Below are 88,992 nucleotides of genomic sequence, written 5' to 3'. Positions count from 1 at the left end.
GAAAAGAGGTACAGCCTCCTCAACTTTTTTGAGGGCTGTACCTCTTTCGTTTCAAATGGACTTTTTCAGTGGCCTCGGAATATGCCCGCAGCCCTTTCGGATAAAGCAATCCGTTCGGTTAAGGTAGGCGTCTTCTCGCAATAGTTACTTCCGTATAGTTAAAAATGGACAGACTTCTCCCGTTGACGGAAAATGCATGTACAATGCCAGCCATCGCAATCGGGAGCTGGCTAATACGGTTGTTCACCATCTCGAAATTCACCTACCATCACCTCCTTAACATAATTAATTACAATTTAGCACAGTATCATTTGACGGTGCAATCGGCAATTCGCATAGTGTTCCTCTCCTGCTGCCAATTCAACCCCGCTGTCAGGAGCGTGTGCCTGGGAAAGAGCTGCCTGCGGCATTCAAAATCGGCAGCATTCTGATCTCCTGACTCATGGACGAGTCACATAAAGGACAGCTTGGCTCACCGCTGAACGTAAACCCCGTACGCATCCACCCGTTGCAGTCATTGTTGGTGCAGGACCACACCTCCGTATTTTCTTCCGGAATAGGCTCGGGAACATGGCGTTTATACATGGGAATCCCCTCCCTTGGCGTATATAGACCTATAATAATATGCTCCCGATTACCGAATTCATGCATACTTTTTGCATACTTTTTGAAATAAGATCAGAACATTCCTTTACCGGGCGGCGAATAAGTCATGAACTCTTGACAACTCTGGCTTCTCTGGATGTGTCATGCCACTCTACAGCAGCTCCCATACTCAAAGAGGTGGACCGTAGGGGAAGAAACACCCTTCCATTGTTGATGGTTACGGGCACATCTAATGAGATTTGAACGCCATTAATGGAAGCTGTAGTGCTGCCAACCTGCAGTTGTACGATCCGTTCCCCTTTGATTAAGGTGACGGTTTGGGTTTTGGCGTCCCATAACACGTTGTTATCTGATACATCAAGAGCATTGGCTACATAACGAAGCGCCAGATATGTCCGTCCTTCATGAATATACGGCGCGACGTCCGCTGTCTTTTCCGCACCATTCACCATGTATACCGTTTCTCCGACCTTAAAGCTGGAATGGCTTATGATCTCTTCCGCAGCCGGAGTGGCCACCTGCGCCAGCGGGACCCTTACTTCTTTCCCCAGATTATGAAACGGCGTGTAGCTGCTCACTTCGGTCGTCCGGGCCACCTTCAACTCGATTTCCCCTGCGGCAACCGCCCGGTCGATCGTTAATATGACATCCTTGAATTGAAGGGTGGTGATTTCATCACTCTCGCCTGTAATTGTAAAAGCGATCGACTGACCGTTATTTAACAGCTTCAACGGTTCAAATTGCAAATCCCCTTGATACACATCAACAGTAGGTGTCGCTATAAACGTCACTCCTTCAGGAAGTGTAAGTGTGACCAGCTCGCCATCTTTCAAGCCGCCGGCAACAGCTTCCGCCAGACTGAAATCGGCAGCCTGCTGGCCTGATCGTCCGATGGTCACCTCTGGAACGGAAGCAGCCGAAACGGCCAGCCCTGCATGAACATCCGCAACTTTAACACTTCCTTTGGCGCCTGCACTGCCGCCAATTTCAATCGTCAAATCTCCAGCAAAATCGGGCGCAGTAACGACATCCATTTCCTGCAGCGAAAACGTCCCGGGACTGGATGTTGTTGCTTTGGTTATTTCAAATACGGCTGTCCGGTCATCAGTTCCGGTATATCGAACAAATGCAAGCTCCAAATCCTCCTTATTCTCGGTTTCTCCGGCGGGACTTTCCGAACTGCCCGCATAAACCGGCTGAAACGCCACACCTTCGGGAAGAGTTAAGGTGAGGGTACGGCCTGCGGGCAGCGTTCCATACAGCGCTTCTTTTATGAGAATGTCTGAAATCCGCTGTTCCTTACGTCCAGAATAGAGGGTAGGCAGCTGCTCCGCTTCCGCACTCACCGTAACCCCGTACTGCGCATGTCTGCCTACAACCAGTTCCGTTACATCCAGATCGGCTTCACCGCTAATTTGGGCTGTTATATTTCCGTCAGCAGCATTTTCAGGCTTGGTTAATGTAAATTTTAAACCGCTCAAAGTCCATTTGCTCATCTCATAGGTTGCCCCAGTGACTTCCACGGGCTGCATACTGCCGTCTCCATCCTCATCCTCCCAGGTCGTGCCTAGAACGTCTACCGTCAGTTCGTCGTCCGTGGAGGTGAGCCGGAAGTACATGTCTTGTCCATAAGTCGACCCATATTCCACTTTTCGGACACTGTCATTCAGGTTCCATTTATAACCTGCCGGCAATTTAACTTTAACGCTTTCATTCATCGGCTCAAGCGCCCCGGCGGATGCCTCCTTTAAAGTGAGACTGAAGGAGTAATCACTGTCCGTTCCTTTCTTGGAGCCAGCGGTGACCGCAACCGTGCCGCCGCCTACTGTAGCTATCGAGACTTTACCTGCCGGAAAAGCGCTATGACCAGGAGCTGTAAACGCAACCTCCACCGGCCCCTCGTCCATATCCTCCCAGGTAACATCACCCAGCTGAACCAGAAAGGAGGCCTCTTCCTCCAGTGTATAACTCTCTCCTCTGTCCGGTATCTCCAGCAGGAAGCCATCCTCGTCCGCTTTTACCACCTCGATGGTAGGTGCGCCCGGAGCTGAGCCGTTTAAATCCCTGAGCGGATTGGAACTGCCCAATATGTATATCCGATTCGAACCGCTGTCATCCATAGGATCTATTACATAGCCATTGGAGTCTGTCGACAAATCCATTCCCCCGGGAAGCGTGATGTACAGCTGGTCTCCACCCCCAAGCACGGTGTATGCCGGAATCGTTACTTTAATAGAATGCATGAATCCGCTTCCGCTAGCTGGCAGTATCCTGCTGCCCAGTGCTTCCAGTTTCCCTCCTCCTGCCGCATGAACCGACCTCAGCCCGGACAGCCCGCTTACCAGCAAAGATGCAACGGCAATCATTTTAACCATTTTATTGCATTTATCTATATATATTTTCCCCAATTTCAATCAAGCTCCTTTAATTTTAATAATGTTTAACGTTTTTTTGCATTTCCTCCCATTCGAAAATCAAGATTTTAGAAAAATACGTCTGCAATCTCCTATGTTTATTGGGACACCTCCATACGCATATTTTTAATGATAATGATTATCATTATCGAATATTAAAACCTTTGTTTTATTATGTCAACTATTATGCCAACGTTTTTTGAAAATTGTTAAAATCTCTGGGGGGGGGAATCCAGACTTGGTGAAGGGGAGATTTTTCCGAAAAAAAATTAAAATTATGCTTTGAACAGCAACCTATTACTGCCTTGATGCGTCTAACATGTAGAAGAAAGATTTTGGCAACAGGTTACATTACTGATGTTGTTTTCTTTCTTTTAATAATGTTACTCTAGTAGTATGTTTACCGTTACCCATCCTTTGCTGGATTGGGAATCGGGTCTTCCGCTCCGTCAGCGGACATCCATTTTAAGAAAAAGGAGCAGACAAACGCATGAAATTCAAGAAACCCGTCATTATTGCCGCGGTGTCGGCCTTGGCCGTATCCGGAGCGCTATTAACGCAGCCTACATATGCCGCACAAGCTACCAAAACCATCAAAGCGGTGTATAACAACATTGCCATCGTTTACAACGGCAACACAGTGCCGTCTGACGCATCCACAGAGCCTTTCATGATTAATGGAACGACTTACCTGCCGCTTCGCATGGTTGGTACAGCTCTGGATAAGAAAGTTACCTGGGACGGTAACAACAAACGCGTTGTGATTGAGGATAATCAGGCTCCGGTGGATCCATCTACGATTACAGCACTGAACAACCAAATCAATTCCTTGAACCAGCAGCTTGCTACGGCCAAGTCCGAAGCAGCAACCAAGGATGCCACCATTGCCCAGCTGCAAAAGGACAAAGCAGCTCTGCAAACACAGATTGACAATAACACCAAGAATAACAACAGCTCCAGCCTCGGCGATCTGGAAGATGACCTGAATGATGATTACGGCAATTATGAAAGCACGAAGGCCGAGATTAAATTAAGCGGTAACTCCGACAAAGTTACACTTCGTGTAAATGTGTCCAAGACTGGATGGAACAAATTGTCCAGCAGCAAGAAAACCAATCTGATCCAGGACATGGTTGACGATATCCGTGACAAATACAAAGATGCCTCGATCTCCGGTTCCGTACGTGATGACGACGGTGGAAGCACCTTGGCTGACATCTCCGTAAGAAGCTCGGGCACCGCATCGCTGAGCGAGAAGTCCTCCGGTGTGGACATTAGCGACCTTGAGGATGACATCCAGGATGATTTCGCTAACTGGAAAAATGTTAAATTCGACATCAAACTGACCGGTGACGAAGACAAAGTAACCGTAAAAGTCTACGTTAACAAGGACGACTGGAATAGTCTGAGCACTTCCCATCGTAACGACTTCAAGGATGGTGTCGTAGAAGCTATTGAGGACGAATACAGCGATGCCGATATTAGCGGAACCGTCTACGATAAAAATGACGGCAACAAACTGGATAATATCAATTAATTATTTTCAGACGGCAAAGGCCGGAGTGAATTTCTCACTCCGGCCCTTGTTCATTCCTTAAACACATGCACACTTTGTTGGAAAATCTATCGCCCTTATATTTAGCTAACATGATCCTTTCTTCGATCGATACCCGGTTATGGTCCAAAAATTCCTGAAACATTTCATAATCCTTCATTTCAATTTTTGGGAGTGGATATCCCTTTTGCAATCTGAATAGTTTCTGAATTTTATTCCAAAGTTTCTGTGCAGCTCTCTTTTCAAAACTTATTTTCTGCTCTTCTTCCACCCTTTTTACCAATTGATGGTGATATTTTTTTATAGCTTCATTTTTACCACGAGCAATCATCTTTTTGAGACTAAGCGGCTTCACACGCTCAATAATTTCGTAATGATACCAGAATGGCTCTTCAAAAAGTTCATGATCCGTGACCGCCTGTACAATGTCATTTGTATCTACTTCCTTGATATCATGTCCATTTTCCAACAACTGTTGAACAAGCAAGTTAGCATCTATTTCAGACAGAACCTCAACGTAGCATTCAAAAACAAATTCTCTGATCATATCTTCGTACTTTCCCTCAAATCTATTATGTAAAAAACCGATGCCGCTTATATAGCTGGCTGTAGATTGACCTGTATACTCATCAAAAAAGTCTTCAACACTATCATAATCATCCATTGAAAATGATTCATTGGTCTGAGTCAGCATGCCCGAACAATCCCATAGAGGATCATAGCTGTGAGTGATTTTATATTTAGGCGCAAACATGAAGTCATATGCCAGCTCTTCTGCTAAATTAGCCAACAATACTGGAAACCTCGCATCAACCCTGTTCCTTATTTGTTCCGAGATACTTTCCACCGAATATTCCAATGTTCTAACCCCTCCAATAAAAAAACCATGCTTAATAAAAATTAGGCACGGTTCCTCCGTAGAAAATAAATATTCGCTTGTTAAAGCGTACCATATTCACACTATTAAATCCAGTTCCTGCACTCTCGCGACACTTAACAGCGTATTAAAAAAGGGAACCCGCATCCTGAAACAGATGCGGGTTCCCTGAATAAAGATTAAATTTTAATAGGCCAATGCAAACAAACCTTTGATGTGGGACAGGTAGCGTATGTTGCTTCCTTCCTTCATCAAGGTCGCTACTGCGCCTTTCAGTTGGGTCTGGTTCGCACCCACGGTACCGATGGCGTCCGTTCTGCCCAGGCTTCCCAGCGTTCCGGAGAATACAGGGGTGAAGGCTTCCATTTGATGCCCATTGAACAATGCGAAAATGTTGTAGCCAACCGTCTCGCCCATCTGCCAAGCCAGCTGTGCCGTTGGAGGGTATGGACGCTGTCCTTCACCAGGGAATACAACCGCGCTGTCGCCAGCGAGGAAGATGTTTTCGTGGGAAGTGGACTGCAGTGTGCCAGTAACTGTAGCGCGTCCGCGATCCACGTCGATACCGGATGCTCCTACCAGTACATTGCCTTGAACGCCGCCCGTCCAGATCAGGGTGCTCGTCTTGATGGCACGTCCGTCTTTCAGAAGAACTTCGTCAGCCTTCATTTCTGTGATTGCAACGCCGGTGATAAACTCAACGCCGCGTTTTTCCAGACTGGTTACCGCACGGTCAACCAACGGCTGGGCAAAGCCTGCCAGAATGGAAGGACCCGCTTCAACGCAGTACAGTTTGATATCATTGTAGTTGATGCCTTTCGCACGGCATACTTCAGGCAGCTTATCCGCATATTCGCCGACCAGCTCGACCCCTGTCAGACCGCCGCCGCCGATGACGATGGTGGCATCCGCCGGATTGCCGGATTTCTTGTAAGCATCCAGACGTGCTTCCACATGCGCACGAATTTTGTTCGCTTCATCCACAGATTTCAGCGTCAGGCTGTACTGCTCCAGTCCCGGAATTCCGAAATAGGCGGTTTGGCTGCCCAGGGCGATAACAAGCGCATCATAGCTGAGCGTTGCACCGCTTGCCAGAGCTACTTTTTGCTCCGCAGGCTTGATTTCGCTTACCGTATCCACCTTCAGGGTGATATTCTTGTTGCGCAGCAGCTTCTCCAGCGGCAGAGCCACAGCTTTCTCGCTGATGGTGCCTGCAGCCAGCCGGTGCAGTTCAGTAATAATTTGGTGTGTCGCATAGCGGTTAACTACAGTAATCGTAGCTTCCTGCGGGCTCATATGTTCACGAGCCGTCAAAGCGGCCAGCAAGCCACCGTATCCACCGCCAAGAATCAATATTTGCTTCGACATGTCCATCCTCCGTTCTTGTTCTACCTGTTACCTAACGATTAGTCAGCTGTTATTTATTTTGCGCCTGGCGCTCGTTTAAAACGTCAAAGAAAGCCTGTGCATAACGCAAGCCCTTTTGCACATTCGGGTCCTTGAGCATTTTAAGCATAGCAAACAGCCCGACCGTTCCAGACTCGGTTTGCACACGGTCACCCGCTTCAATAGCAGCGGAAGCAATGCCTTTGGCCGATTCTGTTACAGGCTTCACAAACTCGGTCATGGAGTTTTTCATATCCCCGATAAATACAGGGTCTGTTGCGAGGCTGCGCGCTACATCATAGGCGCCAGTCATAACTGTGACCATCTCGGTCAGCTTTGGCAGATTTTCTACCAGAACGGTCAACGATTGTTGAACCTCCGGCTTCATCAATTGGTCCAGCACATCGCGGGACTCCATAGTAGCTTCCTGTGTAGCTGCCACCTCTTGTTGATTTTCTGACATGACGTGAACGTCCTCCTTTACTCTAAAAATAGAAGTCCATTCCTCTCTCGTTACCTGCTTGCAATAAACGGCTCAACGAATCCCGGTCAAACAAAATCCATGACATATTGAAAAAACCCGCGCCGCCCAAAAGCGTCTTCTTATCGGACGGGGCCGGATGAATGTATGGGTGCCTTGCCTCGGTCTTCGGTGTTTTTGCTGCTGCAATGACCACGCATTTCATGTTCGTGAATCAAACAGGCCGAAACGGAATCCTATAGCTCTATATTACACCTTTCACAAGCCCAGCGTCGAAAAAATTTTTAGTTTTATATAAAAATCTTATAAATTATGCCTTAATTTTCATGAAAGCGCCGGATATATCCGAAATATTCCCAACATTTTATATGAAAAGGCTGTTTTTTTGACGAAGCTGGTGATCATTAGATATCATTAGTGGGTAATATTATACAGCAGGCCATTCCGATGACCCGGAAAGACCAGCTGAAGTGAAAACCAAATCCTATCGAAATTGGAGGCTACAAGAAATGGCTCTGACATTTATGGATATGCTCAAGCAAGCACAGGCAAATGTGAAAGGTGTAAGCTCCCAGGAAGCGAAGAAGATGATTGAAGAAAATCCGGAGACCTTCGTCATTGACGTTCAGGATGCCACTGATGCGGGTGCATGCGGCCTGATTCGCGGAAGCGCGAACATTTCGCTCGGCATGCTTCCGATCCGCGCGGATCTGGAGCTGCCGCAAAACCTGCGCGATGAGCGTTTGGCGGACCGCAACCGTCCCGTTCTGACCACCTGCGGCGCAGGCGGCCAAGCTGCCCTGGCTGCTTATCTGCTGAAACAGATGGGCTTCACCAATGTGGCTTACATAGAAGGCGGAACGGCAGCCTGGAAGGAAGCCGGCCTTGAGGTGGAGATGTACTGATTCGCGGGCGTATAGAACAAATAAAGCTTCCTGTTCACCATGAACGGAAGCTTTTTTATCAGGTTATTTGGATCATGCTAGTCCAATGCCCTCGCCTGTATGAATTCATCCGCATCGCGGTCGGCCTTGGACTGGTTGCACTCATTGCACGCGCAGACACAGTTCACGGGGGTCGTATGGCCGCCTTTGGCACGGGGAAGAAGATGATCCAGCGTGTCGCCGTATTCGCCGCAGAAATAACAGGTGTATTTGTCCCTCATCATGATATAGCGGCGGAATTCCCGGTTCGTGTATAAACGCCGGATCGTGGAGCGATTGACCACCACCGCCATACCCTCCCTCACCAAAGTTGCCGCCAGCTCCTGGTCGATCTCCTGGTGCCAGCGCCGCCCTTTGTCCGTTTTGCCGCGCAGACGGATCATTCCGTTGCGGTTTGGACGCAATGCCTTCGGGTCCCTGGGGTCCAATTGTGTTTGTCCACCCTTGGAGGAGAGCTGCCGTCTCTCCGAGTGAACCGGAAGCGCACGGGCAGCCGGCTTGCCATGAACACGAGCAGCGCCGTGTCCTGAGGCAGAAGGCTTCGTTACGGCTTCGGCCGCTTCTGTTTGTAGCCTGCCAGGTGAAGCTTTGCCGGCAGGCTGCTGCTTGCGGCGCCTGCAGTCCAGACATGCCCCCCGCCGTGACAGCGGGCCTGCTTTACGGCCGGTTCTGCGTTGGAATCCGGCCAATGGTTTGTATTCCTTACAATAATTGCAGTATTTCAGTAATGGCTGTTCGGCTGCTTCCATCATGCCCAGGCAGAATGCTTCTGCTCTCCGGGTCACCTCCTTAAGCTTGTCAGATATCTATATTTTTCCACAAAAGTTTACCGTTTAAGCACAGGTTCAGCTTTAACTTTAATGACCACGCGATGCTTGTAGTGCGTGTTCAAAAAGTCAGGTTTTCAGCACCGAGAAGGTTGGATGAAGCTAGGGACTGAGGAGCGGAGCGTACGTTTTGGTACGTGAGCACCTGAAATGTTTCCGTAGGAAACATGCTTCGGAAGCATCTGCTTAGGCCCGGCTGAATTCAAGATTCGATGTCGAATCCGCTTCCTGACTTACTTCGTGATCAAAAGATGACTTTTTGAACAACCTCTTGTATTGTATCACATTCCAGTAAAATAAACGCATCTGCCCGCTCCCATTCATCTGCTGTTTTGTACGCTCTTTGTTGGCAGAAGAGTTTAGCCTGCCTTGCTTGATGGGTAACTTGTTATATAAGAGCAAAGGGAGGGACCTGCATGAAAAGAAATCATACGATGATGCAGTTTTTTGAATGGCATGTAGAGGCTGACGGGAAGCATTGGCAGCGGCTGACTGAGCTTGTACCCAAACTGAAGCAAATAGGGATAGATGCCTTGTGGATTCCCCCTGTAACCAAAGGGCAATCTCCGGACGATACGGGCTACGGTGTATATGATCTGTACGACCTCGGTGAATTTGACCAGAAGGGGGCAGTCAGGACCAAATACGGCACCAAGAACGAACTGCTGAATGTTATGGCCGCCTGTCTCAAACACGGTCTGTCCGTCTATGTCGACCTGGTCATGAACCATAAAGCGGGGGCGGATGAAACCGAGCTATTCAAGGTGGTTGAGGTGAATCCGAATAACCGCAACGAGGTCATTTCCAAGCCCTTTGATATTAAAGGCTGGACGAAGTTTACCTTCCAGGGCCGTGGGGACCGGTATTCGGCGTTTAAATGGAATTTCGAGCATTTCAATGGAACCGACTATGATGCCAGCCGGAACAAGACAGGCATTTACCGTATATTGGGCAAGAACAAGCAGTGGAATGGAAATGTGGACGATGAATTCGGCAACTACGATTATTTGATGTTCGCCAACATCGATTACGACAACCCGGCTGTACGGGAAGAGATGATCCGGTGGGGCAAATGGCTCATCGATACGCTGCAATGCAACGGGTTCCGGCTGGATGCCATCAAGCATATCAACCACGATTTTATCCGCGAGTTTGCGGTGGAGATGATCAAGAAGTCCGGACAGGACTTCTACATTGTAGGCGAGTTCTGGAAACCCGATCTAAAGGCCTGCCAGAAGTTCCTGGAGGCCGTCAACTATAAAATCGATCTGTTTGACGTGGCCCTTCATTACAAGCTGCACAGGGCTTCTCTGGCCGGAAGCGATTTTGACCTGTCCACGATTTTCAAGGATACACTGGTCGGCACCCATCCCCTCAACTCCGTCACCTTTGTGGACAATCACGACTCCCAGCCGAATGGGGCGCTGGAATCCTGGGTGGAGGACTGGTTTAAACAGATCGCTTATGCTCTGGTGCTGCTGCGGAAAGACGGATATCCCTGTGTGTTCTACGGTGATTATTACGGAATTGGCGGAGAGAAGCCTGTCAAAGGCAAGCAGGATAAGATCGATCCTCTGCTCTATGCCCGTTATGAGAAAGCCTACGGTGATCAGCAGGATTATTTCGATCACCCCAACACCATCGGCTGGGTAAGATTAGGAACGCCTGAGATCAGAAACTCCGGCCTGGCTGTCGTCATATCCAACGGCAAAGACGGAAAGAAGCGGATGCGTGTCAGCCAGAACAGAGCAGGTGAAATATGGACCGACCTGACGGGCAACCGGAATGACAGCATCAGAATTGACCAGAACGGATGGGCAGAGTTTCCGGTAAACGGGCGCAGTGTGTCCGTGTGGGCGCTGAATGGATAAGGCGGTTATGGAATGATCAGCTCGAATTCAGCCGACGCCTGCTTTACGCCGTTTACGATAATATCCAACCCATGCATGCCGGGGTAGTGCTTCCGCGTGGTGATCGGCTTGATCGCATGACGCCTGGAAACCAGGCTGGTTCCGGGAGGATATTCCTTTTCCGAAAGCTTGAAGCGCTTGGGTGCAAGCCTTCCGTTCGCTTTCATATAAAGGACGTCGTATTCAATCCGGAGCTGCTGCGGCTGCCCGGCAGGGTTGAATACGGTAAACGAAAATTCCAGCTCCTCCCCTTCCGTCATCGATGGCCGCGCAAGGTGCAGATCACGAATCTCCACTCCATCCGCTCTTTGCAGTCCAAACAGCTCAAGCACCTGCGGGTCGCCTTTCTTGAGCAAGGTGCGGCAGCCATGCCGGACAATCCAGTCCGTGTCAGGGTGCTCCCCTTTCCACGCACGGGCGATGTTCAACACCAGTTCCGGGTGATCCTTGGCAATATCGTTCAGGTTATTGGCTACGCTTTTGCGCACATACAGGGAAGGGTCTCTCTTCAACAGCTCCAGCAACTCAATGACCGGGGTTGGGTCGGTAATGAATTGCTTCAGTTGTCCTCCCCATGGCAAACGGGGCCTGCAGCCTTCACTTGCAAGCCGCCGCACATGCTCCGAGCCGTCCGTCGCCCATATGCGCATACGGTTCATGACCCCCTCCGGGTTGCGCCCGATAAAGGCGCGAATCGCAAACTCGGAGGTCGAGTACCGGGTGAGCAGCTTCAGCGCCTCCAGGGAGAGATCCTCATGCTCAAGCCCGTTCAGCTCTACAAAATCCGGAAAGAAAATATATTCGACTCCTTTACAATCAGGTGCTGCCGCACATAATATATCCAGCGCTTCCGGATAGGATGGCGGCAGCACCTCCGTCAGCGCGCGGGCAATATGGCGGATGCGCTGCTTGAACTCCTCCTGCTCCCATTCTCCGTCCTGGACATGCTCTACGAAGCGGCCTTCGTCAAAGGACGGGTAGACTGTGCGGAACACCGCCGCCGTATTTTCCAGAAATTCAAGTGTAAACAATTGTTTGAATGTGGACATCTCTTACCTCCGAGGCATTTCCCTTAGTGGTTTTGTCATATAAGCTGATATTATAGCACATATGTTCCCTTTTCAAACACATGAAAATTACGACTTAGAAAAAGCGATACCCATCATGTTAAACTAGGATCAGCAAAATAAGCCTTTTGAAAGGAGTTTGAATCTATGAAACAAGAGCTGATTCAACGCTTGAGCACCTATGCTCAGGTCGATACACAATCCAACGAGGAGAATGATGCTTGCCCCTCGACACCCGGTCAGATGACCCTTGCGCGCATGCTCGTGGAGGAGCTGAATGCCATAGGCATGCAGGAGGTGAGCGTGGACGAGAACGGCTACGTGATGGCCACCCTGCCCTCCAATACGGACAAATCCGTACCGGTCATCGGCTTTTTGGCTCATCTGGACACGGCGACGGAGGTTACGGGTGCGAACGTCCGTCCGCAAGTGGTGGAAAACTACGATGGGCAGGATATTGTGCTGAGTGAGCAGGAGCAAGTCATTTTGTCCCCCCGGGATTTCCCAAGCTTGTCCCGCTATAAAGGACACACCTTGGTCACCACAGATGGCACTACGCTTTTGGGAGCAGATAATAAGGCCGGTATTGCCGAAATTATGACAGCGATGGATTACCTGATCCGCCATCCGGAAATCAAGCATGGCAAAATCCGCGTCGCTTTTACTCCCGATGAAGAAATCGGCAGAGGGCCGCAGCGTTTTGACGTCGCCGCCTTCGGCGCGGAATACGCGTACACGATGGACGGAGGCCCGCTTGGCGAGCTGGAATATGAAAGCTTTAACGCCGCAGCGGCCAAAATCACCTGCCTGGGTGTCAATATCCATCCCGGAACAGCCAAGAACAAGATGGTGAATGCCGCCAAAATCGCGATGTTTATCCATACCAAGCTCCCTCCAATGGAGGCTCCGGAACATACGGAGGGATACGAGGGCTTCTACCACCTGATGTCGATTCAGGGAGATATTGAGCGGACCCGAATGCACTACCTGATCCGGGACTTTGACCGGGAACAGTTTGAGAACCGCAAAGCCCGGTTGACCGAAATCGTAGAGGAGGCCCGCTCCGTCTATGGGCAAGAACGCGTTCTGCTGGAGATCAAGGATCAATACTTCAACATGCGGGAAAAAATCGAGCCGGTGAAGCATATTGTGGAGATCGCGGAGCAGGCGATGACCAACTTGAACATTGAACCTGAAATCAAGCCCATTCGCGGCGGCACGGACGGTTCCCAGCTCTCCTATATGGGGCTGCCGACGCCCAACATTTTCACAGGCGGCGAAAACTATCACGGCAAATATGAATTTATCTCCGCCGATGTCATGGTACAGGCAACCGAAGTGATGCTCGAGATCATACGGCTGTATGAAGAGCACGCAGACAACTGATCCGGGACGATATCATGCGCAGCAATGGATTTTTGCAACGGCCTCGTATACAATATAATGATCAGGATTTTGAAGGGGCCGGAGGATATGGGGGACCAACAATTCAAAACAGCGGTAGAGCTCACGCTTAAGGTGATCGGAGGAAAATGGAAGCCGGTTATTCTCTGCCATCTGACAGATGGCGCCAAAAGATTCGGCGAATTACGGCGGGATATGCCGGGTATTACCCAGAAAATGCTGACCCAGCAGCTGCGCGAGCTTGAAGAGGACGGTATTATTCATCGGGAAGTGCATTCCCAGGTCCCGCCCAAGGTCGAATATTCTTTTACCAAGTACGGCCTGACGGTCAGGCAGCTATTGGATGAAATGGCGGACTGGGGAACACAACACCAACAGCATCTGAACCAGGTCGAATAATGAAAATTCCAACATACCTATTGCAGCCGGATTGAAAAATCAACCGGACCGGGAAAGGGGCTTATCCTTGCCGGTCCGGTTATTTTTTTTCATGTGGACTGCATCGAGCGCTGTCTATCGCGAATTTCCCGCCAAGTGGCCACGCGAATATCCTCTTTCCGCAATAACCGGATAATGTCTTTATCACGGAACAAATCATATTCATAACGGCGAATAGGCCATGTGTCCGTGATTGCTTTTAACTCCCGGGTATCCCGGGATGGATGAAAAACCAGCTCTGTCAAGCCAGGCTTTAAATTTTTAATCACATGAATTGCCGCTTCCTTCGTAAAAGCATAAGGGACCTTCTCCCCAGCTTCTGAGGAAAAAGGAAGCATTTCAAAGTGATCGAGAAGCAGCACGCCCTTCTCTTCCGCGAGCTTCACCATCTCATTATGCCGGGGATGCTGCAAGAACATGCCGCTTAGCTTGGAAAACCGCAGCGGGAGCCGGTATGTCTCGCACAGATCAAGCAGAATTTCAGTGACATGATATACCGAGCCCATATGATTGTCCACGTGAGTAAGGTCTATTCCCAAACGCAGAGCGAATTCAATTTGTGCGGCCGCTTCCTCGCGAATCTCTTCAGGGGCGGCATTCGCGACAACAGTCGCTGTATCTGCCGGAAAATATCCGAACTGATCCGTCAAGGTTGACAACTGCGTATTCAACGGCCCCCATTTGTAATGCTGCCATTCACTCGTGAATGTAGTATGGATCCCCACATCCGCATTCGGGTTCTGTTTCAAGAAAGCGGCGGCTTCCAGCACCCAGGGGCAAGTCACCATCAGACTTGTCGAAGCCGTGACACCGTCAGCCAGCAGCTTGCTTATAGCGTGATTTGTTGAATGACACATTCCGAAATCATCTGCATTAATGATTAACAAACGCTCATTGGACATGTCTAATCCTCCTCGGCTCCTTATTTACAATGGCTGATAGAGCTATTTTATGACGCCGTTTTCAAAATAGTATATAACGAAGTTGATTAATATACAGCGGCCTTGCAGGTGCTTTTCCCTGGTTCCCTTCTGGTAACTGCCTTACCTCATGGGTACTGCGTTCCGAAAAAGTGCGTACTTACATTCTAAAGAGACGGCAAGTACAATGAATCTGACTTCAAAACGATTAAAGGAGCGAACAGAAGAATGGAACTGCAATTGGCACTGGATCTGGTGGACATTCCACAAGGCATTGCACTGGTAAAAGAGGTTGAATCTTATATAGATGTGGTGGAGATCGGTACTCCTGTGATCATTAATGAAGGGCTGCACGCGGTAAAAGCGATGAAAGAAGCCTTTCCTGGCCTAAAAATATTGGCTGACCTTAAGGTTATGGACGCAGGCGGGTATGAGGTCATGAAGGCTTCCGAAGCGGGAGCGGACATCGTGACGATTCTGGCGGTGGCCGAGGATGCAACCATCCGGGGCGCTGTTGAAGAAGCCAGAACACAAGGCGGGAAAAAGATCCTCGTAGACATGATCGGCGTCAAAAACCTGGAGCAGCGGGCTAAAGAAGTAGACGCTCTAGGTGTCGACTACATCTGCGTGCATACAGGCTATGATTTGCAGGCTGAAGGTGAAAGTCCTTTTGAAGCCCTGAAAACAGTCAAAAGTGTAGTGAAGCATGCCAGGACTGCGGTAGCGGGCGGAATCAAGCTTGGCACTCTGCCCGAGGTGATTGCCGTACAACCGGATCTTGTCATTGTAGGCGGGGGCATTACAGGAGAAAGCGATAAACAGGCGGTTGCGGCTCAAATGAAACAGCTGATTCATCAAGGTGCCTGACCGACATGCAGACGGTTCAATATTTGTCGGAAATCATCAAGGAGCTTGAAAGAGCGCCGGAGGCCGTCTCCGGTGAAGAAGCTGACCGGCTGGCTTCCGCCATTATGGAGGCTGGGCAAATTTTCATGGCCGGCGCAGGCCGTTCCGGCTTTATGGTCAAATCCATCGCCATGCGGCTTATGCATATTGGCCTGAACAGTCATGTCGTCGGCGAGACGGTTACGCCCGGAATCGGCCGTGGGGACCTGCTGCTCATCGGCTCCGGCTCGGGTGAAACCAGGAGTCTTGCGGCCATGGCGGACAAGGCCAAATCGCTGGGCGCTTCCGTTGCCCTGCTCACCACCGCTCCTCAGTCCTATATCGCCTCCGTGGCGGATATCGTGGTCCCGCTTCCCGGCTCACAGAAGGACCCGGCGAATGCGCAATACAAAACCATCCAGCCGATGGGCTCCCTTTTTGAGCAGAGCTTGCTCTTGTTCGGTGATGCGGTCGTGCTGAAGATCATGGAAATAACCAAACAAACAACAGTAAGCATGTACGGCAAGCACGCCAATCTCGAATAGGCGGCAGCTGCCGCCAGCACTAACGATCCAATAGGGCACTCTCCATAATCAAGGTTCCGAATTTGGAATCTTGATTTTTTTGTTCTGCCGATTTACATAAACTTTACATAAATCCCATTCCCCTCTAACAATAAACAACTAATGTTTGATATGAACAAGCTGTCATGTATTCATTCAAAATAAACATGGGAGGGTTAATAATGAAAAATAGAATGATGAGAAAAATGCTTCCCGTTGCGCTCGGCTTGACCCTGGGCACTTCAACGATTCTGTCCGGGGCCCCTGGTGCAGAGGCTGCCGGCGCTAATACCAATGGCAACGTGAAAAATGTGATCTTCCTGATCGGCGACGGCATGGGACAATCCTATACTTCCGCTTACCGCTATATGAAGGATGATCCTTCCACACCTGTGATGGAAAAAACCGAATTTGATAAATACCTGGTCGGAACACAAATGACTTACCCTGAGGACGAGTCCCAAAACGTTACGGATTCCGCCTCAGCAGCTACAGCCATGTCGGCAGGTGTCAAAACCTACAACGCCGCCATCGCGGTCGACAACGACCAAACCGACGTGAAAACCGTTCTGGAACGGGCAAAAGAGCTGGGCAAATCGACTGGCCTTGTCGCCACCTCCGAAATTACGCATGCAACCCCTGCCGCCTTCGGCGCTCACGATATCAGCCGCAAAAATATGGATGCCATCGCTGACGATTATTTCGATGAAATGATCAACGGCAAGCATAAAATCGATGTGCTGCTCGGCGGCGGCCTGACGAACTTTGTCCGTGAAAACCGCGATCTGTCGAAGGAGTTCCAGGAAGCCGGCTTCGGATACGTAACTAACCGCGAGGGACTGCTTAATGACAAGCATGACCAGCTGCTGGGATTGTTCGCTGATGGCGGACTTGATAAAGCCATTGACCGCAAACCAGAGACACCTTCTCTGGAAGAGATGACCCATGCAGCTATTGAGCGTCTGAGCAAAAACGAAGAAGGCTTCCTCCTCATGGTGGAAGGCAGCCAAATCGACTGGGCAGGACATGATAACGATGTGGTGGGCGCGATGAGTGAAATGGCTGATTTCGAGAAGGCCTTCAAGGCGGCTATTGATTTTGCCAAAAAAGACGGCAATACGCTGGTCGTAGCAACAGCGGACCACTCCACCGGCGGCCTCTCTGTCGGCGCGAATGGAGAGTATAACTTTGATGTGACACCGATCAAAGCCGCTACACGCACGCCAGATTTTATGGCTGCTGAAATTGCGGCAGGCGCTGATCCGGCAGAAACGCTGAAAAAATATGTATCTCTGGACTTCACGGAAGAAGAGCTGCAATCCGTCAAGGATGCTGCCGCTGCTGCGAAGGATGCTACTGAAATCGATAATGCGATTGAAAAGATTTTTGACACCCGTTCGTTCACCGGTTGGACCACAGGCGGCCATACCGGAGAAGATGTTCCTGTATACGCCTACGGACCGAGCAGCGAGCAGTTTGCCGGACTGATTGACAACACGCAAAATGCGGAAATTATTTTCAAGCTCCTGGATTCGAAAAAATAATACCCCACAACCCGCCAAAGCCGCGAGCATTGATGCATCGCGGCTTTATTTTTGCTACGGATAAGATCAGGCGCACACAGCTCAGCCTTCTCCCGCATGTTTCAGACAACATTTGATATAATAAGGTGGAAGAAATTTCACATAACGAAGATGGACGCAGGGCGACGATACGGTAGATTTCAGGCCTGAGCTGATAAAAAAGAAAGCTTGACAGTTGATTTAATTGTAACTATTATAGTTACAATGCAACAACTTTAGTATAGCTGCTCCAAAATATTAAGGAGGATGATTTCGTATGAAAATATTAGTAACCGGCGCTACCGGACAACTCGGTGCAAAAGTGGTTGATAACCTGCTCGCCAAAGTTGCGGCGGACAACGTAGCTGTAAGTGTGCGTGACCCTCGTAAAGCGGACACCCTGGCCGCTCGCGGCGTCGAAGTAAGACAAGGCGATTTTGATGATCTCGCTTCGCTTGATAAAGCTTTCGCCGGCATCGACCGCCTGCTGATTATTTCCGCTACGGACGACAACGATACGCGGATTCGTCAGCATCAGAACGCCATTTCCGCGGCACAAAGCGCGGGTGTCAGCTTTATCGCCTACACCAGTGTGTCCAACGCCGATGAAAATCCTCTGTTCCTCGCACCGGTTCACCGCGCTGCGGAGGAAACCATCAAGAAGACTGGCATCCCTTATTCTTTCCTGAGAAATAACTGGTATCTGGAGAACGAGCTCGGCGTGATTCAGGGCGTGCTGGCAGGTGCTCCCGTAACTGTATCCGCAGGCAGCGGCAAAGTCGGCTGGGCACTGCGCGAGGATTATGCAGCGGCCGCCGCAGCTGTGCTGACAGGCAGCGGACATGAGAATACGATCTATGAGCTGTCCGGCGCTCCCGCAACCTATGACGACCTGGCGGCCGCCCTGTCCAAAACGCTTGGCCGTGAGGTGCCTGTGCAGCATGTCGATGATGAGGCCTACGGCCGCGTCATGTCCGAAGTCGGCGTGCCGCAGGAGGCGCTGCCGATCGTGACCGGCATCCAGTCCGCCATCCGGGAAGGCGCGCTCGAAGTGAGCCGGAGCGACTTTGAAGCCCTGCTCGGCCGTCCGGCTGTTGCTCTGGACGAGGCTGTTGCCAAGCTTGTAAATCAGCTTAAAGCTTAAATTTCCGGACATTTATAGCAGAGTGGCAAAGCCGTGATCGCTCGAGATCGCGGCTTTTTGGCGTTCTCAGCCTCGTGACGCCCGTGATTTTGCATCCTCACTGAAAAAATGGATGTCAACTACCATACTTGTATGGTAGTATGGTGAATAAGGAGGTGAATACATGGATGAAACCATGTACCGCCAGAGCGGATCGGCCGGAAACTCCGTTTATGTCCGGCTGAAGGAGCAGATGATGAGCCTTGAACTGCCGCCCGGTACCGCCTTGTCCGAGAAAGAAACCTCCATCCGCTTTCAGGTCAGCCGGACTCCGGTACGCGAAAGCTTCGTCAGACTCGCCCAGGAAGGGCTGGTGCTGGTGCTGCCGCAGCGCGGTACAAAAGTATCCCTGATCGACACAGGACTTGTTGAGGAGGCTCGCTTCATGCGCGAGCAGCTGGAATGCGCCGTGATACGCCTGGCCTGCGCAAGCTTCCCTGAGGCGCAGCTTGCGGAGCTGGAAGCGAATCTGGCGCGGCAGCGGGACAGTATTGAAGTCCATGATGGACACCGGCTGTTCGATCTGGATGAGGAATTTCACCGCATCCTGTTCGAAGGCTGCGGCAAGCTCGCAACCTGGACCGTCATGCAGCAGATGAACATCCATTTTAACCGGGTGCGGATGCTGCGGCTTGATACGAATCCGCATTGGGACCATCTCTATGAGCAGCACAGCAGGATGGTGGAAGCGATCCGTGAGCAGTCCCCGGACGCCGCTGAACGGATCATGCACGACCACTTGAATCTGGGCGTGGCGGATTTGAGTGTCCTCCGGGAGCAGTATCCCGAATATTTTAAATGAGCTCTTGCCAAGGTTCAGGCGGATGGCGCCTGTTCCGCGGGAGCGGCAGTATTTTGTAAGCGTTATCTATTAAAAGAAAGGCGGGACTACTATGCGAATGACATTTCGCTGGTTTGGAGAAGGCAATGACACGGTTTCTTTGCAGCAAATTAAGCAGATTCCGGGTGTAGAGGGCATTGTATGGGCGCTGCATGATGTGCCTGCAGGCGAAGAATGGCCTATGGAGAAGATCATGGAAATCCGGCGGCAGGCCGATCAGGCCGGGCTGCATCTGGATGTGGTGGAGAGCGTCAATGTGCATGAAGATATCAAGCTGGGGCGGCCTACACGTGATCTGTATATCGGGAACTACATACGCACCATAGAGAAGCTGGCCCAGGTCGGCGTTAAGGTGATCTGCTATAACTTCATGCCGGTGTTCGACTGGGTACGGACCGATCTGCACAAGGAAACGGAAGACGGAGCTACTGCGCTCTTTTTTGAGAAATCCAAAATTCATGGCACCGACCCGTTCGAGCTGGTGCGGCAGATTAACGAAAACAGCACGCTCACGATGCCCGGCTGGGAGCCGGAGCGCCTCGAGCATCTCACGTCGCTGTTTGAAGCCTATAAAGGCGTGACTGAAGAGGATCTGTGGGAAAACCTGCAATACTTCCTGGATGCTGTCATTCCTGTTGCGGAGCAGAACGGAATCCGGATGGCCATCCATCCTGATGATCCGCCATGGCCGATCTTCGGGCTGCCGCGCATCATTACAGGCCAGGACAATCTGCGTAAATTTCTGGCGCTGCATGACAGTCCGGCGAACGGCATCACGCTGTGCAGCGGCTCGCTTGGCGCCAACCCGGATAACGACATCATCGCGATGATTCACGAATTTGCCGACCGCATCCCGTTCGCCCACATCCGCAATGTGCGGGTATTCGATAACGGCGACTTTATCGAGACCTCACACCGGACACAGGACGGGACCGTCGATATTTCCGGTATTGTGAAGGCCTACCACGATGTCGGCTTTACCGGTTATGCCCGGCCGGATCATGGCCGCCACATCTGGGATGAACAGTGCAGACCGGGTTACGGCCTGTATGACCGGGCGCTTGGCATCATGTATTTATGGGGTCTGTGGGACGCCTACCAGCGCGGTGCGCATGTGCCTGCAGGTGCTAAGGAGGCCGTACGATGACCGCTCTTCCCCTTCACCCGGCCTTATCCGGAAGAACAGCTGTCGTGACTGGCGGTTCCGGTGTGCTGTGCAGCGCTATGGCGAAAGAGCTTGCCCGCCAGGGCGTCAGGGTTGCCATTCTGAACCGTACTGCCGAAAAAGGTGAACAGTTGGCTCAGGAGATTCGTTCGAATGGCGGAGAAGCTGTTGCGGTGGCCTGTGACGTGACCGATCCCGAAAGCGTGAAGCAAGCCGAGGAAACGGTACGCCGCCTGCTCGGCCCTTGTGACATCCTTATTAACGGGGCTGGGGGCAACCATCCGAGCGCCAACACGAGCCGCGAGATATTTTCCCCCGAGGACCTGGATCAGCCGGGAGTGGCGACCTTTTTTGATCTGAGCGTACCGGGCTTCCGTAATGTGCTGGACCTGAACTTCGTCGGAACTTTAATTCCGACACAAGTGTTCGCCAAAGGGATGATCGGGCGTCCGGGCGCTGTCGTGCTCAATGTTTCCTCCATGAGCGCTCCCAGCCCGATGACGAAGGTTCCAGCCTACAGCGCCGCCAAGGCGGCCATCAATAATTTCACCCAGTGGCTGGCTGTGCATTTGGCCGAAGCGGGTATAAGGGTGAACGCGATCGCTCCGGGATTTTTCCTGACAGAGCAAAACCGGCAGCTGCTCACCCATGAAGACGGCTCGCTCACCGAGCGCTCGTCCAAGATCATCGCCCACACCCCGATGCGGCGCTTCGGGGTGCCGGAGGATCTGCTCGGCACGCTGCTCTGGCTCGCCGACGACACCGCTTCCGGCTTCGTAACCGGCACCGTCATTCCGGTGGACGGCGGCTTCATGGCGTATTCGGGGGTATAACTTTTCCTGGTGTCAGAGGCACCAGAACTATAACGGGGCTGTTCCAAAAGCTATGAATATAGCTGAGGAACAGCCCCTAACGTTGCATTAGCTTCTTCACAAGACAACTTGCAGCCCTGATCCTTTCCAGATTTCCGCAAAAGCTCATGTTTTCGAGCCGATATTGCGCCCACTGGGAATCTAACGGTTGCAGCAGCTGCTATTTTACGAAAAAAGGCCTTTTCTAGATTCTAACGGTTGCGACCGCCGTTATTTGCCTTAATCTAAGCGAAAAGAACCGGGTTTAGTAAAATAAGCGCCATAGCAACCGCTAGAATTTGAAATCAACGATCTTGGCACCAATAGCGGCTGTGGCACCCGTTAGAATTGTTAAATACCAAGCCGGCGTCCGAAATCCTCCACCGCTTCTTGGATGGCCGCTTGCGGTGCGTCAATCATGGGCCCGTGGCCGACAGCCAGCAGCGAAGGCTTCATCTCCTGCAGCTTGCGGGCACTGTGCCAGGCCGTCTCCTTGTGCCAGGTCGCCAGTGCCGGAAAGGGAAAGAGCGGGACCACTCTCCCGGCAACGGCAACCCTTCCGCGTGTTACAAAGGCATCGCCCGCAAGCAGGGCGCCTGTCCGGGTATCCATAAATGCCATGGAGCCGGGCGTATGTCCGGGGGAACTGACTGACTGCAGAGATCCAACCAGGTCTCCCTCCTCAAGGAGGATATCCGGCCGGGTATGCAGCTTGGATGGAATCCCGCCGCGCACCGGAACGTTGGGCTCGGCAGGGTCCAGGGACACATCGCCAGCCAGCAGCCGCGCATCACGGCGCGAGATGTATACAGGAACCTCCGGAAAATGCTGCTTCAATGCATCCAGAGAGCCGACATGATCATTATGCGCATGGGTAAGTACAATGCGGGTGATCGGTTTTCCGATCCGTGTCGCCGTGCTGATAATGCCCTTTACACTAGAAGGGAGCGCAGCATCCACCAGTGTCAGTTCCCCCTCCTCCTCGACCAAATAACAATTCACAGGAAAAAAATCCGGAAGAAAAGTCAACTGGTGCAAATGCTGTCTGCTTTGAACTCGCATAGGACGGCGTCCCCCTTTCATTTGATGCTTTGATTTTAACTAATATAATTAGTTTTATCAATAACAAAATTAGTTTTTGGGTTGCCGATGGCGTATTTGCTCAAGACCTGCTGTGAAAATGTCCATGACAAACCGGAGGCTGTCATCCTTCCCGACAGGCATTTCGAAACCGCCGCTGCCCTCAATGGATGCAAATCCATGCAGTAGACTCCGCCAACCGCGCACCGCATGCACGACCTCCTCTTCTGTCAAGGAGTATCCGGCAGACAGCACCCTGAACACAACCTCCGCCGCCTTATCGCTAATACGTCTAACTTCCTCATCCTTTAAATTGGGCGCAAGCATCATTGCTTCATATAACCCTGGGCGGGTGCGGGCAAATTCAATATAGGCCGCCGCCATGTTCAGAACAGCCTCCCGTCCCGCATGACCGACGGCAGACCGGGCAAGCACTTCCTCCAGCTCTCTCATGCTGTACATGGCAAGCTCCCTGCGCAATCCCGCCATTCCGCTGATATGGTTATAGAGGGAAGGCGGGCGAATTTGCAGCTTGCCTGCGAGCGTCGTCAGTGTCACCTCCCCCATCCCCTGTTCGTTGGCGATCTCCTCCGCCGCCTGCAGCACCCTCTGCAGGGAAAGCCCTTGCCTTGGTGACATATTCGGATTCCCCTTTTCTCTCCGCTTTATGAAAGCGGTCATCAATAGAATAAGCACGACCTTTCACACGTTATTTTAACTAATCTTTTTAGTTTAGACAAAATAAAAAAATGACGTTATGAGGATTTCTATTTTGTGGGAGTTTCTATGTTCTTTAACAAAAAGGATTAATAATTTTATACTGCGTTGATATTGCGTTAACAAATGTCGATTATTGTTGAAAAAGAGCGTGATTACGAAGGAAGAAGGAAAGCCCATGAATATCAGAGAGCTGCTCTATACTCATTCCATCATTGCCGCAGCGGAGCATGACCAGTTGGCGTTGGCCGTCCGTTCCAAAGTGTGCGCGGTGCTGCTGATGCATGGAAAGGTTACAAATCTGCTAGAGCCGCAATTTCAGGAGCTGAGCAAGCTGAAGCCCGTATTTGTGCATACAGATCTCGTTAGAGGACTCTCCAACGATAAGGAAGCTGTTGCCCTTCTGGCCGAGCATGTACGTCCTGCAGGCATCGTGAGCACGAAGAGCGCCATGATTCGCGCAGCCAAGAAGGAAGGTCTGCTAACGGTTCAGCGTGTGTTCCTGATTGATACCGGATCATTTCATACCGCGATTCGCAGTATCAAGGAGAACGAACCGGATGCGATCGAGATTATGCCGGGGATTGCCCCTTCCATTATTCCGGCTTTTCGGGAAGAGACAGGCTTGCCCATTATTGCCGCCGGGCTCATTTCAACACATGAGCAAGTGAAGGAAGCCTTGAAAGCAGGAGCGGATGCCGTATCGCTGAGCCGGGCAGAGCTGTGGAATCTGTAAACTGCTGCCAAGCACAAGCAAAAACCGCATCCATGCCCGGTACCGTGAATTTCATAATTGATAACTTGGGTGGAGACGATGAGAACCCATAGCTATCCTTTTTTGAATGTGACAAAGGGATACCTATGTGTTTTTTATGGTCTCTTTTTACATTCGGCTGTTTTATGGCAACAAAAATTTTCAGGAACAGGTGGTATGTAGAAATGATGAAGAAACTGGTATTAGGCACAGTGAGCGCAGTGCTGGCATTGTCTCTGGCTGCATGCTCAACAGGAACGAGCACGAATGGGGCCGCACAGGCGGGTACAGGTGGAGCCGGCGGAAGCAAGGTAGCGATTGCGTACAACAATCCGCCGTTATGGGCCAACTGGGAGGCGGTTCAGGCGAAGTTTCTGGAAGAGACGGGCATTCGTGTTCCGGCTGACAACAAGAACAGCGGACAAGCGATGACCGCGCTGATCGCCGAGAAGAATAAGCCTGTCGCTGACGTGGCGTACCTGGGCATTACTTTTGGACCGCAGGCGGTGCAGGAGGATATCGTTGAAGCCTACAAGCCGGAGCATTTCGATGAAATTCCGGACGAACTGAAAGACCCTGACGGCAAGTGGATGGCCATTCACTACGGAGCGATTGCTTTTATTGTCAACAAAGACGCACTCGGCGATGTGCCTGTACCGAAGTCCTGGGCGGACCTTCTGAAGCCAGAGTATAAGGATAAAGTCGGTTTCTTGGACCCAACCTCTGCCGCAGTGGGCTACAGTGTCATCACGGCCGCCAATATCGCCATGGGCGGAACGCTGGAAAATTGGGACCCTGGCATGAAGTATTTGCAGCAGCTGGAGCAAAACGGCGCCATTCATCCGAAGCAGACCGCTACGGCCAAAGTGATGAAAGGTGAGATTCCCATCCTCATTGACGCCGATTTTAATGGATACACGATGAAATATAACGACAATGCCCCTATTGAAGTCGTCATTCCACAGGAGGGCTCGCTCAAGGTCCCTTATATCGTGTCTCTCGTCAAAAATGGGCCAAATCAGGAAAACGGCAAGAAGTATATCGACTTCATGCTGTCCGATGATGGCCAGCAGCTGTTCGCGGCCGGCTACGTCCGCCCGATCCGCAATGTGAACATTCCGCAGGAAACCATGGACAAATTCCTTCCGGAACAGGACTACGAGCGGGTGCAAAGCGTGGATTATGAGCAAATGAACAAGGTGCAGTCCGAAGTCAACGAACGCTGGAAAAGTGACGTGACAGCAAGCAAATGATGCAAAGGAGAGAGGCATGGCCAGACACAGAATCTATTTTTTAACGCCGATTGTCATCATCTTCAGCTTCTTTTTTCTCTATCCGTTAGTCATTCTGGTGCTGGCGAGCTTGCGCAGTGAGGACGGCGGAGCGCTGACTTTGGACAATTACGCCCAAATGCTCGCCGATCCCTACTATTTCAAAGCGCTCGTGAACAGTCTCCTGCTCGCGCTTGCCGCAACCGTATCCTCACTCATTTTGGCGGGGGTACTGGCTTTTTTTCTGGCACGGAACGATTTCAGAGGCAAAACGCTGTATTTTACGCTGCTGACCTTCCCGATGTCCCTGCCTGGCGTTGTGGTAGGGTTCATGATTATCATTCTGTTCGGCACGACGGGCGTGCTGCCGATGCTCAGCAAGTGGCTGACAGGGACGCCGTCTATGGCTTTCGCTTATACGATTATGGGGATTTTCCTGGCTTATTTGTATTTTGAAATCCCGCGGGTGATTTTGTCGCTGTACGGAGCCATTCAGCATTTCGACCGGACCCTGGAGGAAGCGGCGAGAACGATGGGAGCTTCGCCATGGCAGGCGGTTCGTTACGTCGTGCTGCCGACGGTGTTCCCGATCTTCATTGCATCCGGCGCGCTGGCCTTCTCGACGTCCATGAGCGCGTTCGGCACGGCGTTCACATTGGCTAATGACTTCGATATATTGCCGATTCTGATGTACAACGAATTCACGCTGAGCTTCAAGATCGAAGTCGCCAGCGCCATCGCGGTGGTGATCGGGATCATCTGCGTACTGATGAATGTGATGAACCGGATCATTCTGGAGAGGGGGATGCGCTAATATGCAAAAGCTGGGCAAAGGCTTCATGTATGCCTTGATTGTCATCGTCAGCCTGTTCATGATCGTCCCCCTGCTCTTTACGGTGATCGGTTCCTTCGCCGGTTATTGGGGTTCAAGCCTGTTCGCATCGGGCTGGACCTTGAAGTGGTACCGGGATGTGTTCCATTATTACGGGCCTACCGTACTCTTCACACTGGTGATAGCCATCGCAACGGTCTTCATTAATGTCCTGCTTGGCACGATGACAGCCTACCAGTTCTCCAGATCGGGCAGCCGCTGGATGATGGTGCTGGAGGAGATTCTGACCCTGCCGATTGCCGTACCCGGCGTGGCGATAGCGCTGGCTTTGATTCAGACCTATGCCCCGCTCCGGGAAGCCGGCTGGCTGATTCTGATCGGACATGTCATTGTGACGTTCCCGTTAATCTTCAGAACCGTGCTCGGCACGCTCCGCACCAAAAGCTTCAAGGCGCTCGACGAGAGCGCGGCGACACTCGGGGCCGGGCCGTTCTACCGCTTCTTCCATGTGATTCTGCCAAGCATCAAATCAGCCGTGCTCTCGGGAGCCATGCTGGTGTTCCTGCTGTCGCTCGGAGAATTCAACATGACCTTTTTCCTGTATACACCGCTCAAGGTCACTCTGCCTGTAGGCCTGTATGAAGCCTATTCATCCCTGCGGATCGAGATCGGGAGCGCGTATACCGTGGTATTTCTGGTCATTGCGGTGCCTGTCATGTTCATCCTGCACAAGCTGAACCAGTCTGCCGCGTATAACAGAGGAGGAGTCTAATGATGGGGAAACCCTATATCCATATTCATGAAGTGCACAAGACGTATCCGGACGGGACGAAGGCACTGGAGCCCATTCATCTGGAAATCCGCCATGGCGAGGTGCTGGTTCTGCTCGGACCTTCGGGATGCGGCAAAAGCACCCTGCTGCGCATGATCGCCGGACTGGAGCAGACGAGCGGCGGCTCCATCACCGTGAATGGCGAAGAGATCAGCCATCTGCCCCCCGAGAAACGGGATATCGGGCTGGTGTTCCAGCAATATGCGCTGTTTCCGACCATGACCGTTGCGCAAAACATTGCCTTTGGCATGAAGCTCCGCAAGAAGAGCAAGCAGGAGATTCAAAAAAAAGTGCAGGACATGCTGGAGCTGATGAACCTGCAGGAACTGAAGGACCGCAAACCTGCCCAACTGTCCGGCGGGCAGCAGCAGAGGGCGGCGGTGGCGCGCGCTTTGGCCACAGAGCCCAAAATTCTGCTGATGGATGAGCCCCTCACCGCCCTGGATGCCAAGCTCAAGGAGTATTTGCGGATTGAGCTGGCCCAGCTCTTCCGCAAGCTGAACATTACAACCGTCTATGTCACACATGACCAGGTGGAAGCCATGGCCACCGCCGACCGGATTGCGGTGATGGATAAGGGTGTGATCCGGCAGATTGGCACGCCCAAGGAAATCTATCATCAGCCGAAATCTCCCTTTGTGGCCCAATTTGTGGGGCAGGTCAACCGCTTGAAGGGACAGGCTGTCCGCACCAAGGAAGGCTGGTCCGTGCATTTCGGATTTGCCCTCTCCCCCTATCACGGAACGCGTGATATTGAGGAAGGCGAAGAGGTAGAGGCATTCCTCAGACCGGAAGATATTTCCGTTGAGGTTTCCAGCGGGACAGGCTTTCCGGTCCGCATCCGGGACAGCATTTTTCTCGGCGAGCGCTACAGAGTCATCGCCGAGGCCGCGGGACAGAAGCTGCTGCTCGACGTACCCAATGATATTCAATTGAACGAGGGCGATCAGGTACAGCTTCAACTGCAGCACCACAAGCTCATTTACACGTAATTATTTTATTTTTCATACATTTATACAACCTTGAGGAGGAAATTTCAGCATGAATAAGCAAATCAGCTACTCCGACCTGCCTTTGTTGACCCGCCCCGTAGAGGAGAACGTGGAACAGCTGCTGGAGCATGGAGCCGATAAGATAGAGCTATTAATGGACGGTATCCAATGGGACGACATGGACGAGCAGATCCGTAAAATGGGAAAAACCCTGCGGCGCTATCGCGCCGCCTTCTCCGTCCATCCACCGGCATGGGACACGAATCTGACCAGCGAAAACCAGGCGATTCGCACAGCATCCTATGAGGAGTATAAAAAAGCCATTGAATTCGCTCATGATATCGAAGCGGAGCACGTAGTGATCCATCCCGGCTTCAGCTTCTCCCCCGCTTTTGATAAAGCAACCGCGCAGAAACGCGCGCAGGACTACCTGGAGCAGCTTTGCCGGGTGGCGAAGCCGCTTGGCATCAAGCTGGCCGTGGAAAATGTAGGCTACAAAGGGGCATCCATCTACTCGGAGCAGGAGTATCTGCGCTGTCTGGACGGAATCGATGCAACTGCGGGCTACCTGATTGATACAGGGCATGCCCGCTTGAATGGCTGGGATATTCCCGGCATGATCCGCAGCGTGAAGGACCGTCTCTGCTCCGTGCATATTCATGATAATTCTGGCGAAGGAGACGAGCATCTGCCTATTGGAGAAGGGTCTATTGATTGGCAGCCAATTTACGATGCGCTGCGGGAAGTGGAGGCTCCTTGCCAATTAATCCTGGAGTATGCGCCCGGTACGGACCTGAATCAGCTGGAGAAAGGAAAGCAGCTGCTTCAGCAGAATCTTGCGCTATAATCCTTTGAAATTACATGGCACAATCCAAGGAGACAGGATGATCAGGGAGCTGGACCCGTCCCGGTATCAGGCCTATTTCTTTGATCTTGACGGAACGATCTATACCGGCAGCAAGCTTCTGCCCGGAGCAGGCGAATTGATCGCCCATCTGCACCAATTGGGCAAAAAGGTCATGTACCTGACCAATACGACGGTGTATACCCGTGAACAGTGCCGATCCAGACTGCAGTCTATGGGGCTGAATCCGGAATACGATGATATCATGACAGCAGGCTATGCGGCCGCCACGTATCTGCTGCAGGAGCAGCAGAAGGTACGGGCGCTCGTAATTGGAGAGCGCGCGCTCGCGCAGGAGTTGGACGGCATGGGCATTGTGCTAACGGAGGACCCGCTGTCGGCAACCCATCTGATTGTCGGATTGGACCGGGAATTCACGTATGACAAGCTGGCAGCCGGGATGACGGCGGTCAGGAACGGAGCCCGTTTTATCGTGGCTAACCCGGACCCGTTCTGCCCGGTGCCAGGTGGAATTATCCCCGATTCCTGGCCTATCGCCAAAGCGATTGAAGCAGCGAGCACCCTCCGCATTCACGCCATGACCGGCAAGCCTTCCGCCTACTATACAGAGCAAGCCCTGCGGAGTTCAGGACTTGAGGCGGAACGCTGCCTTATGATCGGGGACCGTCTGGAGACCGACATGATGATGGGAATGAACAGCGGAGTGCATACAGCGCTCGTTCTGACCGGAGTTACCACCCCCGAGGACCTGCTGCAAAGCAAAATTGTACCTGATTATGTATTTGCCACGCTTGCAGACCTGCTGAAGCAGCTATAACCAGGTATAAGCGATTACGCAAAAGAGCGCCGCCACCTCATGATCGTAATGAGTATGGGCGGTGCTCTTCTGCTTATTCCCAGGGTGAGCGGGAGCATCCCGTTTTTTTCATCTCCCAATACGGTTTGCTTCTGCATCCGCCGCTCCATTTCCCCTTTATGTTATATTAATTAACCTTTGGTCAGTATATATCCATACTTTTCAATCAATAAATTACATAGAATGTAAGGACAGGCAAGAAAAATTGGGATAGACTTATCAACAACTAAAAGCGGAAACAGGGTGAGGAATATGAATCGAAGCGGGTTGACGGTGCGGGAGCTGCTCAAGCTTCCTTTCTTCAAGGATGCAAGGCTGCTCAGCGGAGATCAGGGCCTCGACCGGGTTGTACGTTACATTGATATTCTGGAAGTGCCTGATATCAAGTCCTGGCTGCGTGAAGGAGAAATGATCATGACGACCGGTTATTCGGTGCGGGATGACCCTTCTCTGCTAGCGGGACTTGTGGAAGAATTGGCTCATGCCGACGGGGCTGCGCTTGCCTTCAAACCGGAACGCTTCATCGGCAGGGTCCCTCAGGATATGGTGGATATGAGCAATCTCTATCACATTCCCGTGATTGAGCTGCCTCCCGGCATGCCTTATATAGACATCACATTTACGGTGATGGAGCAGATTGTTGACAAGCAGGCTGCCCTGCTCAGAAGGTCTGAAGAGGTGTACACGACATTGACACATCTTGTGCTGAACAACCGCGGCATTCAGGCCGTGGCCGACCATGTGGCGAAGCTGATCGGATCAGGGATCTGCATTGTGGACAAGACTGGGGAAATGCTTGTCTCCTCCTCGTATACTGCCTCTTCCGAACGCAGCGGGGACCGCTCCCATTGGGAAATTACGGTGGACAATCAACTCGTGGGCAAGCTGGTCGTTGCCAAGGAGGAGCTGGACGAGCTGGATCTGGTGTGTATCGAGCAGGCCAGGCTTGTGTTTGCTCTGGAGCTGATGCGGAGCAAAATCGCCAAGGACACCGAGCTCCGGCTGCAGGGCAGCTTTTTTGAGGAGCTGCTCATGGGCGTTCACCCGTCCAGGCAGGAGGTTGAAGACAAGGGCAGACAGCTCGGCCTGCAGCCCCACTGGACATGGGAGGTTTGCCTGATCGAGGGGGGACAGCAGCTATACAACGAAGGCTCCTCTTTTGCGATGCAGCTGCAAGAGCTGGTTCATCAGGAAGCCGCGAAACGCAAGGTACGCGGCTATGTGCTCCCGCAAGGGGAGCGGCTGCTGCTTCTGCTGTCCACCGCGGCAGGTGACTCCACAGCGAGAAAGCAGCCGCACAAGGAGTGGATTCAGTGCCTGACGCCGTTTCTCCAGCGCTGGAGCCTTATCCGCGTCGGCTTTGGCAGCAAAAGGCCTCTGTGGGAGCTCAATGCCGGGTACATGGAGGCCCGCAAGGCTGTTGCCATCGGCACCAGACTGGATCGCGAACCGCATATTTACTCGTTCGAACAAATTGAAATGCTCAGCTTGATGCTGGAAGCTGGAAGCTTTGTTAACTTCGATACGGTCATCGACCGCAATTTGGGCCGGTTGGTCAAATATGACAAAGAAAATGATACGGACCTGGTAACGACGCTCTATTATTATTTGACGACCGGCGGCAGTCTGATGGAAACGGCCACCCGTATGTATATTCACCGCAACTCTGTCAAATACCGGATTGACCGGATTAAAGAGCTGACTGACATTGATCTGGATAACTCTGTCAACCGGCTGATGTACCAGCTGTGCAGTGTTTTTTATCTGGTTAAAAAAACGGATTAAACAGAGGGTCATTGTGCTTTGAGCACAATGACCCTCTGTTTGTTTTGGCATATGAGTACATTGTTTATATTTAAGCAGCTCTCTACAATGTTAAATAACATCACACGGAGGAGGTTGAACTGAATGATAGGCTTAATACGTGTTTTTACAACCGATAGTATGGACGTTTTGGAACAGCACGGAAGAGTCATTATAGAAAAGTACGGTGTTCATGTGATGAGTCGGAGCATCCCGGATCAGCCGTTGGGCATCTATGATGATGTAACGGAAGAAATCGCCAACCCCAAGATCGTGGAGCTGGGGAAAAGCATGGAGCGCGATGGCTGCAAAGTGCTGGTTATCAGCTGCGCAGCGGACCCGGCCATCGACGCCCTTCGGCAAAGCGTGTCCATTCCGGTCATTGGCGCAGGCAGTGCCGCATCCTACAGTGCACTCGCTACCGGCCTTCCCGTTGGCGTTATGGGCATCACGGAGGAGGCTCCTGCAGTTGTATCAGGCCTGCTTGGCAGCCGGCTGGTCAAATATCTTCGTCCCGAGGGAGTCACCAATACGACAGATATTCTGACACCATCCGGACGCGAAAAAGCTATCGAGGCAGCGCAATCTCTTATCGATCAAGGAGCCAAGGTCATCCAGTTTGCCTGCACCGGCTTCTCCACCATCGGACTGGCTGATGTGCTTAGAAACGAGCTGCGGATTTCCGTGATTGATCCGGTGGAAGCCGAGGGACTGTATGCCTCCTCCCTCTACCTGCAAACCGTGACCGATAACCCGATCCACTAAAAGAGGGATGATTCCCCTCATCACTGCCGGGCTCTTTCACTCCAAAAAAACCGTAAAGACGGCACTCAAATCATAGATCCGCAGGAGGGTTAACCATGGATAATCAAAAACAGCAGCATCCGACCATTTTTGAACCGGTCTCCCTGATTCTCATCATCGTGACCAGTGTTCTGGGAGCCATTATCGGCATGCAGATTGTAACCTCTCTGGGCGTGACGCCAAACACCGCCATTATCGGCGCCCTGATCGCCATGCTGATTGCACGGATTCCCATTGCCATTCTCAATAGATTCAAATCGATACACCGGCAAAATCTCATACAGACCTCCATATCATCCGCCACGTTCGGAGCGGCCAACAGCCTGTTGATTCCGATCGGCATTCCGTTTGTGATGGGTAAACCGGATTTGATTCTGCCGATGCTGATCGGAGCGGCGCTCGCCATGTTCCTCGATGCGGCGATTCTGTACAAAATCTTTGACTCCAAGCTGTTCCCTGCGTCGGGCACATGGGCTCCGGGTGTAGCCACCGCTGAGTCGATCCTCGCCGGGGACAAGGGCGGCAAACGCGCCGGACTGCTCGGTGTCGGCACGCTCATCGGCCTCATCGGCTCCATCCTGCACATCCCGATGTCCGCCTTCGGCGTGGCCTTCATCGGCAATATCTGGGCCTTGACCATGTTCGGTATCGGGCTGCTGATCCGGCAGTATTCCGTTCCTATTTTCAACATTGACGTCAACGAGCTGTATATTGCCCACGGCCTCATGATCGGCGCCGGTATCGTGGCTCTGATCCAGGCCGGTTTCCTGATCTTCAGCAAAACGAAGGCCAAGGACCAGGGGGGAGACGGAGCCGCGAAAGCAGCGGCTGAAGCCGAGGCATACACACGTCCGGTCAATGAGGCACGGCGGGTGCTGGGCATCGGCTTTCTGCTCTACCTTGTCATTGCCCTGATCATCGCCATCATTAGCGGCCTGATTACGCACATGTCCTTTGGCATGCTGATCGGCTTTATCGTATTTGCCGCCTTCGCCGCCTTCGTCCATGAAATCATTGTCGGCATCGCGGCCATGCACTCCGGCTGGTTCCCGGCCTTCGCCGTTGCCTTCATTACCCTGCTCGTCGGCATGATGATCGGATTTCCTCCGCTGGCGCTGGCTTTGCTGGCAGGCTTCAGCGCCGCTACGGGCCCCGCCTTCGCGGATATGGGCTATGACTTGAAGACAGGATACATTCTGCGCGGGTACGGCAAGGATAAAGAGTTCGAGGTTCAGGGCCGGAAGCAGCAGTATCTTGCTTCTCTGATCGCGTTCGGCGTAGCCCTGATCACCGTTATCGTGACTTATCAAACTTATTTTGCACAAAATCTGGTACCGCCCATTGACAAGGTGTATGTATCCACCATTCAGGCCGGCACCTCCGGCGATGTCGCCCTTCAGCTTCTGATCTGGGCTATTCCCGGAGCCATCGTTCAGTTGATCGGCGGACCGCACCGCCAGCTTGGCGTTCTGTTCGCAACAGGCCTGCTGATCTCTACCCCGAATGCGAGCTGGGCTGTACTGGCCGGTATTCTGATCCGTGTCATTGTACTGAAGGTAACGAACAGAAAAGCCGAAACGAACCTTAGCATTCTGGCAGCCGGGTTTATCGCCGGAGACGCGCTTTACAGCTTCTTCAACTCGATCTTTAAAATGAACAAATGAGGTGAGCCGGAATTGACCAGAATCAAGCTGGATGAACAAATTGTGAAATATGCGGTATACGGCGGCGCTGTTCTGGGCGGAGGAGGTGGTGGCTGGATCAAGGACGGGCTGCAGATCGGAAGGCTTGCCCTTGAAGTCGGCCAGCCCGAACTGGTCACCATCGATGAATTCGCCGATGACGATTTGTTCGTCACCGTCTCCCTTGTGGGCGCTCCCGCTGCCAAGGAGCAGTTCGTCAAGCCGATCCATTACACCAGAACGCTGGAGCTGCTGGCACAGAAGATCGGCCGGCCGATTCAGGCCATCCATACGAACGAGAACGGGGCTGGCACGACCGTGAACGGCTGGTTCCAGTCCGCCATGACAGGCATTCCACTCGTCGATTTCGCCTGCAATGGCCGTGCTCACCCGACCGGCACGATGGGTTCGATGAACCTGACGGAAATGGAGGGTTACGTGTCCCATCAGGCGGCGGTCGGCGGTCAAGGGGATCATTACGCGGAGATGGTCATCTCCGGATCGCTCGACAAGGCTTCCACCATGGTCCGCAAGACCTCTGTGGAAGCGGGTGGCCTCGTGGCAGTAGCACGCAACCCCGTCACCACAGCCTATGCGAAAGCGAACGGGGCGGTTGGCGCCATTACACAAGCGATTGCCGTCGGGGAAGCGCTGCTCTCCAAGCAGGGGGAGGCCGCGATCGGCGCTGTCGTATCCCTGCTCGGCGGGCAGGTGGCCGCTATGGGCACTGTTACGGATTTCAGTCTGGAGACCACCGGGGGATTTGACGTCGGTACGGTAGTTATCGACGATGCTTACGAAATGACATTTTGGAATGAATATATCACGCTCGAAAAGGACGGACAGCGCTATGCCACCTTCCCGGACCTGATCATGACGCTGGATGCCAAGACAGGCAAGCCTGTCATTACGGCCACGGTGGAAAAAGGCCAGCAGCTCGCCGTCATCACCGTTCCGAAGGAAAACCTGCTGCTCAGCACCACCATGAGCAACACCAAATTGTTGAAGTCGGTTGAAGATATCATTCAAAAGCCGGTCATCCCTTATCTGGGCTAATGCCCGCCAGGGATTGCACTAATATTTAACTGGAGGATAACAACATGACACTTAAGCAAACACTGATTGCAATCGATGAACTGGATAATGGATCTGTAAACGGCGAGCAGGTTAAAAAGCTGTTCAGCAGCTATCCGGACGTGACTTTTACCGTCACCAAGGTTACAGGCGAGAAAGGAAGCACGGACTTCATCAAAATTCTCATTCCGGGCACGAACGGCAAAAGCAGCGGAGGCGATGCGCCCACCTTCGGCATTGTCGGACGTCTTGGCGGCATCGGCGCGCGCCCGAGCCGGATCGGTCTTGTATCCGACGCCGACGGGGCCGTAGCGGCTGTCGCGTCCGCGCTGAAGCTGGCCGACATGCAAACAAAAGGCGACAAGCTGAAGGGCGATGTGATCGTAACGACCCATATTTGCCCGGATGCGCCAACCCGTCCGCACGAGCCGGTGGATTTCATGGATTCACCTGTGGACATCCTGGCGATGAACACCCATGAAGTGGTGCCGGAAATGGACGCCATTCTGTCCATCGACACGACCAAGGGCAACCGTGTGATCAATCACAAGGGTATTGCCATCTCCCCTACGGTCAAGGAGGGATACATTCTCCGCGTCAGCGAAGATCTGCTGCGCATCATGGAGATGGCCACCGGCAAATTCGCCGTAACCTTCCCTGTGACGATGCAGGATATTACGCCTTACGGAAATGATCTGTATCATATCAACTCCATTCTTCAGCCGGCGGTAGCTACGGATGCGCCGGTGGTCGGCGTTGCCGTCACGGCGCAGTCCATCGTTCCGGGCTGCGGAACCGGAGCAAGCCATGAGGTGGATATTGCGGACGCCGTCCGCTTCGCTGTGGAAGTGGCGAAAGAAGCGACCAACGGAACCTGCGCGTTCTACGACGCTGCCGAATTTGACCGCATTACATCACTGTATGGTTCCATGAAGATTTTGCAGACCAGCGGAAAGTAATCCGCTGACGGATGGCAGCGGGCGGCGGGGGATGTATTCCCCCGCTGTTCTTTTTCCCGTTTCGCATGTGCGTGCGCAAAAAACTATGGAGGTGAATGGGGTAATGAAACAACTGGGAATGATCACGATCGGTCAGGCACCGCGCACCGACGTGGCGCCAATGATCGAGAAATATTTGGATGGACGCGCCGAACTTGTGCAAATAGGCGTGCTTGACGGGATGACCAAGGAGTACATTGATGAGCAGCTTGCGCCCGAGGTGGGCGATTATGTGCTAACCTCCCGTCTGGTGAGCGGTGAGTCCACAGTTATGGGGCGTTCCAAAATCCAGCCGCTTCTGCAGCAAAAAATCTATGATCTGGAGGAGCGGGGAATCGAGCAGATTTTATTGCTCTGCACAGGCGTATTTCCGGGATTGCAAACACGTACCTCTTACCTGATCGAGCCGGATCATATTATTCCGCCGACGGTGAAAGCCCTGGTGGGGCCACGCCGTTTTGGCGTCCTTGTGCCACTGGAGGAACAGCGGGAGAATCTGAAGCCCAAGTACACCCCTTACGGGATGAACCCGGTATTTGCCGTCGCCTCCCCTTATGTCAACAATCCGGATCATTACCGTACCGCAGCCCTGGAATTAAAGGAGAAGGCGGATATTATTTTGCTGGACTGCATGGGGTATACGGAGGAAGCGCGCCAGCTGGTAGCGTGGACGTCCGGGAAGCCGGTCGTTTTATCCAATGCTATCATGGCCAAACTGGTATCTGAGATGATCTGACACGGCGCGCGTGGAAATCCTGTTATAATGGAACCGTGAAGTTCCAGACACTGCGCGATTGAAGGAGGATGACGGATGAATCAACAGCTGGTGGATATCAGTAAAAATGTATTGCAAAGCTGCCTCGGCCTAAAGGCGGAAGAAACCTTCCTGGTTGTGGCGGATGATGTGAAAAAGGAACTTGCCGAAGCTCTGTATGAGGCTGGCAAGCAGCTTGGCGCGGAGGCGATGCTCGTCGTCATGAAGGAACGGCTGAAATCCGGCGAAGAGCCGCCGCTCGCTATCGCTACCGCCATGGTGCAATCGAATGTGGTCGTCTGTGTGACGAAGCATTCGCTGACGCATACGCTGGCCCGCAAGCAGGCCGCCGCAGCGGGCGCCCGCCTGGCCACGATGCCGGGTATCACGGAGGATATGTTCCTGGAGGGCGCGATCTCGGCCGATTACAATCAGGTCAAAGCGTTAACCGAGAAGGTAACCGCCATGCTCACCCCGGCCGAAGCGGTGCGGATTGAAAAAGGCGGATATACGCTCACCTTCTCCATCGCAGGCCGCGAAGGCGTGCCCAGCACCGGCATGTACTTGAACCCGGGGGAATCCGGCAACCTGCCGTCCGGGGAAGCCTACATCGCGCCGCTGGAAGGTACGGCAGAAGGCCAGATTCTGATCGACGGCTCCATGGCCGGCATCGGCAAGCTGAGCTCCCCGCTGCTGCTCACGATTGAACAGGGCCGGATTGTAAAAGCGGATGGACCGGACGGACCAAGGCTGCTGGAGATTCTCGGCGACGGCGACGGCCGCATGCTGGCCGAATTCGGCATCGGCACAAACGACAAGGCGAGAATCACAGGTGTCGTGCTGGAGGACGAGAAAGTGTACGGCACCATCCACGTCGCTTTCGGCAGCAACAATACGTTCGGCGGTACAATTTCGGCCGGCGTGCATCTCGACGGCGTCGTCGGTCAGCCGGATGTATACCTGGATGAGAAGCTGATTATGAAGAGCGGGAAATTTGTTTGAGAACACGAGCACTACACTAGCCGTGGGAAATTAAAAACGAAGAAGAAGCCTACGGAAAATAAACAGGCTTCTTCGTTTTGTTTTTAACTATGTTCGCAATGGTGCTTGTCCCCACTCCAACCGGAACTCAGAACCAAACCTTCGAACGGATTCTTGATCCGCATGAATCTTGAAATCTTGATCAGATCCGAAAAAACCTAATCTATATACCCCATTAGAGTCAATTTGCTTCCAATCAAGCTGGAAAAGGTGTTTTTCGAATGATGAGTATAAGCCGTCCAATCTTTCAACCGGAAATTCTGCGGTGGCTTCAATATAGTTTTTGATCGTAATATTGGTCCAGCCAAAATCCAAATCATAAATTTTATTGTTTGTTTTGAAGTATTTCACATTGAGTCGGCACCCTTCATCTTCGCCTGGTATACAAGCTATAAAACTAATTTCAATCCAAGTTCCGTTCTCTAAACAATCTCTTAGAATTGCCATATTCCCCGCCCTTTTAAAGTCTATGTGAATGCTCCCACCGCCTGAAGAGGCCGAGGCTTCTTGTTTCGACGATCGCTGCCTTTCTGTAGGAAAGGTCTGACTGGATCTCCACAAGCGTTCGATGCGGCACGCATCCCGTTCGGGGCAAACCCTCCCTACGGTGTTCGGTCCATCACGCCACGATGTTCAAAGCCCGCTGCAAAATGACTCGGGCCGAAACGATGTCTCGATCCTGCACCAGTCCGCATTTTTTGCATTCATGAAGCCGGATCGCCAACGTTTTGGGAACATCCGCACCGCAGATGCAGGTTTGCGATGTGCCGTGGGCGGGCACTTGTACGAGTCGCTTCCCCTGTCTTGCCGCTTTATACGACAGATACGTGATGAACGTCCGCCATCCGGCATCCGCGATGCTTTTGGACAGCCGGCGGTTACGGATCATGTTCTTCACTCTCAGCTGCTCTACCGCAATCAGATCATGTCCCTGAACGATGCGATGCGATTGCTTGTGCAAGAAATCTTTGCGCTGCCGTGCCACTTTCTGGTGGATGTCCGAGAATTTCCGTTTGGCCTTCTGCCGGTTACGGGAACCGTGCGCTTTACGGGATAGCCGCCGCTGGGCGCGTCTGAGCCGCTTTTCCGCTTTTCGCAGATACCGTGGGTTGTCCACCTTCGTGTCATCGGACAGCGCCGCAAACGTTCGTAGCCCGACGTCGATGCCCACGGCGGTTTCCGCCGTCTGGCCAGCTTCCGCTGCCTCTATGTTTACGCCGATCCCCACCATCCACCCGTCTGCATGCCGCTTTACGTTGATTTGGGTCACATTCGCCCGGTCGAACGGACGATGTGCACGCAGGCGGACAAAGCCGATTTTGGACAGATAGACGTATCCATCTCGGGCGAACGTCTTGCCTACCGCACCAGGCTGAGGGTACGTAAAGGAGAGATAACGGTCGGCTGACTTATAGTGAGGAAAACCTGCTTCACCGCGGAAGAACCGCTGATAGGCATCATCCAAACGCCGCAGGCAATCTTGTAACACCTGTGAATGAACTTCTTTGTATTCGGGAAATTCCTTCTTGAAGGCGGGCAATTCATTTTGCTGCTTGGCGTAGGTGACGGTTTTGCCCTCTTGGCTGTAGACGGTATCCCGTTGCTCCTTCGCCCGATTGTACAGTCTCCGGCACAAGATCAACGTTCGAATCATGCGTTCTTCCTGTTCGGGGGTCGGGTAGAGGCGAAATTGATACGTGATTTGCACGAAGGGTCACCGCCTTAACAAGAACATATATTCCTATCATACCACACAACCATTCGACTAGGAAAGCACGAGCCTTATATAATAGACAAGTGCATTTAGGCTTCGCCTAACCGAGATTCATCCCCTACTCAAAGTTTTGTGAGCGCTGCTTCCTGAATAAATTTCGAACAAAACTCGCTTCGGAAGCATAGGCTCAGAGGAAGGGGACTTCTCACGGAAACATGTTAAATAGACCGTATACCTTTGTCAGGAGGGCGGTCTATTTGCGTTTATTGGACAGCAGCGACTCTTGCTCCCACAAGCCACCTCTATGAAAAATACTCTGCCTATCGAATATACTCTATCCTTTGGAAATACTGACCTGCTGATGTAGGATATTATGCGTACTCAAACACTGGCAATTGATTCATATTTTCATATGTTGCAATTTGGGTACAAGTTCTCTAGTTTCTGAAACAATTGCTAGCTATACTATTTAAGTACATTAATTAATATTCACTGAAAGTAGGTCAATTTATAATGAAACAACGGTATCATCTATTGAAGCTTGTTGTTTTTACCGCAATGGTGATGGCATTGGTCTTAACCCCAAATTCTTTAATTCTGGCTTCAAAGCAGCCTGCAGGATCTGAGCGGGCTTCCTCATCAGGAAACAAAGCTAATAAAATGGTGGCATTAACCTTTGACGATGGACCAGACAAGAAATATACCGGGAAGGTGCTTGATATTCTGAAAGATCACAAAGTGAAAGGCACATTCTTTGTAGTAGGAGAAAGGGTTAAACAATATCCCGGTGTTATAAAACGCATCGTACAAGAAGGCCATGCTTTGGGCAATCATTCGTGGAGTCATTCTCATCTAACCAAGCTTGGCAAAGAAAAGATTCGCCAGGAAATCGTAAAGACGGATGATGCGATTCGTGAGATTACCGGCTTTGCGCCAACGCTGATACGCCCTCCCTATGGGGATTCATCAGCTCAGGTGAAGGAAGAAATTCATGCATTGGGGCATGCACAGGCGTTATGGAATGTAGATACCCGGGACTGGGCGGCGAGCTCCTCGGTTGCCGATATTCTCAAAACGGTGAAGTCAAGCTCTGGTAACAAGATTACCGTGCTGATGCATTCCGGGGGAGGAAAGCGGGATAAGACGCTCAAAGCGCTTCCTCAAGTTATCGACTACTACCAATCGCAAGGTTACACTTTTGTGACGATGTCCGAGCTTAACGGTGTAGCTGATAATATGAAGGGATCCACAGCTTCTACTGGAGATACAGACGTTACCAATGGAGGTACAGACGCTACCAAGCCGGATTTGTCAGCCGATACGGCCCAATCTGATGATGCCAGTGTCATCACTGAGCGTAATATCCATTTGATATACAATGGCTCGGAAGTCAATTTTCCGGATGCGAAACCGTTTATAGATGAAAATAGCAGAGTACAGGTGCCTGTCAGATTCATGGCGGAGACCTTGAATTTTGATGTAAAATGGGGAGCAAACGGGAGCCAAAAAAATATTATTCTGACGAAAGACAATGTGAATGTAGATTTGAAGATCGGCGACAAAGCGGCTGTTGTCAACGGAACGCAAATCGATATGGATACTAGCGCCATGATACTTCACGAAAGAACTTATGTCCCGTTAAGATTTTTGAGTGAACTTGTCGGAATGGACATTACGTGGAGTTCCGCTGGCGATACCATTACACTGTCTTACAAGGAAACAAAAGACGACAACTCTGATGAGGATGAGCTGACCCAGATTCAACCGGCTCAATCTGGCGATACGTACATAGTGTCTACCCCCAGAGCTACTGTTCAGCAAGCCAAAGCATGGGCAACGGCCAAAGGCGCAACGGATGTGTTCATAGATCTGGCGGATATTGTCTGGGATGAGGCGCCACAAGTGGGGGTTGATCCGACTGTTGTGTACTGCCAGTTTGCCAAGGAGACGGGCTTTGGAAAATTTGGAGGCATATTAGATGAAACGTTTATGAATCCGGCTGGCTTAAAAACGCCAGTCGGAGGCTCCGACACAGACCACGAGGCACATCAACGCTTTACTAGCTGGGAGGAAGGGGTTCAGGCGCAGATTGACCATTTAGCATTGTATGCAGGGGCGCCGGGTTACCCTAAAACCTTTACACCTGATCCCAGGCACTTTCCTGGCTTGATGGGACAAGCGGCTACGGTGGAGGCATTAGGCGGAACATGGGCAATTAATCCTACCTATGGCTTCGAAATTGTTAAGATGATGATGGAGTTGCAAGCAACAAACAGTTAGATTGCCCACCTTACAATGAACAAGCTCCTGAATGGTCCATGCGACTATTCAGGAGCTTTGTTTAGTTTAAAGGACGGCCCATTGGGCCGTCCTTTAGCTCTATTTGCTATCTTCTACCTTCACATAAGTTTTACCATAATCGATGATCACTTTGGTTTGAGCCGTGGTCTGTTGGGAATCATGGACGACTTCATTCTGACTGAAATTTTCTTCTGGCAGATCTGTTTTTACATACTGTCCATTTTCCGTGTAGATCTGATCTGGCACTTGATTTTGAAGACTAGGGGGTAAAGGCGTATATACAACACTTTCTGAATCACTTTGGACATCGCTATTGGCATGAATAATGCTTGTTGAAATTCCAGTTAAAGCAACAGCGCTCAATGCCAGCATAGATATCATTCGATGTTTGAGTTTCAGTTTGATGCACCTCCTTCCCAATTAATTTGTATATCCATTTCCAGACATCTCTCTGCCGTCGGAGGTTTTATTTACAATAAATAAATATACCGGTTTACTTGCTGTTCCTTTTGGAACATTGGAACATCCAAATATTAAGAGAATACAACTATTGTATTATTTCGAGACCACCTTGGTTGAGCGTCTTCATTAAGGAAGGCAACATTTCACAGACGATTGACCTACGTGTTCCGTTCTCTAATGCATTCTCTTAGAAAAGCCGTTGTTCTCCTTTTTGGAGTTAAAACTCAGGTTGTTCTTCTACCAGCATGAGGTTTCCTTCTTAAGGCAGCATCTTCATTAATCCCTTCTCCTGCATGTCATACAGCGCCAGCTTGTAATTTATTTGCTCCAAATACTTATAGGTCTGCCTGAGATCCTCTTCTACCTTCGCCTTATGGTCAAGCATCATCTGTTTGCGGGCAGCTAGGCTGCTCTCCCCTTCCCGGTACAAGTCAACGTATTGCTTGATTTCGGACAGCGGCATGCCTGTAGAGCGCAGCGCCAAAATAAAATTCAGCCACTCCATGCTCTCTTCATCGTAAAAGCGATTGCCGCTTTCATCCCGTTTGACCCCAGGCAGTATTCCCTCCCGCTCATAATAGCGCAGCGTATATGCCGTGATGCCTGTTTCCTCTGACACTTCTTTAATCGTAGACATCATTTACCCTCCATGAGTTAGAGTTAACTATAATATGATTTCCTTGGATTAGCGCTCATTTTACCAAAAATTCATCCTCCACACCAACATAAATCCTTATGTATAAAGGATTTCTTTATATCTTACTTCATTTCAATTCCATACTTGACTTAGAGTTTACTATATTAGCTAAGATAAATTCAAGCCAGTTGAGACTGGGCACTAAAATCCAAAACAAGGAGAGATTCGAGATGAAGCAAAAAGTGGCTATTATTACAGGTGCAAGCAGCGGGATGGGAGCCGCAACAGCCAAACTCCTCGCCCAACATGACATTAAAGTCATGCTGGCCGCACGCAGAGAAGACCGTTTGCAGCAGCTGCAGGAGGAAATTCGCAGCGCCGGAGGCGAAGCCAGCTATAGAGTTACGGATGTGACTTCACGCGGTGATGTGGAAGCCTTGGCCGAAGCCACGATTCAAACCTTTGGGCAAATTGACATTATGATTAACAATGCGGGCATCATGCCGCTTTCCCTCTTCCATCATTTAAAGGTGGACGAGTGGGAGCGCATGATCGACGTCAATATCAAGGGCGTGCTCTATGGCATGGCGGCTGTGTACAAGCATATGGAAGAACGAAATGAAGGCCATATTATCAATTTCTCGTCCATTGCCGGGCATCTTACCTTCCCATCGAGTTCCGTCTACAGCGCAACGAAGCATGCAGTACGGGTTCTGACAGAAGGAATGCGAACGGAGCTGGGAGCGAAGCAAAACATTCGCACAACCCTGATCTCCCCCGGCGCGGTTGAAACGGAGCTGTACGGCACCATCACGGACGATTCGATTTATCCGGTCCTGGAAAAGCTGGGCAGCAAGGATTGGCAGCAGCTGGATCCGAGCGATATCGCCAACACTGTACTGTTTGCCATCCAGCAACCCGCAAATGTGACGATCAATGAACTGATTGTCAGACCTACGTCGCAAAGTCTGTAAAGCCAAGCAAAAGGACGACGCCTGTCTTAGACGGGCCTCGTCCTTTTTACTTTATTCGTAACAAATGCCCCTCTAAATACGGCCTGTCTTCTGTGAGAGCACGTCGATAGACGCTATCTTATCCCTCCCCCTGCCGGACGGCTTCCATCCGCCGGAATTCGCTTGGGGACATTCCCGACCAACGCTTGAACTGTCTGCTGAAATGGGCGATATCCCTGTAGCCGAGCATGGCCGCAATCTGCTGCACAGGCATGCCGGGATCGGCCAGCAGCAGCTTCGCTTCGTGCAGGACAAGTCTGGACAGGTACGTGCGCGGCGACTCTCCGAATACCTGCCTGAACACACGGCTGCAGTGGGAGACGCTGATGCCAAGCTCAGCCGCGATGTCGTCGATGCCATAGTGGCCCGCCTCTTCCGTCCTCTGCCTGAACGTCTGATTGGCAATGCCCTGCAGACGGCTGGCGATCTGGTGTGCCAACTCGGTCCGGTCGTAAGCGCCCGAGGAGAGGATGGCCGCCTCGCTCGATACCGCCTCCCAGAGGACGGCAAACAGCTCGAACACCGCCGACTGCATCCGCATGCGGCGGGCAACGGTATTGCTGGTCCCGGACTCCGCGAGATCAAGCAGCTTGGCGAGCGCCGGTTTCAGCTGCATCGCCACCGCTCCGTCTGCGGGAAACAGCTCCTGCTCCAGGCGAGCGAGCAGGGACAAGAACAGCTTATCGTCGATATCGAAATGCATGCAAAAATAAGTAAAGGGCCTTCCCCCACTTTTACTGGAGTGAACGATCCCCGGACGCAGCAGCATCAGATCCCCGGCCTGCTGCACGTAGTGTTTTCCCTCCACAGTCATATGCTGCTCTCCATCCAGCACGACATTAATCTCGTATTGGGGATGCTCGTGCGCGGGATAATCCCAGCCGCTGCCCACACGGCGCGTATGAATAGCGAACAGATTGACCGTCGTCCGCACATCGGGAAAGAAGGCCTCCTCCATGCTGCTGCCTGGCTTGGGCGGTACAAAGCTTGTTCCCATGTTCCGCTCCCCCTGCTCTGTAATATGTATAATGACAGTATACACCGGGATCAGCCCGATTTGGGTAAATGTTTGCGCGATTTGTCAATGGCTCCTCCTGCCCGCGCCGTGATAGGCTGTAGCTGAACAATTCAGCGGAGCACAATTCAACTCAAATTGAAAGGGGTTTCAATCATGACGTCAAATCTATTCTTTAATGCACAGCATTCGCCGATCGGAGCATTTGCCAGCTTCACGCTTGGCTTTCGCGGCGCCAAAGGCGGGCTTGGCATTGAGCTAGGCAAGCCCGCCGACGAGAACGTGTATATCGGACTGCAATCACGCGACGGGAAAGTCTATGATGCGCTGCCGTTCTTCACGGCTGTTCAGGATGAAAGCGTCAGATACGATGTGGAGAAAAAGGATAAAGAAACGGATGAAATCTCCCCCTCCCATCCGAATAGAAGCAATCCGCAAAATCCGAACAGCGGGGACCATCCTTCCGGGACGAAACTGATTCCGTTCGATGAAGCAGCCATCTCGCGCGAGTACAAGGCGGGTACCGATACATGGCGCGCCGGTGATCTGACGTTCCGGATCTACTCTCCAGTACGGCCCGTACCGGAGCCGGGCAAAAGCAGCGAAGAGGAACTGAAGGCCGCTCTTGTCCCAGCCGTATTCGTTGAACTGACCGTGGACAACACACAGGGCCAATTCGCACGAAAAGCCTTCTTCGGTTATGAAGGAAGCGACCCGTACAGCGCGATGCGCATCATCGGCCAGCCCGCTGCTGGCGGAAAAGGAATCGGCCAGGGCCGCAGCACAGCGATCGTATCTGACGATGACAGCGTCGTGCCCACGCTCGGTTTTACCATTGAAAAAATCCTTGGAGAAAAGCTTGCGGAAAATCTGACCTTCGGCCTCGGCGGCACGGGAGCGCTGTTAATGGAAGTACCGCCGGGAGAGCAGCGGACATATCGGTTCGCTGTAAGCTTCTTCCGCAGCGGTCTGGTGACCTCCGGCATTGACGCTTCGTATTATTACACCCGCCTGTTCGCCAATATTGAGGAGGTCTCCGGCTACGCTCTGGGCCGCTTCAAGGAGCTCACCGCCTCCTGCGCCGCAGCGGACGGCTGGATCGAAGCGGCGGGTCTGTCTGCGAACCAGTCCTTTATGCTGGCACATGCCATTCACAGCTACTATGGCAGCACGCAACTGCTGGACGCGGACGGCGAGCCGCTCTGGATCGTCAACGAAGGCGAATACCGGATGATGAATACGCTGGATCTGACGGCCGACCAGCTGTACTTCGAGCTGATGATGAACCCGTGGACCGTCCGCAACGAGCTGGAGCTGTTCGTGAACCGCTACAGCTACCATGACGAGGTGTTCTTTCCGGGCGAGGACCGCAAATATCCGGGAGGCATCGCGTTCACCCATGACGTAGGCGTCGCCAATGTGTTCTCCCGTCCGGGATATTCCGCCTACGAGCTGGCCGGCATTGATGACTGCTTCTCCTACATGAGCCATGAGGAGCTGGTCAACTGGCTGTGCTGTGCGCTGGTATATATTGAGCAGACCGAAGACCGTGAGTTTACGGAGCGAATGCTGCCTGTTATACAGGAATGCTTCCAGAGTATGCTAAACCGCGATCACCCCGAAGCTGACAAGCGCAACGGCCTGATGGGGCTGGACAGCTCGCGCACGCTGGGCGGAGCGGAGATCACAACGTATGACAGTCTGGACGTCTCGCTGGGACAGTCGCGGAACAATATTTACCTGGCGGGTAAATGCTGGGCCGTATATGTCGCGCTTGAGAAGCTTTTTGCCGCCGAGGGGCTTGTAGTTCTGTCCCGTGAAGCGGGGCAGCAGGCGGACAGATGTGCTGCCACGATCACCAGCCATGTGACGGAGCACGGCTACATTCCGGCCGTCATCGCGGAGGGCAATGATTCCAAAATTATTCCCGCCATCGAAGGCCTGATCTTCCCGTACTTCACCGGCTGTGAAGACGCCCTCAAGGCAGACGGCCGCTTCGGCTCCTACCTGCAGGTGCTCAAGCAGCACCTGGAGACGGTGCTTGCGCCGGGAACCTGTCTGTTCGAGGACGGAGGCTGGAAGCTATCCTCCACCAGCAACAACTCCTGGCTCAGCAAAATCTATCTGTGCCAGTTCATCGCCCGCGAATTTCTCGGGCTCGCCTGGGAGCAGGAAGGGCACGCCGCCGATGCCGCCCATACAGCGTGGCTTACTCATACGGAGCACTCCTACTGGGCCTGGAGCGATCAGATTCTGGCAGGCGACATTATCGGCAGCAAATATTATCCGCGTGGCGTGACCGCCATTCTGTGGTTATTCGAAGGAAAAGGAAACCGGCTGACAGCCGGGCTGCATGAGCAAACCAAGCAATTTGCCTGACGGCATCTTCCGGGAGGACATGACATGTACAACTATGATCAATACGTATTTCTTCCGCAAGAGCGGAATTCCGGATAAGCACGGACGCTCCATCTACTAAGAGCATACTAATACTCTATGTCCCCCACTTATTAGCAGCGGCGATGAGCAACATCGCTGCTGCTTTTTTTTGCTCCCATTTTTCCCGGCGAGGGCATGCTTTTTTCGTAAGATTTTAAAAGAAATCGGCCATCTCTCTGCTTTTGCCCGCTCTCTCCCGCTTCTTTATGGCCAAGCCTTCACAGGCTGCCACACACCAATATTGCAGCAAATGATAGAACAATCGTTTGGACAACGAGCGCGACTCCTTCAGGCGTTAATACGAATTGAAGGATAGATGGAATGCAATATAGTTATCTTTATTCCTCTTGGCACATATTGGGTGGATTAGTTGGTATTTTAGGGTATAAGTTTTTATTGTTTTTATTACGTGATGAGAAAAAAGTACGTACTGTAATTACAATACGAAGGACGTGAACTAGAATGGGCAGCGTCAAGCGGTCTGTCTTCTTTGGATGTACGTCTATCGACGTACTTTTTGATGACTTCAAAAAGGGGAAGAGATGCTCGATCAGCATCTCTTCCCCTTTTTCCTTAACCACACCATATGGGTGATTGCACGCATCAGCGGAGAGGACGAAGCAATTCCGGAAAAGCGCAGCGTTCGCCTTTGGCCCGGAGGGTCAACAGCGATTGGAGGAATGCTTCGTTCTCGGAGCGGCTCCCAACACCCTTATGACGCATTCTCGAACTGACTGTTATACAGCTCGGCGTAGAAACCGCCTTTGGCCAATAGCTCCTCATGATTGCCCGTCTCAATAATGTCGCCGTCTTTCATGACCAGAATCAAATCCGCGTTCTTGATCGTCGAGAGACGGTGGGCAATGACGAAGGAGGTTTTGCCAACCGTGAGCTGATCCATCGCCTGCTGAATCAGCAGCTCCGTACGTGTATCCACCGAGCTCGTGGCTTCATCCAGAATGAGCATGGGCGCATTTTCGATCATGGCTCTGGCGATGGTGATCAGCTGCTTTTGTCCTGCAGAGAGATTGGCTTTGTCATCCAGCACCGTATCATACCCTTGCGGCAGAGTTTTAATAAAGCTGTGCAGCCCTACCGCCTTACTTGCCGCTTCCACCTCTTCATCGGTGACATGATCTTTGGAAAATACGATATTTTCACGGATGGTTCCTTCAAACAGCCAGGTGTCCTGCAGCACCATACAGAATAAATCATGGACATTTTCACGTGATAATTGGCTGATCGGGGTGCCGTCAATATAGATTTCCCCGCTGTTCAGCTCATAAAACCGCATGAGCAGATTCACCAGCGTCGTTTTGCCAGCACCTGTCGGGCCAACAATGGCAATTTTCTGTCCGGCTTTGGCTTTCATCGAGAAATCCTTGATAATCAAGCGGTCCTCGTTATAGCCAAAACGGACATTTTTAAATTCAACATCCCCTGTGGCGTTTTCGAGCTTCAAGGTCTTTTTGCTTTCATCGGCAAGCTCTTGTTCGTCCAAAAATTCAAATACCCGTTCACTGGCGGCAGCTGCGGATTGCAGATTGGTTGCAGCCTGTGCCAATTGGGACAAGGGTTGTGTAAACAGGCGAATATACACCATGAAGGCCACAATCGTACCCATCGTAATGACATTGCTGGATACGAGCATAGCGCCGACAACGCAGACCGCTACATAACCGAGGTTCCCGATAAACATCATGACAGGCATCATAAGTCCTGACATGAATTGGGCTTTCCAGGCATTCGTGTACAGGCGGCCGTTAATGTTATGGAATACCTCTTTGGCTTCTTTTTCCCCGTTATATACCTTGACCACGTTATGGCCAGCATAAGTTTCCTCGATATGACCGTTGATTTGGCCGAGCTCTCCTTGCTGGGCGATAAAATATTTCTGCGAATGCTTCATGATGACCGTCATCAATGCAAAACCGATCACTGTAGCCACAATCCCGGTAAGAGCCATAATCCAGTTGGTAAAAACCATCATCAGCAGAGCGCCAACAAACGTAGCAATCGCTCCGACCAGTGTACTCATACTGTTATTCAACGTTTGACCGATGGTGTCCACATCGTTGGTGACGCGGCTTAACACATTGCCATAACTCGTGGAATCAAAATATTTCAAAGGCATATGATTGATTTTTTGCGACAATTCTGTCCGCATTTTTTTCGTGATGCGCTGTGTGACGGTAGCCATGATAAATCCCTGAAAATAGCTAAAGAACAGGCCCAATCCGTAAAGGAGGACTAACACAAGAGCGATGCTCTGCACAGCGTCCAGATCAATGCCTGTCTTGATTCCTTCCTGGATCAGGTTCGTAATATCGCTGAGCTTATCAGGACCGATCACGTTGAAGGCGGAGCCGACCAGAGCGAGAATCATAGCCAGTATAATCAGAGGCACATAGGCTTTGCTGTAGGAAAAAAGCTGGCTGATCGTTTTTCCGAAATTTTTCGATTTTTCACCAGGCCTCATGCCACCCATGGGACCTCCACTCCCAGGCCCCTGCAGTTTCGTTTTTGAATTGTGACTGCCCACGGTGTATTCATTTTTACCCATGTACGAGTTCCTCCTTCGAAAGCTGGGAATAAGCGATTTCCTGATAAGTGCTGCAGTTATCCATCAGCTCTTCATGCGTGCCGCTGCCTACAATTTCGCCATTTTCCAGCACGATAATCCGGTCGGCATCCTTAATGGTGCCTATACGCTGCGCAACAATGAGTGTCGTAGCATCGCCGGTTTGCTTTTTGAGGGCCGAGCGCAAAATGCGGTCTGTTTTGTAGTCAAGCGCCGAAAAGGAATCATCGAAAATATAAATCTCCGGCTGGCGATAGATCGCGCGGGCAATGGATAACCGCTGCTTTTGACCGCCTGATACATTGGTGCCGCCCTGGGCAATTTGCCCCTCGTACTGTCCTTCCATGTTCTCCACAAACTCGGCGCCTTGGGCAATCTCAACGGCTTTGCTGACGAGCTCTGCGGACATTCCCGGCTTCCCGTTATTGCCATACGCCACGTTGGAAGTGACCGTACCGCTGAACAGCACAGCTCTCTGCGGTACATAACCGATTTTGTTATGAAGCGCTTCTTGTGTATAGTTTTTGACATTCACACCGTCGACAAGCACTTCCCCTTCCGTCGCATCATAGAAACGGGGAATCAAGTTGATCACGCTGGTTTTACCGCTGCCTGTAGCACCAATAAAGGCCACCGTTTCGCCCCTTCTGGCGGTAAAACTAATGTTGCGAAGCACCGGCTCCTCCGCGTCCGGGTATTTGAAGCTGACATTGCGGAATTCCACCTGGCCCGTCAACTCCGTCTTCCCGCCGGTTTCTTTCCCGTCAACGATCTTGGCTTCAGTATTCAGCACCTCCATAATCCGCTTGGCGGATACCGACGCACGCGGCATCATAATGAAGATCATACTGACCATCATAAAAGCCATGACCACCTGCATCGCATAGGAGGAGAATACGACCATATTCGAAAACAGGGTGATGCGGTCTGGCACGGCAGCCGCGTTAATCAGATAAGCGCCGATCCAATAGATGGCAACACTCAGGCCGGACATAATAAAGGTCATCCCCGGGCCGATCATCGCCATTAAGCGGTTGGCAAACAGGTTTGTTTTCGTTAATTCAACGTTGGCCTGCCCGAACTTGGCTTCCTGATACGGCTCTGCATTATAAGCGCGAACCACCCGCAGCCCGGTCAAATTTTCACGGGTTACGCGGTTCAGATTATCCGTAAGCTGTTGAATCTTTTTAAACTTTGGCAACGCAAAAATAATGATTACACTCAGCATCAAGATCAAGGCGGCTACTGCTCCTCCCGTGGAGGCCGTCCACTGCCAGTTTTGATCCGCAATTTTCACAATGGCCCAGACGGCCAGAATTGGAGCTTTGATGATCACCTGCAGCCCCAGTGCAACCACGGTTTGAATTTGTGTAACATCGTTGGTTGAGCGTGTAATCAGGCTTGCTGTCGAGAAATTGTTAATCTCCTCCATGGAGAATGACAACGTTTTGTCAAACACCATGCCGCGCAGACGCATGGCCAGCCCGGCCGCCACCTTGGCGGCGAAATAACCGACAATGATCGAGGCGATCATACTGCCGACAGCACACAGCAGCATATAACTGCCGGGTATAAGCAGCTCCGATATCTTTGAGCTTCCCGTCTGTAGTTTGGTCGTAATTTCAGCCATATAATCCGGCAGCTTCAAATCAAGCCATACCTGTACAACGATGAAAGCCAAGCTAAACAGCACAAGCACCCATTCATGCCTCTTGAGGTATTTGAAAATCTTCACCATCTGGTTGCTCTCCTTTTTATCTTATAGTGTAAGATATTTGGCAAAAATATCATGCATCCCTTAGGCGAACTGCATTTGTTATCAGCTCTTGGAAACGATGATTTTTACGAGACGGACAAATTCTTTGGCATCCTCCTCGCTCAGCTTGCGCAAAAGTTTCTCAGTTAACACAATTCCTTCATTACGTCTGTCAAGCAGAAACTGCCTGCCGACATCCGTAATAAATACGATCACTTTGCGTTTGTCGTCCGCATCGGTACGGCGTATAACAAAACCCTTCTTCTCGAGACTCTTCAGCGCCGTTGCCACCCGTCCCGTGCTAACAGACAAAAATTCGCTCAATTGTCCGGAGGTTGCCCCGTCTTTGTGGAAATTCAGGTGGATCAGAATCCCCATTTCCCCACGTGAAAAAGGTTGCCCCCGATCATCCAGCGGCGGTTTACGAGCTTGGGCAGCATATTCAAAGAGCTCTTTCGCTAATGCTTTATAGTCCAATTGCATGGCTTACACCTTCTAAAAATTATCTTGTACTGTAAGATAATAATGAATCTGTGATGCGGTGTCAACTTGTAAAAATAAGGAGAAAAAAAGGCACCCAGGCGAAATACAATCTCCCGGATGCTCTTTTAGTCAGTGCCTTTTGGATAAGTACACTGCTTCTTAAAATGCCCGCTCGTATTGTACCGGTACTTTATGATCCTCACCGAGCGCCGTCGCTGCATGAACAGCCCAGTAAGGATCGCTCAGCATGCCGCGCCCCACGGCCACCAGTTCGGCGTCTCCGTTGCCGATGACTGATTGTGCCATGGCCGGGTCATCCAGTCTGCCGACGGCAATGACAGGAATGCCAACCTCCTCCCGAATCTGCCGGGCAAACGGAACCTGATAGCCGGGATGGTTCCCCGGTCTTCTGGCTCCAGGGGTCCCTTCACCGCCGGAGCTGACGTGAATGACATCCACACCCGCATCACGGTATGCTTTAAGCAATTCGATGGAATGGTCGATATCATACCCTCCGTCCGCATACTCCACAGCAGAGATCCGGAACAGCAGCGGCATGTTCTCAGGCATCTCCTTTTTGATGGCCTGAATGACCTCTACGCCGAAGCGTGAAAGATCCTGTCCGTAGCTATCATCCCGCTTGTTGGTGAGCGGGGAATGAAACTGGTGAATAAGATAACCATGCGCTCCATGGATCTCAATCGTATCCACACCAGCTGTCACTGCACGGCGCGCAGCTTCCCCGAATTTCCGCACCATCCCCTGCACTTCCTCCGTTGTCAGCGCGCGCGGCTTCTTGTACGGCTCTCCGCCAGGAAACTCAATGGCCGATGGGGCAACCGGTTCGGCGGCGTCCTCCGCCTTGCGCCCGGCATGCGCAATTTGAATGCCTATCTTCGCTCCGTGCTCATGCACACCCTCGACAATACGGCGGAAAGCGGGGATGTGCTCATCCGACCATAAGCCCAGATCATAGTCTGAAATGCGGCCGTCAGGCTCGACATCTGTCATTTCTATAATAATCAATCCTGTGCCGCCCACTGCGCGGCTTGTGTAATGGACATAATGCCAGTCGTTCGGAATGCCGTCCTTGGCCTTTACCGAGTATTGGCACATCGGCGCCATGACGATCCGGTTTTTAAGCTCCAGTCCTTTCATGGTGTAAGGTGTAAACAGTACGTTCTTTGACATGGTGATTCCCTCCCTGTTTCCCTTCCGGTAGTTTCAACTACAGATTCGTGAATCATGCATAAGTTGCGTGCAATTTATTATCATGCTTTGCAAATTCCCAGACAAGTACTCACATTCGTGTACCCTAGTATCATTTTTTATACTGTGTTTACACGCAACTGTGGGTCTGATGAAACAACCTGTTGTCCAGATCCATTAGAGCGAAAAGCGGGTACCGTTTAAAGACAGCGAAGTCAGGCCTCGCATTTCGAAACTAAAAAGCCCTCCAGATTTCGGAGAGCCTTGAGCGAGCCCGCATATTTGTTTATTTAATCTTCATAGCCCGCATAGCCCCGGTCCATGAAAAAGTCCATTTCCGTATCCAGAATCGTCTCCACGGTGATTTCATCCAAATTGGCATCCGTTCTGCTCAGAATGTAATCCACCAGTTCATCTCCGTCTATTTCAACGTCTCCATTAACATCCGCCTGGGCATTGTTAATAAAATCCTGCTCATGCTTAAGTACAAGCCTAATGCTATTGGAATCGATGTTGGTCTGTTCCGCTATGAACCGGACAAGATCCAGTTCATTCACCTTCTCACTCATTACATTTCAACTCCTCATTATGACTTGTTGGACAAACGATCATGCATACAGGACGTTGGCCAGCTTCTTTATCATAACATCCCGATGGCGCAGGATAAAATTAACATAACATATTACAGGAGCCTGCGCCAGCCTTCCGGTGCAACGCAAGGTTAGCGAAGATGCAGTTGCAGACTTAGGATGGGATAAATAAAGGCTAATTATTCCTATTAGAGGTTGTTCAAAAAGTCATCTTTTGATCACGAAGTAAATCAGGAAGCGGACTCGACATCGAATCTTGAATTCAGCCGGGACTTCCGGTGCTCACGTACCCCATGTACGCTCCGCTCCTCAGTCCCTAGCTTCATCCAATCTTCTCGGTGCTGAAAACCTGACTTTTTGAACACGCACTATTAAGCAAAAGGTCGAGAACGGGAGCGAGTTTCTCCCTATTCTCGACCTTATATGCTCATAAGCTTCGGAGTACGGTTAGACTTCAAGCGAGCCGGATTTGTTTTGGGCCACCAGCAGTCTGGCGCCGCGCAAATAGGCATAAGCCGAGATAAAGGACAGCAAAGCCATGATCATAAGCCCCCAGAAAATGTTGGAATAGGCGGCCGGGAGCGAAAGCCCTTTTTGCCATTCCATGGCGCTCGATGCGATAGCTACGCTGAATGCGCCGCTAAAAAATTGCAGCAGCTGGAAGAGACCCATACCGGAGCCAACCTGTGCATTGGGAAGAATCCGGGAAATCTCGTTGGATACGCTGCTTGACAGCATGGTGAAGCCCAGGCTGTTCAGCAGATAGATAAACACAATGGAAAGCCAGGAATTCCCGGCAAACAAAGCGAACAGAATCGTTGCGCTGAGCACCATCAGCGGCGCGTAGCGCAGAATCGCCGAATTGCCATGCCGGTCGATAATGGAACCGACCTTGCGGGAAGCGACAATGGCAAGCAAGGAGCCGGGAAAAATCACAAAGCCGGCCTGGCTCGCGGTGAAGTCAAAGCGATGTACCAGAATTTGCGGAATGAGAAATAAGGTTGCAAAGCTGCACAAATACGAAAGAATACCTACCAATGATAAAGCCGTATAAGAAGCATTGGCGAACAGGGCCGGTTGGACAAACGGCTCTGAAGCAAAGCGGATGCGCAGAATAAACAGAACAAGGCCCAGAACTCCCGCCGCAAGCGCAAGCCAGGAATGGCTGGTCAGGAACAGCAGTACACCGGTCGTGCCCACAGCGATAAAGATGGCCCCCAGCGTATCAAAAACACCACGCGTTGGCTCTTCCTTCGGGATAGAACGGTAGAAGAACGGAACAAGCACCAGGCTGATTGCGGTGATCACAAACAGATACCTCCAGCCGAAGTAATCAACAATGGCGCCGCCGGCAACCGGACCAAGACCAAGACCCAGGGAAACGGCTGACATAATGAAAGCCATGGCTTTGCCGCGCCGTTCAATAGGGATATAGCGGGTGAACAACACCATAGAGAGTGAAATCACCGCTCCGGCTCCAGCCGCTTGAAGAACGCGCATAGCCAGCAGGAACCAGAAGCTTGTGCTGAACAGCCCGCCCAATGCGGCAATGCCCAAGGTAAGCAAACCGATTACAAGCAGGCGCCTGAGCGGTACAAAATCGGAAAGCCGACTGTATGTAATGGAAGAAATGGCGAACATAATGGAATAACTCGTTACGATAAGGGAAGCGACCGAATCCTCGAGTCCGAACGCAGCGCCTATTTCGGGCAAAGCCAAATTGAACATGGACGTATTCATGATGGCCAGAACAACGGCAAGCCCGAGCAGCAGCGTCAGCACACTTTCCTTTTTTAAATCACCCTCTGCAGGGAGGGATGAGGTAACATCGGTTGATGCTGCCTTCATTTGATTTCACCCACTCTTTATATTTTCTTAGTTCGATTATAATCGAACATTTGAAATATAGCATGGCATCCATTAAAATGCAATTAGTGATTTTGAATTACATTTTTTTTCAAAAGGGGATAATCAGATGAAAGTGCTGTATCATCCGGGCCGGGAGGAGATTGAGCTTTCTTCCGTGTTATACGCACTGAGCGATCCGATTCGGTTATACATTGTTTCTCTGCTTCGCCAATATGGCGAAAACCCGTGCAATTTCTTCGAGGTGCCGATTGCCAAATCCACCTTATCCCATCACATCAGAACACTGCGCGAGGCAGGAGTGGTGTTCACGCGCAGCCAAGGGACACAACGCTTGGTTTCAGTGCGGGAGGAAGATCTGGAAGGCCGTTTTCCGGGATTGCTGGATTCCATACTGAAAGCGTATGAAGCTTCAGGGCCACCCCGACGGCCAGACGTACAAGATTAAACAGCAGCCCAAAATACCTTTGCACCCGGCGCCGCAAGGAGCTATGATAAGAAAAAAGTCCTGAAGGAGCATGCCGTATGGGAATGACTTCCGCTATAACCGAAGGAGTACAACAAACAAGAGCGAAGCTGCGCAAGGAATTACTGCATTCCGTTTTTAATGAATTTGATGGCACCCTTATGAAGCTGGAAGAGTCCAAGCGAATGGAGAAGTATCGGAAAATGTCGCAGAGCGCTTTTTCCTTCTATAGAGGTAGCGCCTATCTCTTCTATTTCGATGCAACCCGCCAGTATTTCCCTTATCATACCTCCGCCGACCGTCCTACCTGGATACAAGGGGATCTTCACTTTGAAAATTTCGGGGCATTCCGGAACGAGTCGGGACAGATCGTCTATGATGTCAACGATTTTGATGAAGGCTATGTCGGTTCCTATCTGTACGATCTGCTGCGGATGTCTGTCAGCATAGCGCTGGTTGGAAGACAGCTGGGGTACAGCAGGGAAGAACAAATACAGAGCGTGTCAGACTATGTGCGCGCCTATTACAAACAAATGCATCGCTTCTCGGCTGGCAAAGACGATCCCGGTGCATTTTCCGTTGATCAGCACTCGGCCAAAGGACCGGTCAAAAAGCTGCTCCGCAAGCTGGAAAAACGCAAGCAACAGCATTTTCTTGAAAAGGTAACCGCCTTTATGCAGAGTGAGCGCGTCTTTCTCGAAACAACGGAGCTGGTTGTGCCAACCAACGAGGAGCAGGCCAGTCTGGAGAAGGCATGGCCCTTGTATCTGAACACCGTCGAAGACAGAAAGCACAGCGAAGAGCACTACAGCATCAAGGATATCGCCGTCAAGCATGGCTCCGGCACTGCCTCTATCGGCCTTGACCGCTTTTATGTGCTTATCGAGGGCGGGATGGAAAAGGAAGGCACAGATGATACCGTGCTGGAGGTTAAAGAGGTCCGGGTTCCCGTACCCGCATACTTCATGCCGTATTCCGAGTCCTTCTGGCAGTCCTTCGGTCATCAGGGCAAGCGGGTTACGGCTACACAGCAGGCGATGCATCACGAGGCCGACGAATATCTCGGCTTCCTTACGATTGATGACCGCCACTTCTATGTTCGGGAGAGATCTCCGTATAAAAAAAGATTGAAGCTCGAAAATATCGAAAGTACGGACGATATGAAACAGGTTGTGGCTTTGATGGGCCGCCTAACCGCCAAAATGCATGCCCGGGCGGATGCGGATGTTGCCGCCGGCATTTTGTCCTATCACAGTGAACATGAAATCGCCAGAGTGATGGGCCCCGACAGGGACGCCTTCTGCCACCATATTACCCAGTGGTCCGCAGCCTATGCGGATCAGGTGGAGGCGGATTATGAGCTTTTCCTGGAATGGATCGGTTCTCAACAGCCGGAGACGGAGCAGAAAATGCCTGGCGAAGAGCAAGCCGTACAGCTTTAAGCAAAAAGAAGAAAAGAACCGCCGATACGGCGGTTCTGCTCTATTTACACGGATATTCAATAATGATGCCTTGCCGGGACTTAGCGGTCACTGCCGCGTGATTCGCCGCCTCTACGGCCGATCTCCTGATAAAACTCTTTACCATGGGACTTGGACGTGGCCTCACCGCCCTTTTCGCCGATCTCCTGGTAAAACTCCTTGTCATGGGAGTTCGCGGTAGCTTCGCCGCCCTTGCGGCCGATTTCCTGATAAAATTCTTTGTCGTGATTCCGAGCAGTGGCCTCACCGCCCATTCGGCCTGCTTCTTCCCGACTCATTTTGCCATCTTGGTTTTGTGCCATGTTCTATCACTCCTCTGAATTTTTGTGTGGTTAGCGCCACGTTCATATATTACCCGCCCCCTGAAGAACTAAACACAGCGGAGTTTTATCCCGAAGGCCGGGGCTCATGCTGTGCATCTAAGAGAGCATAGTTTTCACGCCTGTTGATGAACCAGATACTACGTCATTAACTCTATTTTTTCGAATTAAAATACTCTTTATCAACTCTCAACTGCTGTTTTAAAATCCGATTAAACAGGCCTTTACCGATTTCTCCCGTTCCCTTTGATACCGCTGTCCTTAAAATCTCTCCGTTTGACAGAGTTTTTTCGTATATCTTATCCCTGTTATTCTGTCTTACCAAAACCCAATCATCACGTCTTAAAAAGCTCTCCAAGTCACCCCAACTAGGCATGGAACATTCGTGCTACTGACTCAATATCATCTTCCAATAGTACACGTAGAATGTACGGGGCATGTTTGTGTCGATTGGGGGTATTGTAGTAACGCGAGTAATTGGCTTCATAATCTATCGCATATTCAACCAAGTTCCTGGACAATTCATATTTGAGTTCTTCTAGTGTCTCGGCGTCTGCTGCAATATCATCGATTTGCTCTATTGAGCCGGCATATCGACCATCCTCATCTTGTTCATATTCAAAGGTCAACTCATACACGGACAGCAGTTCCTTCATTTGTTGTTTCGAGAATGCCATTATGACATCTCTGTTCCGCTTGATCGCTTGAGGCTTATCTCTGACAATGGTATCAATAAACCCGCCAAAATTTGCTCTTACTTCTGTAGCGTTAAGAACGGTTTGCATAATCATCCCTCCTCGCCTCCATTGTACAAGAGTATGTACATAATGTACACTATGTAGTATATTCATCTGCATTTCCAATCATACTTGCAACGTAAAAAGAGGCTGTTTCAAAAGTCAATTTTTGATTTCTCGTTCCCCACCTTGAACTGAATTTCTTCGAAAAAAAGGACCTCAATCTCCACTATGCAGTGGAATTTGAGGTCCTTTCGGTTGTAAATTGGGGTATGCCCATGTAGCCCCCAGAGATTAAAACTTGATGACCCCTGCCGAATACAACAGCACGAGCAGCATCAGTACAGGCGCTACGTAACGCAGCATGAAGAGCCAGATGCGGAACCACGCAGCGGTCAGACCCGCCGCATCCGCCGCCTTCTTCCAGAAGTAGCCTGCAAAGAGTGTGGTAAGCAGGCCACCCAGCGGAAGCAGAATGTTGGAGGCGATAAAGTCCATCCAGTCAAAGAATGCCTTGCCGCCAAAGGTCAATGCAGGCACCATTCCAAGCGAGAGCGCGGAAGGGATACCGAGGATGAAGCAGATCAGCGCCATCGTCCACACGGAGCGGGAACGGCTCCAATTCCAGCGCTCTTTGGCATAAGCTACAGGAACCTCCAGAATCGATACAGCAGAGGTCAACGCGGCAATCGCCAGCAGAATGAAAAACAATCCTCCGAACAACCAGCCCAGAGGCATTTCTGAAAATGCCGCAGGCAGGGCAATAAATACGAGCGAAGGTCCTTGTCCAGGATCAATGCCAAAGGAGAACGCCGTCGGGAAAATAATCAGGCCGGCAATCAACGCATAGATCAGGTCGCCTGCGCCGATGGCCAGCGTAGCCGTCCCCAGCGATTGGCGTTTGTCCACATAAGCCCCGTACGTAATCAAGATTCCCATACCCAGGGACAGCGAGAAAAAGGCATGTCCCAAAGCAACCAGCGCGGATTCCGCGGTAAGCTTCGAAAAGTCGGGGTTCAGAAAAAAGGAAACCCCTGCACCGGCGCCCGGAAGGGTTACGGCGCGAATCATCAATACAATCAACAGTACAACCAGGCCGGGAATGAGAACCTTGTTAAACTTCTCGATACCTCCTGAAATGCCACGGATGACAACCCAAACCGTAATGAGCATGGCAATCGCCTGCCATACAATCACCATAGGTCCGGACACAAAGGTGCCAAACTGACCGGCAAAGTCGTTATTCACAAACAATCTGCCGCTGAATGCAAGAATGGCATAATGAAGCGTCCAGCCTGCTACAATCACATAAAAAGACAGAATCATGGAAGGTGCGATGATCTGAAGCAGCCCCAGTCGCTCCCAAATCTTGCCCCCGCCGGCTTTGACGAAGGATGAAGCTGCGCTGCCCCGCCCGCTGCGTCCGATGGCCAGCTCAGCCAGAAGAACCGGCAGCCCTACCGCTATCAAACATATGATAAAGATCAGGAAGAAGGCCGCTCCTCCGTATAGTCCTGTGATGTAAGGGAACTTCCACATATTCCCTAATCCTACTGAACTGCCGATCGCCGCCAATATAAACCCGGCGGAGGAGAAGCGCTCTCCTTTCGCAGACAACTGTTTATCTTGCTGAAAACCCATTCATATCCCCCTATTTCAAACTCAAATTTAGTTCATTATATACTAGCTCACACAGCAGGTCAGCAAGAAAGTTTGTGAAATCCGCGTCATAGATACAAATTTATGATTTGTACACTCTGGGAATAATTTTCTCAATTATGCAGCAGCAATCCTTTGAACAAATTTTTCAGCTCCATACTTGATTGTTTCCCCTGATCTGCGTATAATATCCAAAAACACAACCGATCATGCCTATGAAGAGCATCCAACTCGGAGGCGTTTTCGTCAAGGAGATCCCGCAGCGAACGGAAATCTCCCTAAGTTAACCGGACCCGCCCGTTACAGCGGACTAAAGTGGATTGGACAGATTGCCTGTCCGGTCAATTTGGGTGGCACCGCGAGATCAGAGCGCTCCTCGTCCCATGTGGATGAGGGCGCTTTTTTGCATTTCGCAATACCAATTCTACTGTGAAGGAGTGCGGTGCCATGCTCGATATCAAATGGATCAGACAACATCAGGAAGAAGTACAATCAGCGGCGGATCAGAAAAAAATCAAGGTTTCCGTAACGGAATTATTCGAGTGGGACGACCGGAGACGGCAGCTGCTGCAGGAGATAGATGCACTTCGGCAGCAGCGCAACAGGCTGAGCGGCGAGATCGCGGCCCTTATGCGGGAAAAGGACAGCAGGGCTATAGAGCAAACCCGTCAGCAGGCTAAGGAGATTCATACGGCGCTAGATCGGCTGCAGGAAGCATACCAGGAGGCGGAAGCACAGTGTCGGGAGCGCATACTGCTCATCCCCAATATCGTCTCGCCCGACACACCTGCTGGCAGCTCGGATGAGGATAACGTGATGGTGAAGCGCGTAGGTGAACCTCCCCAATTCGAATTTGAGTCCAAGGATCATATTGCGCTCGGCCGGCTCCACCAGATGATCGACATCACACGCGGCGTCAAAACAGCCGGAACACGCAGCTACTATCTCACCGGCAGCGGCGTGCTGCTGCATCGGGCCGTTCAGCAGCTGGCAGTCGATCTTCTGCTCGCCAGAGGGTTTCGGCTGCTTGAGGTTCCGCTCATGGTGCGGACAACGGCCATGATGAATACCGGATTTTTCCCGCTCGGCGAAGAGCAGACCTACCGGATCGAGGGTGAGGACCAATGGCTGGCGGGAACCTCCGAGGTTCCACTCGTTGCTTATTACAGCAATGAGGTCATCGACGTTGCCGAGCCAATAAGGCTGGCCGCTGTCTCGGTCTGCTTCCGCAGCGAAGCAGGCTCGGCGGGACGAGACGTGCACGGCCTGTACCGTGTTCATCAATTTGCCAAGGTCGAGCAGGTCATACTGTGCGAGGCCAGCCTGGAGACATCGGAGAAGATGTTCGAGGAAATTACAGGGCATGCGGAAGAGCTGCTGCAGCTGCTTGAGCTGCCCTATCGGGTTATGGCTGTCTGTGCCGGAGACATGTCGCAGAAAACCTACAAACAGCAGGATATCGAAACCTGGATGCCAAGCCGCGGCGCTTACGGTGAAACGCACTCGTCTTCGCAGTTGCTGGACTTTCAGGCCCGCCGCTCCAACATCCGCTACCGGGATGCGGAAGGCAGGCTCGTCTATTGCTATACGCTCAATAACACGGCCGTCGCCTCCCCGCGCATCCTGATCCCCCTGCTGGAAAACCATCAGAAAGAGGATGGCTCAATTCGCATTCCGCAGGCGCTGCGGCCTTACATGAACGGTCAAGAGTTGCTTCGTCCTCTGGTTGAATAATTGCAGCAGGGGCAGCAGTGATTGAAGGAAATGGCTCGCGCCCGGAGCGCCTTATGCCAACCGCCTCATGACATATGAAAGGGATGCCCTAGGTCAAGTGGACCTTTGGGGCATCCCTCTTTCATTTGAAACAGCGGAACGCGTATTTACTGATCCCTAAAATAGTCTTCAAGAGCCTTTTGCGCACGATACTCCGCCAGATTGAAGGACTGCCACGGTACATGGATGCTGTCCATTCCGGCAAAACGCTCCTGCAGATGGGCATTCAGCTCCGGATACTCGTTCCGGGCAAATTCAATCAGGCGTGGAACCGCATCCGCCGACAGGCCCTGGAGATAGTAGACATCCATATTGCCGCTCACACGGTAACGTTCAATGTTCCGGTCGGCAATGATGGTATCCATTCCAATATAATTGATAAGCACATATGCGCATAAACCGAGCACGACATAACATTTTGCCAGCGGAATCCGGGTAATATGAATGCGCAGCGCAGCGATCAGGAGCAATAGCCCCAGGAAGATCATAAAAGCATGCACAAGAAAGCGGGTATACGTATAACCATAGGTTTCTTCGTACATGACAAGCCGGATATACGCGGAATACAGCATGATTCCCGAGCACGCAACCAATACATACAGCATCCCCTGATTCCAGCGGTGCAGCCGGCCGGGGGCCTGTTCTCCGAGCAGCAGTACAACCAGCATCAGGACAAAATTGATAGCCGTCACCATGATCAGCTGAGCAAAGCCGCTTCTCGCATACTCCGCGTAAGAAAGCCCGTCCGGCAATACACCTTCGCTCGCCCCGAAGAGATAAGCAAACTGGGTATAAACAAACAGCAGATACACCACATTCATCGTCACCAGTATGGTTGCTGTAATCACCGGAGCAAGCTTGACGCTTACCGCCTCCTCCGCCCATTCACCCAGCTTCTGTTCAAGCCTGTCATCCGTTGTATCCCCTGTTTTAAGCTCCGTGGAATACGGCCTGGAGTCCACGAACCCCCACAGATATCCGAAGAACAGCAGACAGAGCACTACAACCCAGACCAGGCGTACACCGCCTTCTCCGAAGGTTAAATGACTTCCCAGCCAGGAAGGAACACTGGCAAGCATATGATCGAACATGCCGTCGGCCGAGGCCAGCAGTGCCACTACAATCGTCACCAGTGGCACTGCCACGAGCAGACCGATCAGAATCTGGACAAGAACCCTCTTGTGACCCTCCTCCAACCGGCGACCGGTAATGTTCTTCAGCACGCGAAACAGCGTACCGGCATGCCGCAGGTTTTGGGGGATCAGATGATCGATCGTATCCCACAGCAGCCGGATATCGGCCCAATCCAGCCGTCTTCCGCTGAACTTGTAGGCCATATGTACAGACACCAGACATGGAATAACGAGCAGATTGAGTGCATAAAAAAGCGGATTATAAAACAGTACATAAGTCAGGGACAGAAGCATGACCGAAGTAAACAACAGCCAGCCGAACCAGGTGAATTCACGCATCCGGTCCTTGGCGTACACAAACATAAATACGTACAAACACACCGTAAATAGCGGATACGACAGACCCGGGAGATGTCCATAAAACAGATACTGATGAATGACCGCCAGTAAAAGGGCTCCAGCTAGCGCATAAAGCGGACGTTTGGGGCTCTGCAGCAGTTTATCAAGCATGAAACATGACCTCCAGTATTTTCTACACCCTATTCTAGGTGATAAAATAAGAAGATAAAGAGAAGAAATAAGATGACAAACTTCCTATTTTAGGAGCCGATCAAACGATGAAGCTGTACAACCAATTTCTGCGTCTGCGGGCACAATACGGGGAAAGCGATGAAATTTCCGTAACCATGGATGAGCTTGCTGTAACCTTTGACTGCACGCATCGCAACGCACTCAGCATTATTAATAAAATGACACAGCATGGCTGGGTCCGCTGGACGCCGCGGCGGGGACGGGGCAGTCGCTCACTGCTGGAATTTCTGGTCAAGCCGGAGGAAATCGCGGCAAAATCCATGATGCAGGCCATCAACCGGCGCGACATCCGGAGAGCGATGGACCAAATTCATACGTATGCGCCGTCCGCCAGCCTGCAGGATCGTCTGCAGGGGTGGATCATGTCCTACTTTGGCGGCCATTCGGAAATTCGCCGCAACCGGCAGATCGATACGCTGCGCCTGCCGGTTAGGCAGAAGCTGTACACCGTAGACCCGTTGTATATGAATCTGCTGGCTGAATCCTTTGTATCGAGTCATGTTTTTGACGGGCTGGTCCGGAGAGATAGCCAAACCCAGCGGATTATTCCGGGCCTGGCCCACGCCTGGGAGGTGAACGCCGAACGTACCGGTTGGACCTTCTATTTGCGCAAAGAAGTGCTGTTTCATCATGGCAAAATGCTTACAGCCGAGGATGTCGTCTACACCTTTGAGCGGTTGATGCGAACCTCGCAAAGAACGCTGTACAGCTTTATGTTCCGCCAAATCCAATCGGTCAGGGCCCTTAATCCTCTCACCGTGATCATGGAGCTGAAGGAAGCAAACGAGCTGTTTCTGCCCTTCCTCTGCACCAGCAGGGCGGCCATCGTTCCGAAGGACCTGGATCAATTGGGAGAGCAGCAGTTCGGTCTGAAGCCTGTCGGTACGGGACCCTTCAGACTGACGGAAATGAGCGAGAGTCTCTGCTGCCTGGAGGTGTTCTCCCATTACTTTCAGGGCCGGCCCCATCTGGATCGTGTCGAAATCATCCACGTTCCCTGGGAGTCGGCCGAGCATTCCGAGGATTCTTCGTCCCCCTTCCACGTGGTCCACAATCCCGCTTCCGCAGAGGCGGGAGCCTGGAGCCAGATCCACTCGGATGTCACCGTGCGCAAGTTCGTCACCTGTAATACACAAAAAGCCGGACCGCTCCGCAATCCGGAGGTGCGGGCCCGCATCATAGCCTGCCTGCGTGGGGACGCTGGTCCTCCTGCCTCAAGCGCAGCCGAAAAGGCAGAAAGCGGAGCACCATCCCTGCAAATTGCCACAATTCCGCAGTACCGACAGGATGCGAACCTGATCGCCGCACAGTTGGAGCAGGCAGGCTATACATGCGGCATAGCATCGGTGCCGGTCGAGGATTTCAAGGGGGAAGTCCGGCTGCAGTCGGACCTGATTCTGTTCTCGCTCATCCGCGACCGGGATGAGCAGCTTCGCCTCTTTGATTTGTATTTGACAGCCGCGGAGCATGTCGAACCACATACGCGCATTGATATCGAAAAACTGCTGCGGAAAATAGGAAGCGAACCGGACGAACAGGCCAGAGCGGAGGGGCTGGCGAAGCTGGAGACGCTGCTGATCCGCGAAAACCATCTGCACATCCTTTATGAACGACCAGTTCAGACCGCCTACCTGCCTTCCGTACGAGGTGTGACCTTCAACAGCCAGGGATGGGTCGATCTCAGACATGTCTGGTTCCCGCCAGCGTCTTTATAAAGGGAGAACGCCGCCGGAAGCCCGGCGGCGTTTCTTTTATTACATATTCAAATTGCTGCTAATCACTGCTGATCCGCAGGAATCGTAACCTCATTTACATAATTGGTGCCCATGATCCGCGCCGCTTCCGCCGAATCAGCCGCCTGCCCCAGCGCCCACATCATCTTGGTCACCAGCGCTTCCGTAGTCATATCGTATCCGGGGATAACGCCCTTTTCCAGCACCTTTTGCCCCACCTCATAGATGGTCAGATCCCCGCCCTCGTAAGGACACTGTGTCGTAACGGCGATGGTGATGCCATCCTTCATAAGCTGTTCAATTTTATCGATCAGGCTTCTTTCCTTGAACGGTACACCGCCAAGTCCAAAACCTTCAATGACAATCCCCTTGTAGCCCAAGGATTGAATGGCATCGAATATCCCGGGGTTGGTGCCCGGTATCAGCCGCAGCAGGAACACTTCGGCACAATAGCTATCGTTATACGAATGGTTGACCTGTACCGAAGGCATAAGCCCTTCTGTATACTTCACCTTCCCGTCCTCGACCAGACCGATATATGGATAGTTGATGCTTTCAAAAGCATTATAACTGCGTGTTCTGACCTTGGACGAGCGGCTGCCGTTAATGATTTTGCCGTTGAAGACAACGAATACTCCCGCAACTTCTCCACAGGCTGTCAGAAAAGCATCGATCACATTTTTCTTGGAATCGCTGTTTTCAGCCAGAATGGATACCTGCGAACCTGTGAGCACCACGGGCTTGTGCAGTGTGCCGAGCATAAAGCTGAGCGCCGAAGCCGTATATGCCATCGTATCCGTCCCATGCGCAATCACAATCCCGTCGTACTTATCCAGAGATTTATGCACCATCCGCGCCATTATTGCCCAATCCTCCGGCTGTGTATTCGTGCTGTCAATGCTCATCAGATTGTAAGCATCAATGTGACAAATCTCCCGCAGCTCCGGAATCTCGGCCAATATGCCTTCCGCAGACTGTGTAGGTGTAAGGCCATGCTCTTGATAGGATGAGGAAATCGTTCCTCCTGTACTGATAAACAGTATGTTTTTCATATGGATCAGTTCCTTCCGATAGCTCCTCTATAAAACCCCAACTTTTAGAGTATATCATCTGCAGAGGAAAATATCAGGAACTGCCTGTACTCTTTTACGGTTAAACGGGCTCTGTACGCACATCCGGATAATAGCCATGCCCTGACACCCCCGGCATCTCCGCCGGATATCCCCACTCTTCCTCCGCAAGCCGTTGTTGTACAAGCCTGCTCCGGTCGAGCAGTGGGTAGTCATACAGCGGCCCTTGATACACGTAGTCAAATGCGGGATGGACCAGAAAATCATTTGGCGTGACCAATCCTGACGGCCGCTCCCACAAAGGGCAGCCGCTCTGCTTGAAGACTTCCGCAACAAACTGGGAGCAAAAGTAAGCATCATCCGGTTCGATGCTCCTGTGGAGCAAGACGCCCAGCAGCCCCATAAGATTGTACCTGTATCTGTGCTGATGAAGCCTGAAATCATCGATGGTCTCAGTCACTCTCTCCATGATGTCCCGGGTCACCTTGATGCGGAGCAGGATGCACTCGGTGTCCGGATAACGGCTGTAGGTCCCCTCGTACACATCCTCTTGCACAAACCCGGCCACCCACGGGTAGGCCACTTGCTTGCGGCCAAAGCTGAACATTTCGTTTAACCCGGCATCCAGCGCCAGCGACGCATGATTATAGGGAGCAGCGGTAAACTGCCGGATCAGTGTCGTAAATTGTGTTCCCGTATGTGTCAGCAGTACATATAAACTATGATCTTCATGCATTCTCTTTTTATAAAAGTACATTTTTATCACCCCAACTCATCATTGAGGCCATTATATGTTCTTCTTCGGGACGGGCAAACGGACCAGCGGCCGGATTGAAGGCTGGACCTTGGCCCAGTATAAAGCAGGACCCGGAACTTTTTCATGTTGCGAGGCGCTCCGTGCGTCCCCAAACATAAAAATAACAGTAAGAAACCGCCAATCCACAGCGATTTCTTACTGCGCAAAAAAAGGTCGAGTGCAGGGAAACTTGACCCTGCTCCTTTGACAGGGGCCGGGTTGTTACTGCTGATGCCCCTGGCCGATTGTTCCGAAGATCGACGAATAGCCCGTCTTGGTCTGGGAAGCCTGCGGGTAGGAAAAAGATGTCAAAAGACTTATTATGTTTCCTGGGGAGCATGCGGTGCCGGAAGATCCGATCCCGGCTGTTTGGAAATGCTGCTGCGTGCCGAGAAGATCAGATTCAGGATGACCGCTGTCAGCGAGCCGGTTACGATGCCGCTCTGCAGCAGCATTTTACTCCATTCCGGCAGCATATCGAACATCTGTGGTACGGCTGCTGAACCCAGACCTACGGCGATACTGCAGGCCACAATCAGGAGATTGCCTTCCTTACGCAAATCGACTTCAGAGAGAATAGAGACGCCCGAGGCGGCGACCGAGCCGAACATCACGATCATGGCGCCGCCGAGCACCGCGTTCGGAATGACGGTCGTGAGCGCCGCCAGCTTTGGCAGCAGGCCGAGCACCACCATAATGGCTCCCGCCGCAAAGATCACATTGCGCGTCTTCACGCGGGTGAGCGTAATAAGCCCTACATTTTGCGAAAATGCTGTATAAGGAAATGCATTAAAAATACCGCCCAGCACGATGGCCGCTCCCTCGGAACGAAGCCCGTTCACAATTTGCTGCTGCTCCACCTTCTGGTCTGTTGCTCTGCCAACGGCCAGATAGACACCCGTGGACTCGACCATGCTGACAATATTCACGATAATCATGGTAAGCACGGCGACGATGCTGAACTCAGGCATACCAAAGTAAAACGGCTGAGCAATGCTGAACACGGACGCCTGGCCCACACCTGAGAAATCAACGATTCCCATAAAATAACCAATTGCCGTTCCTACAGCCAGTCCGACCAACACGGACACGATACGCATGAAGCCTTTGCCCCAACGGTTCAACAACAAAATGATAACCAGCGTAATCAAGGCCAGCAGCAGGTTGTGCGGAGCTCCAAAATCCGAGCTTCCCTGGCCGCCCGCTGCATTGTTCATCGCAACTGGAATCAGGGTAAGGCCGATAATCGTAACAACTGTTCCCGTTACCACCGTCGGGAAGAAACGGAGCAGCTTGCCATATAGCGGCGCAAACAGCACGACAAACAGACCGGATAATATAATCGCGCCGTACGCCGTTGCCAGATTGGAGGTCGAAGCGATAGCGATGATCGGACCCACGGCGGTAAATGTACAGCCCAGAACGACCGGCAGGCCACTGCCGAAATATTTGATCCGCAAAACTTGCAGCAGGGTCGCAAGACCGCAGGTAAACAAATCAGCCGCAATGAGATAAGCGATTTGTGTTTCCGTTAATCCCAGCGCCCCTCCAACAATGAACGGTACGGCAATCGCACCGGCATACATGGCCATGACATGCTGAAAGCCGAGGGCGAAAACTTTAGGTTTGCTTAACATACAACCGTCTCCTCGAAAATGGATTAATGAACTAAAGACTCTTCGTCTATAAACTGCACCTGTCCCGGCGACATGGAGGCGATCCGCGCAAGAGATTGCACACGAATGCCTCTCTCCTCCAAAAGGCCCCGGCCTTCCTGGAAGCTTTTTTCAATCACACAGCCAACCCCGGCCAGCTCCGCACCCGACTCTGCCACGATATCCGCCAGCCCGACAAGCGCCGCGCCTGTAGCCAGGAAGTCGTCCACAATCAGCACACGGTCCCCCGGTCCAATATACTTGCGGGAGATGCTGACCTGGTAGGTCTCCCTCTTCGTAAACGAGTACACCTCAGCCGAATACACGTCATCTCCCTGGGTCACGGCTTTTTTCTTCTTGGCATAGACAAACGGCACACCCAGCGCAATGCCCGCAGCCATCGCAAACTGAATGCCGCTTGCTTCGATCGTAAGCACCTTCGTAATCCGTTCATCAGCGAAGATTCGTCCGAACTCCCGCCCAATCTCCAGCGCAAGCCCCGTATCCACCTGATGATTCAAAAATGAATCCACCTTCAGCACTGTAGCAGATAAAATCTCCCCTTCGCGCCGGATGCGTTCCTCAAGCTTTTTCATATCCCCGTACCACTCCCTTGTTTTTTTCATCTCTTTTTCCATCTCTTGTTACAGAAATTAAAAAAAGGACAGGTTCCTTGAGCTGTTTCTCTCAAGTGAAACCTGTCCTTCCGGGCTTGGGATCTAACGTTCGGTCCAGTACCCCAAAAAGCCTCCGCCATCAATCCGATTGGAATGCGCACGGTATGCAAGTTCACTCATAGTCAGACAATTACAGTGGTCGTCCGGTAGAAACTTTTGGGCCTTATTCCCAAGATTATATGAGTTTCTATGAAATTGGATGAAATATTTCGTAAAATACTCTATGTATAGTACATGCTGTGTCACCTGTTTTCAAGGAGAAATTTTAAGAAAAATTTTATGCAGGGAGAGTATGCCTTATGCAGCAAATTATGATCGTGGAAGATGATCCGAAGCTCGCGGAGCTTCTGGAATCTTATATCGTCAAATATGGCTACGATGTCCATCGCGTATGCGACTTCAGCCAAGTGATGGAGGAGTTCCAACAACATAAGCCCGACCTTGTGCTGCTGGACATCAACTTGCCTAGCTACGACGGATACTATTGGTGCCGCCAAATCCGCCTGACCTCCACCTGCCCGGTGCTGTTCATTTCGGCACGCGCAGGCGAGATGGATCAGATTATGGCCTTGGAAAACGGTGGCGATGATTATATCACCAAACCTTTTAACTACGGAGTGGTAATGGCCAAAATCCGCAGCCAGCTCCGGCGGGCATACGGCGAATACGCCTCAGGTCATCAGGAGAGAGTGCTGCAGGTAGAGGGCCTTATGTTGCTGCCGGAAAGGCTGGAGCTCAAGCTGGGAACCGCACAGGTCACGCTCACCAGGAAAGAAGCGGATATTATGGAAAGCCTGATGGAGCGCTATCCACGGGTATCGAGCCGGGATGCCCTGCTGGAGAAGCTGTGGGATGACCAGTCCTATGTGGACGAGAATACGTTGAATGTCAACATAACACGGGTGCGCAAAAAGCTGCAGGAGCTGGGCGTTGAAGACGCGGTTGAAACCGTCCGGGGAACAGGCTACAAGCTGCACGTTACCTGGAACGGGGAGGCGGGCCTGTGAGGCTGTTCTTCCGCGAGCATTCCCTGCTCATTGTCGTGCAGATTGTACAGTTCGCCTTGATGCTCTCTATCTATTGGCTGGACGGTTACCGCCAGTTGAAGCCTGCGTTATACTCGGCTTTTCTGGGTTTCTTTCTGCTCGGCTGTTACCTGGCCTATCACTACTTCAGCCGCCGCCGCTATTTTCAGCGGTTGAATGCGCCCCTTGAATCCCTGGATGCTTCTTTTGAGAAAATGGAAGCCGCCCCTGTAGCCGAGGCGCTGCAGGAGCTGTTACGCGAGCAGTATCGGCATTATCAGGAACAGTTGATCCAGGCCAGGCGGGAGCAGGAGCAGCATCTGACCTTTATGGATCAGTGGGTTCATCAGATGAAAACACCGCTGTCGGTCATCGAGCTTACCGTGCAAAATGTGGACGAGCCGGAGTTTGCCAGCATTCGTGAAGAGCTTGAACAGTTACGCGGCGGCCTCAATACCGTACTGTACATGGCACGGCTGCGCACCTTCGAGCAGGATTTTCATGTGAAGGCGGTACGGCTCTCCAAAATGATCAGCGAGGTGCTGAATGATAACAAACGGCTGTTCATCCGCAATCAGGTCTACCCGGAGGTCATCACGGGCGAGCCGGACATCACCGCCGAGTCGGATGAGAAATGGCTGTTCTTCATGATTTCCCAGATCGTCATCAATGCCGTGAAATACTCCGCAGGCTCAGGGGAAAAAGTGACGATCTGCTCTTATTCGCGCGAAAACGAAGCCGTCATTGAAATCAGCGACCGTGGAGTCGGCATTCCCGCCTCGGATATCAAGCGGGTATTCGATCCGTTTTTTACGGGGGATAATGGCCGGGGATTCCGGGAATCGACAGGAATGGGGCTTTATCTTGTCAAAGAAGCGGCAAACCGCCTTGGCCACCGGATTGAGCTCGAATCACAGGTGGGGTTAGGCACGACAGTACGGATTACTTTTGCCTCCTATCAGCTCCGTCCAGACCCGAACCTTACATGCATGTAAGCAAAGTGAAAGGGAAATCGATAGATGGCGCTTCGAGCGCCGGACTATACTGGTCACAGATGAGGAAGGCATTTTGAAGGGAGAACTGCACATGCTGAATGTGAACCAGGTATCTAAAATTTATGAAGGCAAAATAGCCTATCGCGCGTTGACTGACATCAGTTTTACGATTGAGGACGGAGAGTTTGTGGGCATTATGGGCCCGTCCGGCAGCGGTAAAACGACCCTGCTCAATCTGATCGCGACCATTGACGAACCGACCACCGGCGAGATTCTGATCGACGGCCGCAATATCACCAAGCTTCCCAAAAACGAGCTGGCCCGATTCCGCCGTCGTGAGCTGGGTTTTGTCTTTCAGGACTTCAATCTCCTGCATACCCTGACGGTCGAGGAGAACATTGTCCTGCCCCTGACTTTGGACGGCAAAGGGGTTAAGGAAATGAAGGTCCGGGCACAGGCGATTGCCGAAAAGCTGGGCATTACAGACATTATGAAAAAACGCACCTACGAAATATCCGGCGGGCAGGCGCAGCGGGCTGCAATTGCCAGGGCGATGATTCACTCTCCCAAACTCGTGCTTGCAGATGAACCGACCGGCAATCTGGACTCCAAGGCTGCCAAGGACGTGATGCAACTGCTGGAGAAAATCAACGCCGAGCAGCGGGCCACCATGATGCTGGTTACGCATGACGCGGTAGCGGCCAGCTACTGTCACCGGGTCATTTTCATCCGTGACGGCAGATTGTATACCGAGATCAACCGGGGCGACAACCGGCAAACCTTTTTCCAGAAAATCATCGACACCTTGTCACTGTTAGGGGGGCACGGCAATGACATTTCGCCAGTTCGCGTTTAACAACGTCTCCCGCAACAAAAGGCTTTATGCCGCTTATTTTCTGAGCAGCCTGTTTACGGTGATGGTGTTTTTCACCTTTTCCATCTTTGCCTATCACCCCATGCTCGGACCCGGAAAAGTACGCAGCGATGCGGCCATGGCACTGGATACCTCGAAGTGGATTATTTTTGTGTTCTCCTTCTTCTTTGTGCTCTACTCGATGAGCGCCTTCCTGCAGTCACGCAAACGGGAATTCGGGCTGCTGATGCTGCAGGGCATGTCCATCGGCCAGCTCCGTTGGATGGTTTTTCTCGAAAACATGATGATCGGCTCGGCAGCCACCGTGGGCGGGATCGGACTGGGGCTTGTATTCGCCAAAGCCGTGCTGCTGCTGGGCGAAAATGTGCTGCACATCGGGGACCGGCTCGCTTTTTATTTTCCGCTTAAAGCGATTGCAGTCACGATTATTTCGTTTTTGATCTTGTTCATTCTGATCTCATTCTTTATTTCTGCCGTGCTGCGGAGCGGAAAGCTGGTCACTTTGATCAAAGGAAGCAAAATATCCAAGGGAGAACCGAAAGCGTCTGTCGCGCTCTCGCTGATCGTGGTGCTGCTTCTGGCGGTCAGTTATACGTTGTCCCTGATGGCTAAAGGGATCATGGTCGTCATACTGTTGATTCCCGTGGTCATTATGGTAAGTGTCGCAACTTATCTGCTGTTTACCCAGCTCAGCGTTTATATCATCCGGCTGCTGAAGGAGCGCGAATCCATCTTCTGGCGGAAAACCAATATGCTGCTGCTATCCGACCTCGCTTACCGAATGAAGGACAATGCGCGTACGTTTTTCCTGGTCTCCATTATCTCGACGGTCGCCTTCTGCTCCATCGGCTCCCTGTACGGAGCCAGAACGATTCTGCTCGAGCCTATGATGGACAGTAACCCTTATCTGATTAGCCTAAAATCTACAGCGTCCGATACGGAAGCAGATGAGCAGGTGCAAATGATTCATGAAGAATTATCCAGGGCAAACGTGCAAGCCGTCCCGATGGAAGCAGCCTTAACCTATTATCAGGTTGAAGGTGATAAACAGCCTGTTCTGATCATCAGCCAATCCGAATACAATCGGCTGGCAGGTCCGTTGCAGGCGGAAGAAATTCAATTGAAGGATGGAGAAGCTGCTGTGGCGGGGTATTGGATTTCCGGCGGACTCATGTCTGAACCGCAGACCAATTCCGAATACCGGCTGGCATCCGGTGTCACGATTCAGGCGGACCGGCAGGTGCTGTCCACCATACTGCCTGAAAACAAAGCTTCGCTTGTACTGACAGATCAGGCTTATGCGCGGCTCGGCCAGCCTGATGACATACGCCAAATGCATGTCTGGATTGGGGCTGCAGGACAGCCTGGTGCGATTGAAGCGGGCGAAAGACTGGCGGAGCAGCTCCCGCCCTCTGACAACTACTTGTTCTTCGCCAAAGACTATCAGATGATGGCCGTCATTCGCGGATATGCTCCGATGCTGTTTATCGGTCTGTTCGTCGGCATCGTGTTTTTTGTTTCGGCTGGCAGCTTTCTGTACTTCCGGCTGTACAGCGATTTGGACGGTGATAAAGAGAAATTCCGTTCTGTTTCCAAGCTGGGCCTGAGTGAAAAAGAGCTGACCCGTGTGCTCACCCGGCAGATTTCGCTGCTCTTCTTTGCGCCGATTGTCGTCGCATTGATTCACGGTGCCGTTGCGCTCACGGCCATGTCGAATATGTTCGCCTATTCGCTGTTCCGCGAGTCGGCCGCCGTGCTGGGCGTGTTTTTCCTGATTCAGGTTGTTTATTTTGTCATTGTGCGGTTCTTTTATATCAAGCAGGTGAAGGCGGCGCTCTGATGCTGCTTTCGTCTGAAATGCAAACAGAGCGTTCCGTCGCATCCTGTCCTCATTTCGGCAGGTGAATTAAATAAAGCTCATCGTTTCCTCTAAGGAACGCGATGAGCCTTTGATTTTAGAGCAGAAAAAGTAGTTGAACCGAATAGTTCCCCTCTTGATCCAACATAAAAAATATACAACAGTGGTCATTAAAACTATCTTCCAAAACTCAAAATTTCATTCCCGGAATCAGTCATTATTATAAATCTTTGATCTGTTTTGTTTTTGTATTTATGTGCAGGGACCGAACCAGAGCTCACAGTTTTTGTATATTTTGAAGGATTGTTTATAACATCATCTCTGCAAGTGCCAGCAGCTAATAAATAGTTATATAGATTTGTTACACTTACTTCGGATTTATGTTTTCTGAAGTGATATTCGAGAGACGCTCCACGAGTGCTAAACGTACCTTTATGCCAACCAAGCGTGGCCAGTTGAGCCTCGGAATATTCCAATCTGGCATTTCCAGTCAAGTTTCTTGTACCGCTACCATCAACAACTCTTATATTAACATTATATACCATTTGAGTTCGGGTCATCGGTACATTCCATACAAATGTTTTTCCAACCGCTGGTGGAACACTTCCTGATTTCGCCGCTAATGTACCATAGTCAGTTGCAGTCCCGCTCACTGTTACATTATCCAGAGGATCTACACCAATATTCCCAACCCAAACAGCCAAGTTGGTATAAGAGGGAGATACTGTAATAGGTATTCCATTCGGGGCCTGTTGGATGTTGCTTTGGTTTTGGTCTTGGTCAAATGTAACCGTTGGTGCGTAGGGATCGGTAGTATTAGGAGTATGATCCTCTGCAAACACAGTTGCGCTGATGGAAAATAGCATTATAAGCGTTAAAAGAGAACTAAGAATTTTTTTGTTCATTATAGAACGCTCCCTAATTTTAGATTAAATTCCGCAAATCGTGAAACAAGGGTTATTTTTGAAACAGTCATTTGCCCATTCATCAATCTCTATCAATAGTTGTCTTGTTGTCGCGGATTTGGATGAGAGTACAATTTGTTTAATACTCTCCCATTCAACTCTTTTTACTTCTGTAGGACCATAGTAGTTAAAATTCACAAGAGAGTTAGCTAATACTTCTCCTAACTCTGTCTCAGCCAGTACTTCTTCTGTTACATAAATTGAACTATCTAACCAATGGGAACTATTAAGTTGTCCTTGCATAAATTCGAACACATCATGCCCGTTCAACTCATGTTTCTTTAAAGTCAACAATTAGTTTCCTCCATACCAAATGTTTTCTTTTTTTGATATTAAAGAATTATACATAAAGAAAAAGAATACAGAAAAATGCTATTTCTCTATATACGTCACTCTCCTTTGTTAATTATTCAGATATGGGGATAATAACCATACCTTTCGTTCATTTTATACAAAAATAACCATTTTGTATACTTTTTTTAAATATAATAGTTTTATTATGTTAAACAATGTATTATATTACCTCAAAACAGTGAAGCACTAATGTCGAGGGGCAACATCTCTGCAGCTCTTAGCTGCACGTCGCAGTCACTGAGGCATTGAAAACAAGCTCTGTTGAGTCTGGTTATGGTCATGCTGGAAGATAAAAGTCGTGCTCGCAACTAGGCATAGGACAGAAAGCCTCAATAGTCTTGCGTCATACTACACTTAATTTGGTAAAGAAAAACACAATGAAAGGCATTATACGCCCCAAACTCAAAATTTGAGGCTGGGACACAATTATCTACCTAGGGCATGTCTGAAAACTAGCTGTTGATTCAAAAGTGAAGCTGTAGCATAATTTTACCAAGATGAAATCATGAAGGAACGTGTGAAATTATGCTAAGACGCCATGAAATCAATGATCAAGACTGGAAGCGTATCAAAGATTTATTGCCACCCGAAAACACGGGGAAGGCAGACCTTCTAAACCGAATCGAATCATGCTGAATGGAATGTTGTGGAAAGTGAAAACAGGTGCACCTTGGCGTGATCTACCTCCACGTTTTGGTCCTTGGAAAACGGTATATTCCCGCTTTCGTTTGTGGAGTAAAGACGACGTTTTTCAAAAGGTGTTTGAGTCGCTGTCCAGCGATGCTGACTTACAGGAAATTTCGATGGACAGCACTTCCTGCAAAGTTCACCAGCATGCGGCAGGGGCAAAAAAAGGACCGAACATGCCGAAACCGGCCAAGAAATCGGACTTTCTCGGGGCGGGCGCAACACCAAAATCCACGCCGTAGTGGATGCTCTGGGGAATCCGATTCACTTGGTTTTAACCGCGGGAAATCGAAATGACTGTTCGGTGGCCGTTGATGTTCTTTCGGGTGTAACGCTGTCTGGAAGCGTTGTTTTAGCCTATAAAGCCTACGGAACCCAAGCGATTCGAGATCACATTACATCCCAGGAAGCGACGTTTTTGCATTCCTCCCAAGTCCAATGCCGCAGATCCATGGGAATGTGATTTCAATCGATATAAGGAACGTCACGTCGTGGAATGTTTTTTCAATAAACTCAAACCATTCCGGGGATCGCCACTCGATATGATAAACTTGCTCGTCACTTTTTGAGCTTTGCCTATTTAGCTTCTGCTATGATTTTGCTGAAATAGCTCCATTGAGGTTAGTTTTCAGACACGCCCTAAGTTCTTCAACTTTCTCTTTCTGGCTGATTGCGTAAAACGATTGCCCTGAAACTTCTACGTCTGCAATTGTAGGGGCTCTGTATGGTGTTATAATGTCATCAGAACGACATGTGCTGGATACAATAAGAATAGCCGCGATGGTGGTACATCACGGCTATTCCAGACAAAGGCCGGTGGGCAACCACGGCGAGATTTTCATAACTACTGACGAAAAACCACCGGATGGCTGCTAACCTATTCCCGGTGGTTTTTCTCATCATGCCGTTGTTTCCAGATTTCCCGCAAAGTGTTCAGGCCAGTGATCATACTGACCGGCTTAATTTCCATTAAAAATCGGGGACAGTCCCTAGCCATTCTCGATGACTTGGGAGGGTCCAGATTGTTGTCTCATTTCATTATTTCTGATCAAGATGATCCGCATAGCTAGCCATCGCCTCACGCATGAACACGGCAAGCCCTTCTCCAAAGCGATCAATATTGTGCCGGAAGCGGTCATCCTCCACATACATTTCGCCCAACCCTTTAAAGGCTTCAGGCGTATAGTTCCCGAAACGGGTGATGAAGCTATACCACTCCCCGATGGCCTTCTGCGCCTCGACAGTATCAGGAGTCCCACCTCTAAGCTGGGCAAGCTTGCGGTAAATGGCGTTCATCTCTTCGGCTGCAGCATTCTGTTTCTCACTGTCCATTTCTGCAACAGCCTCGTTTGCTTTATTCACCGCATCATCTCCCCACCGTTCACGCGCTTCCTGTTCATACGGATTGCTGCTAAAGTCAAATCCTTCGAATTTTTCCCGGTTACTCATCACAATTTCCCCTTTCGCGTACTGAATGGTTTTCTCAATCATGGCAATCATTTTATCCAGGCGGCTCCGCTTCTCAAGCAGCATCCTGCGCTGCAGCTCCAATGCCTCTTCCCGATTAAAATCCGGGCTATCCAGAATCCGCTTGATTCGTTCCAGCGAAAATCCGAGCTCTTTGAAAAACAGAATTTGCTGCAGCCGCTCCAGATTTATCTCCGAGTACAGACGGTGGCCAGATTCCGTAATGGTATCGGGAACAAGCAGGCCGATCTCGTCGTAATGATGAAGCGTGCGCACACTGATACCGGCCAGCTCTGCCGTCTCTTTTACTCTTGTCAGCATTTCGCCACCTCCTTTCACAAACCACTATAAGGGCTCACGGAACGTGAGAGTCAACACCGGAAATATTTAACCCCCTCACATCCAATAGATGGAAGGGGGTAATTGGGGAAGATTAACTTTTTTTCTCGCTGGATCAATCAAGGTTAAAACAAATCCATTCGTTTTGCATCGGAAACACTTGTTTCCTCTACCATTTTCTCATACACTCCTTGATACCTTTTCACCAGACAAATCTCCAGATGGAAATTCTACATATGAATTCAACTCTTTATTAAAGCTATCCTTACCGTACCTTTTATATCCAAGAGCCTTCAACACTTGATAAGGAAACTCGTTATACGGGCTGATCATATCAATGTCTTCAGTCACGTACTGACCAAAACTATACGTAGCAACAACCCATCCACCTACCACTACAGGAGGCTGTTTATCATTATCCTCAAAGACTTGTGTAATAACACTTGCAATTGCTAGCTTTCTACGCCAAGGATCGTTAATACTCTGGACTGCTTTCATCTACGGATGCAAACATATTATGATACAATTGAGGCAAATTTTCAAAGCTGGGTGGTACTGGCCACTTTAATCATAAGCTAAAAAACAGGAAAGGTTTGAGGCCCTTATGCTTCGGTTGAACATGATCAGAACGGGATTTCTGCTCGGTATCTCGCTAATTCTGGCTGCCATCATCTATTTCTTTGCCGCCAACTGGGGCGGTTTGGACCGGATCGCCAAAATTCTGCTTTCCGCAGGGTTGCTTGTGCTCTTTTACGGCATGTCCGCCGCCCTGGCGCGTGTCCGGAGGCCATTCGTACAGCATGCCTTTCTCTCCAATGCGTTTCTGCTGGCAGGCTGCATCGGCTTTGGCGCTTCGGTTGCACTGCTCGGGCAGCTGTATAACTGGCATGTCGACAGCTTTTGGCTGTATCTCGTCTGGTCCGTCCCTGCCGTGTTATTCGCCTGGATTACACGGTACAGTCCGTTCTATGTGATCGCCTATACGCTGCTGCATCTGGCTTTATGGTTTTATTTTTTTCCTGCAGCCTTGTCCTACTCATACAGTGATCGGGCTGTGATGTGCATTGGACTGCTGTTTGCAGCCATCAATCTGGCAGTGCTCTTGCTGACGTACACCGGACGGCTAATATCCCAACCGTTAAAATACATAAGCTTTATCGTATTTCATCTTTCGCTGCTCGTGCTCACATGCGTATTTGGACACGGCCTGGAGGATACACTGGTGAATCTCATTTGGGCGGCTGCGATTTTAGCCGGATTTTATATCTTTATCCGGGTCATGCTGAATAAAACCTTTCTGACGCTCAATGCGCTTGCTGCCTCCACTTTCGTTGTAGCCAAGTTCATCGATCTTGCCTTCAGCTATTTTTCGATTCTCTTTTATGTATGGGGTCTGGTCTTTGTGGCACTGCTCCTGACGGCTAATGTCCTATTCTTTCGTTATTTGAAACAGTTGGGTAATCGGACAGCATATAAGCCCGTAGAGAGCGGCTCGGAGTCTTCCGATGAAGAAAAGGCCGGGCCGGGCGGCGAGATGGTGAGCAAAGCCGTGAGCAGATTGATTCAAATCACAGGTGTCCTGATCGGAAGTATCTCGCTGACCGGGCTTGTGTTACTGGCAGCGGGCGAGACCGCTCCGGAAATGACATTGTACGGCTTGTCATTGGTATTCACTCTTCCGATGATTGCGATTTCCCGGATTCATCCGGTGATCCGCTATACACTGCTGTTCATTGGTTATGTGGCAGGGATCATTTCCATCCTGTTAATGGACCGGTGGGGATTGACAGCCCTGCTGTGTCTGGTGTTTGCCGCCGGCTGGATGCGGACGGAAGGACGTGTGCAGATATTCTGGTCCCATGCCCTACTTAACCTGGGTCTCGGCCTGCTGTTGGCGCGGCTTCCAAACACGCCGGGACAGCAGTTGTGGGTTACTCTGTTGATTCTCGCCGTGCTGAACGGACTCCTGTATGCCGCCGCCCCGCGAATCCGGAAGCATTGCCGGATGATCAGGGAATACGCTCTCTTCTATACCCTGCTCTTCCTGCTGTGGATAACGCTTTTCGAGGATATGACCGTTTACGTGCACGCTCTGGCCAGCATCCTGTATTTTGTTGTGGTCACCTGGTGTGTCTTTTACTTTATTCGTACACAGCAGACATGGAAGGCCGTGATCAGCCTCGTATATTGGTTCACCTTTATTGCCTTTCAATATTACGATCTGCTGTGGACGCTGCTTCACAAATCGGTGGCCCTGGCGCTGATCGGGCTTGTAATTCTGACGATCACTTTCCTCATAGCCGGCCGCGAGCGGCTGCAGGAGCCGGAGTCCAGCGTCACCTTCATCCGATCCGCTCCCCTGCTGATCGCTCTGGTCATTGTATTCCAGTTCTGCTTCATCGGCCTGCAAGCCGCGGGCAGCGAAATATTGCTGCGGGACGGCTCGTCCGTAAAGCTGGAGCTTGCTCCGGTCGATCCCCGCTCTCTGCTGCAGGGAGACTACGTTGTGCTGAATTACGCGATTTCAACTCCGCCGGAAACCGCAGAACTGAAGGACAATTCCGGCAGCCGCAGCAAGGTCAGAGTGGTGCTGGCACCTGACCGTGATGGCGTTCACCGATTCAGCCGTTTCTATAATGACGGGGAACCGCTGACTTCCGGTGAGATTGTGATTAACGGTCGGCTTAACGGATACGGCTCCATCTACTACGGGATTGAAAATTATTTTATTCCTGAAGGCACCGGCCTTGAGGTCGAGCGGAACGCCCGCTATGCCTATGTGCGCATTAGCCGCAAAGGCGATGCTCTGCTGGAGCGGCTGGCCAGTGAATAGAACATTACGGGAGGGCCAAGGACGTCCCATAAGGTCTATTGACCCGGGACGTCCTTTTCGATGCCGGGAGGTGTTTTTCTTTTATAAACTCTTTCCGGCCTTCCAACCGTACCATAGGATATATCTGAGGTCATCTCACCTTTGGACACAAAATACTCCAGATAGCGGCGGGCCGTCGTCCGGCTGAAGCCTGCTTTTCTGCCCAGTTCCTCGGCAGTGATCACCTCCGGGCATTCCCGGATAAACGCCTCAATCTTCTCCCGTGTCAGCTTGTCGATGCCTTTGGGAAAGTAAGGCTCCTTGTCCCTGTTCCTGTCCCTCAAACCCCACAGCAGCCGATCGATTCCCTCCTGGTCAATCTCCTGGCCCGGTCCGCTCATGGTCTGCAGCTGGCGATGGTAGGCCTCATAGGCCTTCAGCTTTTCCTGGAAACGCTCAAACACAACCGGCTTAATCATAAAATCATAAACGCCGCGCCGGATCGCTTCTCTGACCGTGTCGAAATCCCGCACCGCTGTGATGATGATGACATCTGTCAACGGATAGTGCGTCTGAATATACCGGAACAAATCAAGCCCATCCATCCGGGGAAAATGCAAATCCAGCAAAACCAGGTCTGGCTCCAGTATTTCCAGATGCTCATAAGCTTGTTGTTCATCTGTCGCAATGCCGACAACTTCAAAGCCTCCTGTCTTCTCGACAAAACGGCGGTTAATCCCGGCAATCCGCAAATCGCCTTCGATGATTAATACCCGAATCACGGGCCTCCCCCTTTCGATCAGAAATCGGGATGTTCTGAACTTTATGAACAAAATGCACAATAAGGTCTTTTTTTAACTTATGTTCATATGCTATCCAGCGATCATGAGGAGTGGTAGTATAAGCATACGAAATGGAGTAAGCGTTTACAAAAAATGAATACTAAACTATTGCTCAAGGGGCTCCATGGATCATTTAATCAGCATTTTACCAGCATTCAAATCGGGTGTCGACCCGAGAACCGTTAAATATCTTTCTTATTATGATGGAGGATGAGAAGCCATCGCCGCCCTGCTCGGCAGCCATGCGGATGCCTATTTTAATCAAAAGAGAGGGAAAACGGTGGTTGCTAACGAAGAAGGACATAGAAGCGATATGCCAATTCAAATCACGTGAACCGGAGGGGACTGCCATGGGCAATACCAGACTTGGGGGAAAAAGCGTCATACTCAGACTCGAGATTCAAACGGACACGATTAATTTCGGCCAGGTGGCCTCTGTTATCTTCGCTGCCGGCGGAGATATTGTGGCCATTGATGTGATTTCGACGAGCCGGGATATGACTGTACGCGACATCACCATTACCGTAACAGACAGTGTGGATATCAGTATCATTACGGAAGCGGTTAAAAATATGGAAGGTGTGCGTCTGGTTAACATTTCGGACCGTACTTTCCTGCTGCATCTCGGCGGTAAAATCGAGACCCAGCCCAAAACCCCGATCCAGAACCGGGACGATCTGTCACGGGTATACACTCCGGATGTGGCACGCGTCTGCATGGCGATCCATGAGGAGCCGGACAAAGCCTATTCACTGACGGTCAAAAGAAACACGGTCGCCGTCGTGTCCGACGGCAGCGCGGTGCTGGGGCTCGGCAATATCGGCCCATATGCCGCCATGCCCGTGATGGAAGGCAAGTCCATGCTGTTCAAGCAGTTTGCTGGGGTCGATTCCTTCCCTATCTGCCTGAATACGCAGGATACCGAGGAGATTATCGCTGCGGTTAAAGCCATTGCTCCCGCCTTCGGCGGCATTAATCTGGAGGACATTTCCTCTCCGCGCTGCTTTGAGATTGAAGAACGGCTGCGCCGGGAGCTGGATATCCCTGTCTTCCATGACGATCAGCACGGCACCGCTGTAGTTCTCTATGCCGCCCTGATCAATGCCCTGAAAATCGTTGGCAAATCCATCGACAGCATCAAAGTGGTGGTCTGCGGCATTGGCGCCGCCGGCATTGCGTGCAGCAGAATCCTTCTGTCGGCAGGAGTCAAAAATATCATCGGCGTCGACCGGATGGGAGCTATTGCCTCCGGCATCCAGTACGACAACCGTATGCTGCAATGGTATGCGGAGCATACGAATCCGGACCGTGTGCAGGGGACGCTACAGGAGGTCATCCACGGAGCCGATGTGTTCATCGGGGTGTCGGCGGGCGGCATCCTTAGCCGTGAAGATGTCGGACATATGGCGGACCAGCCGATTGTATTCGCCATGGCCAACCCGGTGCCGGAAGTCCGGCCGGAGGAGATCGAGGATATCGCCGCCGTCATCGCCACCGGGCGTTCCGATTATCCGAACCAGATCAATAATGTACTCTGCTTTCCAGGGATCTTCCGGGGAGCGCTGGACTGCCGGGCCTCGGAAATCAACGAAGAGATGAAGCTCGCGGCCGCGGAAGCTATCGCATCCGCCATTTCGGAAGAGGAATTGAACCCGCTTTATATTATTCCGAGCGTCTTCAACCAGCACGTGGTCAAAGCCATCCGCGACAAGGTCGTACAGGCCGCTATCCGCACCGGCGTTGCCCGTAGAACTCCACGCGAATACAGGTAGCCCGCAGGTCTTGGAAACCAAGCCTCGATGCTGGAGGAGTTCGCAACAGGCAGCTTCGCAGCTATCACTGACAAAAACCGGCGGGCAACCACGACGAGTTTTTTAACAGTTATGTGTCAGAAAAACCACCGGATTGAGGCACAGCCTATCCCCGGTGGTTTTCTTGTCTCGCGCGGCTTTACCGGCGTTCCAGCCCCAAAGCAGCTGTCAGGCAGGGCACAAGCGCCTTCAGCGGGTTACCGATTTCACGGTGGCACTCCCGCCCAACCGCCTCAGCCGCTTCCGTCATGGATAGCTGGGCCGCAAAGATCATACGCTGCTCTTCGGATTGAATCAGATCCTTCATATAACCGGACACTCTCTTCAGATACGCTTCCTTCTTCCCTGCCATAATAAGCCCGAAGCTTCCTTCGATCACCTGTACTTCCACTTGTGGTGTTTTACCCGCCGCCTTTGCAAAATCATACAGTCTTTTCATCGTGCCTTCCACCGTCCCGGGATTCGTAAACAGCAGAATTTGCGGCTGTTCCCGGCTGCACAGAGCATCCAGAAAAGGCTCATCGATCATGATCACCGGAACAGGCCACTTTTGGCTGCTTTCTTCCAGCAGTACGGCGTACTGGGTGCATGTTACCAGCACGGCATCTGCCCCGCAATCGATCATCCATTCCAGTTGTCTCGTTGCCCGTTCCAGAGCCTTGGCGCGGCTGAAAGGTTGTTCGGACGACATGTAACGAATGAGTCCGGGGTCCGTATAATGCACCAGCTCCAGTGCAAAGGCAGCAAGAGCCTGTTCTATAAATTCAACATTGGAGTAGTGAGCATGCAAACAAGCCAGCCTTTTCATAAACAGCACCTGCTTTCAAAATATTCCTGCAACATATCCGCTGGTATTCACCTTAGGCGAAAAAAGCCTGCCCCACAAGAGGGACAGGCTTTAATTATGGATTGAAGCCCTACTGAGTACACGTCCTGCTGCATAACTTTAGGCAGGCTTAATACTCTGTATTGCTGGACTGGCTTGTTTTGCCGGATGCAAAACCTTTGAACAGCGTCGGCACATCTGAATATCTCGTGTTGGTTATTTTCGCCGTGCTTTTACTGCTGTCTGTTCTGAAGATGGAATCCTTGACATTGGAAATGTCGGAGTTGTCCAACGTAAAGTTCACCTGATAGGACGAACCTCCGTTCTGACGGGCCAGCTTGCCGATATCATTTGCCTTGAAGTTTTTGATATTGATGGTTCCTTCCGCATTTGCCTGGAACACTTTGTCGTAGGCTTTATAAGCCCCTCCTCCAGTAATATTAACTGTCCCTTTGGCTTTAAGCGTCAGCGCGTCTTCGCCTACATCCTGCCAGGTCACGTTTGTAATGGTAGCGTTTCCATAGCAGTGTACACCATCTGCCCCTGGAGCGCCGATAATTACATTTTTAAGCGTGGCTCCGTTCTCCAGGCGAAAAATTGGCTTCTGGCCTTCATCCTGGCTGCCATCCCCAAGTGTATCGGGATTAGCCACAAAGGTTTGTCCTTTTCCATCATAGGTTTCTCCGGCCTTCACGAGAATCGTTTGCGAAACCACCTCGGGCGCGGCCTGCACCTTGCCGCTTACGGCACCGAACGAAGTGATCAATAATGCGGATAACAAAAGAGCTGTCAAACCTTTTTTCATAGTTACAGCATCCTTTCTATACCTTGGGATTTATGATAAGACCCGCACCATTTCTCATGCTGCCGCCATAAAAGAGATGTGCACCTCTCTTTTGTATACGCTTCCAAATGTAGATGATGAAATGGAAATAGACTCATCACATTGGTATATTTTTCAATTATAATCATTTCTGCGATTTCTTCAATCCTACCTATTGACTACACGAAAAAAAGAGTCCATTCAGCCCACAACCTCCCGAAGCATTAGTACTATCATCCTAATTATTTCCAAAAATAGTTCCCCAGAAGGCGTTGATCCCCGCACAAGAAAAAGAGCCATAAGGACAGTTCATGCTGCTTCCTTATGGCTCTTGCCCATTAGGCCGTATTTTTGCGGATCTGTTTGCTGCGCAGTTGGCCGCAGGCTGCATCAATATCCGTCCCATGCTCCATACGCACAGTACAGTTAATGCCCTGCTTCTTCAGCGTATCATAGAAGACGAGAATTGACTCCTGCTCGCTGCGCTGGTATTGGCTGTGTTCATCCACCGGGTTATACGGAATCAGGTTCACGCTGGCGAGCCGCTGTTTGTCCTGCAGCAGCGCCGCAAGCTCCAGCGCGTGCTCCTGCTGGTCGTTGACATCCCGCAGCAGGATATATTCAAACATGATTCTCCGCTTGGTCTTTTTCAGATAGTATTCGACCGCCTCCATGAGCTGTTCTATCGGATACGCCCGATTAATCTTCATAATCCGGGTGCGAAGATCATTATTGGCCGCGTGAAGCGAAATCGCCAGATTCACCGGCAAGCCGCTGTCGGCAAAATCCTTGATCTTGTCCGGCAGCCCGCTCGTCGATACCGTAATGCGGCGCACGCCGATGGCAAGACCCTTATGATGCTTGATGATGTTAACAAAATCGAGCAGATTGTCGTAGTTGTCAAACGGCTCCCCGATGCCCATCACCACAACATGAGTCACCTTCTCCCCCTGCTGTTTTCCGTCCAGATGAAACTGAACCTTCATAATCTGTTCAACAATCTCACCGCTCGTCAGATCCCGGCTCTTCTTGATCAGGCCGCTCGCGCAGAAGCTGCAGCCGATATTGCAGCCGACCTGAGTCGTGACACAAACCGACAGGCCGTATTTCTGGCGCATCAGTACCGTTTCAATGAGGTTCCCGTCCGCCAGGCGGAGCAGGAACTTGATGGTTCCGTCCGCCGATTCCTGTCTGACATGCTCTTCAAGTGTCCGGATGACGAAGTGCTCTTCAAGCAGCTGGACACAGGAAGGATGAAGCTCCGTCATATCGGCAAATGCCGCTACCCGCTGACGGTACAGGTATTCCCACACCTGGGAAGCGCGGTGTTTCTTGTGGCCTCTTTCCCCCAGCCATGCTGTCAGCTGCTCTATCGTCAATCCATAAATGGATGGTTTATTCATTCTTTACCCTCATTTCAATCTATATCGTGAAAAATGTTTCCACGTGAAACATTTTGTCGGATTTTGCAGGCCTGCAGCGTTTCAAAGCCTAATTCTTATTTTCCCAAAATTTCAGTGTATAAACAAGAGGAACCGGCAGGGATTTTTACGTAAGCACGCGGGACCATCTCAAGCTTGGCCAGCTCGGCTATGTAAAGCCGCCACTACGTCAGGCTATGGCTGGCAGAGCTGTTGTATGGGGAGTTAACGTGCGAAGCGGTGTTCTTGGAGCACAACTCAAGCGAGCTAAGGGATTGATCTCCTAAGAAGAGTGCCCCTTTTTCTTTTTTGTGATATGTTAGTTCCAGCAAAATCTGTCCAACGACAGCACGTAAGAACAGGAAGGCTCCGGTCTGCCGATGATATGATCAAGGCAAGGAAGGTGAAGAGGTTGGAATGGTTGACACGCATGAAGGATGCTCTGGATTACATCGAGGACCATATGGAGGAACCAATATCGTCCAGCGATATTGCCAAGATCGCTTGCTCCTCTACGTTTCATTTTCAGCGGATGTTCCATATGCTTACCGGGATGACGGTTGCGGAATATATCCGTAAGCGCAGGCTGACACTGGCCGCACAGGAGCTGGCGATCTCCTCCACGAAGGTGCTGGATACGGCGCTCAAATACGGCTATGATTCACCCGAGTCCTTCGCCAAGGCATTCCGAAAAATTCATGGGATTACACCTTCGCAAGCGCGTGATCCCGGCGTGAAGCTAAAGGCCTTTCCGCGCATTTCCTTCCATTTATCCTTGAGAGGAGATCAAGACATGGATTACCGCATTGTGGAGAAAGCAGGCTTTACCGTTGTGGGCAAGTCGATACAGGTGTCAACAAAGGACGGAGAGAACTTTAAGACGATTCCCGCCTTCTGGGGACAGAGCAATACAGATGGAACTTCGGATGCATTGCTGGAGCTAGGGTCAGGCGGTGATATGCTGGGGATTTGCACAGAGTTTCAGCATGATCAGGACCAGTTCACTTATATTATCGCTGTGGAAAGCGATAAGGCAGCACCCGTGTCCAGCAGCTTTATTACGTATGAGGTGCCTGCCTCTACCTGGGCCGTATTCCCTGTGGTCGGCGCTATGCCTGATGCCATGGAGGATATCTGGAAAAGAATCTTCCAGGAGTGGTTCCCTGCTACAGGCTATGAGCATGCCAATGCACCGGAGCTTGAGGTATATCCGCCCGGCGACCCGGCGGCGGAAGACTATCGGACGGAAGTATGGATTCCTGTCATAAAGAAATAAAAACGTCTATCGACGTAACCTCAAAGAAGACAGATCGCAATTAGCGTAAGTTTTTCTTGTGATATCAGGAAACTTTTACTTCGAAGCTTATATTTGTTGAAATTATAAAAACAATAAAAATCCGGCGAGAGAGTACCTCTACCGGATTTTTGGGGAGTGTTTCAACTTTAGTGTAATTGGTTTACTGCCAAGAGTTTAAATCAGCTGATACAGGGATAACCTTTAT

77 protein-coding genes, 2 pseudogenes and 1 riboswitch are annotated in these 88,992 nt (G+C 51.2%); of the genes and pseudogenes, 41 read left to right on the top strand and 38 right to left on the bottom strand.

Translation table 11 applies throughout. From position 1 onward, the window contains the following. Nucleotides 1-118 precede the first annotated feature (118 nt). The 3 genes from ACE41H_RS18620 to ACE41H_RS18610 form a co-directional block, all read right to left on the bottom strand. Entirely contained in the window at nucleotides 119-262 is a 144-nt protein-coding gene (locus tag ACE41H_RS18620; protein WP_375357055.1) for an RAxF-45 family protein, read from the bottom strand. Nucleotides 263-372: 110 nt separating this feature from the next. Next, on the bottom strand, nucleotides 373-585 hold the full coding sequence (locus ACE41H_RS18615; RefSeq protein ID WP_375357054.1) for a cold-shock protein: 213 nt from the start codon (nucleotides 583-585) through the stop codon (nucleotides 373-375). Nucleotides 586-710: 125 nt separating this feature from the next. Next, on the bottom strand, nucleotides 711-3,014 hold the full coding sequence (locus tag ACE41H_RS18610) for a copper amine oxidase N-terminal domain-containing protein (protein ID WP_375357053.1): 2,304 nt from the start codon (nucleotides 3,012-3,014) through the stop codon (nucleotides 711-713). A 496-nt stretch (nucleotides 3,015-3,510) separates the two neighbouring features. Between ACE41H_RS18610 and ACE41H_RS18605 the strand changes: the two genes are divergently transcribed. Further along, nucleotides 3,511-4,557, top strand: a complete 1,047-nt coding sequence (locus ACE41H_RS18605; protein ID WP_375357052.1) for a stalk domain-containing protein — start codon at nucleotides 3,511-3,513, stop codon at nucleotides 4,555-4,557. Nucleotides 4,558-4,591: 34 nt separating this feature from the next. On the opposite strand, the gene ACE41H_RS18600 is transcribed toward ACE41H_RS18605, so the two are convergent. The 3 genes from ACE41H_RS18600 to ACE41H_RS18590 all read right to left on the bottom strand — a co-directional run bounded on the left by ACE41H_RS18600 (nucleotide 4,592) and on the right by ACE41H_RS18590 (nucleotide 7,301). Then, nucleotides 4,592-5,434, bottom strand: coding sequence for a hypothetical protein (locus ACE41H_RS18600; protein ID WP_375357050.1), 843 nt, complete (start codon nucleotides 5,432-5,434; stop codon nucleotides 4,592-4,594). A 204-nt stretch (nucleotides 5,435-5,638) separates the two neighbouring features. After that, entirely contained in the window at nucleotides 5,639-6,820 is a 1,182-nt protein-coding gene (locus ACE41H_RS18595) for an NAD(P)/FAD-dependent oxidoreductase (protein ID WP_375357049.1), read from the bottom strand. Nucleotides 6,821-6,869: 49 nt separating this feature from the next. Further along, nucleotides 6,870-7,301, bottom strand: a complete 432-nt coding sequence (locus tag ACE41H_RS18590) for a DUF1641 domain-containing protein (RefSeq protein WP_375357048.1) — start codon at nucleotides 7,299-7,301, stop codon at nucleotides 6,870-6,872. 527 nt (nucleotides 7,302-7,828) lie between these two features. Between ACE41H_RS18590 and ACE41H_RS18585 the strand changes: the two genes are divergently transcribed. Then, a complete protein-coding gene (locus ACE41H_RS18585) occupies nucleotides 7,829-8,224 on the top strand; it encodes a rhodanese-like domain-containing protein (RefSeq protein WP_375357047.1) in 396 nt (131 codons plus the stop codon). Between the two features lie 77 nt (nucleotides 8,225-8,301). Here the strand turns inward: ACE41H_RS18585 and ACE41H_RS18580 are convergent, their stop codons facing one another. Continuing rightward, nucleotides 8,302-9,015: an HNH endonuclease gene (locus ACE41H_RS18580; protein WP_375357058.1), complete on the bottom strand. Its 714-nt coding sequence runs from the start codon at nucleotides 9,013-9,015 to the stop codon at nucleotides 8,302-8,304. A gap of 491 nt (nucleotides 9,016-9,506) precedes the next feature. Between ACE41H_RS18580 and ACE41H_RS18575 the strand changes: the two genes are divergently transcribed. Continuing rightward, a complete protein-coding gene (locus ACE41H_RS18575; protein WP_375357046.1) occupies nucleotides 9,507-10,961 on the top strand; it encodes an alpha-amylase in 1,455 nt (484 codons plus the stop codon). Between the two features lie 5 nt (nucleotides 10,962-10,966). On the opposite strand, the gene ACE41H_RS18570 is transcribed toward ACE41H_RS18575, so the two are convergent. Next, nucleotides 10,967-12,049 carry a DNA alkylation repair protein gene (locus tag ACE41H_RS18570; protein WP_375357045.1) on the bottom strand — a complete coding sequence of 361 codons (1,083 nt, stop codon included), beginning with the start codon at nucleotides 12,047-12,049 and terminating at the stop codon, nucleotides 10,967-10,969. 165 nt (nucleotides 12,050-12,214) lie between these two features. Here ACE41H_RS18570 and pepT point away from each other — a divergent pair, with 165 nt between their 5' ends. Then, nucleotides 12,215-13,453 (top strand): peptidase T, encoded by a 1,239-nt coding sequence (gene pepT, locus ACE41H_RS18565; RefSeq protein ID WP_375357044.1) that lies wholly within the window; start codon nucleotides 12,215-12,217, stop codon nucleotides 13,451-13,453. An 87-nt stretch (nucleotides 13,454-13,540) separates the two neighbouring features. Further along, nucleotides 13,541-13,870, top strand: coding sequence for a winged helix-turn-helix transcriptional regulator (locus ACE41H_RS18560; protein WP_375357043.1), 330 nt, complete (start codon nucleotides 13,541-13,543; stop codon nucleotides 13,868-13,870). A gap of 89 nt (nucleotides 13,871-13,959) precedes the next feature. Here ACE41H_RS18560 and ACE41H_RS18555 read toward each other — a convergent pair whose 3' ends face one another. After that, a complete protein-coding gene (locus tag ACE41H_RS18555; RefSeq protein ID WP_375357041.1) occupies nucleotides 13,960-14,811 on the bottom strand; it encodes a polysaccharide deacetylase family protein in 852 nt (283 codons plus the stop codon). A gap of 246 nt (nucleotides 14,812-15,057) precedes the next feature. Between ACE41H_RS18555 and hxlA the strand changes: the two genes are divergently transcribed. The 7 genes from hxlA to ACE41H_RS18520 all read left to right on the top strand — a co-directional run bounded on the left by hxlA (nucleotide 15,058) and on the right by ACE41H_RS18520 (nucleotide 21,861). Continuing rightward, nucleotides 15,058-15,696, top strand: a complete 639-nt coding sequence (gene hxlA / locus ACE41H_RS18550) for a 3-hexulose-6-phosphate synthase (protein WP_375357040.1) — start codon at nucleotides 15,058-15,060, stop codon at nucleotides 15,694-15,696. A 5-nt stretch (nucleotides 15,697-15,701) separates the two neighbouring features. Beyond that, on the top strand, nucleotides 15,702-16,259 hold the full coding sequence (gene hxlB, locus ACE41H_RS18545; RefSeq protein WP_375357039.1) for a 6-phospho-3-hexuloisomerase: 558 nt from the start codon (nucleotides 15,702-15,704) through the stop codon (nucleotides 16,257-16,259). A 200-nt stretch (nucleotides 16,260-16,459) separates the two neighbouring features. After that, on the top strand, nucleotides 16,460-17,821 hold the full coding sequence (locus ACE41H_RS18540) for an alkaline phosphatase (RefSeq protein WP_375357038.1): 1,362 nt from the start codon (nucleotides 16,460-16,462) through the stop codon (nucleotides 17,819-17,821). Between the two features lie 295 nt (nucleotides 17,822-18,116). Next, complete coding sequence (locus ACE41H_RS18535) at nucleotides 18,117-18,983, top strand: SDR family oxidoreductase (protein WP_375357037.1); 867 nt, start codon at nucleotides 18,117-18,119, stop codon at nucleotides 18,981-18,983. 163 nt (nucleotides 18,984-19,146) lie between these two features. After that, nucleotides 19,147-19,824: a GntR family transcriptional regulator gene (locus ACE41H_RS18530; RefSeq protein ID WP_375357035.1), complete on the top strand. Its 678-nt coding sequence runs from the start codon at nucleotides 19,147-19,149 to the stop codon at nucleotides 19,822-19,824. 91 nt (nucleotides 19,825-19,915) lie between these two features. Beyond that, on the top strand, nucleotides 19,916-21,010 hold the full coding sequence (uxuA, locus tag ACE41H_RS18525; RefSeq protein ID WP_375357034.1) for a mannonate dehydratase: 1,095 nt from the start codon (nucleotides 19,916-19,918) through the stop codon (nucleotides 21,008-21,010). After that, the gene (locus ACE41H_RS18520; RefSeq protein WP_375357032.1) at nucleotides 21,007-21,861 is read left to right on the top strand and encodes an SDR family oxidoreductase; all 855 of its coding nucleotides are present in this window, start codon (nucleotides 21,007-21,009) and stop codon (nucleotides 21,859-21,861) included. Before uxuA ends, ACE41H_RS18520 begins: the two co-directional genes overlap by 4 nt. A 369-nt stretch (nucleotides 21,862-22,230) precedes the next feature. Here ACE41H_RS18520 and ACE41H_RS18515 read toward each other — a convergent pair whose 3' ends face one another. Together ACE41H_RS18515 and ACE41H_RS18510 are read right to left on the bottom strand one after the other, a co-directional pair. Next, nucleotides 22,231-22,941, bottom strand: a complete 711-nt coding sequence (locus tag ACE41H_RS18515) for an MBL fold metallo-hydrolase (RefSeq protein WP_375357031.1) — start codon at nucleotides 22,939-22,941, stop codon at nucleotides 22,231-22,233. Between the two features lie 69 nt (nucleotides 22,942-23,010). Then, on the bottom strand, nucleotides 23,011-23,598 hold the full coding sequence (locus ACE41H_RS18510; RefSeq protein ID WP_375357030.1) for a TetR/AcrR family transcriptional regulator: 588 nt from the start codon (nucleotides 23,596-23,598) through the stop codon (nucleotides 23,011-23,013). Between the two features lie 256 nt (nucleotides 23,599-23,854). Here ACE41H_RS18510 and ACE41H_RS18505 point away from each other — a divergent pair, with 256 nt between their 5' ends. From ACE41H_RS18505 to ACE41H_RS18440, 14 genes are all read left to right on the top strand, one after another. After that, nucleotides 23,855-24,412, top strand: coding sequence for a glycerol-3-phosphate responsive antiterminator (locus tag ACE41H_RS18505; RefSeq protein WP_375357029.1), 558 nt, complete (start codon nucleotides 23,855-23,857; stop codon nucleotides 24,410-24,412). A gap of 203 nt (nucleotides 24,413-24,615) precedes the next feature. Continuing rightward, nucleotides 24,616-25,683 carry an extracellular solute-binding protein gene (locus ACE41H_RS18500; protein ID WP_375357027.1) on the top strand — a complete coding sequence of 356 codons (1,068 nt, stop codon included), beginning with the start codon at nucleotides 24,616-24,618 and terminating at the stop codon, nucleotides 25,681-25,683. Between the two features lie 16 nt (nucleotides 25,684-25,699). Then, on the top strand, nucleotides 25,700-26,515 hold the full coding sequence (locus tag ACE41H_RS18495; protein ID WP_375357026.1) for an ABC transporter permease: 816 nt from the start codon (nucleotides 25,700-25,702) through the stop codon (nucleotides 26,513-26,515). A gap of 1 nt (nucleotide 26,516) precedes the next feature. Continuing rightward, entirely contained in the window at nucleotides 26,517-27,305 is a 789-nt protein-coding gene (locus ACE41H_RS18490) for an ABC transporter permease (RefSeq protein WP_375357025.1), read from the top strand. Further along, on the top strand, nucleotides 27,305-28,357 hold the full coding sequence (locus ACE41H_RS18485; RefSeq protein WP_375357024.1) for an ABC transporter ATP-binding protein: 1,053 nt from the start codon (nucleotides 27,305-27,307) through the stop codon (nucleotides 28,355-28,357). The genes ACE41H_RS18490 and ACE41H_RS18485 overlap by 1 nt, the downstream gene beginning before the upstream one ends. 49 nt (nucleotides 28,358-28,406) lie before the next feature. Beyond that, entirely contained in the window at nucleotides 28,407-29,204 is a 798-nt protein-coding gene (locus ACE41H_RS18480) for a sugar phosphate isomerase/epimerase family protein (protein ID WP_375357023.1), read from the top strand. 37 nt (nucleotides 29,205-29,241) lie between these two features. Beyond that, nucleotides 29,242-30,039: an HAD-IIA family hydrolase gene (locus ACE41H_RS18475; protein ID WP_375357022.1), complete on the top strand. Its 798-nt coding sequence runs from the start codon at nucleotides 29,242-29,244 to the stop codon at nucleotides 30,037-30,039. A 291-nt stretch (nucleotides 30,040-30,330) separates the two neighbouring features. Continuing rightward, nucleotides 30,331-31,863 carry a PucR family transcriptional regulator gene (locus ACE41H_RS18470; protein WP_375357020.1) on the top strand — a complete coding sequence of 511 codons (1,533 nt, stop codon included), beginning with the start codon at nucleotides 30,331-30,333 and terminating at the stop codon, nucleotides 31,861-31,863. Between the two features lie 123 nt (nucleotides 31,864-31,986). Beyond that, nucleotides 31,987-32,646: an aspartate/glutamate racemase family protein gene (locus ACE41H_RS18465; protein ID WP_375357019.1), complete on the top strand. Its 660-nt coding sequence runs from the start codon at nucleotides 31,987-31,989 to the stop codon at nucleotides 32,644-32,646. A 95-nt stretch (nucleotides 32,647-32,741) separates the two neighbouring features. Beyond that, entirely contained in the window at nucleotides 32,742-34,349 is a 1,608-nt protein-coding gene (locus tag ACE41H_RS18460) for an OPT/YSL family transporter (protein ID WP_375357017.1), read from the top strand. A gap of 12 nt (nucleotides 34,350-34,361) precedes the next feature. Continuing rightward, nucleotides 34,362-35,423 carry an S-methyl thiohydantoin desulfurase family protein gene (locus ACE41H_RS18455; protein WP_375357015.1) on the top strand — a complete coding sequence of 354 codons (1,062 nt, stop codon included), beginning with the start codon at nucleotides 34,362-34,364 and terminating at the stop codon, nucleotides 35,421-35,423. A gap of 44 nt (nucleotides 35,424-35,467) precedes the next feature. Continuing rightward, nucleotides 35,468-36,400 (top strand): DUF1177 domain-containing protein, encoded by a 933-nt coding sequence (locus tag ACE41H_RS18450; RefSeq protein WP_375357013.1) that lies wholly within the window; start codon nucleotides 35,468-35,470, stop codon nucleotides 36,398-36,400. Nucleotides 36,401-36,503: 103 nt separating this feature from the next. Next, entirely contained in the window at nucleotides 36,504-37,175 is a 672-nt protein-coding gene (locus ACE41H_RS18445) for an AroM family protein (RefSeq protein WP_375357012.1), read from the top strand. Nucleotides 37,176-37,250: 75 nt separating this feature from the next. Next, nucleotides 37,251-38,195, top strand: coding sequence for an aminopeptidase (locus ACE41H_RS18440; protein WP_375357010.1), 945 nt, complete (start codon nucleotides 37,251-37,253; stop codon nucleotides 38,193-38,195). Between the two features lie 87 nt (nucleotides 38,196-38,282). On the opposite strand, the gene ACE41H_RS18435 is transcribed toward ACE41H_RS18440, so the two are convergent. Together ACE41H_RS18435 and ACE41H_RS18430 are read right to left on the bottom strand one after the other, a co-directional pair. Then, nucleotides 38,283-38,681 carry a hypothetical protein gene (locus tag ACE41H_RS18435; protein WP_375357009.1) on the bottom strand — a complete coding sequence of 133 codons (399 nt, stop codon included), beginning with the start codon at nucleotides 38,679-38,681 and terminating at the stop codon, nucleotides 38,283-38,285. 172 nt (nucleotides 38,682-38,853) lie between these two features. After that, a complete protein-coding gene (locus ACE41H_RS18430; protein WP_375357008.1) occupies nucleotides 38,854-39,942 on the bottom strand; it encodes an RNA-guided endonuclease InsQ/TnpB family protein in 1,089 nt (362 codons plus the stop codon). A 540-nt stretch (nucleotides 39,943-40,482) separates the two neighbouring features. Here ACE41H_RS18430 and ACE41H_RS18425 point away from each other — a divergent pair. Beyond that, entirely contained in the window at nucleotides 40,483-42,228 is a 1,746-nt protein-coding gene (locus ACE41H_RS18425; RefSeq protein ID WP_375357007.1) for a polysaccharide deacetylase family protein, read from the top strand. Between the two features lie 99 nt (nucleotides 42,229-42,327). Here ACE41H_RS18425 and ACE41H_RS18420 read toward each other — a convergent pair whose 3' ends face one another. Then, nucleotides 42,328-42,621: a hypothetical protein gene (locus ACE41H_RS18420; RefSeq protein WP_375357006.1), complete on the bottom strand. Its 294-nt coding sequence runs from the start codon at nucleotides 42,619-42,621 to the stop codon at nucleotides 42,328-42,330. 349 nt (nucleotides 42,622-42,970) lie between these two features. Next, nucleotides 42,971-43,348, bottom strand: a complete 378-nt coding sequence (locus tag ACE41H_RS18415; protein WP_375357005.1) for a MerR family transcriptional regulator — start codon at nucleotides 43,346-43,348, stop codon at nucleotides 42,971-42,973. A 230-nt stretch (nucleotides 43,349-43,578) separates the two neighbouring features. Between ACE41H_RS18415 and ACE41H_RS18410 the strand changes: the two genes are divergently transcribed. Next, a complete protein-coding gene (locus tag ACE41H_RS18410; protein ID WP_375357004.1) occupies nucleotides 43,579-44,322 on the top strand; it encodes an SDR family oxidoreductase in 744 nt (247 codons plus the stop codon). 118 nt (nucleotides 44,323-44,440) lie between these two features. Here the strand turns inward: ACE41H_RS18410 and ACE41H_RS18405 are convergent, their stop codons facing one another. Beyond that, nucleotides 44,441-45,358, bottom strand: coding sequence for an AraC family transcriptional regulator (locus ACE41H_RS18405; RefSeq protein WP_375357003.1), 918 nt, complete (start codon nucleotides 45,356-45,358; stop codon nucleotides 44,441-44,443). 174 nt (nucleotides 45,359-45,532) lie between these two features. Here ACE41H_RS18405 and ACE41H_RS18400 point away from each other — a divergent pair, with 174 nt between their 5' ends. Continuing rightward, the gene (locus ACE41H_RS18400) at nucleotides 45,533-47,755 is read left to right on the top strand and encodes a glycoside hydrolase family 52 protein (RefSeq protein WP_375357002.1); all 2,223 of its coding nucleotides are present in this window, start codon (nucleotides 45,533-45,535) and stop codon (nucleotides 47,753-47,755) included. A gap of 772 nt (nucleotides 47,756-48,527) precedes the next feature. On the opposite strand, the gene ACE41H_RS18395 is transcribed toward ACE41H_RS18400, so the two are convergent. The 6 genes from ACE41H_RS18395 to ACE41H_RS18370 form a co-directional block, all read right to left on the bottom strand. After that, nucleotides 48,528-50,378 (bottom strand): ABC transporter ATP-binding protein, encoded by a 1,851-nt coding sequence (locus ACE41H_RS18395; protein ID WP_375357000.1) that lies wholly within the window; start codon nucleotides 50,376-50,378, stop codon nucleotides 48,528-48,530. Beyond that, nucleotides 50,371-52,134: an ABC transporter ATP-binding protein gene (locus ACE41H_RS18390; RefSeq protein WP_375356999.1), complete on the bottom strand. Its 1,764-nt coding sequence runs from the start codon at nucleotides 52,132-52,134 to the stop codon at nucleotides 50,371-50,373. Before ACE41H_RS18390 ends, ACE41H_RS18395 begins: the two co-directional genes overlap by 8 nt. Before the next feature lie 81 nt (nucleotides 52,135-52,215). After that, nucleotides 52,216-52,629 (bottom strand): MarR family winged helix-turn-helix transcriptional regulator, encoded by a 414-nt coding sequence (locus ACE41H_RS18385; RefSeq protein ID WP_375357057.1) that lies wholly within the window; start codon nucleotides 52,627-52,629, stop codon nucleotides 52,216-52,218. Between the two features lie 165 nt (nucleotides 52,630-52,794). After that, nucleotides 52,795-53,826 carry an NADH:flavin oxidoreductase/NADH oxidase gene (locus ACE41H_RS18380; RefSeq protein ID WP_375356998.1) on the bottom strand — a complete coding sequence of 344 codons (1,032 nt, stop codon included), beginning with the start codon at nucleotides 53,824-53,826 and terminating at the stop codon, nucleotides 52,795-52,797. A 308-nt stretch (nucleotides 53,827-54,134) separates the two neighbouring features. Next, on the bottom strand, nucleotides 54,135-54,413 hold the full coding sequence (locus ACE41H_RS18375; protein WP_375356997.1) for a hypothetical protein: 279 nt from the start codon (nucleotides 54,411-54,413) through the stop codon (nucleotides 54,135-54,137). Between the two features lie 468 nt (nucleotides 54,414-54,881). Further along, nucleotides 54,882-56,282 carry an MFS transporter gene (locus ACE41H_RS18370; RefSeq protein WP_375356995.1) on the bottom strand — a complete coding sequence of 467 codons (1,401 nt, stop codon included), beginning with the start codon at nucleotides 56,280-56,282 and terminating at the stop codon, nucleotides 54,882-54,884. Nucleotides 56,283-56,409: 127 nt separating this feature from the next. On the opposite strand from ACE41H_RS18370, the gene ACE41H_RS18365 reads away from it, so the two are divergent. After that, nucleotides 56,410-56,748, top strand: a complete 339-nt coding sequence (locus ACE41H_RS18365) for an ArsR/SmtB family transcription factor (RefSeq protein WP_375356994.1) — start codon at nucleotides 56,410-56,412, stop codon at nucleotides 56,746-56,748. A 77-nt stretch (nucleotides 56,749-56,825) separates the two neighbouring features. After that, complete coding sequence (locus ACE41H_RS18360) at nucleotides 56,826-58,208, top strand: DUF2252 domain-containing protein (RefSeq protein WP_375356993.1); 1,383 nt, start codon at nucleotides 56,826-56,828, stop codon at nucleotides 58,206-58,208. A 98-nt stretch (nucleotides 58,209-58,306) separates the two neighbouring features. On the opposite strand, the pseudogene ACE41H_RS18355 reads toward ACE41H_RS18360, so the two are convergent. The 3 genes and pseudogenes from ACE41H_RS18355 to ACE41H_RS18345 all read right to left on the bottom strand — a co-directional run. Then, nucleotides 58,307-58,549 (bottom strand): annotated as a pseudogene (locus tag ACE41H_RS18355) (KGG domain-containing protein); the annotation flags it as partial. 386 nt (nucleotides 58,550-58,935) lie between these two features. Next, entirely contained in the window at nucleotides 58,936-59,352 is a 417-nt protein-coding gene (locus tag ACE41H_RS18350; protein WP_375356991.1) for a RelB antitoxin-like protein, read from the bottom strand. 246 nt (nucleotides 59,353-59,598) lie between these two features. After that, entirely contained in the window at nucleotides 59,599-60,945 is a 1,347-nt protein-coding gene (locus tag ACE41H_RS18345; RefSeq protein WP_375356990.1) for a sodium-dependent transporter, read from the bottom strand. A gap of 465 nt (nucleotides 60,946-61,410) precedes the next feature. Between ACE41H_RS18345 and serS the strand changes: the two genes are divergently transcribed. Further along, entirely contained in the window at nucleotides 61,411-62,697 is a 1,287-nt protein-coding gene (gene serS / locus ACE41H_RS18340; RefSeq protein WP_375356989.1) for a serine--tRNA ligase, read from the top strand. Nucleotides 62,698-62,843: 146 nt separating this feature from the next. Here the strand turns inward: serS and ACE41H_RS18335 are convergent, their stop codons facing one another. Next, entirely contained in the window at nucleotides 62,844-64,379 is a 1,536-nt protein-coding gene (locus ACE41H_RS18335) for a DUF4153 domain-containing protein (RefSeq protein WP_375356988.1), read from the bottom strand. A 107-nt stretch (nucleotides 64,380-64,486) separates the two neighbouring features. Here ACE41H_RS18335 and ACE41H_RS18330 point away from each other — a divergent pair, with 107 nt between their 5' ends. Continuing rightward, nucleotides 64,487-66,175 (top strand): ABC transporter substrate-binding protein, encoded by a 1,689-nt coding sequence (locus tag ACE41H_RS18330; protein WP_375356986.1) that lies wholly within the window; start codon nucleotides 64,487-64,489, stop codon nucleotides 66,173-66,175. A 62-nt stretch (nucleotides 66,176-66,237) separates the two neighbouring features. On the opposite strand, the gene ACE41H_RS18325 is transcribed toward ACE41H_RS18330, so the two are convergent. The 4 genes from ACE41H_RS18325 to ACE41H_RS18310 form a co-directional block, all read right to left on the bottom strand. Next, nucleotides 66,238-67,245 (bottom strand): asparaginase, encoded by a 1,008-nt coding sequence (locus ACE41H_RS18325; protein WP_375356984.1) that lies wholly within the window; start codon nucleotides 67,243-67,245, stop codon nucleotides 66,238-66,240. A gap of 100 nt (nucleotides 67,246-67,345) precedes the next feature. Beyond that, nucleotides 67,346-68,020: a hypothetical protein gene (locus tag ACE41H_RS18320; RefSeq protein WP_375356983.1), complete on the bottom strand. Its 675-nt coding sequence runs from the start codon at nucleotides 68,018-68,020 to the stop codon at nucleotides 67,346-67,348. A gap of 359 nt (nucleotides 68,021-68,379) precedes the next feature. Beyond that, nucleotides 68,380-69,696, bottom strand: coding sequence for a nucleobase:cation symporter-2 family protein (locus tag ACE41H_RS18315; protein ID WP_375356982.1), 1,317 nt, complete (start codon nucleotides 69,694-69,696; stop codon nucleotides 68,380-68,382). A gap of 23 nt (nucleotides 69,697-69,719) precedes the next feature. Then, on the bottom strand, nucleotides 69,720-70,310 hold the full coding sequence (locus tag ACE41H_RS18310) for a xanthine phosphoribosyltransferase (RefSeq protein WP_375357056.1): 591 nt from the start codon (nucleotides 70,308-70,310) through the stop codon (nucleotides 69,720-69,722). Between the two features lie 180 nt (nucleotides 70,311-70,490). Next, a riboswitch (purine riboswitch) is annotated at nucleotides 70,491-70,594 on the bottom strand. A gap of 96 nt (nucleotides 70,595-70,690) precedes the next feature. Between ACE41H_RS18310 and ACE41H_RS18305 the strand changes: the two genes are divergently transcribed. The 4 genes from ACE41H_RS18305 to ACE41H_RS18290 all read left to right on the top strand — a co-directional run bounded on the left by ACE41H_RS18305 (nucleotide 70,691) and on the right by ACE41H_RS18290 (nucleotide 75,125). Continuing rightward, complete coding sequence (locus tag ACE41H_RS18305) at nucleotides 70,691-71,398, top strand: response regulator transcription factor (RefSeq protein ID WP_375356981.1); 708 nt, start codon at nucleotides 70,691-70,693, stop codon at nucleotides 71,396-71,398. Further along, entirely contained in the window at nucleotides 71,395-72,411 is a 1,017-nt protein-coding gene (locus ACE41H_RS18300) for a sensor histidine kinase (RefSeq protein ID WP_375356980.1), read from the top strand. The genes ACE41H_RS18305 and ACE41H_RS18300 overlap by 4 nt, the downstream gene beginning before the upstream one ends. A 91-nt stretch (nucleotides 72,412-72,502) precedes the next feature. Then, nucleotides 72,503-73,267, top strand: coding sequence for an ABC transporter ATP-binding protein (locus ACE41H_RS18295; protein ID WP_375356979.1), 765 nt, complete (start codon nucleotides 72,503-72,505; stop codon nucleotides 73,265-73,267). Then, nucleotides 73,242-75,125 carry an FtsX-like permease family protein gene (locus ACE41H_RS18290; protein ID WP_375356978.1) on the top strand — a complete coding sequence of 628 codons (1,884 nt, stop codon included), beginning with the start codon at nucleotides 73,242-73,244 and terminating at the stop codon, nucleotides 75,123-75,125. The genes ACE41H_RS18295 and ACE41H_RS18290 overlap by 26 nt, the downstream gene beginning before the upstream one ends. A 194-nt stretch (nucleotides 75,126-75,319) precedes the next feature. Here ACE41H_RS18290 and ACE41H_RS18285 read toward each other — a convergent pair whose 3' ends face one another. Next, a complete protein-coding gene (locus ACE41H_RS18285) occupies nucleotides 75,320-76,048 on the bottom strand; it encodes a hypothetical protein (RefSeq protein ID WP_375356977.1) in 729 nt (242 codons plus the stop codon). A 24-nt stretch (nucleotides 76,049-76,072) separates the two neighbouring features. Beyond that, complete coding sequence (locus ACE41H_RS18280; protein WP_375356975.1) at nucleotides 76,073-76,399, bottom strand: hypothetical protein; 327 nt, start codon at nucleotides 76,397-76,399, stop codon at nucleotides 76,073-76,075. Between the two features lie 588 nt (nucleotides 76,400-76,987). Here ACE41H_RS18280 and ACE41H_RS18275 point away from each other — a divergent pair. Continuing rightward, a pseudogene (locus tag ACE41H_RS18275) lies at nucleotides 76,988-77,759 on the top strand (IS5 family transposase). A 428-nt stretch (nucleotides 77,760-78,187) separates the two neighbouring features. On the opposite strand, the gene ACE41H_RS18270 reads toward ACE41H_RS18275, so the two are convergent. Both ACE41H_RS18270 and ACE41H_RS18265 read right to left on the bottom strand, forming a co-directional pair. Continuing rightward, nucleotides 78,188-78,937: a MerR family transcriptional regulator gene (locus ACE41H_RS18270; protein ID WP_375356974.1), complete on the bottom strand. Its 750-nt coding sequence runs from the start codon at nucleotides 78,935-78,937 to the stop codon at nucleotides 78,188-78,190. Nucleotides 78,938-79,135: 198 nt separating this feature from the next. Continuing rightward, entirely contained in the window at nucleotides 79,136-79,453 is a 318-nt protein-coding gene (locus tag ACE41H_RS18265; RefSeq protein WP_375356973.1) for a hypothetical protein, read from the bottom strand. A 106-nt stretch (nucleotides 79,454-79,559) separates the two neighbouring features. Between ACE41H_RS18265 and ACE41H_RS18260 the strand changes: the two genes are divergently transcribed. Beyond that, nucleotides 79,560-81,788: a GDYXXLXY domain-containing protein gene (locus ACE41H_RS18260; RefSeq protein ID WP_375356971.1), complete on the top strand. Its 2,229-nt coding sequence runs from the start codon at nucleotides 79,560-79,562 to the stop codon at nucleotides 81,786-81,788. A gap of 35 nt (nucleotides 81,789-81,823) precedes the next feature. Here ACE41H_RS18260 and ACE41H_RS18255 read toward each other — a convergent pair whose 3' ends face one another. Continuing rightward, nucleotides 81,824-82,549 (bottom strand): response regulator, encoded by a 726-nt coding sequence (locus ACE41H_RS18255; RefSeq protein ID WP_375356970.1) that lies wholly within the window; start codon nucleotides 82,547-82,549, stop codon nucleotides 81,824-81,826. 410 nt (nucleotides 82,550-82,959) lie between these two features. On the opposite strand from ACE41H_RS18255, the gene ACE41H_RS18250 reads away from it, so the two are divergent. Beyond that, nucleotides 82,960-84,381: an NAD-dependent malic enzyme gene (locus tag ACE41H_RS18250; protein WP_375356969.1), complete on the top strand. Its 1,422-nt coding sequence runs from the start codon at nucleotides 82,960-82,962 to the stop codon at nucleotides 84,379-84,381. A gap of 178 nt (nucleotides 84,382-84,559) precedes the next feature. Here ACE41H_RS18250 and ACE41H_RS18245 read toward each other — a convergent pair whose 3' ends face one another. From ACE41H_RS18245 to rlmN, 3 genes are all read right to left on the bottom strand, one after another. Then, nucleotides 84,560-85,228 (bottom strand): aspartate/glutamate racemase family protein, encoded by a 669-nt coding sequence (locus ACE41H_RS18245; RefSeq protein ID WP_375356968.1) that lies wholly within the window; start codon nucleotides 85,226-85,228, stop codon nucleotides 84,560-84,562. A gap of 148 nt (nucleotides 85,229-85,376) precedes the next feature. Next, nucleotides 85,377-86,051, bottom strand: a complete 675-nt coding sequence (locus ACE41H_RS18240; protein WP_375356967.1) for a pectate lyase — start codon at nucleotides 86,049-86,051, stop codon at nucleotides 85,377-85,379. Between the two features lie 356 nt (nucleotides 86,052-86,407). Then, entirely contained in the window at nucleotides 86,408-87,472 is a 1,065-nt protein-coding gene (gene rlmN, locus ACE41H_RS18235; RefSeq protein ID WP_375356966.1) for a dual-specificity RNA methyltransferase RlmN, read from the bottom strand. A 430-nt stretch (nucleotides 87,473-87,902) separates the two neighbouring features. Between rlmN and ACE41H_RS18230 the strand changes: the two genes are divergently transcribed. Further along, nucleotides 87,903-88,766: an AraC family transcriptional regulator gene (locus tag ACE41H_RS18230; protein WP_375356965.1), complete on the top strand. Its 864-nt coding sequence runs from the start codon at nucleotides 87,903-87,905 to the stop codon at nucleotides 88,764-88,766. Nucleotides 88,767-88,992 lie beyond the last annotated feature (226 nt).

Origin of the sequence: Paenibacillus enshidis (assembly GCF_042136365.1) — a bacterium.
Taxonomy (GTDB): Bacteria; Bacillota; Bacilli; order Paenibacillales; family Paenibacillaceae; genus Paenibacillus; species Paenibacillus enshidis.
Note: the sequence above shows the minus strand (reverse complement) of the source record. Positions and strands in the feature narration are given on the sequence as shown.

Bases quoted from the DNA above. Each gene is read 5' to 3' on its own strand.
- ACE41H_RS18615 (WP_375357054.1), bottom strand. From the start codon at position 585: ATGTATAAACGCCATGTTCCCGAGCCTATTCCGGAAGAAAATACGGAG.
- ACE41H_RS18605 (WP_375357052.1), top strand. From the start codon at position 3,511: ATGAAATTCAAGAAACCCGTCATTATTGCCGCGGTGTCGGCCTTGGCC.
- ACE41H_RS18595 (WP_375357049.1), bottom strand. From the start codon at position 6,820: ATGTCGAAGCAAATATTGATTCTTGGCGGTGGATACGGTGGCTTGCTG.
- ACE41H_RS18590 (WP_375357048.1), bottom strand. From the start codon at position 7,301: ATGTCAGAAAATCAACAAGAGGTGGCAGCTACACAGGAAGCTACTATG.
- ACE41H_RS18585 (WP_375357047.1), top strand. From the start codon at position 7,829: ATGGCTCTGACATTTATGGATATGCTCAAGCAAGCACAGGCAAATGTG.
- ACE41H_RS18580 (WP_375357058.1), bottom strand. From the start codon at position 9,015: ATGATGGAAGCAGCCGAACAGCCATTACTGAAATACTGCAATTATTGT.
- ACE41H_RS18575 (WP_375357046.1), top strand. From the start codon at position 9,507: ATGAAAAGAAATCATACGATGATGCAGTTTTTTGAATGGCATGTAGAG.
- ACE41H_RS18570 (WP_375357045.1), bottom strand. From the start codon at position 12,049: ATGTCCACATTCAAACAATTGTTTACACTTGAATTTCTGGAAAATACG.
- pepT (WP_375357044.1), top strand. From the start codon at position 12,215: ATGAAACAAGAGCTGATTCAACGCTTGAGCACCTATGCTCAGGTCGAT.
- ACE41H_RS18560 (WP_375357043.1), top strand. From the start codon at position 13,541: ATGGGGGACCAACAATTCAAAACAGCGGTAGAGCTCACGCTTAAGGTG.
- ACE41H_RS18555 (WP_375357041.1), bottom strand. From the start codon at position 14,811: ATGTCCAATGAGCGTTTGTTAATCATTAATGCAGATGATTTCGGAATG.
- hxlA (WP_375357040.1), top strand. From the start codon at position 15,058: ATGGAACTGCAATTGGCACTGGATCTGGTGGACATTCCACAAGGCATT.
- hxlB (WP_375357039.1), top strand. From the start codon at position 15,702: ATGCAGACGGTTCAATATTTGTCGGAAATCATCAAGGAGCTTGAAAGA.
- ACE41H_RS18540 (WP_375357038.1), top strand. From the start codon at position 16,460: ATGAAAAATAGAATGATGAGAAAAATGCTTCCCGTTGCGCTCGGCTTG.
- ACE41H_RS18535 (WP_375357037.1), top strand. From the start codon at position 18,117: ATGAAAATATTAGTAACCGGCGCTACCGGACAACTCGGTGCAAAAGTG.
- ACE41H_RS18530 (WP_375357035.1), top strand. From the start codon at position 19,147: ATGGATGAAACCATGTACCGCCAGAGCGGATCGGCCGGAAACTCCGTT.
- uxuA (WP_375357034.1), top strand. From the start codon at position 19,916: ATGCGAATGACATTTCGCTGGTTTGGAGAAGGCAATGACACGGTTTCT.
- ACE41H_RS18520 (WP_375357032.1), top strand. From the start codon at position 21,007: ATGACCGCTCTTCCCCTTCACCCGGCCTTATCCGGAAGAACAGCTGTC.
- ACE41H_RS18515 (WP_375357031.1), bottom strand. From the start codon at position 22,941: ATGCGAGTTCAAAGCAGACAGCATTTGCACCAGTTGACTTTTCTTCCG.
- ACE41H_RS18510 (WP_375357030.1), bottom strand. From the start codon at position 23,598: ATGTCACCAAGGCAAGGGCTTTCCCTGCAGAGGGTGCTGCAGGCGGCG.
- ACE41H_RS18505 (WP_375357029.1), top strand. From the start codon at position 23,855: ATGAATATCAGAGAGCTGCTCTATACTCATTCCATCATTGCCGCAGCG.
- ACE41H_RS18500 (WP_375357027.1), top strand. From the start codon at position 24,616: ATGATGAAGAAACTGGTATTAGGCACAGTGAGCGCAGTGCTGGCATTG.
- ACE41H_RS18495 (WP_375357026.1), top strand. From the start codon at position 25,700: ATGGCCAGACACAGAATCTATTTTTTAACGCCGATTGTCATCATCTTC.
- ACE41H_RS18490 (WP_375357025.1), top strand. From the start codon at position 26,517: ATGCAAAAGCTGGGCAAAGGCTTCATGTATGCCTTGATTGTCATCGTC.
- ACE41H_RS18485 (WP_375357024.1), top strand. From the start codon at position 27,305: ATGATGGGGAAACCCTATATCCATATTCATGAAGTGCACAAGACGTAT.
- ACE41H_RS18480 (WP_375357023.1), top strand. From the start codon at position 28,407: ATGAATAAGCAAATCAGCTACTCCGACCTGCCTTTGTTGACCCGCCCC.
- ACE41H_RS18475 (WP_375357022.1), top strand. From the start codon at position 29,242: ATGATCAGGGAGCTGGACCCGTCCCGGTATCAGGCCTATTTCTTTGAT.
- ACE41H_RS18470 (WP_375357020.1), top strand. From the start codon at position 30,331: ATGAATCGAAGCGGGTTGACGGTGCGGGAGCTGCTCAAGCTTCCTTTC.
- ACE41H_RS18465 (WP_375357019.1), top strand. From the start codon at position 31,987: ATGATAGGCTTAATACGTGTTTTTACAACCGATAGTATGGACGTTTTG.
- ACE41H_RS18460 (WP_375357017.1), top strand. From the start codon at position 32,742: ATGGATAATCAAAAACAGCAGCATCCGACCATTTTTGAACCGGTCTCC.
- ACE41H_RS18450 (WP_375357013.1), top strand. From the start codon at position 35,468: ATGACACTTAAGCAAACACTGATTGCAATCGATGAACTGGATAATGGA.
- ACE41H_RS18445 (WP_375357012.1), top strand. From the start codon at position 36,504: ATGAAACAACTGGGAATGATCACGATCGGTCAGGCACCGCGCACCGAC.
- ACE41H_RS18440 (WP_375357010.1), top strand. From the start codon at position 37,251: ATGAATCAACAGCTGGTGGATATCAGTAAAAATGTATTGCAAAGCTGC.
- ACE41H_RS18435 (WP_375357009.1), bottom strand. From the start codon at position 38,681: ATGGCAATTCTAAGAGATTGTTTAGAGAACGGAACTTGGATTGAAATT.
- ACE41H_RS18420 (WP_375357006.1), bottom strand. From the start codon at position 42,621: ATGCTGGCATTGAGCGCTGTTGCTTTAACTGGAATTTCAACAAGCATT.
- ACE41H_RS18415 (WP_375357005.1), bottom strand. From the start codon at position 43,348: ATGTCTACGATTAAAGAAGTGTCAGAGGAAACAGGCATCACGGCATAT.
- ACE41H_RS18410 (WP_375357004.1), top strand. From the start codon at position 43,579: ATGAAGCAAAAAGTGGCTATTATTACAGGTGCAAGCAGCGGGATGGGA.
- ACE41H_RS18405 (WP_375357003.1), bottom strand. From the start codon at position 45,358: ATGGGAACAAGCTTTGTACCGCCCAAGCCAGGCAGCAGCATGGAGGAG.
- ACE41H_RS18400 (WP_375357002.1), top strand. From the start codon at position 45,533: ATGACGTCAAATCTATTCTTTAATGCACAGCATTCGCCGATCGGAGCA.
- ACE41H_RS18395 (WP_375357000.1), bottom strand. From the start codon at position 50,378: ATGGGTAAAAATGAATACACCGTGGGCAGTCACAATTCAAAAACGAAA.
- ACE41H_RS18390 (WP_375356999.1), bottom strand. From the start codon at position 52,134: ATGGTGAAGATTTTCAAATACCTCAAGAGGCATGAATGGGTGCTTGTG.
- ACE41H_RS18380 (WP_375356998.1), bottom strand. From the start codon at position 53,826: ATGTCAAAGAACGTACTGTTTACACCTTACACCATGAAAGGACTGGAG.
- ACE41H_RS18375 (WP_375356997.1), bottom strand. From the start codon at position 54,413: ATGAGTGAGAAGGTGAATGAACTGGATCTTGTCCGGTTCATAGCGGAA.
- ACE41H_RS18370 (WP_375356995.1), bottom strand. From the start codon at position 56,282: ATGAAGGCAGCATCAACCGATGTTACCTCATCCCTCCCTGCAGAGGGT.
- ACE41H_RS18365 (WP_375356994.1), top strand. From the start codon at position 56,410: ATGAAAGTGCTGTATCATCCGGGCCGGGAGGAGATTGAGCTTTCTTCC.
- ACE41H_RS18360 (WP_375356993.1), top strand. From the start codon at position 56,826: ATGGGAATGACTTCCGCTATAACCGAAGGAGTACAACAAACAAGAGCG.
- ACE41H_RS18350 (WP_375356991.1), bottom strand. From the start codon at position 59,352: ATGCAAACCGTTCTTAACGCTACAGAAGTAAGAGCAAATTTTGGCGGG.
- ACE41H_RS18345 (WP_375356990.1), bottom strand. From the start codon at position 60,945: ATGGGTTTTCAGCAAGATAAACAGTTGTCTGCGAAAGGAGAGCGCTTC.
- serS (WP_375356989.1), top strand. From the start codon at position 61,411: ATGCTCGATATCAAATGGATCAGACAACATCAGGAAGAAGTACAATCA.
- ACE41H_RS18335 (WP_375356988.1), bottom strand. From the start codon at position 64,379: ATGCTTGATAAACTGCTGCAGAGCCCCAAACGTCCGCTTTATGCGCTA.
- ACE41H_RS18330 (WP_375356986.1), top strand. From the start codon at position 64,487: ATGAAGCTGTACAACCAATTTCTGCGTCTGCGGGCACAATACGGGGAA.
- ACE41H_RS18325 (WP_375356984.1), bottom strand. From the start codon at position 67,245: ATGAAAAACATACTGTTTATCAGTACAGGAGGAACGATTTCCTCATCC.
- ACE41H_RS18320 (WP_375356983.1), bottom strand. From the start codon at position 68,020: ATGTACTTTTATAAAAAGAGAATGCATGAAGATCATAGTTTATATGTA.
- ACE41H_RS18315 (WP_375356982.1), bottom strand. From the start codon at position 69,696: ATGTTAAGCAAACCTAAAGTTTTCGCCCTCGGCTTTCAGCATGTCATG.
- ACE41H_RS18310 (WP_375357056.1), bottom strand. From the start codon at position 70,310: ATGAAAAAGCTTGAGGAACGCATCCGGCGCGAAGGGGAGATTTTATCT.
- ACE41H_RS18305 (WP_375356981.1), top strand. From the start codon at position 70,691: ATGCAGCAAATTATGATCGTGGAAGATGATCCGAAGCTCGCGGAGCTT.
- ACE41H_RS18295 (WP_375356979.1), top strand. From the start codon at position 72,503: ATGCTGAATGTGAACCAGGTATCTAAAATTTATGAAGGCAAAATAGCC.
- ACE41H_RS18290 (WP_375356978.1), top strand. From the start codon at position 73,242: ATGACATTTCGCCAGTTCGCGTTTAACAACGTCTCCCGCAACAAAAGG.
- ACE41H_RS18285 (WP_375356977.1), bottom strand. From the start codon at position 76,048: ATGAACAAAAAAATTCTTAGTTCTCTTTTAACGCTTATAATGCTATTT.
- ACE41H_RS18270 (WP_375356974.1), bottom strand. From the start codon at position 78,937: ATGCTGACAAGAGTAAAAGAGACGGCAGAGCTGGCCGGTATCAGTGTG.
- ACE41H_RS18265 (WP_375356973.1), bottom strand. From the start codon at position 79,453: ATGAAAGCAGTCCAGAGTATTAACGATCCTTGGCGTAGAAAGCTAGCA.
- ACE41H_RS18260 (WP_375356971.1), top strand. From the start codon at position 79,560: ATGCTTCGGTTGAACATGATCAGAACGGGATTTCTGCTCGGTATCTCG.
- ACE41H_RS18250 (WP_375356969.1), top strand. From the start codon at position 82,960: ATGGGCAATACCAGACTTGGGGGAAAAAGCGTCATACTCAGACTCGAG.
- ACE41H_RS18245 (WP_375356968.1), bottom strand. From the start codon at position 85,228: ATGAAAAGGCTGGCTTGTTTGCATGCTCACTACTCCAATGTTGAATTT.
- ACE41H_RS18240 (WP_375356967.1), bottom strand. From the start codon at position 86,051: ATGAAAAAAGGTTTGACAGCTCTTTTGTTATCCGCATTATTGATCACT.
- rlmN (WP_375356966.1), bottom strand. From the start codon at position 87,472: ATGAATAAACCATCCATTTATGGATTGACGATAGAGCAGCTGACAGCA.